Consider the following 115,343-nt stretch of genomic DNA (forward strand, 5'->3'; position numbering starts at 1 on the left):
AAAAAAAATAGCCTTATGGCTATTTTTTTATTTTAATGTAGCAACAGCTGCATCTGAACCTTTTTGAATTGAGCCAGTTGCTGTAACTTTAATATTTTCTAGCACATCTCCATTTGTAAAAATAACTGGAGTAATTGTGCTTTTTGCATTTTCTTTTATATAGTCCATATTGAATGTTAATAAATGATCCCCAGCATTAACTTTTTGGCCTTCTGTTATATGAGCATCAAAACCTTCACCATTTAGTTTAACTGTTTCTAATCCAACATGAATTAAGATTTCAACACCCTCATTTGAACGAATTCCAATCGCGTGTTTCGTATGGAATACTTGTACGATTTCTCCATCGAAAGGAGCTACTACAACACCTTCTGACGGTGTAATAGCAAATCCATCACCCATCATTTTTTCTGCAAATACAGGATCTGGTACTTCAGATAGTGGATGTATTTCTCCAGTTAATGGCGCTTTAATAACAACTTCCTTTGCTGCTACAGGAGCAGAACCTTGTTGTTGTTCTTCCTCTAAACCGAACATTTTTTTTAATTTGTTAAACATAATACTCACCTTTTCTTTAATTTTGATTCCAGTCTTATCATTATCTTTTCAGAAAAAATAATACTAATTATCCTAACAGAAAAAATACATTTATGCTAAAGAAAAGATGAACATTTATTGAATTATTAACAAAACTGTATCATTTTTACAATAAAAGACATGAAAACCCTCTCTTGAATCATAAATTAGCTAGTTCTAAAAATTGGTATTACATATGATAAAATAATGTACATAAATAATTTACCAGTACAATTATATAGATAGGAGCGATTAAATGACTGAAATGGTTCCATTAGTTTTCTCACTTCAAAACAAAAAAATTACAATCATCGGTGGAGGAAAAATCGCATTTCGAAAAGCAAAAGCATTTATAAAAAGTGGTGCTTCAATTACGATTATTAGCCCCCAACTATGTGAAGATTTTAAACAGTTACCTACAATAAAATGGATAAATAAGTATTTTGAAAAAGCTGATTTAACTGGAGCTCACATCGTTATTGCAGCTACAGATGATAAAAAAATAAATAAATTCGTCAAAGAATGTACATCAGATCTCCAATGGTTTAATGATGTAAGTGATCAAAATAATAGTGATTTCCATACACCTGCAGTGGTTCGCAGAGGAGACCTTATTGTATCGGTCTCAACTTCAGGTAAAAGTCCCGTCCTATCAAAAAAAATAAAAAAGGAACTAGACACTTATTTTGACGATCATTATAGTGAAATCGTGGATGAATACGCAATCGAACGAAAAAAACCAGTCATAGAGTAAACTCATATGACTGGTTAGATGTGAAAGTCTTTTGCCTTTATTGTTTTTTCAACTTTGCTAAGGCTTCTGCAAATGGGTTATTAAATGGTTCATCATCTTGTTTATTCTGTTGCTTTAAATATTTTTGAACATCTCGTTTCGAAACTTTACTGTTTTTTTCTTTTGAACGTCGATCTTTAAAAGTAGAAAGTTTTTCTCTATGTCCACATGCACATACAAAAATTTGGCCTTCTCCTTCGCCTCTTAGCTCTAAACGTTTGAAGCAATTAGGACATCTCGCGTTAGTTGATTGTGAAATTGTTTTACGATGACCACATTCTCTGTCCTGGCAAACTAACATTTTTCCGCGTTTACCATTTACTTCTAACATAAGCTTTCCGCAGGCGGGACATTTAGTGCTCGTCATGTTATCATGCTTAAATTTTTGTTCAGTTTGTTTTATTTCTTTCACAGCATCTGAAGAAAAACGAATCATTTCACTCATAAATTTAGATTTAGCTAATTTACCTTTGGAGATGGCTTGAAGCTTCTGCTCCCACTCAGCTGTTAGGGCTGGTGACTTCAAGGCTTCTGGAACAAGGTTTAATAATTGTTTACCTTTATTTGTGATAAAAATATCTTTTCCCTTTTTTTCAATTAAAAAGCTACTGAAAAGTTTTTCAATAATATCCGCTCTTGTTGCAACTGTTCCCAATCCACCTGTTTCGCCTATTGTCTTTTTTAAATCACTACTATTACCAGACATAAAATGGACTGGATTTTCCATTGCACTTAAAAGTGTGGCTTCATTAAAGTAAGCTGGCGGTTTCGTATGCCCTTTAGTTTCAATCACTTTAGCTACTTCAATACGCTCATTTTCATTAATAACCGGTAATCGTTGATCCTCTGTACTTTCAAGATCGTCTTCGTCTTTAAAAACTTCTTTCCAGCCCAGTGATATAACCCTTTTACCTTTCGCAACAAATATCTCATTATCAATTTCTGCAATAACTTTTTCTTGTTCATATACGTACGGAGGTAGTAAGACTGCTAAAAATCTTCTTACGATTAGTTCATATATTTTAAATTCTTTTGAAGAAAGTTCACTTAATATAGGTGCCTGCTCCGTTGGTATAATCGCATGGTGATCTGAAACCTTATTATCATCTACAAATGACTTATTTACTTTAATCGGTTGATTTGTTAATTTCATAATGATTTTTCCATAAGGTTTTATGTTACATGCAGATAAACGTTCCTTTAATGTATCAACTAAATCGGACGATAAGTATCTAGAATCAGTTCGTGGATACGTAACGACTTTATGGTGCTCATATAGCTTTTGCATGATGGATAAAGTTTCTTTAGGTGAAAAATTAAATCTTTTATTGGCCTCTCTTTGGAGCTCAGTTAAATCGTAAAGTTGCGGAGCAAAAGATTTTTTTTCAGCAGTTGTAACTTCCTTAATCTTTAGCTGTTTTCCTTTTATCGCTCCAATAATTTTTTGTAAATCATCGGACGTTTTAATTTTCTGGTCATTCGACTTACGATTTTGCCACGTAAACGTTACATTATTTGCTATTACTTGTAACCCGTAATAAGTTTGTTGCTTAAATTCTTTTATTTCCTTTTCACGCTCTAAAATCATCGAAAGTGTTGGAGTTTGAACCCTACCACATGAAAGTTGAGCATTATGCTTACAGGTAAGTGCTCTTGTTGCATTAATCCCCACGATCCAATCTGCCTCAGCTCTTGCTACAGCAGACAGATATAAATTTTCATATTCCTTGCCATTACGTAAATTTTCAAAGCCCTTTTTCACTGCCTGATCTGTTGCAGAAGAAATCCATAGTCTTTTAATTGGTTTATTAACCTTTGCCAATTGAAGAATCCATCTTGCAACAAGTTCACCTTCTCGCCCTGCATCCGTCGCGATTACGATATCTGAAACATCTTTTCTTAATAATTGAGTTTTCACAGCTTGAAATTGCTTGCCCGTCTTTTTAATAACAACAAGCTTTAATTTATCTGGAATCATTGGTAAATCTTCTAAATTCCATGACTTATATTTATTATCATATCCTTCAGGGTCAGCCAAAGTCACAAGATGCCCTAATGCCCAGGTCACAATATACTTTTTACCTTCTAAAAAACCGTTACCTTTTTGATTGCACCCTAGCACTTTAGCTATATCTCTAGCAACTGAAGGCTTTTCCGCTAATACTACTGTTTTGCTCATATCGTACTCCTTAGTTTATTTACAATTTTCTTATTAACTAACTTTAACACTTCTACTCATCTAATTCCAAAAAAACACAGAGAGTTCGTTTCTTTATAATTTATTATATTTCAGTAATAATCATCATCAATTCCTTTTTGAGATGGATATAAAACTATTCCATAATCACTTTTCAACTTTCTATTCTGAGCTTTTAATCTTTCAGAGTATAAAATACACAGTTCTTCATACAATTTCCTTTCTTCCAAATTAGAGGAATCTAAAGATTTACTTCGATGTTATAAGAGAAATTTCGGCCCCAGGATTTTTTGAATTTAAGCACAACATATTTTTAGAAAAGTTTTTTTAAAACGTTCTTTTTTTGTGTTGCAATTAATTTTTTTTGCAGAAAATTGACGTTTTATTTTATAAAAAAAACAAAGGTATTTACTCCTTATATGGCAAATTTAGTAATTAATTCCATATATAAGGAGAGAGACAATGATTAATAAGATTGTATCTGTAATTTTAGGGGTATTTTTATTCTTATTACCCACAGCCAACGCGACTTCTTTTTCAAAAAGTTTTAGTGATGATGCGTTATCAAATTATATAGATAATCTAAATTTAAACACTACTGAAGCCACTTTTGGACAATCTATTGAAGTTGGATTAACGACTAAAGAACATTTCAACAATGTAACTCTCACATTTAAAAACGGGACTAATTTGACAGAAGTTTTACTAAAAAACCCATCGTCTTCAGATCTTTACTATGCTGGAAAAATTGGGGTTACAGCTTCTTTTATAAAAGGTACTTATCAACTAAGTTCAATTACATTAGATAATCAGACTCTAGCTGTTTCAGACCAGACTATTAAATTTATGATTAATGATTTACCAACTCCAAAAATTAACCCAATTACAAATAAATCCACATCTATAACAGGAGTATTTTTAGCAAACAGTAGCGTCCAATTATTCAACAATAATAAACTTATAAGCACCGTACAAACAGATTCAAAAGGCAATTTTCAATTCAATACTAAACCTCTAAAAGAATTTACTAAAATAAATGCAGTTGGTGTTTCAATTGGATTAAAAAGTAAAACTGCTACATCATATGTTTCAGATGTAATCGCACCTTCTATCACTTCCATACCTTCAATATCAGATCAATCTCAAAGCATATCAGGTAAATCAGAACCAAATGCTGATGTTTTCATTTACTTAAACAAGAAAGTATTAGTAAAAGGTAAAGTTAACTCGGCAGGTAAGTTTACTATTAAAATGGCGAAGCAAAAGGCAAACACAGTTCTTCAAGTCGTTGCAGTTGATAAGAGTAAAAATCAAAGTAAACCTGTTTCAATCCGTATATTAGATCGTACTGCACCTTCAGCACCTACAATCCAAACAGTTAAAGAAAATGCCACTGTCATTAGTGGGAAAACAGAACCAAATGCTTCTGTTAAACTGTATCTAAACGGTAAATATACAGCTAAAACAGCTGCAACAAAGAATGGTAGTTATAGTTTTAAGGTCAGTAAATTAAAAGTATTTACGCCTATAAAAGTACAGTCAATTGACGCTGCTGGAAACCAAAGTAAGCCTTCATTTACTGAGGCAAAGAGCTCCCAACCTCTTTCGAATGGGCAGCTAATTATTGTTAATACAAAAACAAATAAACTTTCATATTACAACAAAGGAAAATTAGTAAAAACATTTAGTGTAGCAACAGGAAAAGCCTCTTCTCCTACACCTACTGGAAAGTTCAAAATCTTAAACAAAATTAAGAATAGACCTTGGTATAAAGAAAATATTCCTGGTGGAGCTCCAAATAATCCACTAGGTAAAAGATGGATGGGCTTAAGTACGGGTAGTTCTCCTGGAAACTCATATGGGATTCACGGAAATGCTAATGAGAGTTCTATTGGTAAATCAGTTAGTCACGGCTGTATTCGAATGCATAACAATGAGATTGAATGGTTATTCGATCAAATAAATGTTGGGACGACAGTTATTATTGCAAAATCATCTAGTACGAATGGGCAAATTGCTCACTCATATGGAATAGCTATCGCATAAAAAGCAAACCATTCCGGTTTGCTTTTTTTATAGTTTAATAGATTACTCTTTCGTTTTTCTAATAGCATTCTTTTCACTTTTCACTGATAATATTTAGTAAAAAGGAAAGAGTTAGAAAGGGGTAATTTTATTTTGAAGAGGTATCTACCTATACTTATTTTGTTTTTTGGTATTCTCTATATCTTTTTTATTCCTTCAGAGCCTGTAAGCATAAAAATACTGTTTAAGGTAATTCCAATGGTGTTGATTATCAGTTATGCCTTTTCACAAATTCCTTATCAATCAACTAAATATCGCACTCTCATACTTTTAGGCCTTATTTTTTGTATGATTGGTGACGGAACGTTAATCTGGTTTGTTGTCGGTTTAAGTGCTTTTCTAATTGGGCATTTGTTTTATGCTGCTGGTTTTATATCAGGATGGAAATTTTCCATATATCGCCTACTTGCGATTATTCCAATTACAATATATGCGTTTTTTCTATGCTCTAATTTAGTACGCTCTTTAAATGAAGGTGGACAAGAGAACTTAGTTATTCCGGTAATAGCCTATTCAGTAGCTATTTCATTGATGGTATTTACTGCTATAATGACTGGAAACAAATGGGCTATTTTGGGGAGCCTATTATTTATCATTTCAGATTCTATATTATCATGGGACCTATTTGTAGAAAGCGTTAAATACGGTCATGAATTAATCATGATCACTTACTACTTAGCACAGTTTTTAATCGCTAAAAGCATTTTAAATAGAAAGAGCGTTTCTTAATATTTTACTTTCAAATAAAGTAAGAACTACAATATAAATGTAGCCTCTTTTCACTGAAATTAAAAATTGAAAGCGTATTACATAAGAATTATGAAATGTAAAAGGAGATTTTCATATGAAAAATGAGTTAATTAATCGTTTAATTAGTTATGCAAAAGTTGATACACAATCAAATGCGAGTAGTGAAACATGCCCTTCTACACCTGGCCAATTAACTTTGGGCCGCATGCTAGTGGAAGAGTTAAACAAAATTGGATTAGTTGACGTAACGATGGATAACAATGGTTATGTTATGGCTACACTTCCGGCAAATTCCGACAAAGAAATTCCGACAATTGGATTTTTAGCACATTTAGACACAGCGACAGACTTTACAGGAAAAAATGTTAACCCTCAGCTAGTTGAAGACTATGATGGAAAGGATATCGTTTTAAATGAGCGTTTAAATGTTGTCCTATCGCCGAGTCATTCACCAGAGTTAAGTAAGTATATAGGTCACACATTAATGACAACTGATGGGACTACATTACTTGGTGCGGATAATAAGGCTGGTATCGCTGAAATTATGACTGCGATGGCGTATTTAGTTCAACATCCTGAAATCAAACACGGCAAAATAAGAGTCGCATTTACACCAGATGAAGAAATCGGTAGAGGCCCACATAAATTTGATGTAAAAGCGTTTGATGCTAAATATGCTTACACAATGGACGGTGGTCCATTAGGAGAGCTTCAATACGAGAGCTTTAATGCTGCAGGTGCAATGATTACGGTAAAAGGTAAAAACGTTCACCCAGGTACTGCTAAGGGTAAAATGATAAATTCAATGAAAATTGCCATGGAAATAAATAATTTATTACCTTTAGAAGAAGCACCAGAATCAACTGAAGGTTACGAAGGCTTTTATCATCTAGTATCAATTGAAGGTGATGTAGAGTTAACAAAAATGCACTACATTATTAGAGATCATGATAAAACAAAATTTGCTAGCCGAAAAGAGACATTGTCGAAAATTGTAAATCAATTAAAAGAAAAACATGGTGAAAACAGCATTATTTTAGAGTTAAAAGACCAGTACTATAATATGGGTGAGAAAATCTTACCTGTTAAAGAGGTTGTTGATATTGCTCACGAGGCAATGACAAACCTAGAAATTACACCAATTGTAGAACCAATACGTGGTGGAACAGATGGTTCACAGCTATCATATATGGGACTACCTACTCCAAACATTTTTACAGGTGGAGAAAACTACCACGGCAAATTTGAATACATTTCAATCGACAATATGGTTAAAGCAACAAATGTCATGATTGAAGTGATCAAATTATATGAACAAAAGGCAACTTCAAAGTAAAAAATTAGGACTGACATATATCTGTCAGTCCTTTTTTTACTTAATTTTACGAATAAATACGACTTTTAAATAGTTACCTTCTTTAAACTGCTTAGTTGTTTTAAAGTCATTAGGTAGGCTAAATTCTTCCATTAATTTATATTGCCCGCCTAATTCCTTAAACGCTGTATCAATAAACCCTTTAAATTTATTCATTCCAAAAGTACTACAGTTCGTTGAAGCAACGATTACACCATCATTTTTTGTAATCGTAATAGCTTCTTTCAACAGGTTCTTATAGTCTTTTTCCGCGCTGAAAGTATGTTTTTTAGATCTTGCAAAACTTGGTGGATCTAAAATAACCATCTCAAATGTAAGATTCTTTTTAACTGCATATTTAAAGTAATGAAATACATCCTCAACAACTATGTTCTCGGTTGCAGGGTCAATTCCATTAATTTTAAATTGTTCTTTTGTTTTTTCTAAGCTACGATTTGCTAAGTCTACACTAGTAGTCTTACTTGCTCCTCCAACTGCTGCAAAAACTGAGAATGCTCCTGTATAAGAGAAAGTATTTAAAACTGTTTTCCCGTAAGCATATTTATCTCGAATTAGTTTTCTAACTTCACGTTGATCTAAAAATACGCCTACCATTGCGCCATCATTTAAATATATAGCGAAATTAACTCCATTTTCCTTTACGATAATAGGAAATTGACCTCTATCCCCCATCACAAAATCATCTTCTTCAATATACTGCCCTTTTGTATCAAAGCGCTTTTTCTGATAAATCCCTTTGAATTCGACAAGATTCTCTAATGCTTGAATAACCCAATCTTTAAATTGATAGATTCCTTCGCTATACCAACTAATTAAATAAAATCCGTCAAAATAATCAATTGTTAATCCACCAATCCCATCGCCTTCCCCATTAAATACTCTAAATGCTGTCGTATCAGAGCTATTATAAAATTGTTGGCGGTCTTCGATTGCTTGTTTAATTTTATCCTCAAAGAACTTAGGTCCAATCTTTTCATGCTCCTTCAGGCTAAGAACCCAACCTAAACCCTTATTTTGCTTTCCATAGTATCCCTTTCCAATAAAACCATTACGTTCATCTACAAGATTAATTATTGTTCCTTCATAAATAAAATCTTTACTATTCACGATCGATTCTTTTGAAATTAGTGGATACCCATTTTTATAATCTTTTACAAACTTTTGTTTAATTTTTAATTCTTTATCCATAAGCCCATCCATTCATTCTCTTTTTTTACATATTATTTCCATAAACAATTATTATAGTGTGACCTGTTAGACAAAACTGCTGATTTAAGTAAAATATTATCTTTTTCTATGAAATAACCGCTTAAGCCATTTTTCGCACAACGTGCTATCAAGTCCTTTATTATAACATGACAAACAAATTACTTAATCTCTCTTTTTCTAAGTAAGCATGATAATAATCTTTAAATTTGATATATAAAATACTCTCTTTATCTTAAAGAATTAGTGATTTACTCTGCTAGTTATTTTAATATTAATATCATGAATACCTTTTGATGTAGTTGTAAAAGTGGAAATACTAAAGTAAGCGCCAAATTATCTAGGTCAGAACAAATTCTTGTTCAAAGTGAAAGGGAATACATTATGGAAATGATTACTGAAACAATACAAATAGAGAACTTAAAAGAGAATAAAATAATAGGGGACCCTAAACTAACAAATTCAAAAATAATATTTAGAGGAAAAGGAAATGTTCTATATTGTGATAATGAAAATGTTCATTTAGTAAATAGTAATATTGAGTTTAATGGAAATGACACGATTATTTTTCTTTGTAAAAACAGGTTTAATTATATACTCAATGCAATTGTTTACAATAATTCTGTACTATTTTTTGGAAGAGATAATTATTTTAACAACAAATTAAATGTAATTATTTCAGAACAAAAAAATGTTATCGTTGGAGAAGGTTGTTTAATTTCATTTGACTGTTGGTTTAGAACAGCAGACCCTCATCTAATTTATGATTCTCTCTCGAAGAAAAGAGTTAACCCAAGTAAAAGCATTTATATTGGCGATCATGTTTGGATTGGTCAACATGCTTTTATTTTAAAAGGAACTCAAATTGGTTCAGGCAGTATTATCGGAGGCATGTCATTAGTTAGTGGGAAAAAAATTGAATCGAATTCTTCGTATGCTGGCAATCCAGTAAGAAAAATTGGCGAATCAATTTTTTATACTAGTGACAGCGTACATGCGTTTACAGAATCAGAAACACAAAGTCATGATGTTTTTGAGAGTGATGAATATATTTATTCATATAATCAAACTGAGATATTCCCATTCACTTCTATAGAAAAATCACTAACAGAATTAAAGTCGGTTTCAGAAAAACTTGATTTTATTAAAGATAATTTGCAGGTGAATCGAAACAAAAACCGCTTTTTCATTGGAAATCCTAATGTTAAGCAGAGTTTTATAGAAAGGATTAAAGAGAAAATATATAACTATTTATTGTCAAAAAAGTAAAACCGCATGCTAAAAAAACACCCCTTAAATTCGCTGTTTTTAAAACACATGGTTTTTTCTTCATCAACTTTAAGGGGTGTAGTCTAAATTGAATAAGGCTTTAAATTCATTCATTAACCGGTTGAATTCTTCTAGCAAAATCAACAAATTTGAACTTATCAGGGCGATGTCTAGATTGACCGTATTGTAATAGAGAACCATCGTCTAAATAGACGAAAGTATTTACAACTACTACCATATCATAACCATCTAAATCTAAATATTTTTGGTCATCTTCTGTGCAAGCTTGTACTACAATTTCTTTTTTCGCAAAGCCAATATTTAAGTGTAGAGTATTTTCTATATAGTCAAAAATTGACCCTTCGCAGATTGACTTTGAAAGTTTTTCTACATATGAACTATTGTAATACTCTTTGTCTAAAATTATTTTTTTTCCGTCGATTTTTCTGGCTCTAACTACTTTCCAAATCGCTGTTTGGTCATCTATTTCTAGTTGTTCTCTTACAAATTTACTTGGCCACTTCTTTTCAAGAATTTCTACAATTGTTTCTGCTTCTCTACCGATTTGGTTTGATAATTCTTTAAAACTAATTAAACCTGTTACCGGGAAATTTAATTTTGCAGTGTCTAAAATAAACGAACCTTTACCTTTGACTTTATTTATATAACCGTTTTGCTCAAGCATTTGTAAGGATTTCCTAATTGTATCTCTAGAAACAGCAAATTGCTCCATTAATGACTTTTCAGAAGGTATTTTACTACCAACAGCAAAAGCCCCTTTTTCAATCTGTTCAATTAACTTATGATAGATTGAAATATACTTTGCGTTCATTTTCATCACCTAGAAAAATTTTATTATATTCTTACATTTTTCTCAAGAAGGTAACAAATAGACTCATATGGACGCAACGTAAATTCGCTTATATTCTGACTAGAATCCTCGTAATTTGAAATTAAAATCTGCTTCTTATAATCCCCAATCTCGATATCTTCTGGTAATTTAAAAAGAGTATCCTTGCCATAAAAATTATTAACGACTAACAACATTTGATTACCCAGTTTCCGAGTGTATGCAAATATTTGTTCATGATTTAGTAAGAATGAATCATACGTACCTGTCGAAATAATGTCGAATTTTTTTCTTAAGTCAATTAGTTTTTTATAATGATAATACACTGAATCTTCGTCAGCTATCGAATTTTCGACATTTATTTGTTCATAATCTTTTCCAGTTGAAATCCATGGTGTTCCAGTTGTGAATCCTGCATGAATTGAATTATTCCATTGCATAGGTGTACGGGAATTATCCCTTGACTTGCTCTTTAAAATGGCTAATATTTCTCTTTCTGGAACCCCATTTTCTTTTAATATTTTATAATAATTTAAGCTTTCTACATCTCGATAGTCTTCAATTGTGTCAAATTTAGGATTTGGCATTCCAATTTCTTCACCTTGGTAAATATATGGAGTTCCTCTTAATAAATGCATTGAAGTAGCAAGCATTTTGGCTGATTCTTTATGATATTTTTGATCGTTTCCAATTCGTGAAACAATACGAGGTTGGTCATGGTTACACCAAAATAAGGCGTTCCATCCATTACCGGATTGCATACCTTTTTGCCACTGATCGAGAATTGACTTAAGTGATATAAAATCAAAATCCATTAATGACCATTTTTGCCCATCTTTATAGTCAATTTTTAAATGATGGAAGCTAAAAACCATCGATAACTCATTCTCAGACGGATTTGAGTATTGAATACAATGGTCGATTGAAGTTGAAGACATTTCACCGACAGTAATGATTTCTTCGTTTTTACCAAACGTCTCTTTATTTAATTTCTTTAAATATTCATGAATTCGAGGTCCGTCTGTATAGTATTTTCTGCCGTCACCTATTTCGTCATCAACCATAACTTCTGGCTTTGATATCAGATTAATTACATCCAAACGAAATCCTTTTACTCCTTTATCTATCCAGAAATTAACGATATCAAATAGTTCGTTTTGTACCTCATCATTTTCCCAGTTTAAATCTGGTTGGGTTTTATCAAAGAGATGCAGATAATATTCATTTGAATTCTCAACTTTCTCCCAAGTTGAACCACCAAATTTGGAGATCCAATTCGTTGGCTCTTTTCCGTCCTTTTCTTCTCTAAAAATATAATAGTTTTTATATTTTTCATCTCCATCAAGGGCTTTCTTAAACCACTCATGTTCTGAAGAAGTATGATTAAATACCATATCCAGCATTATTTCTATATCACAACGTTTCGCAGACTTCACCAATTCATCAAAATCTTCCATTGTTCCGTATGCTGGATCAATTTTTCGATAGTCCGCTACATCATAACCATTATCATTTTGAGGAGATACATAAAATGGAGTAAGCCAAATGTAGTCAACACCTAATTCTTTTAAATAATCAAGCTTTTTTGTAACTCCTCTTAAGTCTCCAAAACCATCTCCATTCGAATCATAAAAAGACTTAGGATAAATTTGGTATACGACACTGTTCTTAAAATCCTTCATTTTGATAATCTCCTTGATTTATAAATAAATTCGAAAGGAAGGAAAATAAATTTCCTTCCCCTTAAATAATTATGAGTTTTTCACTAGTAGTTTTTTCTTGTTAAAAATAATTGTTAAAATGAATGGGACAACGACTGCAACTAGCATAGCAATTGAAAACATTCCAATATGTTTAGGCTGAATAGATAAAATTGCTGGAAGGCCTCCAACACCAATTGAATTCGCCATTACACCTGTACCAACTGAAACAATAGCAGCTATACCAGAGCCAATCATGGCAGCTAAGAATGGATAAGCATACTTTAAGTTAATACCAAACATTGCTGGCTCTGTTACCCCTAAAAAACAAGAGATAGCAGCAGGAATTGATACTTGCTTTTCTTCTTCATTCTTTCTATTCAAATAAATGATTGCTAAAACAGCAGAGCCTTGTGCGATATTTGATAAAGCGATCATCGGCCACAGATTCGTTCCATGAAGCTGACTCATTAGTTGAAGATCGATTGCGTTAGTCATATGATGCAATCCAGTTATAACGAGTGGTGCATAGAAGAATCCAAATACTAAGGCAAAGAGCCAACCGAATGAAGACGTTAATCCTGAATAAACTAGATGTGAGATAGCTGAACCGATTTTCCAACCGATTGGACCTAATACTACATGTGCAATTATAACTGTTGGTACTAGTGCAAAAAACGGTACCACTATCATTGAAATTGCACTTGGAACAATTTTTCGAATATTTGTCTCTAAAATCGCTAAAGTGAAACCGGCCAATATAGCTGGAATAACTTGCGCTTGATAACCAATCATATCGATTTTAGCAAAACCAAAGTCCCAAACTGGTGGTACAGCCCCACCTGCTACTGCATATGCATTTAGTAGTTGTGGTGAAACAAGTGTAATACCTAAAACAATCCCCAGAATTTGAGTCGTACCCATTTTCTTTGTAATTGACCATGTTATACCAACTGGTAAGAAATGAAAAATGGCTTCACCGATCAACCATAAAAAAGAATGTGTACCTGCCCAAAATTGAGAGGTTTCGACAAGTGTTTTAGTACCATGATCTAGTAGTTTAATATCCCCAATTATATTACGGAATCCTAAGATTAGACCCCCTACAACAATGGCTGGAATTAATGGTGAAAAGATTTCCGCTAAGTGAGCAAGCAGTCTTTGGATCCATGTCATATTTTGCCTTGCAGCTATTTTAGCTTCATCTTTTGAAGTTTCCTCTACCCCAGCTAATTTTACGAATTCATTATAAAAAATAGATACTTCATTACCGATAATTACTTGAAATTGCCCAGCTTGCGTAAAAGTACCTTTAACTATTTTAATTTCTTGAATCATTTTTTCATCAGCTTTTTTAACGTCTTTCAGTACAAAACGCATTCGTGTTGCACAATGAGTTACTGTAGCGATGTTTTCTTTACCACCAATGTACTGAAGTAATTGTTTTGCATCGTCACTAAATCGGCTCATGATATCCCCTCCTCGAGCAATCTATTATTTATTTATAATTTTTAAATTCATCCTGTACGTACAAGATTAGTATATTCTTGTACGTACAGGATTGCAAGCGTTTTTTGTAAACGTTCTCACTTCTTATTAATTTCCATGGAAATTGCTACTCCAAACCACTAATAAATAACACTTCAATTAACTAAAAATTTACACACATTTATCGCCATCTATCTATTCACAATCTAAAATCAAAAAAGTAAGTCATTTTAATTTGGAGGAATATTATGAAACGTACTATTTTGACATTAACTGCTTGCCTACAATCCTGCCTGTTTCAACTTCTTATGCTGCAGATCAATCATCAACAAGAGAATCTTACATCTAATCACAACTAACTAATGCAAATGCATTCATCACAGATCCAAACGTACGACAAGAAAAATATACTAGCATGGAGGAATCACCATTTTCTTTTTACCGCGCGACTAATCCACTTTTCTATCAAGACTTAGGAACTGGTGTAATTCCTATTCCTAGCGCTTGGAAAACAACCGCGAATATTAGAACATGGGTTGGGGTTGAGGGTGATGCACATACACAAAACATAGGTTTTTTTGATAACAGTAAAGGTGAGGTCGTTTTTGATTTAAATGACTCAGATGAATCATATGTCGCACCATTTTATTGGGATTTAATTCGCTTCTCTACTAGTGTTTTCCTCATGGCAGATGAGGCCTCAAACGTCTCTTTATCTATGCAAAATTGACGTGAACTAGTTACAAGCTTTTTAACTACTTACCAAGACACACTGACTGCCGTTAATGGAAATAGCGGTGAGACTTCAACGCAACTGGATGAAGGAACATTAACAAGTGGCTTTGTCCAAAATCAAATGCGAGATATTAAAAGTTCAGATAGTGTAACAAAGCTATTAAATAAGTGGACTACTACCACTTCTGGAACAAGACTATTTAACTTTTCAAATAGTAATTTATCAGCAGTGACATCAACGGAGCGTTCAAACATTGTTAACAATTGGACAAATTATAAAGCTAATATCTCTAGTTTTGTTTCCCTCAAAGCCAAGTACATACTTTACAATTAAAGACATTGCTCGTCGCCTGCATTCAGGTCTAGAAAGTTTAGGTGTAGATAAATTTTATGTACTAATTGAAGGAGAAACTAGATCACAAAACGATGATGTGTTATTAGAAGTTAAAGAGCAACGCAATCCATCTATGTTTTTAGAAGGTAGTCTATCTCAAACTCAATGCAATACATTCCCTTCTCATGGTAATCGCTCTAAAACAGGTGAGTTAGCTGATGGAATCAAAGTTGATAATGATTTAGGAGAAATGAATTTTAATAACAGTTCTTACCGAGTTCAACGAATTTCACCATGGGATGAAACATTTGATGCAGTTGATTTCAAAAGTAAATCAGATGTCCAGAACTTCTTAAAGTATTCTGCTATGGCGTTTGCCTACGCTCACGCAAGAGCTGACAAGGACTATAATACAACGTATGTAAACTATAATTTTGAGCAAGGCGTTCTAGATGCAATTACTGCTTGGCCTCAGTTTAAAACAACGGTCCTTCAACTAAGTGAAAATTACTATAACCAAGTACTTGCAGACTATACATTAATTGAGGATTTAAGACATACTGGAAAGTTGTAATAAGAAATCAGGAGGGACTGGGACTTATGGGATTTATTTTCGAAAGTGCCATAAATCATTTTGAGGAATTAATCTGTAAGTTTTACTTTAATGAAAATGGTATGATTGCTAACCCATATTTATTAAATTTTCATTCATTTAAACATTAATTATAAATAAAAACCGTTAATGCCCTATCTGTCCCTAGGTAGAGTATTAACGGTTTTTTAGCTATTATTACATTGTTTCCTCTGTAAAGTAATCAAATACGATACAGCCCGCTCCCTGTGCAACGATATTATACGCTGTTGATGATTTAATGATTTGAACAGGACTGTTTGGATATTTTTTCAATCTTCCTTGTGCTATTTCGCATGCTACATCAAAGAATAATGGCTTTGGAACTAGTGTACCTCCACAAACTACAATATCAGGACGTACAATATAAATAAGGTTAGTCAGTCCTATTCCAAAGTAATTAGCTGCCTCTTTAATGACTTCTAAACAAAGTGGGTCTTCTTTCTCTAAAGCTTCAAGAATTTGGTGATAACTAATTTTTTCAACATCATTTAATTCACCATTCAAAGAAGAAACCTCTCCTCGCTTAATACGTTTGATAACCTCTTTGTGAATTGCTGGTAAACTACTATACGCTTGTAGACAACCATAAGTACCGCATGAACAAAGTTTTCCATGAATATCGATGATCATATGTCCAAAAGCATCGTCCATTTCGTTTTTATTGCTTATTAGTTTGCCTTGCTGAATAATCCCACATCGAATTCCCATATCACTCGAAACAAAAACAATATTTTCATTTTCTTTACTATAATTTAGTCTGTACTCTGCTAAGGCTGCTAAATTTGTACCGTTATTTAATAATACTGGGCACTGATTAGTTTCTTCTAAGTACTGAACAATATTTAAACTTTCCCACCCATCAGCTAAAAATGATTCTGATTTTATCAATACACCCTTTTCTTGATCAATTGGGTCTAAAACTCCTATACCAATACCTAGTAATTTTTCTCTACTAATCTTATTTTGATCTAATAATTCACTTACACTTTTTGTTACAAAATTTAATGTATATTCTCCAGTACTCTCATTGCTCATTTTTAATTTTTTTGATTCGACAATGGTTAGATTTAAGTCAAGCAGTAGTACCGTTGTAAATAAATTCGTAATTTCAACACCAATTAAATAGAATGCAGTTGGGTTAATTACATACATCGCTGGTCTCCTTCCACCGCTAGAAACCCCTAAACCACTGTCATATATAAGCCCATCCTGTACTAACTCATCCAATAACCGAACACAAGTAGTATGCTTATAACCTGTCATTTCAGTTAATGAACTAACTTTAATTGGTCCTAATTTTCTTATTAAGCTATATAAAAGTTTTAAACTTTTGATTTTAGGCGACTGATTGCCTATAAATTGCCTGATCATTAGCTCCTCCAAAACTCTAATCTTTTTTTCCTACCTACTTCTCATTCAACTTTTTATATTTTATGAATTAAGTATAGCTATTTATACACTATTTTACAGCATTTTAAGTAAAAAAGATTAAACTTTTTACCAAAATGATTTTTAGTTTATTTACAAGTAAGGAATTATCCATTAGACTTATGGTGAAAGCATTAGATTACTCATTACAATATTACAATCCCTATCGCTCATTTTTGGAGGAAAAATATATGCATAAAACTGAACATATTTTAGAAACAAGAGATTTTATATTAAGTAAAACAAACTACCGTCCAACGGTTGGATTAATATTAGGTTCTGGCTTAGGTACTCTTGCAGATGAAATCGAAAACGCTGTTGTCATTCCTTACAGTGAAATTCCTCACTTTGCAAAGTCTGAAGCAGTTGGACATGCGAATGAATTAGTAATTGGTGAATTAAAAGGCCAAGTTGTGGTAGCAATGAAAGGCCGTTTCCATTATTATGAAGGCTTTACTTTAGATGAAGTAACGTTCCCTGTACGTGTAATGAAAGCACTTGGAGTAGAAAAATTAATCGTAACAAATGCTTGTGGTGCTATTAACACTAGCTTTAATCCGGGCGATTTAATGTTAATTACTGATCATATTAATTTAGTTGGAACAAATCCTTTAATTGGACCAAATAACTCAGAACTAGGAACTCGCTTCCCTGACGTTTCTGAAGTATATAACAAAGAATTACGTAGCCTTGCATTAAATGTTGCTGCGAAACAAGATCTTAAATTACAACAGGGTGTATATGCTTGGTGGAGTGGCCCTTCATACGAAACACCTGCTGAAATCCGTATGATCCGTACACTTGGTGCTGATTCTGTAGGGATGTCAACAGTTCCTGAAGCAATCGTAGCTGTTCACGGAAGCATGAAAGTTTTAGGTATCTCTTGCCTAACAAACATGGCTTGTGGCATCCTAGATCAACCATTAAACCACGAAGAAGTAATTGAAGTAGCGAGCATGGTTAGAACAAAATTTGTTAACTTAGTTAAGGGTATACTAGAAGAAATGTAATATGAAATTCGGAGTACGTGTGAGCAGCTCTGGGGGAATATTACCGGAGAAATATCTCGCTGATCTAGTCCGCAAAATATGAAATTAGATATGAGTAAAGAGGTGTTTCCTCTTTACTTCTTTTTATTGGGAAGAGGTTTTAATTTGAAAGGCATACTCTATATTATTATCGGTTCTGTTTGTTATGGTGTTTTGTCTACCTTTGTAAAGTTGGCTTATGGTGATGGTTTTATTGTAAATGATGTAGTAGGTATTCAAATGTTTATTGGGGCTATATTATTATGGTCCATCGTACTTTTTAATAAAAGTAGATTCGCTATATCAAATAATGAACAATATATAAAGCCTACAAAGAAGGATGTTTTATTACTTGTTGTATTAGGGTCTACGACTGGCTTAACAGGGATGTTTTATTATTTGGCTTTACAATACATTACCGCATCATTAGCGATTGTGTTGTTGTTCCAGTTCACCTGGATTGGTGTTTTATTAGAATCAGTAGTCAATCGAAAACTTCCAGAAAAAAGTAAATTACTCTCATTGATACCACTCGTTATCGGCACGATCTTTGCGACAAATGTATTGTCTAATGGACTTGGTTCATTGAATTGGTTAGGAGTTTTATTTGGGGTGTTATCCGCAGTTTCGTATAGTACTTTTGTGTTACTTAGCGGTAGAGTCGCTTTAAAGACGAATCCGATAACAAAAACGGCATTTATGATTACAGGTGGTTTTATAATTTGTTCTATCTTCCTTCCACCTACATTTTTCACAAATTGGCACTTATTTGTAGAACTTTCAATAAAGTATGGGTTGATTCTTGGATTTCTAGGTCCGTTTTTCTCTACTTTAATGTTTTCAAAAGGTGTTCCTTTAACCGGTTCTGGTCTTGCTTCTATTTTAGGGGCAGCAGAATTACCGACTGCTACAGTAATGTCAGCTCTTGTATTAAAGGAAACGATTGGAGCACCACAATACTTTGGTATTATTTTAATTTTAATCGGTATTACTATACCGGAATTTCTTAAAAGAAAGTCACTTCAAAAAGTATAAAAAATTTTTTCTTACATTAAACTCATAAAAATAAATTATGCAAAATAAATCTGCTAATTCTCCGAATAATTAAACGGATATTTCAAATAATATTTCAGATTGCTCGCAAATCGAATGCAATTAGTCTGAAAAACGATTTTTTGGATTTATCTACAAACAAAGATATTCACAGTTATATTCTTTGTTATATTTATGGAGGTGTTTTTATGAAAGTAAGAGACGTCATGTCGAGTAATGTTGAATGTTGTTCAAATCAAGATTCTTTACAATCAGTAGCAAGTAAAATGGAATCATTAAATGTAGGTGCAATTCCAGTTGTTGAAAATGGTCAAGTCGTAGGAATGATTACAGATCGTGACTTAGCCTTACGTGGTATTGGTCAAAATGGCAACGCAAATGCTTCTCAAGTAATGTCTAATGATATTGTGACGATTGATTGTAATGCTAGTCTTCAAGAAGCGTCAAATTTAATGGCACAGCATCAAATAAGAAGATTACCAGTCGTTGAAAATGGGAACCTTGTTGGAATGCTTTCACTAGGAGATTTAGCTGTACAAGAACAATCAGACGAAAGTGCTGGCGAAGCATTGTCACAAATCTCTCAGAACGATATTCAATAAATAAAAATGAACAAAGGGACCGTAAATTTATTCGGTCCCTTTTATATGATTCCTTATTTATTCATTTGTGAAAGAAAATCACCGAGGAGACTATCCATATCTTCCTCTTCTATTTCTTCTTTTGCTGCAGAGATTTCATTTTTGCTTGCAACTTCCCAATTAAAGTTATCTAAATCATCATCACGATTGGCTTTTCTTCTAAAATTATCTAATTTTGGTACATTCTGTTCGCTTGTACGGAATTCTGTCTGAACGGGTTCCAATTCTGGCTCTAGCTCATTTATTTCTTCTTGAAGATATAGAGCTTCTTCAATCGCTAGACTATTACTATTTAGCGATGTAATAAGAGAAGCAGTTCGAATTGGATTGGATAATAGTTGGTATACAATACTTCCTAATAAAGCCTCAGAATGTTCATGTTTTAACCAGTCTCTTTGAGCTTTATCTAGGCTTTTCGGAAGTGGAATCGTAATTGTTTGCCTTTGCTTTGATAATGAATCATTAATTCCGCTTATTACGTACTCAGCAATCTTACTTGAAAAATTTCGCCTTTCGCTTTGCTTAAGCTGTTGCAAATGTTTTATGATTTGATCAGGCGTATCGGAAGGGATACGAAATGTAATAGGTTGTCCCCTCGTCAATTCTTTTTCCTTCATGGAATCACCTTATTTTGCTTTAGACATTTTTTGTTCTTCTTTTTGAGTTTGTTGTGCTTCTCTTTGATTTTGATTTTGATTTGTTTCTCTACGGGATTCTCTTATTCTTTTTATTTCAAAATCGGCAATTAGTTTATAATAAGCATTCGCCATCATCCAGATACTTTCCTTCTCATCTTCAAAGAAATCAATATTATATCCATCTAGGTTGTTATTTAGTGTCTTAAGATAATCCTTTAAGATTAGTGAACCCCCACCTATGAAATAGCATATTTCAGTCTGAGAGTTTTTCTGCCAAATATTCCTTAAATGGCGATACTGTTTTTTTGCTAATTCTAATAAAATTCGGTCTACAATATCATGAACGCTTGTCCGACTACCTTTAACATAAATATGATTTCGGTCGCTTTTCTTAGTAATAATTTCTACTACATCTCTACGGCTATCAAGTTCAACGCCATGTCTAGAACGAATCTCTTCACGAATTGCTTCAAGTGATTCTGCTACTCCTAGATTAAAGCCTTGAGCTTTATCGTCATCTACCTTCCTATTTCTAATGACGGCGATATCAGTTGATAACCCACCGATGTCTTGAATAAGGATCTTTTTATCAATAAGATCTTTGTTAATTATGTTTAAATGATTATCCATAACTAGATTGATAAAAGCGGCAAATCCTTCAGGGTAAACTTTAACATCTTCAAATTTAATATTAACTTTTAATCCTTGATATCTAGGCGTTACTAAAAACTCTACTTGGTGAACTGAACCTAGTAAACGTGATCGATAACCGACATCCTTCCCTTCCTTTACTTCTCTAAGTGGAAGGCCAGTTCCTAGTACGTATGTTACCTCAATTACATTGTTGGAGTTCTTTACTACTTGTTTATTTTCTTCTCTTGCTGCATCTAACGCTAGTGCTGCAAATAACATAATAAGTGTTTGATCTTCTTCAGACTTATTACTTCCAGGATCTAATTCAGTTGCATTACTACTTTTTGTTGCTAAATTACCTACTCGATAAACAGTATTATTCTCTTTTAACGTAGGAGAGTGAACGCGAATATGTATTCCATCAACTGGATCTTGGTTGTCTAGTTCCTCTATTCCAATGATTGGACGATCTTCTGTATCCCTAGCAATAATATTAGGAATATTAATCTCAGCTTCCATCTTCCCAAAAATTCCTTTGAGTGAATCGTTTCCAACATCAATAGCAGCTATACGAGCATTTACCATATAAATCATCCCTTTCATTATTAATAGATTTATAGTCTTACTTGTAGTTCTACTAAAATCGTATCTAACTTTAGATAACCGGTCAATCATCATTTTTAAGTATTATATAAATGTAAACTAATTGTCATCTTGTATACAAAATCGTAAACACTTATTCGTATACACAAATGTATACATGTTTACAAAATAGTATACATTTGTATACAAAAATGTGTACTTGTATACACAAATGTATACTATTTTTTTAATCTAAAATTATTTTTGAGATGAATGTTTTCTACCCATAGGAACTTTATGAAAATTAGATATTTTATAGCAGCAATATGTACGAATACTAAGTGATTTTTTTTAGTAATAGCGTTTATTTTGATAAAAACTCTTTTGAATAACTTACTTAAATTAACTTCTCAAACGAAATGCAAACACATGCGCCAGTACATTTTCTAGAGCCTCAAAATATTACCCTATTTAATATCTTTATTAATGTATAACTTGAGTTCACGCCTATCAATCCCCTTCGTTTATTAAAAGTAATTCTTTATAGTTATAAATATTTTAGATGTTTTTTTTGTAATTAAGAAGTTCACTCCTGTAGGGAATGCGGGAAAGGTGAGATTCCTCTCTCTAGTCAATGTGATTGGAAACATCAGTTCCCACTCCACGTAAACCCCACATTCTTTAATAAAAGCAACTAACTTAGCTTTAGATAGGAACAAATTGCCTGAGAATTTATTCATATGAAAAATAATGAAAAATCATTGGATTAGACAAACCTTTTTTCGACAGAATGTAATGTTTACATCTTTGTGTACAATTGTTTACAAAAACGTGTACGTGTATACAATTATGTCTACATTTCATTTATTCTAGAATTATTTTTAAGATGTTTGTTTCCTACCTCTGTGATTTTTAAATAAAATTAATTAATAAAAAGTTTACAGATATGTGTACAAGTACACTTAATCGTGTACATTCGTTTACGAAATGTATTCTTGTGTACAAACATGTGTACAACTCGATTTTAAATCGATTTTTCTCTAAAAATTAAAAAACAGGCAGATGGTTTCTACCTGTCAGTTTGTGGATAAATCCCTTTAATTAAATTATCCACATGTGGATTACTTATTTTTATTCTGATTAACTAACTCTTGAATAGGATTTTTCTCAAAGATGATAATTTTTGAATTCTGTAATTTATTGTAATCCTCTTCAGACATAAGGTTTAAATTTAGTATGTCCTCCTTTGTTGTAACTTTTGGATATGACCTTCTCCGTAATGATCCGAATCTTTTTAGATTATAAAATTTCCAACTTAGAAGACCAAAATAAAAAATGATCCACAAAAGGACAGTAAAAAAAATAAAAAAACGTATGTCATGATTTGTCATTTTAAAATAGGACTTTATTATATTTATATATCGATTATTGTAATTTATTAGCGAACTAATAAAAAAAACAATTACAATTATGCAATAGACCCAAACTATCAAAGTTGTAATAGTAATCATTACTTCACTTAGCCAATTTTTCTTTGAATGAACGATTACTCCATTTTCCTGTTTCCCCTGTCTGGGCTTGTCCATGTTGCATAACCACCTTTTATTCTTGATTTTATTGCTTTAGGTAATGCAAACATTACAATCATTGCATTTAAAACCCAATAAATAACTGGATACCACGCGGCCCACAAGTAATATTTTTTTATGTTATCGTATGTAGAATCTAATCTTATCGACATCCAAAGCTGAATAAGACTCATGAAAACAAGTGAAAAAGAAGAAAAAGTCATCCATATTATTAATTCTTGTACACTATTAGCAGTTATTAAATAGTAAATTGTCACGAACACCCAAGAAAATGACCAAATTAAACTAACCCATTGTTCAAGATAAATTGGCCAGATCCTTCTATGCCGAAAGTCCAATAATAAACGCCAATACCGCATAATTACCTCTTGTCCACCCTGTGCCCAACGAATTCTTTGATTCCAAACCCCTTTTAATGTTTCTGGAACTAACATCCAGCAAAGTGCACGAGGTTCGTAGCGAATATCCCAAAATCTTTCTTGCAGCTTCCAAGATACTGCGATATCTTCTGTAATCATGTCGCGGTCCCATAATCCAACATCTACAAGTGCTTTTTTCCGAAATGCAACGACTACGCCTGATACAGTCATAATTTTACCGATTATTCTTTGGGTTCTTTTTATGGCCCCAATAATAGAAGAATATTCTACTATTTGTAATCTACTCAGTAGCGTGTCACGATTTCGAATTCTTGGATTTCCCGTTACAGCACCTAATCTTTCCCCACTATGTAGAAAATGATAAATAAGATACTGTGCAGCTTTTGGCGCTAAAATGGCATCCGAATCAATACAAACTAAAAATTCCCCTTTTGATGCATGGCAAGCTATATGTAGAGCATTTGCTTTCCCCCTATTTTCTCTACAATCAATTGCTTTAACCATGCTATGTTTATTTGCCATTTGTTCTAAAATTTTAAAGGTTGAATCATTACTTCCATCGTTTACAGCAATGATTTCTTTTAATGGATAATCTAGTTCTACCAAATATCGAATTGTCTCTTCGATTGTTTCTTCCTCGTTATAGCAAGGTATTAAGATGCTAATAAATGGCCAATCAATCTCTTCAAAATTTAACTCTTTTCTTTTTTCTCGGTATCGAAAAAACAGACTGGATCCGGCAACCCAAAATAATGACATAACCAATGGATACCAAAATACAAACTCTGATAAAAGACTTATGAATATGTTCAATTTTAATCACCTAATTTACGAATAAATACAGCAATGCCATTTCCATATAAAAATTAGTATCAGCAAATATGAATAAATTAACAGTGTTTAAAAATGTAATTTTTTACTTTTTTACAAAAGTTTTTGTTCTTTTAACATGAAACGATTATAATGGGAATTATGATTGTACTTCTCTAGTACAATTTAATAGATAGTAAATTTAATAAAAAATCCATAAGTTTTATTACTTATGGTAGAGGTCGCAAACTCCCCTCTACAAAAAAATAAGGCGAAAAACAATATTTGTCGTATTGTTTTTATTTTTGTTATTCGGGATGCCCTCTTCTTTTTAATCATCTAAAGGAGAGAAGAAATATGAAAAATGAAAAAGCAATCGTTGTATTTAGCGGTGGCCAAGACAGTACTACTTGTTTATTCTGGGCTATGCAACAATTTGGTGAAGTTGAAGCTGTTACGTTTAATTACAATCAGCGCCATAAACTAGAATTAGATGTGGCTGCAGATATTTGTAAGGAATTAAATATTCCTCACCATATCCTTGATATGTCCTTGTTAAATCAGCTTGCACCTAATGCTTTAACAAGATCCGATATTGATATAACTCACGAAGAAGGCGAGCTTCCTTCTACATTCGTCGATGGACGTAACTTATTATTCCTATCTTTTGCAGCAGTACTTGCTAAACAAAAAGGAGCTAAACATATTATTACTGGTGTTTGTGAGACCGACTTTAGCGGATACCCTGACTGCCGAGATATCTTTGTTAAATCATTAAATGTAACTCTTAATCTATCAATGGATTATCCGTTTGTAATTCATACTCCACTTATGTGGATTGATAAAGCTGACACATGGAAATTAGCTGATGATTTAGGTGCATTTGAATACGTAAAAAATAAAACATTAACTTGCTACAATGGCATTATTTCTGATGGTTGTGGAGAATGTCCGGCATGTGAGCTTCGTCAGGCTGGTTTAGATCGTTACCTACAATCGAAGGGAGCCGCAAAGCATGTTTGATTTTCGCATCGTAGAAAGACTGCATAAAATTGATGAGCATATAAAAAAAGAAGACTTAAAATATCACCATAAACGAGTTCTCGTTAATAAAGAATTTACCTTTGATGCTGCACACCATTTACATTGCTATGAAGGTAAATGTAAGAATTTACATGGACACACATATAAAGTTATTTTTGGAATTAGTGGTTTTGTTGATGAGATCGGCTTAGTAATCGATTTTGGTGATATTAAACAGATTTGGAAGGAAAAAATTGAAATCTATTTAGATCATCGTTATTTAAATGAGATGTTACCTCCAATGAATACAACAGCAGAAAATATGGTTGTTTGGATATATGAGCAAATGGAAAATGCACTTAAAGATCACACAAATCCTGCACAAGATATTCGAGTAGAGTTTGTTCGTTTATTTGAAACGCCTACTTGCTATGCAGAAGCTCGTAGGGAGTGGATGATCAATGAGTAAAATTCCAGTACTTGAAATATTTGGACCTACTGTACAAGGTGAAGGAATGGCAATCGGTCAAAAAACGATGTTTATTCGTACTGCGGGTTGTGATTACTCTTGTAGTTGGTGCGATTCTTCTTTCACCTGGGATGGTAGTGAAAAAGAAAATATAAAATGGATGACCGCAGAAGAAGTTTGGGAGAATTTAATAAATTTAGGCGGCGATACATTCTCTCATATTACGATTTCTGGGGGAAACCCTGCCTTACTTCCATCTTTAGGCCCTGTAGTCGAGTTTTTAAAAGAAAAGAATATGACTTTAGCTCTTGAAACTCAAGGTAGTAAGTGGCAACCATGGTTACCTTCTATTGATGAAGTTACTTTATCTCCTAAACCGCCTAGCAGTGGCATGAATACTGATTTTGATACACTAGGTAGCATTATTCATAATTTAGAAAAGCATCCAAAGTTTTGCTTAAAAGTTGTTATTTTTGATGAAAAAGATCTTGCTTATGCCGAAACTGTTCATCAAAAATTCCCACAAGTTCCTTTCTTTTTACAAGTCGGAAATAGCTGGCTCAATGCGGATGATCGCACTTTATTACAACACATGTTAAATCGTTACGAATGGCTTATAGATGAAGCAATGAAATCAAAAGTATTTAAAAATGTAAAAGTTTTACCTCAATTACATGCATTTGTTTGGGGAAATAAGAGAGGAGTTTAACCAAAATGGTAGGAAGATCAAAAGGTTCACTAGAAGATGTATCATTACTTGGCAGCAACAACACTAAATATTTATTTGAATATGATCCAGGAATATTAGAAACATTTGATAATACTCACCCAGATCGTGATTATTTCGTAAAATTTAATTTCCCTGAATTTACTTCACTTTGTCCAAAAACTGGTCAACCTGATTTTGCGACAATTTATATAAGCTATATCCCTGAGAAAAAAATGGTTGAAAGTAAATCATTAAAATTATACTTCTTCAGCTTCCGTAATCATGGTGACTTCCATGAGGATTGCATGAATATTATTATGGATGATCTAATCAAATTAATGGATCCTCGTTATATTGAGGTTTGGGGGAAATTCACTCCACGTGGCGGAATTTCAATTGATCCATATTGTAACTATGGCCGACCAGGTACAAAATACGAAAAAATGGCTGAACATCGTATGATGAATCATGATTTATACCCTGAGAAGATTGATAATCGATAAGACTAAAAGTGCACTGTAAATACAGTGTACTTTTTTTATTCAGGCAAATACTATATTCATTTATAGCACTTAATTTGTTTTTATTTTACAATTAATGGAAAGTAAATAAAAAGTGTGGTGAAACTATTTGTTTAAATTATTACTCATTGAAGATGATTCTTCTCTATTCACTGAGATTAAAGATCGCCTTTCTGGATGGTCTTACGAGGTATTTGGAATAACAGATTTTAGTAAGGTAATTCAAGAGTTTACAGAGATAAAACCAGATTTAGTCATCATTGATATTCAACTACCAAAATACGATGGTTTCCATTGGTGTCGTATGATTCGTTCCCATTCAAATGTACCAATTATTTTTCTATCTTCAAGAGATCACCCCTTGGATATGGTCATGTCGATGCAGCTTGGAGCAGATGATTTTATACAAAAGCCATTCCATTTTGATGTACTAATTGCTAAAATCCAGGCTACTCTTAGACGCGTATATAATTACAATACCGAAAAAATTGCTCTTAAAACTTGGTGTGGTTCAACTGTGGACTATGAAAAAAATACTGTATCAAATGAAACTGGTGCAATTGAACTTACAAAGAATGAAATCTATATTTTAAAACTGCTAATTGAACAAAAAAATAAAATCGTAAGTCGTGAGGAATTAATAAATGCCCTTTGGGATGACAAGCGATTTATTAGTGATAACACCTTAACAGTAAACGTAAATCGGTTGCGTAAAAAACTAGATGAAATAGGATTAGGACAATTTATTGAAACAAAGGTTGGTCAAGGATATATTGCTTTAGAAGAGGTCATCTAATGATAAAAATATTTCTAATTGAACGATTTAGTTGGATTCTTTTTTTTCTACTAACACAAGTACTCATTGTATTTGTTTCATTTATTGATTCGTCAATTCCTTTAAAGTCATTACTTTACATTGTCTTTCTATCATTATTATTATTTATCATTTTTTTAGTCATTCGATATCCTAAAGAAATAAAATTTTATAAAAGTCTTATTGAACGTGAGGATAACCTTGATTTAACGGGAATTGAAGAATCAAATAGTCCATTTGAAGAAATTGTTGAAAATAGTTTAACAAATCAAACAAGCTTATTAAAAAAAATAGCTATTCAAAATCAAACTTATTTGGAGCAAGAAAAAGATGAGCTCCTATCATGGATCCATGAAGTAAAAACACCTTTAACAGCCATGCACTTAATGATTGATCGTATGAAAGATGAAAAGTTAAAATCAAATTTAACATATGAATGGCTACGTATTCACCTATTACTAGACCAACAGCTTCACCAAAAAAGAATTCCGTTTATTGAAAATGATCTTTATATCGAAAAAATTCAACTTGAAGATGTTATTTATCCAGAGATTAAAACATTGCAATCATGGTGTATACATAAAGGGATTGGGTTTGATATAGAATTAGAGGAGCTAGAAGTATTCAGTGATGCTAAATGGCTATCGTATATAATACGACAGCTATTAACAAATGCCGTAAAATATAGTCCATCTTCAGACATTCGGATTATAAGTAAGCAAATAAATGAACAAGTAATTCTTGAAATTGAAGATTTCGGTCGTGGTATTCATTCAAAAGATTTGCCGCGAATTTTCGAAAAAGGATTTACTTCTACGATTCAGCATCAAGACAATGCCTCTACAGGGATGGGATTATATTTAGCAAAGAAAGCTGCCCAGTCATTACATATTACTTTCCAAGTAAAGTCTGAATTAGATAAAGGTTCAATTTTCACGCTAACCTTTCCTAAACGAAATGAATTTGTAAAAATAACAGGCATGTGACAAAATTGTCACATGCTTTTGTTTATTGTTCGGTTAATCAAAGGAAACGGTCTTGGTAACCATTTATACTAACTTTATCGAATGAAAATAAAGGAGTGTACGAATTGAATATTTTAGAAGCAAATAAAATTCATAAAAGTTACGGAAATAAATTTAATAAACAAGAAGTGTTAAGTGGCATTAATATAAGCATTGAAAAAGGTGAATTTGTTAGTATCATGGGTCCGTCTGGATCTGGTAAAACAACTTTACTAAACGTTCTTTCCTCAATAGATAAAATTAATAGTGGAACGATTGCAATTGAAGGTAAAGATATAACGGATATGAAAGAAAAACAATTAGCAGAATTTCGAAAATACTATTTAGGTTTTATTTTCCAGGAATACAACTTACTAGACACATTAACTGTAAAAGAAAATATACTACTACCTTTATCAATCACAAAAACGTCACCAAATGAAGCCAATCAAAAGTTTGATGTTATTGCTAAAGAGCTTGGTATTTATGAATTAAAAGATAAGTATCCTAACGAAATCTCTGGGGGACAAAAACAGCGTACTTCAGCAGCTAGAGCATTTATTCATGAACCTAGTATAATTTTCGCAGATGAACCTACAGGAGCATTGGATTCAAAATCTGCTTCAGATTTATTAAATAAACTAAGTGAACTAAATGAGAAAAGAAACGCGACAATTGTAATGGTTACACATGATCCAGTAGCAGCAAGCTTTTGTAATCGCGTGGTGTTTATTAAAGATGGACAAATCTATTCACAACTACACAAAGGCGATGAAACGAGACAGAATTTCTTTAAAGATATCATGAAAACCCAAGGTGTATTAGGTGGTGTTCATCATGAGCATTAATCATTTGATATTCCGTAATTTAAAAAAGAATTTAAAAAACTATTATCTATATGTTTTTGCACTAGTTTTCAGTGCAGCCTTATACTTCTCATTTGTTACATTACAATACGATCCATCAATGGAAGCGACAAAGGGTTCAATCAAAGGAGCAGCAGCTATTCGCTCAGCATCGATTTTACTTGTCGCAATCGTTTCGATCTTCCTTTTATATGCAAATATGATTTTTATAAAAAGAAGAAGTAAAGAAATTGGTTTGTTTCAATTAATTGGAATGACTAAAAACAGGATTTTCGGTATTTTGACAGTTGAAAATTGTATTCTATATTTTAGTTCATTGGTTCTTGGGATTTTAGTAGGATTTTCGATTTCAAGGCTAATCATTATGATTTTATATAAAATCGTAGGAGTAAAAGCGATTGCTACTTTACATTTTTCTTCACAAGCATTCATACAAACATTACTTGTATTTGTTGTAATTTATGCATTCATTATGTTAATGAATTTTACTTTTATTAAAAGACAAACTATTTTATCTTTATTCCGAGTAGTCTCATCGACTGAAGGAAAGCTTAAAAAAATGTCTATTTTCGAGATTTCTATTGGAGTTTTAGGTATTTTATTAATAATCTCAGGTTATTTTCTATCATCAAAATTGTTTGATGGCGATTTTACTACTATGACTGAACTATTTTCAGTAATGATCTATATTTTAGGGTCAGTCATTATTGGAACTTATTTAGTATATAAAAGCTCTGTTCGTTTTATTTTAAATATCGTTCGAAGAAAGAAAAATGGCTACTTAAATATTAATGATGTTCTCTCTTTATCTTCAATTATGTTTAGAATGAAGTCTAATGCTTTATTACTAACCATTATTACAACTGTTTCAGCACTAGCCATTGGATTATTATCTTTAAGCTATATATCTTATTATTCTGCAGAAAAAACCGCAGAGAGCCGCGTGCCTGATAATTTCTTCTTAAATAATAATAAGGATTTACAAACTTTCACCTCTGCTCTAAATGAAAAGGCTATTAAATATAACAAAAAACAGATTGAGGTTATTCAAATTAATGCAAATTTAAAGAATATACTAGATACAGAGTTAAAAGGCATGATGAAGGATGCTAACAAATTCCCACTAGCGGTAGTAAGCGAAAAGTCTGTTAAAGTAAACCTTGCTTCAAATGAAGCCTTATTTACTGGATATGATGATATACTTCAAAAATTTATGACTTTAAAGGATTCGGGTCATATTGAATTATCTAGCAGCAAGAAAAAATTCAACCTAAACTATTTAGGATTAAAACGTGAAAAGATTATACCTTCCTACTTTACAAACGGAGGATTTCCTACTGTTATTGTAGACGATCAAGTTTTTAAAACATTAAAACAGAATCTTGATTCATCGATTCAAAAAGATTCCACTGTCTATAATGGAATTAATATAAGTGATGAAAAACAAATTGAGAAAGCAAATACTATTTATGTGGACCATCAATTTGATAAGAATTATCCTAATGCTTCTCGACTTGAAATCGTTAAAATTCAAAAAGCAAATATGGGCCTTATTATGTTTATCGTCGGATTTTTAGGATTAACGTTCTTAATGACATCGGGATGTATTTTATACTTTAAACAAATGGATGAAAGTGTTGACGAAAAACCAAATTATACGATTTTACGTAAACTAGGTTTCTCCCGCAGAGATTTATTAAGAGGTATACGTTCTAAGCAATTGTTTAATTTCGGTATCCCATTAGTAGTCGGACTAGTTCATAGCTATTTTGCTGTCCAATCCGGGTGGTTCCTATTCGGTACTGAAGTATGGACACCAATGATTATCGTCATGGTTTTATATGCTGTTTTATACTCGGTATTTGGTCTTTTATCTGTACTATATTATAAAAAAGTAATTAAAGAAGCTCTTTAAACTGACACTACTACCTAATAAATAATAGAAGCTCCCAGCCTGAGCTTCTATTATTTTTTTACTTATTTTGAATTATAATAGTATTATACATACTACTTTAAAGGTGGATCAGGATGACTAAAACCATTGTTGAAAAGCTAAACTTAAAAAAATATAAAAAAGCTACCGTTTTAAATCAACCAAGTGATGCGAGTTATTTCGCAGATTTACCTCATTTTGACAAGGATCTACAAAACCACCCTTACGATCTGATATTTGCTTTTGTACTTGATATGAACTCGCTAAAAGAACTAGTCCAAAAGATTATCCAGAATCATTATTTAGATAAAAATGGTTATATTTTTATTGCCTATCCTAAAAAAGGAAACAAAGTATATCAGACTTATATTCATCGTGATGATTTATTTGAAGGATTAGGTGCGGATGAGAGTGGCTATATTGGTTCAAGTACAATTAAATTTGCTCGTATGGTTGGATTGGATGACGTCTTTACAGTTGTTGGATTAAAGGACGAATCAAAAACAAAAGCTGCGAATTCATCGAAAGCAAGTCAATGTGTAGATGATTATATCGATATGATTCCAAACGTAGAAAAGGATTTAGAAGATTCGCCTGAATTACTTACGTTCTATAAGTCTTTAACTCCTGGGTATCGTAAAGATTGGGCGAGACATGTCTATAGTGCTAAGCAAGAAGCAACGAAAGCAAAAAGACGTGAAGAAATGAAATTGGTTTTAGGTGCTGGATATAAAACGCTGGATTTGTATCGTAGGGATAAGAAATAGAAGCCAAAAAAATCCACAAGATTATTTTCTTGTGGATTTTGTTCACTTTTTTAGAATTGCAGCCTGACTGTTTATAATTTTTAACAACAACGAGTTACTTTACCACCTTTAGAATTAAAACGTGACTCTTGGGCTTCGATAAAGAACTCCTTTCTAGATTGAATTGGTTCATTAGGGTGTTGTGTTTTCATATGTTCAACATATTTCTCATAGCATGGTACTCCTACTAGTAAACTAATAAACTGCTTATAATATTTTTTGAACTCCCTCACTTTATAGAGCATAATTTTTCGGTTCACTTTCTTCGCGTTTAATGTAAGGAGTTTCATGTAATTTTATCGGTTTATTAGACAATATGTTGATCCAATTTCGAATCGAAGCAATTAGAACTAATAATACAATCACCATAAACAATCCACAAATTGTTGCATCAATATAGTCATTTAAAATAATTTGATTCATTTGTGCTTTACTTGCTGCTGGTGCAAGGATTTTGCCAGCATCTAAACCATCTTTAAAAACTTTAGCATGCGCTAAAAACCCTATTTTTGGTAGTTCATGGAACAATTTTTGCCAACCGGCAGTCATTGTGACGATTAGTATCCAGATTGTTGGCACTAAAGTAATCCATGCATATGCCTTTTTCCCCATTTTGAGCAAGATAGTTGTGCCTAGCAGTAATGCAATGGCTGCAAGCATTTGATTTGCGATACCGAATAATGGCCACAATGTATTAATGCCCCCAAGTGGATCAATCACTCCTTGATAAAGGAAATATCCCCAGCCGAAAACGCAAATAGCTGTCGCAATTAAATTTGCAGGAAGGGAATCGGTCTTTCCAAATGGCTTATACACATTACCTAAAATATCCTGCGTCATATAACGCCCAATCCTCGTTCCAGCATCAATTGTTGTTAAAATAAATAGTGCTTCAAATAAAATAGCAAAATGATACCAAAAAGCCATTAGTGCCTTACCACCAATTACTTTAGAAAAAAGTGCCGCCATGCCAATTGCTAAAGTTGGTGCCCCACCAGTACGAGAAAGAATTGTTTGTTCTCCTACATCCTTGGCTAGGGTAGTCAAATCATTTGGAGCTATTGTAAAGCCCCAGCTTGAAACTACTTGAGCCACTTGATTTGCGTCAGTTCCAATTAAGGCAGGTGGGCTATTTATTGCAAAATATGCTCCTGGAGTTAATAAACAAGCGGCAATCATAGCCATTACTGCTACAAAAGACTCCGTTAACATAGCACCATAACCAATGGCACGTGCATGCGTTTCACGTTCAATCATTTTGGGTGTAGTTCCTGAAGCAACCAATGAGTGGAATCCAGAAACAGATCCACAAGCAATTGTTATAAATAAAAACGGAAATAAATTTCCAGCAAATACTGGGCCTGTTCCATCAATAAATTTTGTAACGGCCGGCATTTGTAAGTCTGGTGCTACAATAAGAATGCCAATTGCTAAAGCTAAAATCGTACCAACTTTTAAAAATGTGCTTAAATAATCACGTGGTGCTAATAATAGCCATACTGGAAGTACTGATGCGATAAACCCATAACCAATTAACATAAGAGCAATTGTTTCTCCTTTAAACGTGAACATTGCTGCTAATGTTGGACTTTCAGCTACATATTGTCCTGCAAATAATGAAAGTAGTAATAAAATCACACCAATAAATGACCCTTCTCCTACTCGGCCTGGACGTATGTATCGCATATAAATACCCATGAAAATCGCGATTGGAATAGTTGCTGCAATGGTAAACATTCCCCAAGGACTTCCTGCAAGTGCTTTAACTACGACAAGTGCTAATACAGCTAATAAAATTACCATAATTCCTAAAATACCTATTAAAGCGATGACCCCAGTTACTGGACCAATCTCTTCTTTAATCATTTCTCCAAGCGATTTACCATTTCTACGTGTCGAAGCAGCTAAAATGACAAAATCCTGTACTGCTCCAGCAAATACAACTCCTACAATAATCCAAATCGTTCCGGGTAAATAACCCATTTGCGCAGCTAAAATTGGTCCAACCAGTGGTCCAGCCCCTGCTATCGCTGCAAAATGATGACCAAATAATACCCACTTATTCGTAGGTACAAAGTCTTTACCATCATTATTAATTTCAGCAGGCGTTTTACGGTCTTCGTCAAGTTTAAATACTTTTTCTGCAATAAACTTACTATAAAAACGATAAGCCACTGCATATGTACAAACTGCCGCTGTGAGGAGCCAAATTGCATTTATTGTCTCTCCTCTTTTTAAAGCTAATACAGAAAAACAGAAAGCTCCAAGTATTGAAATTAATCCCCAAACTACTATTGATTTTAAAGATTTCACAACAAAGATACCTCCTTTTCCATTTATAAAAGAAAGTATATCATCAATTCAGAATTTTTTGTCAATTAATGGTAAAAAAAGTTTAATAACGACATTTATACTGATTTTAAGCTAGTTTCTCTTCATAAAAGTAGACGAAAGTTGGATTGAACTTATTTAAAAACTTTAACTATCGCACCATTTGAACTATTCATTTTTTAAACAAAAGAAAACCATCCTAAGCATAAAAGCTATAAGTGGTTTTCTTTCATTTTAATTAAGTTATTTTGCGTTTTGAAAAAAATTAATGTCGATCAACTCATTAAGTCTTTGTAGTTCTTTATCTCCTAGTAACTTCTTCCCTTCATTTAAGGATACTAGAGCACTCTCAATTAAATATTTTCTAGGCGTTTTTGACTGCAACAATTCGTTTTGTAAAAAATCTAGTAACTCATTGTACTTCTGTTGTTCATTACTATTTAATGCTGATTTTTTCATTGTACAAATAATACTACAAAGCTTTTGTTGAAGATTTTCTTCGGTCTTTCTTACTGGTAACCATTTATCTAATAGTTCCAAATTGAATAATTGCTCACCAGATTCCTCAACATCCTCAACAATTTTAATCATACGTTTTACACTATATCGGACAACTTGATCCATACTAATATTCATATCTTTGGCGAGGTCATAGTATCTCACATTATGATGAATAATTCCTAAAAACATAATGGCACTATCTAATAAGAAATCTTTCTTCTCACTACCAAAAATGTCTAAGAATCGTGTATACACCCAATTTAATGTCTTAAAATTACCTTCTCTTATGAACTGTTTAATATCTAAGTCATTTATATAAATTACTTCTTCAAATAGAGAAATCAATTTATTATCTCTATTTGCCTCCATTAATAAAGTTATTTGTTTTATGAAAATTTCAATATTTGATGGGCTCTGTCCGATCAACAACTCATTTCTTTCATGCTCAAGTTTTTTATAAATCATATTAAATAATGCGACTACTAAATCACTTTTAGACGAAAAATAATTATAAAATGTACCTTTAGAAATACCGCTATAGTCTAATATGTCTTGAATAGATGTTGCTTGAAATCCTTTTTCAATAAACAATTCATGAGCTATTTTTACAACATGCTGTTTACGATCATTCATATAATCACCTTGGTTCTAGTTAATTACTGCTTAAAAAACATAGTACATTATTTTAGCATTTTTAACTAGTAAATAACTGATTAGATTATTAAAGATTTCTAATGGTTATTATAATTGCATCTAATGAATGAATGGTATATCATATTATCTTATATAGAAGATGGAAACGCAGTTCAAAAAATTGAACTAGATGTACAAAGGAGGGGAAATCATGGATCATTCCATGAATAAATCAGCTAATCCACCATATGGGATTATTACAATCCTAATGATTGGTGCTTTTATTGCTTTCTTAAACAATACTTTACTTAATATTGCTTTACCTTCTATTATGAAGGATTTGAACGTTGAGCCTTCGACTGTTCAATGGCTTTCTACTGGATATATGCTAGTAAATGGAATTTTAATTCCAACTACTGCTTTTTTAATCCAAAAATATTCTGTTAGACATTTATTTTTAACTGCTCTACTTTTATTTAATATCGGTACTTTAACTGCAGGATTTGCACATGTATTTCCTTTATTATTAGCAGGCCGAATGATTCAAGCTTCCGGTTCGGCTATTTTAATGCCATTATTAATGAATGTAATGCTAACTAGCTTCCCTGTTGAAAAACGAGGAACTGCAATGGGCTTCTTTGGTTTAGTTATGATGGGCGCACCAGCAATCGGACCAACATTATCTGGTTGGATTATTGAACATTATGACTGGAGAATGCTTTTCCATGTTGTTTCACCGATTGCATTGACGATTTTAATTATCGGCTTTTTCTTACTTAAAGATAAAAAAGAGAAATCAAATAGTACGATCGACCTTTTCTCTGTTCTTTTATCAAGTCTAGGTTTTGGTGGATTATTGTATGGTTTTAGTACAGCAGGAACAAAAGGATGGGATAGTCCAGAAGCTTATGTTACTTTAATAGTAGGGGTTATTTCATTAGTACTATTTATCTTACGTCAATTAAAACTTGATACGCCAATGTTAAACTTTAGAATTTACCGCTACCCTATGTTTGCCTTATCATCAGCGATTTCAATTGTAGTTACAATGGCTATGTTCTCAGCAATGATGCTATTACCGATTTACACTCAAACGCTTCGAGGCATTAAACCTTTTGATGCGGGCTTAATGCTGTTACCAGGTGCTTTATTAATGGCAATTATGTCGCCAATTACGGGTAAATTATTTGATAAAATTGGCGGAAGAATACTTGCAGTAACTGGTTTAGCAATTATGACTGTTACTACTTATTTCTTAAGTAAATTAACAATGGATACAACATATACACATATTATTATTTTATACTCATTACGTATGTTCGGTATGTCGATGGTAATGATGCCAGTATCAACAAATGGTTTAAATCAATTACCAAAACGATTCTATCCACATGGTACTGCGATGAATAATACTTTACAGCAGGTCTCAGGGGCAATTGGTACTGCTTTACTTGTTACAGTAATGTCAAATCGTACAGAATCTAAAGCTAAAGAACTTGCTTCAGAAGCGATGAAACATGTGACTAGTAAACCTACACCTGAAATGCTTGCTCAAATTAAGCAAGAGATCACAATGAAAGCAATGTTAGAAGGAATCAACTTCTCATTTTATGTAACAGTATTCGTTGCCGCAGTAGCACTAGTTCTTGCATTCTTTATTAAACGTTCAACACCTGCAGAAGAGCCTGTAGTGAAAGAAAAAACGAATACTAGTACTAACTTTAAGAAAAAGTTAGCAGAGAATTAATAAAAATAACTCTCAAGTTAAAAAAGTTCAACCAATTTTGGTTGAACTTTTTTTATTTAATATTTATGAATCATACGATGTGAATTTTATCAGCTAATTAGCAACCTTATTGCTGTTATAAAGACATTCCGTGGGGCGTGAGCTAAGCCTAATCGTCTCGTTCGCTTCCTGTGGGGTCTTAGCTCTTTCCCGCAATTACCATAGGAGTCTCACACCTTATGCTCATTTTCTGGATACCCTAATAAAGCTTTTTTAGCAACATACTCTTGAAGAAGGAAAAGCAATTAATAACCTATTTAACCTTTGTTTATTAATGTTATAATTTAATTAACAAAATTATTAAAAAAATCATTATTAATTAATTTGTATACTATCGGATGGTAAAAATGCTTAGAAAAATTATTTCATCAATTTTAATCGCTATTCTGTTATTTATAACAAGTAGCCAAATTTCAAAGGAGAACAATGCAATGGATTTGGTTAAATTGAATTATGGGAAGTATGAATTTCCTAAAACACTAGTTGATGCTATTAACTTACAAAAGCAATTAAAAAATGAAGGAATATCAGAGTATGAAGAATTAGGTGGTTTATATTTCTCTTATGAGAAAATCGATACTCGTTATTTAAATACTCCCCTTGATGTAATCTCTTTTGCAAGAACTGGATCAGATGGAGTTCATTTTGGGTTTTTAACCGATTTTGGTCAAGTTAATGATTTAGAAGATGCTTATATTGTGCGGGTTTCTCCAATGGACTTTGATGAACCTGTACAAATTGTTGCAAGAAATCTAAATGATTTCTTAAGATTACTTTGCTTTGCACCAAATGCTACCGAAGTGGTTGATATTACAACGAGTGAATCTTTTTTTCAAAAAAATCCTGATATTGCAGTAGATCTCTCAATAGAAGGATTTGAGGCTGAAACTAGGAAAGCAATTCAAAAAAAATTCTCCCTTGAACCTATTAAATCTTTATTTGGCTACTTTCAAGAAGTAAAACATGAGAGAGAAAATGAAATCGTTTTACCTACTAATGATGGCATTGGTGTCGTAGATGGCATTGGTGTCGTAAATAAGAATATTTTGAACAAAAATGAAGTAAAAGGATATGAACAGTTTGATTTTGAAGGTGAAACTTTTGCTCCTGAGGATGTAAAACAATATTTTGAAAATGCACCATTTGAAGCAAAGTTAGTATTTTTAAGAGATATACAGTCAAAAGGATTGCTTTTTGACTATGAAGAAATGCAGCTTTTTCTTCGTAAACAGCTTCTAAAAATGAATTTAGATGACGAGGCTGAAAGAATCACTTATTAAGAAAACAAAAAGCGATACTTGAGGATCTCGAGTATCGCTTAAATAATATTCCCTGACGAGTAAATTATTTTTTAGATAGCTAACCTAATTTTTATAAATAAAATAATCAAAATCCGCATGTAGCCCTTGACCAGTCGTATCCTGACATTGCATTCCAACGAATGCACCTGTAAAGAATCCCCCGCCCTGAATATAATCATCAGACAGTTTATATGAATAAAGTGTTACAGGTATTGTTGTCCATTGTTCTCCATCAAATGAGTAAGAGTACTGGTAAACATTCGTTTTCACATCTACTCGAAGATACACATATTCAACGTGTTCCGGAATGATAATTTCATTGCCTTGAAGAGGTTGATTGAACTTAAAATTATCGCATGTTACTAATTCAAGAATTCTGCCCTTTTCTTCATTCCAGGTGATTTGACATGAAGTCCAGTTTTGAGTGTTATAATAATTTACTAAACCAGCTGATTGATGGAATGTACTTGGATTAAATGCTACTTTTGTTTCTGCAGTAAAGTTAAAATGTTGCCAACGTCTTGCTATAAATGACTGAGTAAATTTAGATGTTAGAGATTCTCTTCCGTAAAGACGTAGATGCCCTGGATTGTCTTTTAGTGAAACGATATTCTCTCCTAATGGAATCCTCAAGTTTTGAAAGTGAGGGTTTAAGATTTCTGAGTTGAAGTCATCCATCTCAGGGTAATCACTTTCCCATTTTACTTCATCTATTTTTGGACCCTCTATATCAAGTGTAGGACTATTTCCTCCTACTACATACGGCCAATCATTTTTCCATTCAAGTCTTTGAATAGCAGTTTCTCTTCCTAATGGACAGAAACCTCTTGGATCTAACAATGGTTGACCTTCTCTTGGTAATGGTCTTCCTGTTAAATGCACTAGGAACCATTCATCTGTATGCGTTTGAACAATTGATGCATGTCCTGCTTTTTGAAGGGGAATTCTTGGCGTATGGAATGACGAAATTAACGGGTTTTCTGGGTGTACTTCATATGGGCCCATTAACTGTTTTGACCTAGCAATTGTAGCTTGGTGATCATATTTCGTACCACCCTCTGCCGTTAATAAGTAATAGTAGTCATTTATTTTATATAAATGCGGTGCTTCCGTCAGTTTAATATCCGTTCCTTTAAAGATAACTTCTGCTTTTCCAATCAGTTTCTGTTCTTCTACACTGTATTCTTGTAATGAAATGCCATAAAAATGATGATTTCCTACACGATGATCCCAAACCATATTCACTAAATATTTTTTTCCATCTTCATCGTGAAATAATGATGGGTCAAATCCCGTACTATTTAAGTAAATTGGGTCTGACCATTCTCCGTCAATCGTTTCACATGTTGCGAGATAGTTGTGACAATCTTTCCATTGACCTTCAACTACCTTTACATCAGTGTAAATTAACCAAAACTGTCCGTCACGATAAGATAGTGCGGGAGCCCAAATTCCGCCCGAATCGGGATTACCTGTCATGTTTAATTGACTTAAACGTTTTAAAGGTCTTGATGCTAAGCGCCAGTTCTTTAAATCCTTTGAATGATAGATTCCTACTCCTGGAAACCATTCAAAAGTTGAAACTGCAATATAATAATCTTCCCCAACTCGGCAAATACTTGGATCCGGATTAAATCCCGGTAAAATTGGATTACTGATTTTAGCCATTTTATACTCCTCCATATGCATCTATCTAGTTCAATACATTATTTTTTTAATAAGCACCTTTGATAAATTCAGAAACATTTTTTTGATAGAAAAGCTCTAATTGATCTAATTCAGCTTTTGAAAAAGATTGTATATTCATTGCTTCTAAGTTGGCATTTACTTGGCTTTGGTTTCTAAATCCAGGAATTACACATGTAATTTCCTTTTGGTCTAAAATCCATCTTAGTGCTGCACTTGCCATTGATGACCTTCCTTCAGCAATCCAGTTAATTCGATTTGCCAGTTCTACTCCTTTTTTAAAGCCTAAGCCTGCAAATGTTTCTCCGATATTAAAGGCGGCTCCATTTTCATTAAAGTTTCGGTGGTCATCTTCTTCAAAAATATGATCAGCCTTATACTTTCCAGCCAAGAGTCCACTGGCTAGCGGTAATCTTACAAGTACGCCAACCCCACGCTTATAAGCCTCGGGAAGTAATACTTCTAATGGCTTTTGTCTAAAAACATTAAAGATAACCTGTAAGCTTTTCACATTTGGGTTTTCTAAACAAATCATTCCTTCTTCAACCGTTTCAACGCTAACCCCGTAATGGCGGATTTTCCCTTCACTTTTTAAACGGTCAAGTACATCAAATACTTGTCCATCCTTCAAAATTTCTGTTGCTGGGCAATGTACTTGATATAAATCAATCACATCGCGATTTAAGCGTTTTAGACTGTCCTCACAGTAAGACTTAACCGCTTCATATGAGTAATTTTCCGGTGAAAAGATATCGCCTTTTCGGCAAAACTTTGTGCCGATATAAATTTTGTCTTCAAGTCCTTTTGTGGCTTTAGCCAATAGTTCTTCACTATGTCCATCACCGTAAACATCTGCAGTATCAAAAAAATTTACTCCTTGATCGATTGCATGTTGTAATGATTTTAAAGCTTCAGTATCATCTGTTTTTCCCCATGCTCCACCAATTGCCCAAGTTCCAAAACTAACCTCACTAATCATTAAACCTGTATTACCAAGCTCTCGATAATTCAAGTAAAACTCCTCCTCTATTGCTATTTATAACGACTTTTACTACTTTCTAAATTCAGATAACATTCTATTTAGTTCCTTCGTGCTGGAATAAACTTGCTTATAAATTGAATAAAGCTTCTCATATTGCTTAACATTTTCACCAACGGGTTCATATGAAGTGATTGGCTTTATAAACTCTTCTGCACAAGCCTCTAATGATTCAAACCAATTACAGCCATAAGCAGCAAGCATCGCCGCACCCATTCCAGGACCTTGCTCGCTTGATAGTTTAATAATTGTCGCATTAAAAATATCTGCCTGCATTTGAAGCCAAACAGGATTTTTAGCACCGCCACCAATTGAAATAATCGAATCAATCTTCTTACCGTTATTTCGGAAAATTTCAATTGACTCGTTCAATGAAAAAGTAATACCTTCCATGACAGCCCTCGCAAAATCACTTCTCTTATGTGCTGCATCCATACCAATAAAACATCCTCTAATAACTGAGTCCGCATGTGGCGTTCTTTCACCAACCAAATACGGAGTAAACATTAAACCATTTGATCCAATCGAAACATTATGAACATCATCTAATAGTTGTTCAAAATTCACGCCCTCAGCAAAAGTATCTTTAAACCAGCTTAATGAAAATCCTGCGGCAAGCGTTACACCCATTGAGTAGAAAGCATCTTCTTTACTGTGGTTAAAATAATGAACTTTACCTTTGAAGTCGTGTTCTCCATGCTCTTCATAAGAAAGAACAACTCCTGAGGTACCAATACTACATAGCGTATTGCCTTCTTTTAAAATACCTGATCCAATTGCGCCACAAGCATTATCGGCTCCACCTGCAAATACTTTCACTTCACGACAAAGTCCTGTCAAATTAGAAACCTCTTTTGTAATTGTTCCAACACAATCATGAGACTCGACAATTGGTGGGCAAAGATGCAAAGGAATATCAAATTTAGTACATAATTCATCACTCCACTGCTTTTCTTTTACGTTTAAAAGTAGTGTTCCAGCAGCATCCGAGTATTCAGTATGAATTTCACCAGTCAAACGATAACGAAGATAGTCTTTTGGCAATAAAAATACTGCTGCCTGATGAAAGATCTCCGGTTCAAACTCCTTTATCCATAAAAGTTTTGGCAAAGTAAAACCTTCAAGTGCTGGATTTTTCGTTATTTCAAGTAAACGTTCTTTGCCAACTTTTTCATTGATTTTTTCACATTGCTTAGTCGTTCTTGTGTCATTCCATAAAATTGCATTACGAAGGCTTTCATTGTCTTTATTCAATAACACTAGACCATGCATTTGACCTGAGAAGCTAATCCCTTGTATATCATTCGGATGACCTTTAAAGTCTCTAACTAGTTCGGCAAGTCCATCGATTGTTTTTTCAACCCATTCTTCTGGATTTTGTTCACTATATCCGGATTTTTCTTGTATTAATGGATAGGCACGAGATACTTCTTGGCATACCTCTCCAGACTGATTAACTAACAATATTTTTACGGCACTTGTACCTAAATCAATACCTACTACATAATTCATAACAATCATCCTTTTATTGGTTTTTTAGCGTGTCTTATGAGAAAAATGTGCTGGAAATAATGAGTTTCCCAGCACATTTTATAGTCAAAAGATTTTTAAACCGTTGCGAATTCAGAAATGGCATCTAATAGATATTGGTTTAGCACTGATTTAAGACGTTCTTCGCGACCAGATTTATTTTGGATATCACCTAAATTTAATGCATATGCTTCAAGTGTATGAAAACTTGCTTTATTCTCTACGATTTCTTTACCAATACCATAAGTGAAGCTGCTATAACGATCTTCTATAAAGCTTTCAAAGACTTTATCTTCAATTAGTTTATTAGCTACTAATGTGCCAATTGCAAAGCTATCCATTCCAGCTATATGTGCATGGAATAAATCTTCTACATCAAATGATCCTCTTCTTACTTTTGCATCAAAGTTCAGGCCGCCTTTTCCTAAGCCACCATTTTTTAAGATTTCATACATTGCTAATGTAGTAGAGTAAAGATCTGTAGGGAACTCATCTGTATCCCAACCAATTAACTTATCACCTTGGTTTGCATCAACTGAACCAAGCATTCCATTTATTCGAGCAACGCGTAATTCATGCTCAAATGTATGACCAGCAAGTGTTGCATGATTTGCTTCAATATTGAATTTAAACTGTTTCTCTAAACCATTTGCTTGTAAGAAAGCTAGTCCAGTTGCTACATCAAAGTCATATTGATGCTTCGTTGGTTCTTTTGGTTTTGGTTCAATTAAGAACTGACCATCGAATCCGATTTCTTTTGCATAATCTACAGCCATATGGAAGAAGCGCGCAAGGTTGTCTTGTTCAAGCTTCATATCAGTATTCATAAGCGTGTCATAACCTTCACGTCCACCCCAGAATACATAGTTAATTGCACCAAGCTCTTTTGCAATTTCTAATCCTTTTTTCACTTTTGCAGCTGAATATGCAAATACGTCCGCGTTATTAGAAGTAGCAGCTCCATTTACATAGCGAGGATGAGTAAACATATTTGCCGTATTCCAAAGCAATTTTGTTTTACTTGTTTTCATATATTCTTTTATCATTTCTACAATGACATCTAAGTTTTTATAAGTTTCACCTAATGTATTTCCTTCAGGGGCAACATCTGAATCATGAAAGCAGAAGAATGGAACATCTAACTTTTCATAGAATTCAAATGATGCTTCTACACGTGCTTTAGCAAGATCCATTCCCGTTAAATGATTCCAAGGACGTTGCATTGTACCTGCCCCAAAAGGATCTGAACCATCCGCAGTAAATGTATGCCAGTAAGCAACTGAAAAACGTAGTAAATCCTCCATTTTTTGGCCATTAATTACCCTTTGAGGATCATAATATTTAAATGAAAATGGATTTTTTGATTTAGGACCTTCAAATTTAACTTTGTTTATATTAGTAAAGTAACTCATGCTTAATTCCTCCTAAAATAGTAGTTTTGTATTTTATGACTTATGTGAAATGACAATCCAAGTACGCAATACTTTCATATCATCTGGCTCAATTCCTTGTAAGCCAGTCAATTCTCCATTTACTTCAAGATTAGGAGCGTTAGTTACCCACGTGTAAGGCTCAGGGCATAAAAATCCGCTTCTCCCATCTTTGTTATAAACAACCCAATGCTTAAAACTTTGGTCAACGGTATACTTAATCTCGATTCCTGTTGCTTTGTTAGTTATTTGTGCTGTTTGGAGGCCACTGTTATTAGGATTAGATAGAAAAACATCATCTAACGCTAACCCGTACAAGCTCATTCCTTCACTCAACTCATTTTTGTACTCAATATCTTCTAATTCCCCTGTTGGTAAAAATCGATCATTTAGTTTCCAACGTTTATCGATTGGAAGCTTGAAGATTGAAGTTTCTTCTGGGAATACGAAACTAGTATGATAACCAAAGCCAAACGGTAAAACTTCATTACTTTTATTAATAATTTCTGCTTTTTTGGCGAATAAATTATCATTCAGAATAAAGCTCATCCTTATTACAAAATGATGCGGGAATTGAGTCATTACATCTTCATGCATACTTGAATCAAACTCAGTAATAATTTTCACTGTTTGCTCATTAACTTCTACACTTGAGAAATGCCACGCCCTTGTGTGAACAAAACCATGAATATGATTCTGCTTGTCCATTTCATTAATATCAAATTGGTACCTTCTTTTGCCAAATTGAAACTTACCTTGATCGATTCGATTTGGAGGGAACAGGATTGGAGTACCGTAAAGAACTGGGTTATTTAAATACTCCTCGGTTGAGTTAGGGACCCTTAAAAGCTCAGTATTTGATTTTTTATGAACCATGGAAATCAAGTTTGATCCCCATCCGGGAATAATGATAATCTCCAATTCACTATTACCTGCTTTAATCGCTGGTTCATTTAAAAAAGAAATCTCCTCAGCATAAGTATTCATCTAGATTCCCCGTTCTGTCATAATTTCTACACTTAGACTTTACTAGTCTTACCTTGTCTTTCGTCTATTCGATTAAAGCTATACATGCCGCAGAACATGAAAACCCAAGCAACTGACACGACACTAAAAAATGGAATTAGCCCTGGCTGATACAGCAACAAAATTAAGATAGCGATTAGACTAACTAACATTAGTAATGTAATGTGAAAATGAAAAACACTTAAAAAGAATGCATTTTTTAAATAATCTTTTAGTTTAAATTCGTAATGTACATATAGTGGGAAAATATAAAGGAAAACCATTAAATAAACTGCCGCAATGATTAATAAAGGAATGATTAATACAAATTGGAGCACCCCTTCAATCGTTCGGATGTAAAACACATCAAACATTAGGAAAATTCCACTAAAAATGAATACCAAACCAAGTTTATTGGAACTTTTAAATTCCTTTTGGAAGATAGTTAGAAATGTTCTCCAAATCGGAAGATCAGTTTCTTTTACGATCCATTTACGAACAATTGTAAATAGGGCTACTGTAGCAGGGAAAAAACCAAATATGACTAATCCTGCTATTGTATAGAGGAACCACAGTAGATTGACATATGCTAATTTCATGACCCATTCACACAAAATAAACAATTTACCCATTGTTTTTCCAAGTATCATTTAATCACCCTCCTTTACAAATTCATCTTAGCTTTATCTAATTTAGTTAACCTTTTACTGACCCAGAAGCAATTCCTTCTACAATTCGATTACTTAATATAAGGAAGGCAATTAGGATAGGTAGAATACTAATAACCAACGTAGCTCCAATTGCTCCCCAATCAGTCGTATACTGCCCAATAAAATTTTGAATACCAACTGTTAGTGTTTTAAATTGATCTGAGCTAATAAATGTATTAACGAAGACAAACTCATTCCAGTTGTAAATCATATTAATAATTGCTGCTGTAGCAATTACTGGTGATGTCATTGGTAATGTAATCTTAAAAAAAATATGGTTAATTGATGCACCGTCCATTATCGCTGCTTCTTCCACCTCTCTAGGGAGAGCTTCGTAAAAACCAATTAAAATCATAATCGTAATTGGCAAGTTAAAAGCTGTGTACGTAAGAATTACTGAGAGTGGATTATCAATTAAATTTATTTTTGTAAAAGTATTAAATAAAGGAATTAATGTAGAATGGACTGGAATCATTAAACCTACCATAAATAATCCCAATACCCATTTACTTGCTTTCCAATTCATTCTCGTAATGGCAAAGGTTACCATACTAGCTAATACAACCGTTAAAATAACTGCAGCGATTGTATACGTTACACTGTTAAAGAAATACTGACTAATGTTCCCTTCAGTCCAAACTTTCGTATAATTCTCCCACTTTGGGCTTTCAGGTAAAGAAAAAGGTGACATATTGAAAACTTCTTGGTTATTTTTTAATGAAAAAAGAAATAGCCATATGATCGGAAATATTTGAAAAATCGCAACGATTATAAGGAATAGATACATAAATCCGTAAGCAATTTTACTAAAAACACTATTCTTGCTACGGTCAGTTTTCTTTTCAGTTACAATGGCATGAGATCCTGTAGCTCTTACCGTATCCACTTAAAATCCCCCTTTCTATTAGTAAATGTCATTATTTGCTTCTGTAAACTTACGAATAACCCAAGTAACTACTAAACAAATAACTAATAAGAAAAATCCAATTGCACTTGCATATCCAAAGTCAAAACCTTTGAATGCTTTTTGATACATATAAGAAGCCATTACTTCACTTGAACCATTAGGACCCCCACCTGTCATAACATAAATTAAGTCAAAATATTTAAGCGATCCAACGACAGCAAGAACAATCGTTACTTTAACAACATTCATGATTAACGGTAATTTTATTTTTAAAGCGATTTGAATTGGTGTTGCCCCGTCAATTCTTGCAGCCTCGATTAGAGAGTCTGGAATATTTTTAAGAGCTGCATAGTAAATCAGAATATAAAAACCGGCGTACTGCCAAATAATTGGGATAATAATCGCATATAATGCTAAGTTTGTTTCTGCTAACCAGGCCGGTGGATTATGAACTCCTAGAGAAACAAGTAAGCTATTTAGAATACCGTTAGTAGGATGATAAATTTTAAGCCAAAGCTGAGCAATTGCAACAGAAGCAAGCAGCATTGGAATAAGATATATTTTTCTAAGAAGGTCTGCACCTTTAATTTTTCCGGCAAGTATAAATGAGATGAACAAATAACCAATTAAACTAACGGCCGAAAATATTGCTAATAAAAAGGAGTGGAAAGCACTTTTCCAAAATAGGGGATCATGTAATAAGTGGGCGTAATTCTTTAAACCTATGAACTCCTTTTCGCCAATTCCATTCCATCTCATTAAGCCAAAATATCCAGTTTGCACAATTGGAACGTAAATCAAAGCAAGGATCAGAAAAAGAGCTGGTGTAATATATAAGGCAATTATTTTTTTATTTGACATAGCTTTATTCACTTTAGTTCAACTCCTTCCCCTATATTTAAAAATCAAGGGCATATTAAAATGCATCCATATGCCCTTTTCTTTCATACATCAAAATTTATTTATCTTCTGCCTTCAAAGCTTCTTCATGTTGTTTTGCAAAATCTTTTGGTTTTACTTCATTTCCAAATAGAGATTGAATTAAGTTTAAGTGAGTTTCAGCTACAGAAGCACTCATTTGAACATCAGCAAATAGTGTTAAGTTGCTTGCTTTATTTAACTCATTTAACACGTCAATATATAACGGTGGTAAATTTACTTTTGACGTATCAACCTTAGTCGCTGGAATGACACCCGCTTTTTCAACAGATTGCTCTCCCCACTTCTCTACAAAAAATTTAACAAAGTCTTTAGCTTCAGCTTTCACTTTTGAATGCTCTGCTACGAATAAACCTACTCCAGGACCGCCTACCCAGCTGTTAATATTTCCTTTTCCGCCTTCATAAGTAGGGAATTTAAAGAAACCTACGTTGTCACGGAAATCTTTTGGAATTTCTTCATTTGTCGTAAAGTTTGGAAGCTCCCATGTTCCCATTAAGTACATAGCTGCATTTCCATTTAAGAATTCAGATTTACCCTCATCATTGGATAATCCATTAAAACCTTTAATAAATGCATTTTCTTTAACTAGGTTTTGAACCTCTGATGCCGCTGAGACAAGTGCAGGATCTTCGAATGTTCCTGTACGGTTAATTGCTTTATTTAATACATCAGCGCCGCCAATTCTGTCTGCCAAATACATATACCATAGTGAACCTGTCCAACGATCTTTATTTCCTAAAGCGATTGGCGCAACCCCATTTTTAGCAAGTGTTTTAACAACATTTTGGAATTCGCTATAAGTTTGTGGTACTTGTAGGTTATATTTTTCAAAAATTGCTTTATTGTAATAAATTGGAGCGATGTTTAGTTCTAGAGGTAATCCATATGTTTTTCCATCGATTGCATATGCTTCTGTTGTTCCGCTTACAAAAGAATCTTTTAATCCGTTATTTAATACATCATCTAAATCGGCAAAAAGGCCACCTTTTACAAATGGTTTCATATATCCTGCTGCCCATGTAAACCCAACATCAGGAAGTTCATTGGAAGAAGAAAGAACTTTAATCTTATTCTTGTATTGCTCATTTTCAAGAACTTCTACTTCGATTTTTACATCCTTATGTTCAGCCTCATATTGCTTAATAATGTCAGATACAATTAAGTTTTGTTGCTTAGAACTTCCAGCAGGCCAAAGATGCATAAACTTGATCACTTTTTTGGAACCGCTTTCAGTTGACGCGTTATTAGATTTACCACAGCCAGTTAAAGCAACCATCAGAATAAGAACTAGTGCTAACACTAATGAAGACGCTTTCTTAAACATGTCTAACCCCCATTTTTTTAAATTTTTCGTTACAAGTAAATTCTAGCACTAAAAAAAAACCGCGGTAAGGTAACCACGATTGGATAAAATTCCACTATTTTTGGATTAGTGAATCATCAAGTTCCGACACTTTTCTAAATTTACTAGGGGTAATACCCTCGTAATCCTTAAAGATCTTAATAAAATACTTAGCTGTCTGATAGCCTACTTCTAGTGCAATTTCTTCAATTTGCAAATCTGTTGTCAGTAGACGATTTTTTGCAATTTGTAATCTCTTTCTAGTCAAATACTCACTAAATGTTAGCCCTACTTGCTCTTTAAATAACACACTAAAATAGCTCGCATTTAGATGTACAGCTTCTGCTACATCTTTTAGTGTAATTTGATTGCTTATATTTTCATTAATAAAGGTCTTTGCTCCATTAATTGAGTTAGAGCGGTTATTAACTTGATCTAGTTTTAATAATTTCTGATCAGTCACTTTTTCCATATATTCAATCCTTTTAATATTCGCTTCCTTTTCAAGCGCTTGCTCAATAGCCTCAATTAGTTTTTGTTTACTTACCGGTTTTAGTAAGTAATTTACAACTCCTAAACGAATGGCTTCCTGGGCATAATCAAAGTCAGGGTGTCCAGAAATAATAATTGAAACAAACTTATGCCCTTTATCCTTTAGGTTTTTTAAAAGCTCTAAACCATTCATTTCAGGCATACAAATATCCGTTACTAATAAATGAATTTTTGTTCTGTTCATCTGTTCAAATGTTTCTTGACCATTTGCGGCACTAAGAATTTCAAATTTACCGTTTGACCATTTCTCTAATGTTTTTTTTAATCCTTGTCTAGTCGCTTGTTCATCATCAACAATTAGAATCGTTTTTGTATCCAAATTATTCTCCACCTTTGTCTGGAACTTCGAATAATACAGTTGTACCTTTACCGATCTCACTTTCTAAACGAAGGCCACTTAAGTCATATCCTTCGTAATATAATTTGATTCTTTTATTTACATTAGTAAGCGCCATACCCATCCCTTGAAAGGATGATACATTGTCATTTTTAATTGCTAGATTAAGAGCATTAAGAGCTTCTCTATTAATTCCCGGTCCATTGTCCTTAACAGTCACTAATAAATTAGATGAGCCTTTAATCCGTTTAATCTTCACTAAAATAATCCCTTGTTCCCGACTATTTTCAATACCATGCATAATGGCGTTCTCAACTAAAGGTTGGATTAGTAGTTTAGGAATTTTAATCGCTAATAAATTTGGCTCAACAGATATCTCCCATAACAACCGTTCTCCTAATCTCATTTTCATAATCTGTAAATAACGTTCAATCTGATCGAGTGCAGCTTGTATAGTTACCCATTCACTACTGTTTGCATTACCAATTGTATAGCGAAATAATCCTGACATTGCTATCACTATTTCTGCCAAATCCTCTTCACCTCTATCATCTAAAGACCAGTAAAGTGCATTTAGCGTATTATATAGGAAGTGCGGATCGATTTGGGCTTGTAGCGCCTTCAACTCTGTTTGACTACGAAGTAACTCTTTTTCATAAACGACCTGTATTAAATGATTCGTATTTTCTACCATTTGGTTATATGTTCTATTTAGTTCAATAATTTCTAATGAAGCTGCGCTTTCCTTGTTAATTTTCAACTCGTCCATTTTTGCATTCTTCATTGTATTTGTAAGTTTCTTTATTGGTCTTGTAATCATTGTTGCTAGGATAATTGATGATATGACAAAAATGATAAACCCAATCACACCAGATAAAAGGGTCGCTTTTCTTACCGGTGTTACCCGCTCGTTTAAAAAGCTTGTAGGTTTTAAAATAACTAGAGTCCAGCCTGTTTTGGTAGATGGTTGCGTAACAATCATATATTGTTTTTTATTTACTTTTATCGATTCATATCCTTCTAATAAAAATTTTTGAATATCAATGCCGTAATTATCCGTTATCGGAGTTAAATCCCTATCGAGGAGCATCATATAATCCTTCTCCCTAGGAGATAAATTACTTTCTTCAACCTGAAAATAATTATTAAGAATTCTTACGACTAAATATCCTCCATTTGAAAACCATCTATCCATTAAACTTACCCTTCTTATTGCATAAGAATAGTTACTATTTTTAGGATCTTTCCCTACCCACACTAACCTTCCTTTCTCAGCTTCTGCTTCCTTTACCCATTTCTCATCGATTACACTAGATAAAATTTTTTCACCGAATGGAAAAATGCGATCACCTTCCGAAGAATATAGTTCAAAAGAAGAAATTCCATTTGAATAAGCTAAAAAGTTATTTATGACTCTAATTAGTGATTGTCTTTTTGCAAAATCAACACTTTCTCCGTATTTCAATCCAAGTAATATTTGTTGAACTGTTTCATTGGTGATTAATTGATTTGATAACGTATCAATTTGCTTATACAAGGTTTCCATTCTTCCATTTGCTTCAACAGCCGTTTGTTTGATTTGCTTCTCTGTTGTATCTTTCATTAAAGTTCCAACTTGGTTATATACCATAATAGATACAATCGATAAAACAATCACCATAACAATCAAGAAGACAGCCAATATTTGATTTCGTAAAGTGTTTAATTTTCTTAACCGTAATCTTATTTTGACGATTGTAATCACCTTTTCAGTAGTAAGTTAATGTAAGGGTTTTCTTTAAAAAATATCATACTATATTTAGTATTATTCTGAATATTAAAAACATCTATCTAGTAATAAATACCAGATAACTTAAGGTCAATAATTAAAAATCAAAACAAAAAAAGGGAACCTAAACATTGGATGCTTGAGGTTCCCTTTTTCATTTCTTTACTATTCAATGACCTCTTCCATGTACTTTTGACTTTTCTCATTCATTCATTAACTTGTTCAACTTTCATCCATTCCGCTTCCTGAAGAGTCCTCCATAAAATTTTCCCACTAGCTGTAGTTGGTAATTGATCAATAAACTCGACATATCTCGGGTATTTATAATTAGCCATATGCTCTTTAGACCAATCGATAATGTCATCCTCACTTACTTTGCCTGAATAAATAGGATTTAAGATTACATATGCCTTTACTGTTTCTCCCCTTTTTTCATCAGGCTTACTAACAACACAAGCTTGTTGAATGGCCGGATGTTTATAAAGTAGGTTTTCCACTTCGGTTGGCCACACTTTAAAGCCTGATGCGTTAATCATCCTTTTAACACGGTCAACGATAAAATAGTACCCTTCATCATCAAACCGACCGATATCTCCTGTACGGAAAAATAATTTTCCGTCTATTTCAATAAAGGCATCATTTGTTTCTTCTGATCGGTTAAAGTAGCCTTTAAAAACTTGTGGTCCATTAACAACAATCTCACCAACCTCACCTGCACCTAGCTGTTTCATTGTTACGGGATCGATAATTCTAGCGTCTACGTCAAATGATGGAATTCCAAGGCATTGAAGCTTTGGTCGATCTGGCGGATTAAAATGTGTCTGAGCAATTGTTTCTGATAATCCATAGCCCTCTACGAACTTTAATCCTGTTAATTGAAATAACTGCTCTCCTACTGCTTCTGGAAGAGGAGCCCCGCCACCTGCAATATTTACAAGAGACTTGATGTCTTCTGTATTTAAATTTGGATTTGCTAAAAAGTCGATTAACATAGTACTAATATTTACCCAATGGGTACATTCATAGTTTTTAATCAATTTGCATGCATGGTTTCGATTCCATCTTGTTAGTAATACCATACTTGCACCAGTAAGAATCGGGGTATGCATACCATGAACCATTCCTGTCACATGGAATAGAGGTAACGTTGAAAAATTAACGGCATTTGCAGAAATATTCATCCAAACAGCAGATCCTACTACATTTGCTTGTACTGTTTTATGTGTGTGTATGCATCCTTTTGGTAAACCTGTTGTTCCTGAAGTATATGGAAGGACTGCAATATCTTCTGAATTACCTTCATAAAGTGACGGGGTAAGCTGTGTTTGTATGACATCCTTCCAATAAAATATATTTTCGTTTTGATAGATTTTCTTTGACTCAGTTATTTCAATCGCTAAATCGGAAACGAAAGGAATGGTTGGTAAGTATTCAGAGTAAACTGCAACTACTAAATTCTCTAATCCAGTTGTAGCTTGTAAAGGTTTAATTTGAGGGGATAGTTCTTGGCCAATGACTGCGGTTTTAATTTCACAATCATTTATGTAAAATTCAAGTTCATCTTTAGTATTCATTGGGTTAATTGGTACGACAATTCCTCTTACTCTTAATATTGCATAGAAGGCGATCACATATTGGGGTGAGTTTTGCATATATAGCATTACACGTTCACCAGGGGAAATTTCTAACCTATGCTCAAGATAACCTGCTAAATAATCAACCTCTTCAAGAAGCTGCTTGTACGTTTTTGAAGCGCCATAATACTCTATAGCAGTTTTATTTGGATACCTTTTTGCCGAAACGACTAAATTATCATAGAGTGTTGTCTCAGGTAAAGTTAAAGATTTAGAAACCCTTTTTGGCCAATACGCAAAATGTGAAGTACTCATAATTTTTCCCTCCGCTTATGTACCTTTTTTATTTAGTTTTTAATACTGACATTACTTTATTGTATGTTTGGAAAATTTTAGTCAATAACAAAAAAATTCAGGGCAATTATTCATATACGATACTTGAATAACTCTCTGCTGGAAAACCCTTACAAATTATTCGTTTTAAATAGTATGTTTGAATTAAATTGCCAAATGGGGCATTTGCTAAGTTTAGTGTGGAAAGGAAATTGGAATGGATAAAAAATAGTAAATCTTTGAAAAGATCCTTTAGAAATTATTATAATGGAAAGGCTTAAATGAATAAATAGTTTTTTGAATTTTTAAAAAATATAATGTTATACAATTATTACTTAACCACTTTTCTATGTTTCAATTAATAATAAGTGAGGTGCAATCAAATGAGAATTGGAATAATTGGTTTAGGAGATATAGCTACGAAGGCCTATCTACCAGTTCTTTCTGAAAAAGAAAAGATTGAATTGGTACTATGTACAAGAAGTAATGAAAAACTAGATCATTTATCCAACAAATATCGGATCAATGAAACCGTTAATACAGTAGATGAACTGTTAGAAAAGAATATTGATGCAGCATTTGTAAGTACAGCTACAGAAGCTCATTATATGATAACAAAAAAGTTATTATTAAATGGTATAAACGTTTATATTGATAAACCTATTTCAATGAATATCAAAGAGACTGAACAAATTGTAAATCTAGCTAAAGAACAAGGAAAAATAGCGATGGTTGGATTCAATAGACGTTTTACCCCTAGAGTAAAAGAGCTTACTATGCATGGCAAGGCTAGCTTAATAATCATGCAAAAAAATAGATTTAATTTTCCTGAATATACTAGACGATTTGTTGTAGAGGATTTTATTCATGTGGTGGATACACTTAGGTATTTAATGTCAACTAATGTCGTTGATTTAAAAGTCAATTTCTTAAAAAATAATAATATGCTCGAACAACTAGTCATTCAACTTACTGGTGAGGGATGCACGGCTATTGGAATAATGAACAGAAACAACGGTGTTACCGAAGAGATTATTGAATATATGACACCACAAAATAAATATGTAGTGAGTAGTTTAGTCGAAACAACCCATTATCATCATAAAGATATCAATATTACAAAATTTGGTGATTGGGAACCAACCCTATTTAAACGTGGGTTTTACCAAATCATTGATCACTTTCTTGACTGTATAGAACAGAATAAAACCCCAGACCCTTCAATAAATGATTCCTTCATTACTCATGAAATTTGTGAAAGAATCGTTCAGTTTATTGATTCTAATGAAGATTAAATAAAAAACCCGAATAGTAGAATTGAGAGGTCTAATTATTCGGGTTTTATTTGTTATTTATTCTTGTTCAGCCATTGCATCTTTTGGTGTACCGAAGAAATATGTTAAGACGAAACCACCAGCATAACCAGCAAGTAATCCAATCACATATTTTAACCACATTCCGTTTGCAATAAGTGGAACTAAAGCCATTCCTGAAGGACCAATTGCAATTGCCCCAACATGTCCAAACATTCCAATTACTGCTCCTCCAATACCACCACCGATACACGCAGTGATAAATGGACGACCAAGAGGTAAAGTAACACCATAAATTAATGGTTCACCAATTCCTAAAATACCTACTGGAAGAGCACCTTTAATCATGTTTGATAATGATTTATTCTTTTTGCAACGTAACCATAGTGCTAAAGCTGCTCCAACTTGTCCAGCACCTGCCATTGCTAGAATTGGTAATAATTGTGTTGCACCAGTTGTATTAATTAACTCGATATGAATCGGTGTTAATACTTGATGTAAGCCTAACATAACTAATGGTAAGAATCCCATACCTAACACAAATCCTGCAAAAATACCGCCTTTTGCAATAATCCAGTTAATAGAGCCAATTAAGTTATCAGAAATAAATCCTGCTAATGGCATAATGAAGAAAATTGTCAGTAAACCAACTACTAGTAAAGCAATCATAGGTGTAATAATGATATCTAAAGAATCAGGAACAATCTTACGTAATTGTTTTTCTAAAATTGATAGTAAGTATACTGCAAGTAGAACACCAATAACGCCACCTTGGCCAGGAGATAACGGGTCACCATTAAAGATATTTTTAATTGGTTGCTCAGGAAGCATACCTGTTAAAAGTGTTACACCACCAATAACTCCCCCGAGGGATGGTGTTGCACCGAATTCCTTCGCTGCGTTGATACCAACATAAATCACTAAATATGCGAAGATTGCATTTTTAATTACATTTAAAACTGTAACATATTGTGACCAAGTAGCTGCATCTAGGTTTTGAGCCGTAATATTGTTTGATAATATCGAAGCAATACCAGCAATTAAACCTGCACCAACGAATGCTGGAATTAATGGAATAAAGATATTACCGACTTTTCGTAAGAAATTTTTAAAAGGTGTATTATTTTTCTTTTTTAATTCAGCTTTAAGGTCTGAGCCCTTTTCTTTTAAAGCTGCTGATGAAGTTCCTTGTTTTCCAGTTGAACCATTTCCTAGAAGACCAAATTGTTCAGCAACTTTTGTTACTGTACCAGGACCTAAGATGATTTGGTAAGTTTCATCATCAACAGTACCAAGAACTCCGTTAATTTTTTTAACTTGATCTTCATTGATTAAATTACGATCAGCAACATTAACACGAAGTCTTGTCATACAGTTTGTAAATGAAACTACATTATCAGTACCGCCGATTGCATCAGCGATTTCAGAAGCTAATCTTTGATATTTATCCATCTTCTACTCCCCCTAATATCTATTTTTGTACCGCTTTTCGAACAAATCCTTCTGACTTTTTCAATTGCTCAATTGCTTGCTCGTAACTAAATCCCGTAAGAATCATAACGATGGCAACTTTCGGACTTTGATTCGACTTTGTTAAATACTCTTCTGCAATTTCATACGTACAAGAAGTTGCTTCCATTACAATGCGTTTTGAACGCTCAACTAATTTTTCATTTGTTGATTGAACATCAACCATTAGGTTACCGTATACTTTTCCAATACCAACCATTGATGCCGTAGATAACATGTTGCAAACTAATTTTTGAGAAGTACCAGCCTTTAATCGTGTAGAACCAGTTAATACTTCAGGCCCATTAACTACTTCGATTGCTATTTCCGCCTCTTGACCTATCTTAGAGCCCTTGTTACAACTAACCGCTACAGTAGAAGCACCAATTTCTTTGGCGTATTTTAAACCACCAATAACATAAGGCGTACGACCACTTGCTGCAATACCAACTACAATATCATTTTTACTTAAGTTAATTCCCTTTAAATCTTCAATTGCAAGTTCTTCGCTATCCTCTGCACCCTCAACCGCTTTTATAAATGCTTTTTCTCCGCCTGCAATTAAACCAACTACCTCTTCTGGGCTTGTTCCAAATGTAGGAGGACATTCAACTGCGTCTAAAAGTCCTATGCGGCCACTTGTGCCAGCACCTATATAAATCAAGCGACCCCCGCTTTTGAAAGCAGTTACAATTCTCCCAACAGCTTTAGAAATATTAGGAATTTCATTCCGAACGGCAGCGGCAACTTTAGCATCCTCTTCGTTCATTACGGTTAAGAATTCTTCTATAGACATTTCATCTAAATTCATTGTTTTTTCGTTTCTTGTTTCGGTTGTTAAATTCTCAAGCATGTTTGCTTCACCTCAAGTAATTTTTTAAACTAAATTTAATTTCATACATATTATAACTATTTTTGAAATAAAATTTCAATAGTTATATTCATAAGGAAGAAATTTCAAATTATTAATTCTTATTTTTGTTCAAATAAATGTCATATTCATAAAACGACTACTAACAATTTCTTTTTTAAAAGATGCATTAATCTATAATATGTACATTATTTTGTCTGGCAAAAAAGTTTAAACTCAATTTACAAATTCAAAACATAATTAATAAACGATTGTGGTATTTTAAACCTATGTATTTAAAATATGTTTGTTAAATTTGATGACAACTTAACTAAAATACAATTCATTTTACAGATGAAAAGACAACATCCTCCATATGATTAAGGATATTTATGTCACTTAACTAGGGGTATACAATGAAAAAGTTTATACAGTTTTATAAAAAGTTCTCGTTAGTGGAGAAAAGCGCACTTCTCTGCTTTCTCTTACCTCCAGTAGGTATTGCATTGCTATTGATCATCGGGATTCATACCCTCTATACTCAATGGTTTATTAATAAACGGTTTATTTATTCGTTTAGTTCGTACTTTTTCTTATGCCTACTTATATCTACTATTGGTGCTGCCCTTTTAGATAGAAATATATTATTTTTATTGGTCAGTATCATGATTCTTGGTTACTGGGGAATATATTGTAGGATTTTAGTAACTGAGAAAGGTCAATTATTTCAGAGATTTCGCATGATTATAATCTTTGGGGGCGTATATAGTTGTGTAATTGGATGGATATCCAAATGGTTGCCATTTCCTAAAATTGTTGGTTATTTATTAGGGACAGTGCTTTTTGGAGAAGTTGAACCTAAGAATTTTAACCGTCTAATTGGTTGTGCATATAATCCCAATTTTACTGTTTTTATTTTATTAATCGCTATTTCTTTTCTTTTTGCCAGTCTACTTTCTAGTCTAGAAAGGAAACATTATATTAGCTTGTCGTGGCAACTTCCGATTCAAACACTACTTAGTTATGGGATTTATCTAACGGGTTCAAGAGCTGGTTTTGCGACGATGATTCTGATTTATTTACTTTTTATCTTCCGACTTAATCGAATGTTTTTCTTTGTTTGTACAATCATCGGACTATTCTTTTCGAAATGGTTGCTCTATTTAATGCCAAGAGCCGATTCAGTTATTCAAGCAGGGCATAAAAGGTTGGACATTTGGAAAAACGCATATACTATTTGGAAAAACCACCCATTCTTTGGTGTGACACCGATTGGATTTGGTCAAGAATATGTAATACAATATGATCATTTCATCCCTCATGCACATAATTTACTGCTGGGTATGTTTGCGGAATACGGAACATTAGGAGGATTAGCTTTTATAACATTAATTAGCGTAAATATTGTAAAATGCATTCACTTATTCTTATTTGAACGTAGTAAAAAATGTTTTTTTAACAGTTTTTTACTCGGTCTACCCATTATTTTGTTTACAGGGGTATTTGATGAGCCCGTATTCTCTCCACAAATCGGTTTCCTGACTGTTATACTGCTTGGGTGTTGGGATCGATATTCGAGACGTATGCAATTCAATATCGAGATTTCCGCCATTCAAGGCAAATTTATTAGCGTTTATGGAAGTACGGCTAGGTTAGTTGTAAGTTCGTACATGATTTTGCATTATTTAAAATCGAAGTTTATAAGTAACAAGTACTAAAAAAGACCCCTTTGATTATAAGGGGTCTCTTTTGAACGTTTTATGATATTTTTTTCGTAACTTTCACTTCTACTGCCACATTTTGTTTTGTTAAGAATAAATTTAAAATAATTGCAGTTAAAGAACCTGTTACAATTCCATTTTGCATTAACATTTTTAAAAAGTCAGGTAGTTGGTCGAACATTTGTGGAAGTGTTGCTGAACCTAATCCTACTGCTATACTACAAGCTGCAATTAAAAGATTTTCTCCTTTACCTAAATCAACTTCTGAAAGAATTGAAATACCGGCAGCTGCAACAGATCCGAACATAACAATCATTGCACCTCCAAGAACGGCATTTGGAATAACAGTCGTTAAAGCTGCTAGTTTAGGTAATAATCCAAGAACAACCATGATACTTCCCGCAGCATAAATAACTTCCCTAGATTTAACTTTAGTAAGTGAGATTAAACCAACATTTTGCGAAAATGCTGTGTACGGAAATGCATTAAAAATGCCACCAAGCATAATTGCAAGACCTTCTGAACGCAACCCATTTACAATCTGGTCTTGTTTAACCATTTGGTTAGTCGCTTTTCCTACAGCGAAATAGACTCCAGTTGACTCCACCATACTAACGATACATACAATAATCATTGTAATAATGGCTGTAATACTGATTTTTGGTGCTCCAAAATAGAATGGTTGAGCAATACTAAACCATGATGCTTCCGATACGCTTGAAAAGTGAACGATTCCCATTGCATAGCCTGCTATCGTTCCTACGACCAAACCTACAAGTACGGAAATTGTACGTAAAAATCCTTTAGCCCACCTGTTAACGACTAATATTACGATAAGTGTTAGAAGTGCCAGTAATAAATTGTGTACTTGACCAAAATCTGGACTCCCTTGTCCACCTGCTGCATTATTCATAGCAACAGGAATTAAAGAAAGTCCAATTATCGTTACGACCGATCCTGTTACAATTGTAGGGAAAAACTTTAAAAGCTTTCCATAGAAAGGAGCAGCTAATATAACAAAGATACCAGAAATAATGATTGCACCGTATGCTGTCGGTAAGTTTGAAGAGGATGCAATTGCAATAATCGGTCCTACCGCCGTAAATGTACATCCTAAAACGACTGGCAATCTACTCCCCATATATTTAGTCCCCATGCTTTGCAGGATAGTTGCGATACCGCAAGTAAATAAATCTGCTGCAATCAAATAAGCGATCTGTGTTGGCGTTAGATTAAGCGCGCCACCTATTATAAGAGGTACAACAACTGCACCTGCATACATAGCCATGACGTGTTGAAAACCTAATGTAAATGCTTTTTGTTTACTTAACAATCTGATTCTCTCCCTTGTCATTGCTTTAGTTTATCTATATTGATTAGCGTACAGTTATTACTCTTTATAAAACACAAAAGGACAGGTTCCACTTGAGTATGTTTCTCTCAAGTGAAACCTGTCCTTCTGGGTTTTTATCCCTAATGGTGTAGCACGTGCAGTGCCCACATCGCTCGGACCAGCCATTTTATTTTTAATGCGGAACCCTAGATGTGCTTTCACTCATAGTCGGTCGATTATATTGGTCGTCCGGTAGAAACTTATGGGCCATATCCCCATGATTATATGAGTTTTTTATCTATTTGTACCTTGATTATGTTACACATGCTATTCAATATTTTCAAGTAGAAAATGCAAAGAAAAGGCGCTCCATTAGAAAATAACTAATGGAACACGTCAGTTATGTTCTACGCATATAAGCTTTTACAGTTAGGGGTGCAAAGATTGCTACAATTAAAGCAGCTCCAATCAGCGAAATGATTAGATCTGAACCTGCAGTTCCTGTGTTCGTAAGATTTCTTACAGCAGTAATCAAATGAGAAATTGGATTTATTTTTACAAACCATTGAAGCCAATTTGGCATTGTATCGACTGGTACAAAGGCATTTGAAAGGAATGTTAATGGAAATAGTGCTAACATAGAAATTCCTTGTACACTAGATGCTGTACGTGCGATTACTCCAAAAAAAGCGAAAATCCAGCTAATCGCCCATGAACATAAAATTACAAGTAGCCCTGCTAATACAACATAGCCCAAGCCACCTTCAGGACGATATCCCATTATATACCCCATTGTGAAAGTAAGAACAGTAGCGATTGTATAACGAATCGTATCCGCCAATAACGCTCCGGCCAGTGGTGCAATACGTGCGATCGGCAATGACTTAAATCGATCGAATACACCTTTATCCATATCTTCACGCAATTGTACACCCGTAACAATCGAAGTAGTAATGACAGTCTGTACTAAGATTCCAGGTATAATTACTGGTAAATAACTCTTAACATTCCCAGAGATTGCTCCACCAAAGATATAAGTAAACATAAGTGTAAAAATAATAGGTTGGAGTGTAACATCAAATAATTGTTCTGGTGTGCGCTTTATTTTTAGTAGACCACGATAAGCCATCGTAAATGAATTTTTTACTGATTGATTAAAGCTAGTTTTATTTTTTAATTCACGATAAGCAGGTTGTTTTATTGATGTGCTCATCCCCTTACTCCCTCCATCTCTTTTGTTTTATCTAACTCCTTTGATCCATCATCATCTACGCTATTACCAGTAATCGTAAGGAATACTTCATCAAGAGTCGGCTTTTGTACACTCATTTCAGCTAAATGAATGCCTTCATCACGTAAAGCAATTAGTAGATCGGTTACTCGGTCAGCATCCGCCATAGGTGCAGTAATCTTTCCTTCTACTAATGAGATGTTAGATTTTACTTTTAGTACGTGTTCTACTGTTTGACGCGCCTTTTGAACATCTTTTATATCTTGAATTTTTAATTGTAACGATGAACTACCAACCGAAGCTTTTAATTCATCAACAGTACCTTCCGCAACTACATGACCACGATCTATTACTGCAATCCGATCAGCTAGTTCATCCGCCTCTTGAAGATATTGTGTTGTTAATAGAACTGTTGAACCTTCTTTTACTAAACGACGAATCGTATCCCACATTTGATTTCTAGTACGAGGGTCCAGACCAGTTGTCGGCTCATCTAAGAAGATAAGTGGAGGCTGCGCAATTAAACTTGCTGCCAAATCTAATCTACGACGCATTCCACCTGAGAAGTTTTTCAATGGACGTTTTGCTGCTTCCGTTAAGCCAAATTCCTCTAATAAATCAGCTGCTTTCTTTCGTGATTCCGCTCTACCTAGACCTAGTAATCTTGAGAAAATAATAAGATTCTCTGTAGCACTTAGTGACTCATCTACTGAGGCATACTGACCAGTAACGCCAATTAATTGACGCACAATTTGAGCCTCTTTTAAAACATCATGTCCGAATATACTTGCAGTCCCTGCGTCTTGTCTTAGTAGTGTAGCCAGCATTCGAATTGTAGTTGTTTTCCCTGCACCATTTGGACCAAGTACACCGTAAATACTTCCCGCACGAACGTTTAAATCCACTCCATCAACCGCACGATTTTCACCAAATATTTTAACTAAACCGCTCGCTTCCACTGCCAAATCTCCATTATTTGGGGTAATTATTTTTTTATTTAAATATTCCAATTCTTTTCCTCCTTTACGACTTATTACAAGATGAATATATCGACTAATTATGAATTAAGTATGAACTTTAAATAAAAACTTTCTTTTCGAATAGTTACAGGAGAGGGTCCAGTGCTCTATCTAAAAATTAAAAAACTTCCCTTATTTAGATTAAGGGAAGTTTTTAAAGTTAATCGTGAGTTATAGTCTGATTTAATAGTAGAAACTCTGAACTAATATCATGTATGAAAGGAGTCGTTTCTCCTAAGCTATATAAATGTAATTCGTGCATTGCTCGTGTACATGCAGTGTAGAATAGTCTACGGAGGCTCTCGTCTTCATAAACTTGAGCTGATGCATCGTAAATAATAACTGCATCGAATTCAATTCCTTTTGCTAAATAGGCGGGAATTATGACAATCCCCTGTTCATATTCAACTGAACTCCTTTTCACAAGCTTAATTCCTTCAATATCTTTTAATGCTTCATATGCATCTGAGCTTTCTTCAGCAGATTTGCATATAACAGCAATTGTATTAAATTCACTTTTCTTTAAGTCCTCTATTTTAGATGTAATATGACTGTGCAAATCTTCTCGACTAGATAACTGTGTTAATGCAGGCTTATCCCCAACTCGTTCAAAGGGAGTAATAAGATTGCCTCCAGGTATTAGTCTACGTGTGAACTCTACAATTGGTTTTGTTGATCTGTAACTGCGAGTCAGATTGATCACTTTTGTTTCTTCTGATCCATATAAGCCTTTAAGGACATTAAAATCAACCATCTCACTAGCATGCGCAAAAATAGCTTGATTAAAATCACCTAGCACGGTCATCTTTGCAGAAGGAAACAGTCGTTTCAAAAATTCAAATTGGAAAGGAGAATAATCCTGCGCTTCATCTACAAGAACAAATTTAATTGTAACATTCGATTGGAAGCCTTGAATCAATTCTTTTAAAAGTAAATATGGTGTAGCATCTTCATAAAACAACTTGCCTTCATCTAACATATTTAATGTTAACTGACATATATCAACCCAATTCTCAGGTGTATCCCCTCCAATCCATTGTTCAATTTGAGTTGGATTGGAAAATAATTGTTTATAGATACCCTTTATGTCAATGAAACGCAATCCTCTAACCCACTCACGTAGTGGCTTTAGTTTTTTACGTACGACCATTCGACCTAACACCTTAGATTCTTGTTCGTAATCATCGAATGAATCCTCTTTAGATTGTTTTTTCTGTAAGTACTTATATGCTTTTTGATAATCATCTTTACTGAGTAACTCGATTTCATCCTTTACCCATGTTTTTTTCAATTCTTGCTTTTCCATTTCATTAATTTGTTTGTTTAACCATTCCGTCAACTTCTCTAATCGGTTGTTAAATTTTAAAGAAGTGTCGGTGCTATAAAATCTTTCATATATTTGTTTAGCTGTAACGACTGGTTTGCCTCTAAATTTAAATCCCCTAAAGACCATTCCTGATAATTCCAATGATTTTCTGTATGCCTTAATCGTCTCAAAGAAATCAGTTGACGCTTTAAATTGAATGCTTGAAGTCCTAGTCTTATAGGAAGGATCCTCTATAGCAGTTAGCACATATTCTAATTGCTCATAATTATCCTCAACTTGGAACGCATCACTTAGCCTATGAACTAAATATTCTTGGAATGTAACTTGTTGCATATTTTCTTCGCCTAGTTCAGGTAAAACCCTCGATACGTAATTATTAAACATTGCATTAGGAGAAAATAAAATAATTTGATCTGCTTTTATCCAATTTCTATATTTGTAGAGCAAATATGCAATCCTTTGTAAAGCCGCAGATGTCTTTCCGCTACCAGCAGCCCCTTGAACAATCAGTAATCTACCTTTGTCATAGCGAATAATCTGATTTTGTTCTTTTTGAATACTGGCTACTATGCTTCTCATATGCTTGTTTGTACCTTTGCCTAGCACATGCTGCAAAATCTCATCACCTATAGTGAGACTTGTATCGAACATTGATTCAATTACACCATTCCGTATAATATATTGCCATTTTTGGTCTAATACGCCATTCACTTTTCCCCCAGGAGTATCATACTCTGCAGGACCTGGCGGATAATCATAGTAAACACTCGAAACTGGGGCTCTCCAATCATAAACCAAAATATTTTCTCCCGTTTCATCCATTAGCGTTGAAACGCCAATATAAATACGCTCCGTTTCAGACATACCTTCTTCTGTAAAGTTAATGCGCCCAAAATAAGGAACTTCTTTCATCCTACGAAGTGCTGATAGCCGGTTGGAAGATTGCTTATGATTAATTTGTCCGATCGCCAAAAGTTGAGATTGTTGTCTTAAACTAATAACCGTCTCTAAATAGTCATCAAAGCTATCTGTATTAACTTTAACTTCATCCCAAAAGTTTTTACGAACATTGATTACTTCGTTTCTACGTTGGGCTGTTTCGTCTGTTAATTTACTAATTTTGTCCGTAATTAAATCAAGTACAGCATTTACTCTTACTTGTTCTTTTTGAAGTTCGTTGGTCATTTCATGCACTCCTTTAAAAGATAAAAATGGGGGTTGACTCAAGAGGATTTGTATAGTAAAATTAAAGTAGGGAAAATATGACCTCTTATTATTTCTTTATTATATATACTGTATTAATCTACCACGTTTTTATCTTTTAGGCAATAGTCCTCGTTTAAAATCATCATTATTTCTTCTTAATTACTAATTTTCGTAACTAAAAAAAGCAAAATGACCTAACCTAAACTGATCATTTCATCACTTATAGTAAGGTCATCCTTATTATGAATAAATTTCTTCTGCACATACTTCAATTAATTACCTTTTATTAAATTTTACATCTTTCTTACAATCCGCCACTTTATTGATGATCTTTCCTATAGACAAATTTGCCATTCACAATAGTAGCATGAACATTAAATTTACGATCAATTAAGACGATATTTGCTTTTTTTCCACCTTCTATGCTTCCAACTTCATGATCAATAGTAAGTAATTTTGCCTGGTTAAGACTGACCATCGGTAAAATAGATTCTAAAGGCACCCCTAAGACGTCTTTTACATTTTTTAAACACTCCATTAAATTAGTCGTACTTCCTGCTAACGAGCCTGTTTCTACTGTTCGAGCAATTTTATTTTCCACTTTAACGTCTAATGTACCAAGCGTATAGGATCCATCTGGTAAATCAGCAGCCGCCATTGAATCACTTATTAAAAGAATTCGTTCTGTCCCTTTTGCTTTGTATAATAGCTTAATTGCTCCAGGGTGGACATGCTGTAAATCTGCTATACATTCACAATAACATTGATCATTTATTAGAACGGCACCAAGACACCCAGGATCACGATGATTAAATCCCCTCATGCCGTTAAAAGTGTGAACAGAAATTTTTGCTCCATGTTCAATTGCGTTATTCGTTGTGTCATAGTCTGCATTTGTATGGCCCATAGACACGTGAATCCCTTTATTTGTTATCAAGTTAATAACTTCCTCTGCATGTTCTTTTTCTGGAGCTAATGTGATCACTTTTACCGTATTATTGGACGCCTTTATGAGTTCAATTATCTCATCTGTATTTAGTTCACGAATATACTTGACCGGATGAGCGCCACGATGCTCAGTTGTGATATATGGACCTTCTACATATGATCCAATGATTTCCGCTCCTTCTGTCTGTCCTATCGCTTCACTTACGATCATTATAGCTTTTTTAATTTTTTCAAAATCATGAGTCAGAGTAGTTGGCAAAAATCCTGTAACTCCATGACGTGCAAGCGACATAGACATTTCTTGTAATGATTGAATACTACCATCCATCGTATCATTTCCAGCAATTCCATGAACATGTAAATCAATCATGCCTGGAATGGCTTCAAAACTAGAAAAATCCAAGATTTCACAGGAGGGTTTACTCGTTGTTACGCCATTAATTCTTCCGTTGTTAATTAATATATAGCCAGCTTCAATTACTTTATGAGGTGTATAAACTTTTTCTACCTTAATTGCTTTCATTACATTTCCCCCTCTATTATTTGCAGGAATACTTTTTCTCAAAGAATAACAGGCAACACCAAAATAGGATGCTGCCTGTTTAAAACTTATACATGTAAGTAGTTTAATTTTTTTAAAGTTAAATAACATGCTCCATACAACCCGGCATCATTCCCAAGAATCGAAGGCAGTACGATTGTTTCTTGATGATAAATCGACATGGTTTCCTTTTTAATCTCAGAGTTGATGTCTTGTATAAATCGTTCTCCCTGCTCAGCAATCCCTCCCCCAATAATAATTGCCTCCGGGTTCAGAAGATGGACTATATTTGATAGTCCTGTGCCTATATGATGGATAAACTTTTTATATACTCTAGTAGCAATTGGATTTCCTTCTTCTACTAGAGCCAAGATTTCTTCTCCAGAGATTTTCTCCGTAACTTCACCATTTTTGTTCTTTTCATCAATAAAGTCACTTACTAGGGCTGAAGTAGCAGCATATCTTTCAAAGCACCCTCTCCGTCCACATCCACAAGAACGTCCGTTATTAACAATGACGGTATGACCTAGTTCTCCAGCTAAATGACGAGATCCACTTACAATCTTCCCGTCTATGATAATGGTGCTTCCTATACCTGTTCCTAATGTTAGAAAAACTACATCTTTCTTACCTTGAATTACCCCCTTCCACATTTCACCGAGGCAAGCACTTTTCACATCATTTTCTACACTAACGGGTAATTTAAACAAATTGAAAAGTATTTCGCCTAGTTTCATTCCTGAATAGTTGGGTATATTGTTGGAAAATAAAATTTCACCTATTTCATGATTTACAAGACCACATGAGGAGATTCCGATTCCTGCAATTAAAAAATTATTTTGGAGGTTTTTTATTTTCTCAGCTAAAAGTTCAGGAAGCAGCTTTTGTATATTACTTTTAGGTGTTGGTACCTTATCTTTGTAAACGATTTGCCCATCACAATTTATTAGTCCAAATTTAATAAATGTACCCCCGATATCAAAACAAACTATATTTTCCACCTTAATCGCCCCCTATTAACTCCTTCACCTTTATGAGATTAAAGTATTGTTGAACTTTTGTTAATTCAACTGACCCAGTCCGCTCTGAGGCAGCATTGGATATCCCGCAAGCACATGACCACTTTAAACTATCTACGATAGAAAAGCCTTTCGAATGAGCAAAGGCAAAGCCTGCAAGCATGCTATCTCCAGATCCAACTTGGTGCACATCTGTCAATGTTGGAATAACTGCCTGCAATGTAACATTTTCGCTAATTAAAAGAGCACCTTCTTTTCCTAAAGAAAGTAAAACGTATTGTGTACCCTTATGGCATATTTCCCGGGCGTGCCAGATCATATCATCTATAGATAACTGGTTTAACCCAATTAACTTGCAAAATTCTTCTCTGTTCGGCTTAATTAAAAAAGGCTTTCCCTTTACTCCATGGGCTAGTGATTCTCCACTTGAATCTAAAAGAAAATACTTCCCTTTTTGTTTTGTTTTTTCTATTAGGTCTCTATAAAAATCAGAGTTGATTCCATGTGGCAAGCTGCCAGAACCGACAATATAGTTGTTCGATTCTAGAATGATATCAAAATTTTTCAAAAATTCTTCTCTTTCATTCTCCAATATCTCTGGGCCTTGTTCAAGAATTTCTGTATGACCTTGTTTAGATTCAATTGCTAAACAAAATCTTGTCTCTCCTTTTATTTCTATAAATCGATTAATAATATTGTCATCTTGGAGCTGACTAGCTATCCATTCACCACTTTTTCCACCTAAAAATCCGGTACAAGTAACATTAGCTCCTAACTGAGATAATACACGAGAAACATTAAGTCCTTTTCCACCAGCTGTTTTATCTATAGCTGTAACACGATTAACTCCATCTAAATGAAAGATGGGAAGATTATAACGAATATCAATAGCCGGGTTTAATGTAATTGTTGCAATCATTTTTCTAACCCCGATTCATACTACCGCACATTTTAATTTTATCAGCAACGACTAATTTCATTTCTCTTACTGCATCTTTAAAATAATATCTAGGGTCATTGGCATCTGGATGTTCATTTAAGTAACCACGTAATCCATTAGCAAAAGCTATTTTTAATTCAGTAGCAATATTTACTTTACATATTCCGTTTTTAATCGTTTTTTGAACTAATTCATCAGGTAAGCCCGAAGCTCCATGTAGAACTAGCGGAATATTAACTTCTTTTTGGATTGCACTTAAACGTTCAATATCTAATCTAGGCTCTCCTTTATATAGACCGTGGGCAGTACCAATAGCAACGGCTAATGAATCAATTCCTGTTCTAGAGACGAACTCTCTTGCTTGTGCCGGATTTGTATAAATTTGATCCTTTTCATCAACTTCTAAGTCATCCTCTACTCCACTTAATCGGCCGAGCTCTGCCTCTACTGAAACTCCAAATAAAGAAGCATAATCGACTACTTCACGAACGATTCGAATATTTTCTTCAAAGTCATGGTGAGAGGCATCAATCATGACTGAGTGAATGCCACTATCGATTAAAGCCTTAATATCCGTAACATTTTCATGGTGATCTAAATGAAAACAAATTGGAATATTATATCTTTTTTTTGCGGCCTCCATCATACCAATTAGAAATTCTTCCCCCATATAACTAACTGTACTTGGTGTAGCTGCAATCAAAACCGGTGAACGTAGTTCTTGCGCTGTTTCTAACACTACTCTCATTGTTTCTAAGTTATGAATATTAAATGCCGGAACTGCATAGCCTTTGGATTGTGCCTCTAAAAGAATCGTACTTCGTGATGTAATCAAGATAATTCTCCTCCATTCTTCGTATCATTTGTAAAAGGGTGAATCGTAACTCCTTTAACAACTCTGTTCACTACTCCTAATGGAGAAGGGTTATCTGGAGAAAAGCCTAGATTAATAGATTTATACATAGCAAAAGTTTGTGCGAATAAGATAAAAGGGAAAGTTAGAAAAATATCTTCCCTAATTTTAGGAAGATCCACAAAATAGAAAAGATCACTATATTCTTCAGCTACCTGATCCTTTAAAGATGAAATTGCCACCACTTTCCCACGATTGGTTTCTTTGTAAATCTCTTCTAAAATGTCAAGATCGTACTGTCTTGTATAAGAGTTACAAGATAAAAATACAAATACAACGGTATCCTTATCTAAAATGGACTTAGGACCGTGTCTGAAACCTAATGAGGTATCAAAAGTAGAAGGAATTGTCCCTCCTGTTAACTCCAACAATTTTAATGATGCTTCTCTTGCCAATCCTTCAAAAACCCCTGAGCCTAAATAAACAACTTTTTGAAAAGACATATTCGCCAGCTGCTTAATACTTTGTTCGCTCCCGCTAATAATTGAACGACCAGCTTGTATAAGTTCATCAACTTTCTTCTCCCACTTATGAATCTGATCAATATTGAAAAGCAGTAAAGATGAAAAAAGCATAGTCGTAAAACTACTCGTCATTGCAAATCCTTGGTCATTTGCTTCTTCTGGCATATAGATAACTAAATGATTATGATCATTTTTCTTCTTTTGAGCCAGTAGTCCATCTTGGTTACATGTAAATACGATTCCATAAAAATCATCTATAACTTCTTCTCCTAAATGAATAGCAGCTAAACTCTCTGGACTGTTTCCTGAACGAGCAAATGAAATCATGATTGTTGGAAGGTCCTTATTTAAATAAGAATATGGATTTGACACAATATTTGTCGTAGCAATACTCTCTACTACTATTTTTTTGTTGTTAACGATTTGTTTTAAATAAGGAAGAATTGTATCACCAACAAATGCAGATGTCCCCGCTCCAGTTAAAATAATTCGTAACTGATCGTATTTATTTTCAACGCTCTTCAAAAATGTAAGAATTCGGTCTCTATTAGATAAAAGAATATCTTTTGTTTCGTTCCATAATCTAGGTTGCTGGGCTATTTCTTTTGCTGTATGGCTCGCGCCAACATTCATTCTTTCATTTTCACTCGATTTTAATAGCTCCATATTTATTTCCTCCTATTTGAACTGTTAGTGTCATCATTACCAGTAAGGTTGAATAGATACTTCTGTATCTATTATTAGTGCGACATAACCTTGAACACTGGTTTTCATACTAATTGCAAGCTAGCTAATGACGCGGTCTGAAGTGTCTATTTTAACTCTACTGTATACGTAAATTTATCCCCTCTTGCAATAGAAATTGTATACTCAATTACTTTGCTTTGATCATAAGTTACCCGTTTAAGCATTAGACATGGTGCACCCTCGATTATGTTTAACATTTCAGACTCCACTTTATTTGCACTAACGGCCATAAAGCTTTCTAAAGCGCTAGAAATATTTACATTATATTGAGTTCTGAAGACCTCATACATCGGCGTATGTTGCAATTCTTCACTCGAAAGATTTTTAAAATCCTTTACGGGTACATAGGAGGTTTCGTATAACATCGGTTCCTGATCTGCAAGTCTTAACCGAACGATCTTAAATACTTCGTCTTCTACCGGTATATCCATGACCTTTGCTACTTTACTGTCACAATTGATTTTTTCAAAAGAAACGACTATTGTTGTTGGGATTTTCCCTGCTTTTTTCATTTCTTCTGTAAAACTATAAAATTTTACAAGACTTTGGTTATACGTTCTTTCTGAAACATATGTCCCCTTGCCATGTACTTTATATATATAACCTTGTTTTTCAAGTTCTTGCATCGTCTGCCTTACCGTTGTACGGCTAACTTGATACGTGTCACATAATTCTCTTTCAGATGGTAGCTGATCGTTTTCAGCAAGTTCACCTGATTCAATTTTTTCTAACAGTATATCCATTAATTGATAATAAAGAGGAAGTCGGGAATCCTTTTCTACCATGATTAGCTCCTTTAGTGGTATCTTTGTCATAACCAGTTAAATATACATCTATTATACATAATATTGAAACAGATACCACATTATGTCGCAGCAGAATTTTCTACAATACTTTCTCTTCTGTCATTCTTAATTTTTTCTCATAGTCAGCTAAAGAAACCATTGTTCCTGAAACCCTTGATTCTTCCGCAGCATAAGCAATCATATGACTTTTAGCTGATACAATAGCTGATGTTAAACTGCCTTTGTCCTTCATCGTAACGCGTTGAATGAAGTCAGCCATAATACTTGTATCGGCTCCCATATGACCACCATCTACAGTTGATGGCTTAATTAACTCCTTCTTACCTGAAAAATAATTAATTTCAATTTCATTTTTAGCATCATTTCCAGTTATTTCACCTTTTGTTCCCATTATTTTAAAGTTACGGAATGTTTCATTTGTAAATGCCGTCATAGTAAATGCAACTGTTACGTCATTTTCAAATAATAAATTAACTACTTGATGGTCAACAACATCATTGTCACAGTGGTATACGCAACGACCATATGGTCCCTCTTGTATTGCTTTAAGTCTACTATCAAGACTGGAGCTTGCTGAAATAACATTTGCCGGCCAAACATCACGGTCATGTAAATACCATTTAGCTGCTGAATAAGGACATTCCTTTTCTACCTTACAACCATCCAAACAGCGATGCGTTGAACCTTCGGGTGCGTTTTCTTTTTTAAAGTAAGTTAAACTTCCATATGAAGATACACTCTTGCACTCTGTACCGATCAGCCAAGCAAGCATATCCATATCGTGGCAGCTTTTTTGTAAGAGCATTGAGCTCGATTCAGATGAATTACGCCAGTTACCACGTACAAAACTATGGGCTTGGTGAAAGTAACCTACATTTTCATTCCACTGAATTGATACGATATCACCGATTACTTTTCGGTCAACAACTTCTTTTAATGCTTGATAAAAAGGCGCATATCTCATAACATGACAAACTGTTAATAATGTATTATGCCTTTCTGCTGCTTCCGCTATTTGTAATGTCTCAATTGGTTCTGGAGACATCGGTTTTTCTAATAAAATACTATATCCTTTTTCAATTGCCTTCATAACGGGCTTATAGTGATTACGGTCTGGACTACAAATTAATAAGGACTCACACAGCTGTTCTTTTTCTAATAGCTCAGTCCAATCTTCAAATCTCATATTCTCAGGAATATTGTGAGCTTTTGCAAACTTTTCTCTTTTTTCTTTATTTGGTTCTGCTACAGCAATAAATTGAATTTCATGTGGGTACTGTAAGGCATATGAACCGTATGCGTAAAATCCTCTACTTCCCGCTCCTATTAAAGCTGCTTTCATAATTAGTTTCCTCCAAGCTTTGTAAGATTTTTATTTACTTCCTGTTACTGCAATTCCTTCAATAAATTGTTTTTGTAAAATCATAAATAAAATAAGCATTGGTAAAATGGCTAAAAATGATCCTGCCATTAAAACTGGATAGTTTGTTAAATATTGTCCTTGTAACGATGACAAGCCAACCGACAACGTCATTGATTCTGGTGAGCTATTAACAATCATTGGCCACATTAATTCATTCCAACTCCAAAGCGTTGTAAATATACCTAAAGCAACTAAACCTGGCTTAGCTAAAGGGAGCATGATTTTCCAATAAATTTGGAAATGATTACAGCCATCTAATCTAGCTGCTTCTTCTAATTCCTTTGGTAACCCCATAAAAAATTGTCTTAAAAGAAATGTACCAAATGCGCTAAATAATCCTGGAACGACAACCGCCTGTAAAGTGTTTAACCAGCCTAATTTCACCATGATCATATATTGTGGTAATAAAAAGACTTGCCCAGGTACCATTAAAACCGATAATGCGATTAAAAAAAGAATGTTTCTTCCTGGAAATTCTATTCTCGCAAAAGCGTATGCGGCTAATGAACATAGTAATAGTTGTCCAATCGTACGAATCACTGTAATGATTAGCGTATTAAACATAAATTTAAAGAATGGTAGTAAATCAAAAACATCTTTATAATTCACCCACTGGAAATGTTTTGGAACAATAACAGGTGGAACATGAATTGACTCAGCATAAGTTTTTAATGAAGTTAGTAACATCCATATAAAAGGGAAGACCATCGCCAAGGCGCCGACAATTAGGATTAAATGAATAAAGATTGTTTTACTTGTAATTGCTTTCTCCAATGGTTACTCCTCCTTCAATCATAATGAACCCATTTCTTTTGTAAAACCATTTGAATCGCAGTAATGATTAATATAATGATTAATAGTAAAACTGCAATTGCAGCAGCATAACCTTTGTCATTTAACACGAATGCATGTTGATAAAATAAGTACACAATTGATTGAGTATTTTCGAGTGCCGTACTGCTTTTTCCAATCATCATAAAGATTAAATCAAACACTTGGAACGCCCCAATAAAGGACATGATTGTTACGAAGAATATAACCGGAGAAAGTAACGGTAGTGTTATTTTAAAGAAGACCTTGACTGGCCCTGCACCATCTATTTCCGCTGCTTCGTAATATGATCTTGGAATCCCTTGTAGCCCTGAAAGAAAAATAACCATGTTGTAACCAAGTCCACTCCATATAGCTACTACAATAATCGAATACAGTGCAATTTTCGGATCACTTACCCATTGTGGACCTTTTATTCCAAAGATAGATAAAAGATAATTTAGGAGTCCATAATCAGAATTATATAACCATCTCCAAACCATGGCGATTGCTGCTGGCATAGTAATAACAGGTAAAAAATACAAGGTTCGATAAACAGATTTGCCCTTAATTTTTTGGTTTAAGAGAACTGCTATTAGAATCGATAAAAAAATACCAATCGGAACCGTAAAAACAATATAAATGCCTGTATTTTTAAATGACTGTAATAAGTTAGAGTCTTCTAGCATTCGTCTATAATTGTCTAATCCTGTCCATTCATATTGTCCAAATGCTCCCCATTCTGTAAAACTGAAGTAAATTGTTTGAATGATTGGCCACAGATAGAAAATAGTTAAACCAATCATTGTTGGTGCAATCATACAATACGCCCAGAAATAATCTGATCGTTTTCTTGTTTTTGATAAACTTGGTATTTTTAGTTTACTTTTTGATTTCACTTCAACTTGCAGAGGCATTTCTTTCACTGTATTCACTCCTTCTAAGGGAAATAAAGAGAAGAAGTAATTTTAGGCTTAGTAAGCTCCTTCTCTTTATTTTTTTAGTTCTTAGCTAGTGCCTCGTCTGCCTTTTTCGTTAATTCTTTTGCAGCATCTTCAACACTTTCTTCATTACTCCATGCCTTTTTCAAGATGTCTGTTTCATACTGCCAGATTTCACCTGTATTTTTCACACTTGGTAACGGAACTGAATAATCAACTCCATCAATAAAGGCTTGAAGATTTAAACTTGGAACAGCTTTTAGCCAAGCATCTTGTGTCCCATTATAAGCAGGGATTACAGTACCAGTTTTCGCATATACTTCTGCCGCTTCTTTAGAACCTAGGAATTGAACAAACTTCCAAGCAGCATCTTTATGTTTTGTGTTTGCCGCAATAACGTTTGCTAATCCATGAATGGAAACTGCACGCTGTTTTCCTTTAGGTACGACTGCTACATTTAAATCTGGATTTTTCTTATATTCTGGAACCATCCAAGGCCCATCAAACATCATTGCAATCTTTCCAGAAGAGAATAACTCTGATGGTGCTGTTTCCGTCATTTGAGCTTGTGTTGGAGACAGTCCTTCTTTTATAAAACTAATGTTATATTTAAGTGCTTCAATTGCCTCAGGTTGATCAAATCCGACTGATTTTCCATCTTCGGAAATGATATGACCACCATTTTGCCAAATGAAATCATAATATCCTCCTTGATTACCCATTAAAGCTGCAAATCCATAAATTCCCTTGTCTTTATTTGTTAGTTTCTTAGCAACTTCTTTTAACTTATTCCAATCCCAAGTATTATCTGGGTATGGTATATCTGCTTCATCAAAAATCTTCTTGTTATACCAAAGTCCAGTTGTGTCAAAGTCTTTTGGAATACCATAAAGCTTTCCGTCTACCGTATAAAGATCGACCAATGACTTAGGATAATTGTCTAGACTATAATTGTCCTTTGATGCTAAATCACTAAGTGGGACAATTACTTTACCTTCTGCGTATTGGACTATATGTGGACCATTCATCCATAAAACGTCCGGTAACGCTCCTCCTGTTGCAGCTGTTTCAAGCTTTTGGAAATACTGTGCATATGGAGTAAGCTCAGTTTTCACTTTAATATTCGGGTACTTTTCATTAAATAATTTTATAATTTCATCAACCGCGGGAACTTGCTTCTTATCCCAAAAACCGTAAGTAATTTCAACCTTTCCATCTTTTGCATCCCCTGATGTGTCACTGCTGCCACATCCAGCTAACCCTAGTAAGCCTAAAGCTAAGGTTAGTAGTAAAACAAACCACTTTTTCATCCCATTCCCCTTCTTTCTCTTAAAAGTTAAATAGCCATTTAATCCAGTAGTTGCTCTAAAAAGACATGATTTGGAATATTATGATCTAAGTACATGTTGTAATGATGTTATTACCAGTTGGTTTGAAAAGGCTTACAAAATAATTTGATTTCTATAAAAGCTTCACCCCCATTTATAACTTTCATGAAACCACTTTAGTAATGATGTCATTACCAGTTGTATGTAGTATATCACCTCTTTTTTAAATCATGAACACTTTTTTTCAATTTTTCAAAAAATTAAAATCGACATGATTCATCATTATCTTCGTTTTTTACCTATAATCCCCTATGCTATCCTAGCAAAAAGAACCTCCAATCCAATTTCAATTGAAGGTTCTTTACTTTAAAGTGCATTGAAAAAAATTAACTATACGCTAGCTCTTTTTCATTTAATCCAAGCGTTTTTGAAGTTGAAGCTTGAATTTCTTGTAAAAGTTCAGGATGTTCTTCAAGGGATAAACCAAATGAAGGAATCATCTCTCTAATCTTGGGAGCCCATTCCATCATACGTTGTGGGAAGCATTTCTCTAATACTTCAAGCATTACGTGAACAGCTGTGGAAGCACCTGGAGATGCTCCAAGTAATGCTGCAATCGAGCCATCAGCCGCACTAACTACTTCCGTACCGAATTGAAGCGTTCCTTTTCCAGCTGGAGTGTCTTTAATAACTTGTACACGTTGACCAGCAACTACGATATCCCAATCTTCACTCTTAGCATTTGGAATAAATTCTCGTAATTCTTCCATACGCTTTTCATTCGATAATAAGACTTGTTGAATTAAATATTTCGTTAAAGACATCTCTTTTACGCCTGCTGCTAACATCGTCATGACGTTATTTGGTTTTACAGAACTAATCAGATCCATATTTGAACCTGTTTTTAAGAACTTTGGTGAAAAGCCTGCAAACGGTCCAAATAATAATGACTTTTGGTTATCGATATATCTTGTATCAAGATGCGGAACAGACATTGGTGGTGCACCAACTTTAGCTTTTCCGTATACTTTTGCATGGTGCTGCTTGGTAACCTCTGGATTTTTGCAAACTAAGAATAGTCCACTTACAGGGAACCCTCCAATATGTTTTGACTCAGGGATACCAGTTTTTTGTAGTAAAGGTAGACTAGCTCCTCCGCTACCGATAAATACGAATTTTGCAATGTGGGAATCAATGTTACCAGTTCTCATATTATATACTTTTACTTCCCATGAGCCGTCACTAGTGCGCTTAATATCTTCCACAGCATGTCTATAATTTATCTCTACGCTCTTACTCTCTAAGTGCTCAAACATCATACGCGTTAATGCGCCAAAGTTTACGTCAGTTCCTGAATCTATTTTTGTTGCCGCTATTGGTTCATTAGATGTGCGTCCTTCCATGATTAGCGGGATCCATTGCTTCAGCACTTCAGCGTCTTCTGAGTATTCCATCCCTTTGAACAGAGGGTTTTTAGAAAGCGCTTCAAATCGTTTATTCAAAAATTCCACATTTTCTTCACCTTGCACTAAACTCATATGAGGAATTGGCATGATAAATTCTTGTGGATTACCAATTAAGTTGTTGTTTACAAGATATGACCAAAATTGTCTTGAAAGCTGAAACTGTTCGTTAATTTTTATCGCCTTACTAATATCAATCGATCCATCAGCTTTTTCTGATGTATAGTTAAGCTCACATAACGCAGCATGTCCCGTACCTGCATTATTCCACTCATTAGAGCTTTCTTCACCTGCTTTTTCTAATTTCTCAAATACTTTAATTTCCAATTCCGGTGCTAACTCTTTTAGTAATGATCCCAAAGTCGCACTCATGACTCCGGCACCAATTAAGATAATGTCTGTTCTAGTTTGTCTGTTGCTCATAATAACCTTCCTTTTCCCCTTTATTTGCAAAAAAGTAGGTTTTCCTGCTTAGGTGTCACAAAAAGCAAGGCACCACCTAGGAACACACCTTTTCTGTCTCAATTATATCTAATTAATAGTATAACACATTTAAACTACATTTTAATAATAGTATATCACTATTTAATTATATCGAATTAATAGTATATTTCTATTATTAATTGTCCTAAAAAAATTTTTTTCTTTATCTGATAATTATAAACTATTTAAACAATGTAAAAAAGTTAAAAATCTATCATTAATGTCCTTATTTTAGAAAAATAAAATTCTGACTCACTATTAAGTAATAAACCCTACTCTTATATAGTAAGCGCTTATTTTAACTTTGTCTCGTAAACAATATAAAATAACTCAAGAAAAGTTTTCCTTATTATTTTAAAATTATTTAATTGAACCAATATTAGTCCAAATTTGCTCAAGATTTAATTGACTTATACATAAAAAAGAGACTGCCGGGAGTGTCCCGACAGCCTCGTGCAACTCAAAATGCACCCTTTAATTTCTCATTTGAAAAAAATTTTCTAATGATTTAAGACATTTATTTTTTCTTGACAATTGTTCTTCCGATTGAGCTAGCTGAGCATTACTTTCCACTGTTTCCTTTATGTTTGAACGTTACACTGATTGTATGATTCTTTGTTATATTGGTGAACGTGTACGTATTATTTGTTAACTTTACATCTACTCCGTCTACTTTAAACGTTGCAACTTCATAACTTCCCTTATCAGGTGTAATTTTGTACGTTTGATCTGCTCCTTCATCTACAGAAAGTATACCACTCGGGCTAATTGTTCCATTACCTTCTGCTGATGCTATGATTGTATAAATGATTTTCTTGAATGTAACGTTAATCATGTGATCCTTCGTTACATTTGTAAACGTATATGAATTACCAGTAAGATTTGCATTTACACCATCAACAGTAAATGTAGCAACTTCATAGCCTTTATTCGGTGTAATCGTAAATATTTGGTCTTTTCCATGATTTACAGAAACACTACCGCTCGGACTAATTGTACCGTTGCTACCAGCTGCTGCTTTAATTGTGTGTACGATTTGTTTAAACGTCACATTAATCGTATGATCTTTCGTCACATTCGTAAACGTGTACGCATTATTTGTTAACTGTGCTTCTACACCATCTACTTTAAACGTTGCAACTTCATAACCATCGTAAGGCGTAATCGTAAACGTTTGGTTTGTTCCATAATTCGTAGCAATTCTACCGTTCGGACTAATTATTCCGTTACTTCCAGCAGTTGCCGTGATGATGTGAACGATCTGTTTGAACGTTACATCGATTGAATGATTTTTCGTAACGTTTGTAAATGTGTACTCTCCGTTTGTTACTGTTACCTCTTGTCCATCAACCTTAACGCTTCCAATCTCAAAACCGGTATTAGGCGTGATTTTATATGTTTGATTAGAACCATGTTTTACCGAAACGAAGCCTTCCGGATCAATTCTCCCATTACTGTCCGCTGTTGCCGAAATCGAGTGTGACAAATCATCACTTATGATAATCGTGAATGAAGTGTCCATATAGCCTGGTGCAGAAATTGTAAACTCATAATCACCTAAGTTATTAAATAAAGATCGATCAACAAATTTCAGTTCGTTAGCTGTAAGAGTGTACTTGCTAGAATCAATTACTTTGCCGTTTAGTGAAACAATAGGTGAAGCTGCAAGCCAATCTGAATCTTGATTGTAGCTAGTAGTGATTGGTGTATCTTCTTGAATATAAGCGATTTTCGATGCAAACACTGGTGCATTACTCTTAATTACTTGAGTAACCTTCGTGTCTGGGTAGCAATACGCCGTAAATTTAATTTCTTTATTACCTGTCGTAGTAAATGCTGTTCCAGGAAGTGTTATTGTGATATTGCTTTTATCTGATGAGATTGTCGCATCAGATTTAACTGATACTCCTTCTACTGTAATATCACCAGAAACTGACTTAGCTGCATTTGCCCATCTTATATTTTCAGTATTATTAGGTACTGTAATAATCACTGGTTTATTAACACCATTTGGCGTCAAGCTCGGTGTTGGTGCTGTTCTTTGAGCAAATGGTTGAGCGATTGTAATTGGCGTAAAGTAAGGTGATATGAACTTAACGTTCTTATTACCTGCAGTAGTATTAGACTGAGTCGCATTTCCATCAATCGTTACTGATCCTGTACCATCTTTTACAGACGTTGTGACATAAGGTTTTACTGATGTAACCGATGAGAACTGAATTGTGACATCACCGTTATCTACTGTTTGATCTGACGTTGGTGCAAGTAAAATTGAACTTCTCCATAATGGATTATCATTCCCATTAATAGAGTAAGTAACGGTATCACCGAACTGAGGTGTTCCTGTAGTTGACGAAATTGTAAGTACAGGTGCAGTTTGTGGTGTAACAGTTGCATTTACATTCACGTCAGCATAGCCCGGAGCTGAAACAACCAAGCTCCTTGAAACTGCAGCGCCACCATTTGTTCTTACTAAATCATAAGGAATCGTTAATGTTCCTGCTGTTTCATCAAGCACAGCTCTAGTTTTGATCGAATTCCCACCAAATTTAATATCACCGCTAGCCTTCATAACAGATATCCAATCAGATGCTGCTTCACCTGAGTTAAATGTCATTACAAGGTCTTTTCCTGCATAAATCGTACCTGCTGGACTTGTAAGTGTTACCCCTTGTTTGTAGAAAGGCTGATCAATAGACGCAGTTTGGTAATTTGATGCGAATATACTGATTTTTATGCTTCCTGGAGCAGTGATTAGCGCTTCATCAATCTTAATTGGTGTTCCAGGAGCACCTACTGTGATTTTATTCGCTTCAAAATCCGCTCTATTAATTGTAGTACCGCTAATTTGAATGGCTGTAATCGCATCTCTCCACGCTTGTGTATCGTTTGTAGCTCCAACTCCAATTGAAATTGGGTTTGAATTGCTATCATTAAAATAGCGATTTGCTTCAGCAGACAATGTTGGAGACGAGAACGCATTAATTTTTTGTGTGAATGAATACGAATCGTAATTGTCAGCTGAGATTGTAATCTTCCAATCTGTATTATTCGACGATGGCTTCGAGAAAACACCTGCAGGAATCGTAAAGTTAAATGTTGTTGCGTTTGCCGGCGTCAATTGGTTAAAGAGTCCTGCTAATTCAGCTCCTGTATAGTTTTTAACAACATTATTATTTGGGTCTGTTACTGTTATTGAATTAATATTTGGCTGCCAAATATCACGATAGTGCGCAGCTGTTGAGCCAGTCGTATCTGTTCGAGTGTATGTTAACGCTTTCCCAATTGTTGCAACGTTATTTGGTGATAAAAGCGAAAAGCTATTTCCTCCACCGTTTTGCATTTTAAATTTTAAAGAACGATCCATATAACCTGGAGCCTTGAATACGATTGTGTGGACTCCTGCTTTTTTGAACAATGATGGATCAAATTCATATTGCCCTTTCCCATTTAGAACTTTTCCGATAATTGAATTTGTTGAAACGCCATTATAGACATTCGTAGATGCTTTTCTGTCAACTCCATCAATCAGAATTTGTCCACCAGCTCCATCTATTGCAGCTCTCCAAGCTGTATCTTCAATTTGTGTAAGTGTGGAAGCTCCATTTACAAGGTCTGGTGTTTTGTAGCTTACAGAAAATAATTGAAACGGATTTACTTTTCCATAATATATAAAGGCGTTGCTATCACTTGTTTTAATATATGGCACTGGTTTTACAACAATGTTAAAAGCAGTAAGATCTGAACCGCTTTGTAAAGTGCCAAATCCAGTAATTGTTAATGCTTTACTTGTAGTTAAAACGATTTTTCCTTCTAAAGTTGAGGCATTTGGTGCAGTCGTATTATATTTTCCAAAATTTTTGATGATGTATTCAAAGTCGCTATAATCAATTGTACCGTCGAAGTTAAAATCGGCATTTCTTGTGTAAGTTGATGATGTGTCAACAAAGCTATTGTAAGCAGTACTTTCAGCCTCAATGTCTTTCATATCGATTACATCATCACCATTCACGTCACCTGCAAGCATGATTGCATTCGGAACAGAATAATTTCCTCCTGCTGCATAATTATATTGTCCTGCAGTATTAACAGCTAATGTACCATAGTACGTTAAATGACCTGGCATTTTCATTGTAAAGTTATATGGTTTATCTCCTGCCTGCATAGGAAGGTCCGTCGTAAACAAACCAGTCTGAATAATCCCTGGATTTGCACTTGAAGCGCTGGCTGTAGTATCTTGTGCTATTGGCAATTTAGACGTAATGCCACCTGTATTAGGATCTTCAAACTTAACTTCAACACCCGAACCATCTGCTGTTATTGGCATTGATCTACCGAATGTATTAGATGTCGGATAGTTTTGGAATCCTTCAGGTCTAATACTTCCACTAATATATGCTGATCCTTTAATGTAAAGTTTCTTATCAAGGAATGTAGGGACTCGATCCATCCCATTTTCCCCACCGTCATACGTTGTGATTTCCGGGATGTTCGCAGAACCAACAAGCCATAATGTATCGTATCCTGCATCGTTTGTCACTTTGTATTTAATGTCAAGAAGAGGCATTTCACTAGCAACACCACCACTTAAAGTGTCCGTTGTATTTAATACACCTTGGGCTTGTACATCTTTCGGAAGATTGAAATTGAAAATAAAATCTCCATTGACATCCGTATCTTGATGAATCCAAGTCTTTTCAGCTTTAATACCCTTTGTTGCTAAAAAGGATTTGTATTCTGGACTAAAATCAATATCCGCAATGTCAGCAAAAGGAAGGCTATCAATATAGAACTTCGCTCCAACAAGGTTTTTCGGATATTTAATAGATAGTGTTGATTGAAAGTTATCTCCTTTAGAGACTAATGTTTTATCAACAAGGAAGTCAGGGTCGACTCCATTTAATGTAGTTGAACCAGGTGAATCTAGGCGGGCAAATCGATTTACTACATACTCATTACCTTTTTTAACAAAATAATAAAATTGTCCTTGTGTTTCAAGATTACCCGCAAATGAATAATCTTCAGGATAAATTCTGAACTGTACCCCATAATTTTCTTTTTGTTGGTCAGCAGCAGTATTCACAAGGTCTTCTTTACTAATACCAAATTTAAATTGTCCATCACCACTAGGGGTAAGGAAGTAATTGACGTACGGTGCTGAGTTTGAATCACCTAGCATTCCGTCAATTCTACCTAAAGATTGACTTACATCCGTATCAGTATCATAGTTCGGTGGTGCAGGAACTTGCGTTTCATGCCCAACGTTTTTCATATAATCAACATTTGAATCGTAAGCTTTTCCTGAGAACCACTTTAAAGCCCCATCAGTTGTAGGACCATTTGGATCAATCTCATAAATCCCAGGTTCACTACCTTTATTCATTTGTACTGTTGGTGCAGTGTTATCAACGTAAACTGTGCTGTTTTTTTCATATAACTGACCACTAGTAGCGTCTAAAGCACGGGCCTGTATTGTGTAGCCACCTTCCCCAACTTGCTTTTGAGTTGATTGTTGTTGTGTAAGTTTAACTGATAAATTAGGATCATCCTTTGAAATAGGGTCTTTATAAGGGTAATAACTACCATTAAGTAATAACGGTGCATAAACTAAATTACCAAGAGTAAAAGCAGAAAGATTAAATGTAGCGATATATCCTAAATATTTACTTCCTGTTACATCCATAATATAAAGCTTAAATCCAAATGAGGGATCAAGTGGACTTTTAACTCGAACTTCTGCCCAAGATTGAGGTACAACAGCAAACGTATTAGGATTAAAGTTTTTATCGCCACTTAGCGTAAAAGCTTTTCTTTGGATTCTAAAATCTAGTCCTCTACTTTGAACGTTAATAGCAAGTGGCATACGGTAAGTTTCATCAGGATTAGCTGAATTAACAAAGTTAATATATGCCTCGTAATATCCACTTGCGGCTGAAGCAGGAGCAGTAAATTTTACTGTTAGATGAATTGTTCCTCCTGCTGGAACTGTAATTGACTTCAATTCAGTCTCAGGGGATGTTGCATTACTTATGCTAATTTTAGCGCCTTGTTCTACCCCATCTTTTCCATTTGTCACGAACGCATCCTTAAAGAAAGCACTCGATGTGTCAAAGGTCTTAGCAGCATTCCCGTTATTAGTAATATACAAATCTCCTGATTTCGTAACAGAACCATCTACTGATCGAGCTGTATAACCAAACGAAAATGAACCTGTTGTATTTGCTATGTTAATAATATTTGAACTTGATGAATCATCAGTTGACGAGCGTGACTGTATAAAATCCTTTACTTTAAATTGCATATCAGAATGTACTGCTTGATATGGATCGGCTTTACCAGAGCCAATTTGGAACAAACTTTTTTGTGAGTCTATAGCATCAGCCGTTTGCATCAATGCTACTTTGACATCTTCAGGTTTATAGTTCGGATGAGCTGATAGAATCAATGCTGCCATACCAGCAACATGTGGAGTAGCCATTGATGTACCTGACATTGATTGGTAAGTATAAGAATAATCTTTGTTATCTGGTTCCCATATATCATAAGGAGCTGTTGAGAAAATATCTACACCTGGGGCAACAACATCAGGTTTAATTGCTAATGAACCTGTAACAGGACCAGTAGAACTAAAACTAGCAAGTGAATTCCCTGGCATTGTGTAATTTCCAGCATTCGATACAGATATTTTCTTAATCGTACCGGCCTTAAAAGCATTATAAAATTTTGTTCCATCATTCTTACCTATTTGCAAAGTGTAAACCGTACTACCCTTAGAACCAAAATAGAATGGATAATAACCCTGATCATCAAATAGAAGATCAGGATTGTCTGATGGATTCCACACAATCATGGCCTTAGCATGTTCATTAGTCGCGTACATCATTAGTTGATCCATAGATGCAGCACCACGCTTAACAAGAACTACTTTATCTTTCACATCAATATTTTTATTACGTAGAGAATCGTACCAAGCAGGTGTGCCGTATCCAGCATCTACAATATCATACTGAGTCGATCCACTAAGCTTTGAATTCGATTCCGTGAAATCCTTTCCGATTAAACGTGTATTTGTAATCGCAAATGATTCTTCCCCTGATGTTCCATATGAATGGATGTCAAACGTTGGAACTTGGCTAGGTGCAGCAATTGCGCCGACAGTTATTGCTTTTGCTGCAGCCCCCGGAGTTCCCACTGTTCCAGCACCAGGACCAGAATTACCAGCAGCAATAACCGCAGTTACGCCAAGGTCAGAAATATTGTTAATTGCAACAGCATTTGAAGACAATGAATCATTATAATTCGCACCAAGTGATAAGTTAATTACTTTACACCCATCTTTATAAGATTGCTCAATCCCTGCCATAACTGCCTCATCTGTACCACCATGAGGACCTAATACACGGTAAGCATATAACTGAACTTCAGGAGCCACTCCTCTAACCGCATAAGGAGAACTACTTCTTGATTGGCCTGCAATTGTTCCAGCTACGTGTGTTCCATGTGATGTAATATAATTATGGTAATCCGTTGGAAAGTTTGGATCTTGTTGATCAGATGGAAGTGAATCATTTGCATTCTTTGCAGCCAACCAGTCAGAATATACTGTTTCCATCGGATCGTTGTCATTGTCTACAAAATCTTTACCGCCTTGATATTCTCCAGCAAGATCTGGATGATTATAGTCAAGACCAGTGTCAATAACGCCGACTTTTACGCCTTTTCCTGTGATGTTTTCGTTTTGTAGATCATGTATTTTTAACCAATCAAGAACTGCTGTTTCACCAGATTGTGGGCCTTCTGGACCTGGAGGTGGAATTGTCCCAGACTGTGTATTAACTGTTTTTCCTGGTACAGGAGAGCTCTCTGAAGTACTACTTGATGATTGTGTGTTAGAACGGTTTGAACGAATAGAAGGTAATACATTTGGATTTGTTTTTTGATTAGAAACCTTTCCGTCACCTGTTACGCTCGTTGGAATATCGATTGACTGAGAAGCTGGAATTGGAGCATATTTAACGTTTTGATAGACACTCTTTACATAAGGTAATGCTAATATTTCATTAAGTGAGCTTTTAGGAATTTTGACAGCTAACCCGTTAAATACTTGGGTATACTCTCTTCCTATATGGATAGTGTTAGATTGGCCTGTAGCTTTCAATTTTTTAGACTCATTGCTAATGAAGCTCTTAAAGTCACTGTGAGTTTGATTCACTTCTGTTTGAGCACTTTGAAGCGTAACAGCTGGTGCGCTTTTTTGATTAACAGAGAGCTTTCCAGATAATGCATTCTTCTGTTGATTTTGCATTTGAATTGGGGCTGGATCAACATTAAATTGTATAATTAAATCTAGTTGATCCGAAGAATTTAATAGCTTCGGGTCAAATTGAAGCTTCTCTAAATATAAATTTTGCAATTGTTGTGCATGAGTCAAGTCAAGTTTGCTATTACTGTCTAACTGAACAGTTTGACTATTACTTGCGGATGTTCCTCCTGTCATGGCAAAAGCCTGAGCTGTGTAGCCTAGCAGTGTTGAACATGCTAGAAACGTTGACATGACCATCTTTTTCATTTTGCGATCGCTCATACCTTTCTCATTTCCCTTCTTTAATGTTATATAGAGCAACAGCCCTATTACCCCCTAACCATTTCCTCCTTCGATGACAGAATTTTAATATTTTTAAAAATTTTACAACAATTAAGTCGCCATTCTTCATTATAAGTTGAGTTAAAGGAGCAGTAAATTGGGGAATTTTAGCGTAAGATGCAGAAAAAAATTTGTCATATTTTGTTAAAATATTGGCGTAATCTTTCCTTTTTCATTGTTTTACATGAGTATTTTATTGGAATGGATTTGGGGGAATTTACAACTTGTCATTCTACAAATTTTGATGGTTTCAATTTTTTTGTATAAATTAGTAATTCTTAATCTACATTCTCAAGTAGAGAATATAAAAAAGACCTCTCATTTTTTGAGAAGCCTTAAACTATTATTTTTTGGAATTCAATTTTAAGTGATACTCTATTTTTTAACCTCTTTCACAAAAACTTAATGCGATTAAAGAAGGGTATGGGAAAATAAAAGCAGGCGATTTCCAACACCATATAGAGCGCAAAAACATAGAGTTTATCTTGAGGATGATTTATTTTAATGGCTAAATCTAATATAAATAGCATCACAGAAGGTTTGAAAACAGCTGTTGATCGGCAAGGTCGATAATATTTACAAATAAATTAAATTTTTCAGAAAACATTTGTGGTATTGTGGAAATAGGCAAGGGAAATATAATACATATTCAAATCATTCATGGTGTGTTTTGTGAGAATACGCATTAGTTGATTGCCAAAATTGAGTTCACGAAAAATATATAAGGAGGTGTTTAAACGTTATCTAGAGGTACATGCATGTAAACATTCTTACTCTAGAATAGGTATTAAGTTTTTTCCCTATTAAAAGAATACTTTCTTACACTTCTCGTACAAATTATCATATTGGCCCATTTTCTCTATAAACAGAATCCAGGGTAACCACAAGAATCCTCAACAAGAACTCCATCTTTAGGACACCCTACTATCTTATTTTTTAACCTCAACCCTTCAAGATCAATGTATCTACTTCTTATTCTCGGGTTGTTTCAACTACACTATCAAAACTCAGTAGGAGGTTTTTATTCTATGTTGGAAAGTCGATCGGTACAAAGTACAAACTTATCTAAAAAAATCAAGAAAAATTTAAAGAGAAAGACATACTTCCTCGTTTGTTCGAGCTTAGTTCTTTTTAGTAGTGCTTTAGGTAATTTATTTGCGAAACCTGTACAGGCCGCTACGGGATCTCATGTTGTTATTAGCGAGGTTTATGGTGGCGGAGGTAATAGCGGTTCTTCCTACAAAAATGATTATATTGAACTTTACAACCCTACTGATTCTAGTGTTAGCTTGTCTGGATGGTCCGTCCAATATGCTTCTTCAACAGGTACATTCAGCAACATTACAAATTTAACGGGCAGCATTGGGCCACATCAGTACTATTTAATTAAACAAGCAAGTGGTGGTGGAGGAACTGTTGATCTACCAAATGCTGATGTTACAGGTACAATAAACTTAAGTGCGAGTAGCGGAAAAGTTGCACTAGCAAAAGTTACTACAGCGGTACCAGGTTCGACGAATTCAAATGTGGTAGATTTTGTTGGTTTCGGCTCTGCAAATGATTCGGAAACTACTCCTATAGGTACTCTTTCCGCTACAACAAGTTTAGAACGTAAAGACAACAACGGTGGAACTGTCCAAGGTCAAGGGAACGGTTGGGACACAAATAATAATGCGATTGACTTTGTCATTACAAGCAACCTATTTCCACAAAACTCGTCTTCTACAGCTGAGCCTTCATCACAAACTGATACTGGTACTGATACTGGCACTGGTACTGATAATGACAATATAGGGTTAGGAAACCCAAGTGGTGCAACAAGTAATACATCTAATTCCAATAATTATCTAATGGTTAAACCACAATATGATTTATCCTACAATAATAGCAAACACGAGCCTAACTGGGTTAGCTGGCATGTCGGTTCATCCGATCTTGGAAGTACAGCTCGTCAGGATGATTTCCGCGCTGATACGACTTTACCGTCGGGTTGGTATCAAGTGACTGCTAGTGAATTTTCAGGAAGTGGCTTTGATCGAGGTCACATGTGTCCGTCTGCTGACCGTACATCTACTGTTGCCAACAATTCGGCAACTTTTCTAATGAGCAATATGATTCCTCAAGCTCCAAATAACAATGAGGTTACTTGGGCAAATTTAGAGGAATATAGCCGTTCACTTGTATCAGCTGGAAATGAATTATATGTAATATCCGGAGGCTATGGATCTGGTGGCACTGGTTCTAATGGGTATAAGACAACTGTTGGAAATGGTGTTGTCGTACCAGCAAAAACATGGAAAGTAATCGTTGTATTACCTAATGGGAATAATGATTTAAGTCGAGTTACCGCTTCTACGAGAGTAATAGCTGTAGTGTTACCAAATGATCAAACAACTTCTAGCCATCCTTGGAGTTACTATAGGGTAAGTGTAGATTCAATTGAATCTTTGACTGGTTATGATTTCCTATCTTCAGTGCCTGCTAACGTTCAAAGTACCATTGAAGCTAGTGTTGACAATGGTCCTACAAATTAATATAAGTAAGATATTTAAATAAATTGAATAAGGGAACGTGTACAAAAATCTTTTTGTAACACATTCCCTTCCCTATCTTATATCTCCCCTATTTATAAAAGAGCTCATCGTACCTATTCTAAATGCGGTTTTTTTCACAACCATATTTATTTTGGTAATTGTAATAACTCTATACTTTCACCGCTAGGTCCTTTAAAAAAGTAAATTTTGATACCATCTACACTTTCTCTCGGTATCTCTGTTGATAAACTGACACCCTTTTCTTTTAACTTTTCGATCTCTCTTTCCATGTTTTCTACTCTAAAAGCAATATGGCTGATTACCCCTTCTGCCCTTTTCTTTTTATCATCTAGAAACTGTAACAGTTCTATTTTTTGATTACCTGCTTTTAACAATGTGTACTGAGTTATTTCATCTTTTCCTTGCTTTTGGACTATGCACCCTAAAACTTTGGTATAGAAGTCAACCGATTCTTTCATGTTTTCGACAACAATTCCTACATGAGAATACCTCATTTCACACCTCCAGGTTAAGTTATGTAACAGACTACTGCTAGATTGAGAAACATCCAAACATTAATAATTCAATAACCTCATTTTATTTATGATACGGCTCATTCCTATTAATTCTAAAAGAACGATAGATTTGCTCAACTAAAACCAACTTCATTAATTGATGTGGAAAAGTCATTTTTGAAAATGATAATGTATCATCCGCTCTTTTCATCACAGCATCACTTAGACCTAATGATCCACCAATTACAAATGCTACTTTGCTGTTTCCATATGTGGCGAGTTGATCTATTTTTTTTGCTAATGATTCAGACGTATGTTCCTTCCCCTTAATTGCTAATGCAATTACATAAGCATCTTCTGCTATTTTACTTAAAATTCTTTCGCCTTCTTTTTCCTTTACGATTAGCATGTCTGCATCGCTTAAATTCTCTGGTGCTTTCTCATCTGGGACTTCGACAATATCCATTTTTGCGTAACTAGATAATCGTTTTATGTATTCATCGATCCCCATCTTTAAATACTTTTCTTTTAACTTTCCAACACTGATAATTGAGATATTCACAATATATCCTCACTTTACAAACAAGTTATACACAAAAGTTATCCACATACCCACAATTTCTATCCACATTTAGTGGGGGAATCTATGTTCGATACAATATATATGGCATCATTTTGACAATATTCACAGGTTGTGGATATATTATGCGTTTTTTCGACTTTATTCAACAGAGGTGTTTCACTATACTTATCCACAAAATCGTCAAGAGCCCATTCTATATGCTCATCACAGCTTAAAATTACTTTTTCCACTTATACACAGCTCCTTTTTTAATGCAAAAAAAAGAGGAGAAAGTAAACTCTCCCCTTAAGTATGCGCTTTGTTTTATACATACACTATATCTGTTGGTTTTTGAGGGTCCGTGTCATGAATTTCAAATTGCATTCCAACTTCAAATCCTTTTCCCTCTAATGTTTGTGTAACAGACATTCTGGCAAGCTCTTTCATATTATTATCTTGGCTTAAATGAGCCAGATAAATACGTTTTGTTTTATCTCCAATTACATCCGACATTGCAAGTGCAGCATCCTCATTTGATACGTGACCAACATCGCTTAATATACGGCGTTTAATGCTCCATGGATATCTACCCATGCGTAGCATTTCAACATCATGGTTACTTTCAAAAATGTACATATCTGCATTAGAAATGATACCCTTCATTCGGTCACTTACATAGCCCGTATCCGTAATTGTAACAAATTTTTTCTCGTTATGATGAAATACGTAAAACATTGGTTCAGCAGCATCATGTGATACTCCAAAAGATTCAACTTCAATATCCCCAAACTGAATCGTTGTTTCCATGTTAAAAATGAACTTTTGCTCTGTTGGAATTTCTCCTATTAAATGGTTCATTGCTTTCCATGTTTTTTCATTCGCGTAAATTGGGATTTGATGTCTTCTGGCAAGAACTCCAAGTCCTTTAATATGATCACTATGCTCATGCGTGACTAGTATGCCGGAAACTTCTTTTATATCCCTGTTGATTTCTTTAAATAAAGACTCCATCGCTTTACCGCTTAGTCCTGTATCAACTAAAAGCTTAGTTTTCTCCGTCCCAACGTATAACGCATTTCCGGTACTTCCACTTGCAAGTACACTAAAATGCAGACTCATCGCTATTCACTCCATTGTTCTTTATCTATCTTAATTATTTGTCCCTCAATAGCATTAACAAAGTAATCCTGCTGTTCATTTACAACTATATGCCACGCTGGTGCTATGAATTTAACACCATTCGATAACGGGATTACTGTATAATAGCCAAAATCAACTTTTGTAATTCGATCGCTTGGTTTTAATTCATCTTTTACAAATAAATTTTCAATGGCCTTAATTGCTGGTAAAGCTTCTTGCACATTCTTTTTATCGATCATTTCTTTTAAGTTTTCTAAATATCTTTGGCGATACCCGTAAATCTCGTTATTATCGTTATACTTTATTTCAACTACTGAGCTTTCGATATTATAAATTAAGCGATCTTTATAGGTTTGACAGAAGTATATCGTTTTTGAAGTTGGATCTATTTGACAATAACGATAGTTACCACCATTCCAAACATACTCCTTCACGAAGTTTTCTAAGAAGAGTATTTTATTTGTCTCTGCAATTGGTATTGGTTTTTTCAATTGACTTTGTAATACGTCTTTGTAAATTTGTATATTCTGTCCTTTTCTATCAGCAATAGTTGTTTTCTTCGAGAAATCCTTACTATTACCCGATATATAAGATTCCTTTAAAGAATTTTTAGGTAATGTCACATATGTGATATCATTTTCCTTTAATTGCTCCTCAATACTCGATTCTGCCATCGTATCAAACTGATCGCTACTTCGCTTTTGATAATATTGAATCGCTAAAAATAAATCTAATACTAAGAAAGTTAAAATAAATATTGTTTTGATCCTACTCCAATCCAACAATATTCACCCCAGTTCTACTTAGCAAATCTTGATCAATCTTCTTATATGTGTCATCGTAATTTATAATCCAAACAGGTTTTAACTGGATTGCTCTATTATAGTACGGCTGATTGATAGTTGATTTGTCTTCATCAAATATCGTCTCGTATCCTAAGCTAATATCCTTAATAAGGGATTTATTAATAGACTTATTATTAGATATGATCTCCATAATTTGAGGACCAGCCATTAATTCCATTTCACTTTCCTTCTTGTCGACCTGGATTCTAAATTTATACAATGGACGTTTAAAGGTTTCTATATCGTCTACTCCCCAACTCGTCGTAATTGTTGAATTATTATACACAGGTAAATTATTTACAAAAAGTCTAAATGAAACTTCGTTATTCTCAGGTTTAACACCAGACAAAATATATCCATCAGTCCAACCACCATGAGCATTAATAAAATCAACACTTCTTTGAACTAATAAATTAGGACTTTGATTATTATTATTTTCAGGTGTTGTCGGGTTAACAAATGAAATTGAACGATTTAATGGTGAAACTGACATTAATCTAGTACCGTCTGTGAATGTATCTCCTGAATCAGTACTTTCTTTTCGGACATTTGAAGGATCACTAAATATTGCATCTTTTAATTTATCAACATCTATATCCGTTGTAAGGAACTCCATCGTTGTTAATTTGATTGGTTTTTTAGGTAAATAAATTATTTTACCTGAATCTAACTTATATCTTAAGCTCTCAGTAAAGCTTTCGTAATTATCTCTAATCTTTTCAACTGAAGCAATAATTGAAGAGTTATCAAAGGTTGCTCCATAAAGAATATTTTGTGCTTCATTTGAAAAATAGATCCTTGCTGAAGAATCCTGTTTAGTAGATAAATTGATGATTATTCGGTCAAATAAAACATTTTGTAATCGTTTTGCATCTAGATTAAGAACTTTACCTAATGTTTCTACTGGCACTACAGTTGGAAAAATAATTTCTAATTTATTCTTTCCTTTTGTAATTGATTGGTAGGCAACTTCAGACGTTTTATTTGTAAGGTTTTCAAAATTTGTGATTTCCGATTTCTGCAATGATCTATAAATTGGTGTTATATTCCCCTGTTTAGTTGTTTCATAATTTTTATTTGATTCATGAACAACTAATAAATTCGGAATGACTATGTCCTTAAAGTCTCTTTTTGCACCAATCGAAACTTTTTGGACATAATCTTGATTTTGAAGTACATCATATGTTGGTTGATATGACCATAAGCTATATGAAAGAACTAAGCTTACGATAACAAGAATAGTTAATATAACTGATTTTATATGTTCTTTTCTCATTCCCACTCATCCTCTTGGTCATCAGCCACTGGAAGTGTGAAATAGACTGTTGTACCCTTTCCTTCTTCACTTTTAGCCCATATATGACCATCGTGCGCGTAAATCATTTCTTTTGCCAAAGCAAGCCCTAGGCCAGTGCCCCCAACTTGTCTCGATCTAGCTTTATCTACTCGATAAAAACGATCAAATATCTTTGAAAGATTTTCTTTTGGAATTCCCATACCTTCGTCAGTAATACTAACTAATATTTGATCTCTAGACTCTTTAATACGATAAGTCACAGTCCCACCCTCTGGTGAATACTTTAGTGCATTTGAAATAATATTATCTAACACTTGTGTAATTTTATCTTCATCTATAAATACAAATCTTGTCTTACTTATAAACTCACGTTTGAACGATACTTCTTGAGACTTACTCATTTCATGTCGATCAATTATACGATTAAATAATTCTGTAAAGTTAACCCAATCTTTCATTAAACGATATTCTGTACTATCTAACTTAGATAATTGTAATAAGTCATTAACTAATCGAATCATTCGCTCTGTTTCATCTTGGGTTACTTGTAAAAACTTAGGTGCAATGTCTTTATTCTCCCAAGCTCCATCTGACAATGCTTCTAAATAACTTCTCATCGTTGTTAACGGTGTTCTTAATTCATGCGAAACATTTGCGACAAACTCTCTACGCTCTTGCTCTATTTTTTCCTGTTCAGTTACATCATAGAGTACCGCGATTAGACCATTAACTTTACCAGACTCTTTTTGTATAGTTGAAAAGCTAGCTCGTAGAATCATTGGTCTCTTATTATCGCTATAATCTAACATAATTGAATCAGGCTCATCGTATAAATCATCTAAAGTATTAACCTTTTCGATTCCCAATACTTCTAAGATTGATTTATTTAAAACTGTTTCACGTGAAACATTAAGCATCGTTTCAGCTGGATCGTTTAAGAGAATAATCTTCCCTCTACGGTCAGTTGCAATAACCCCATCTGACATATGCTCAAGTACTGATTGAAGCTTTCTTCTTTCTCCATCCGTTGAAGCTCTGGCTTGCTGTAAATTACGCGATAGATTATTAAATGATATCGTTAATTCACCAATCTCATCTTCACTATAGGCCTTTAATTTGCGAGAGAAATTTCCTTTCGCCATTTCTTGGGCCTGTCTTCTTATTTCAGAGATTGGCTTCGTAATTGCTTTAGCCAATAATATCCCTAAAATTGAAGTAATCGCGACGGCAATAAGTGTACCAGTTGAAAAAATTCGATTAATTAACTCCATTCTTTCATAAGTGCTTTCCATGGAAGCACTTGTGTAAATGGCTGAAACAATCTCGTCACCTTCCATTACTGGGGTAACAATCGTTTTCATTCGATGACCATTTTTAGGATCAATTAACACTTTCTCAGTTCTAGTACCTACTAAAAGAGCTCTTTTAACTAAAATATCAGTCGTCCTTTTACCAACAATAGACCGATTACTAGAATCCGAAGTAGCAATGACTTCACTATTTTGGTTAATAACTCTTACGTCTGATATTCCAATATTCTTTCCGAAGTCAGAAACTATTTTTTGGATATTAGCTTTTACTTCTGGATCATCTAGTGTTTTCTTTTTTTCATACTCAATTTTTATATTGTAAGCCAATAACTTAGCACGTTCGTTTATCGCAACTGTAAAACTGTTTACAAGTTGCTTTTCGAGCTCTCTTGAAAAATAAACGCTAATAATTTGCATAGCCACCAAGATCAGTAATATATAAACAAGTACAAATTTAAATACAATTGATTTAAATAAACCAACTTTATTATAAGCTGCCATTAATCTTGCTCCGGATCACGCAGGTAATATCCTACTCCTCTTCTTGTTACAATGAAAAGTGGATAACTTGGATTGTCCTCAATTTTTTCACGAAGTCTTCGAATTGTTACATCGACAGTTCGTACATCTCCAAAGTAATCATAACCCCAAACAGTTTGAAGTAAATGTTCTCTCGTCATAACCTGTCCGATATGCTTCGCTAAGTAATATAGTAATTCAAATTCGCGGTGAGTTAATTCAATCTTCTCGCCACGCTTTGTTACGATATAAGCGTTTGGATTGATAACAAGCGAGCCAATAATAACTTCAACGGACTCTTCTTTTTCAGCTGTAGTTCCTGTTTGGTGTCTACGTAAATTTGCTTTTACTCTAGCAAGTAACTCACGTGTACTAAATGGTTTTGTAACGTAGTCATCTGCTCCCATTTCTAAACCAAGTACTTTATCTAATTCTGAGTCTTTTGCTGTAATCATAATGATCGGCATTTCATGGTTCTTTCTTATTTCTCTACAAACTTCTAAACCATCTCTAATAGGTAACATAATATCTAATAAAACTAGATCTGGAAGAAACTCATCTACTTTTTGTAATGCTTCCTCTCCATCATACGCGCAAACAATTTCAAAACCTTCTTTTTCTAAATTAAACTTCAATATATCAGCAATTGGTTTTTCATCATCGACTATTAATATTTTTTTATTCATTCCCCGCACTCCTTTTCTAGTCAGTTTTTGCTACCGTCAATTCTATACATATCTTTTGCTATTTAATATTAAATTAGGCAACAAATAAACTTATCATAGTAATTTCGTTTTGTGGACTATCTCTCTAAATATAATACGACTACGATCTTACGTGTTATTCTTTTTGTATATAAACACTAGATTTTTGAAAAAAACCTCTAGCTAGTTGTTGCTAGAGGTCTACTCCACTTACTTCTATTTTAAATTAAGTAGGTTTTTTTGTAAAATCGAACTGTTTTTATTCTATTTTATAAGGTTCATATAAAATAAAAAACTACTGTATATACAGTAGTTTTTATGATGGCTCGGGACGGAATCGAACCGCCGACACGAGGATTTTCAGTCCTCTGCTCTACCGACTGAGCTACCGAGCCAATATATGGCGGTCCCGACCGGGATCGAACCGGCGATCTCCTGCGTGACAGGCAGGCATGTTAACCGCTACACCACGGGACCAAGATAATTTTATTAAAAAAGGATGACCCGTACGGGACTCGAACCCGTGTTACCGCCGTGAAAGGGCGGTGTCTTAACCGCTTGACCAACGGGCCACATTAATTTAAGAAAAGATGAGCCATGAAGGATTCGAACCTTCGACCCTCTGATTAAAAGTCAGATGCTCTACCTACTGAGCTAATGGCTCATAAAATAATTAACTTCATAAACTATGTACTAGTTATGACGACAAGAATTATCTTATCATACATTCTAACAGTTTTGCAATAGTTTTTTTAAAAAAATAATAAAAGCCCCTAAATTTTTATTTAAGGGCTTTTTATTAAATTAAGCTCCGTAAACGTTACGTACGATATTCGTTTGATTACGATCTGGACCTACTGAGAATACAGATAATGGAATACCTACTAATTGAGACACACGTTCTACATAATGTCTTGCATTAACTGGTAGTTCATCAAGAGTTTTAACTCCTGTAATATCTTCTGTCCAACCTGGAAGTTCTTCATAAACTGGCTCACATTCTGCAAGTTGTTTTAAGCTAGCAGGGAACTCAGTAATTGTTTCTCCACGGAATTTATATGCAACGCAAATTTTTACAGTCTCTAGACCTGTTAATACGTCAATTGAGTTAAGTGATAAATCAGTAATACCACTAACGCGACGAGCGTGGCGAACTACTACACTATCAAACCAACCTACACGTCTTGGTCTTCCAGTAGTTGTTCCGTACTCGCGACCTACTTCACGAATTGTATTTCCAACTTCGTCGAAAAGCTCAGTTGGGAATGCACCTTCACCAACGCGAGTAGTGTAAGCTTTACAAACACCAACAACATGATTAATTTTTGTTGGACCAACACCAGATCCAATTGTTACTCCACCTGCAACTGGGTTAGAAGAAGTAACGAATGGGTATGTACCTTGGTCGATATCCAGCATTACACCTTGTGCGCCTTCAAATAATACGCGTTTTCCACCATCAATTGCATCATTTAATACAACAGAAGTATCACACACATATTTTTTAATTTGTTGTCCGAACTCATAATATTCTTCAAAAATCTCTTCGATATTTAATGCATTTGAATCATACATTTTTTCGAATAAATTATTTTTCTCTTCAAGGTTACGTTTTAATTTTTCGTAAAACTCTTCTTTATCTAAAAGGTCTGCCATACGGATTCCCACACGAGCAGCTTTGTCCATATACGCTGGTCCAATACCTTTTTTAGTAGTACCAATTTTATTATCACCTTTACGCTCTTCTTCTAACTCATCTTGTTTTAAATGATAAGGCAAGATAACATGAGCACGGTTACTAATACGTAAGTTGTCAGTTGTAACACCTTTATCATGTAGGTATGCTAGCTCTTGAACTAAAGCTTTAGGATCTACAACCATACCATTCCCAATAACACAAATTTTATCTGAGAAGAAAATACCTGATGGAATTAAATGAAGTTTGTACTTTTCACCATTAAATACGATTGTATGACCTGCGTTGTTACCACCTTGATATCTAGCAACTACTTCTGCCTGTTGTGATAAAAAGTCAGTTATTTTTCCTTTTCCTTCGTCTCCCCATTGAGAACCAACTACTACTACTGATGACAATGTACTGCACCTCCGATTAAAATACGCTATTTCCGAACTAAAACCAAAACTAGTATATCAAACTTACGGAATTTGTCAATGAATCTCTTTGAATAATTCTGTTCTAAGTTTTATTTGTTCGTAAATACAAACTAAAGAATTTGATGAAAATAGTTTGCCCTAACAAAAAAAAATAATCACATAGATTCACTATGTGATTATTTTTCAGATGGCATCCCAAGTCAATTAGTAGAAATCAGACTGATTAAACAGATTTGCGACTATCTGATTCCAAATAATTTTTAGGCACCTGGTGCTTGCTCATCAAACCTTCGTTCTAAGTTTACGAACTTGTTATATTCTTTTACGAATGCTAATGAAACAGTACCTACTGGACCATTCCTTTGTTTAGCAATTATGATTTCAATAATATTTTTATTCTCTGATTCTTTATCGTAGTAATCGTCTCGGTATAAGAACGCAACAATATCCGCATCTTGTTCAATACTTCCTGATTCACGGATATCAGACATCATTGGACGTTTATCCTGTCTTGACTCAACGCTTCGTGATAACTGAGATAAGGCTATTAGAGGTACTTTTAATTCTCTGGCCAGCCCTTTAAGAGATCGTGAAATTTCAGATACTTCTTGTTGACGATTTTCTCCACTTTTGCCGTTACCTTGAATAAGCTGTAGATAATCAATTAGGATCATTCCTAAGCCATGCTCTTGCTTCAACCTTCTACACTTAGCACGGATGTCATTTACTCTAATACCAGGTGTGTCATCAATATATATGCCTGTACCAGCTAGGCTACTAGCAGCCATCGTAAGCTTATTCCAGTCCTCTTGTTCGAGATTACCTGTACGCAATGCCTGTGCATTAATATTTCCTTCCGCACAAAGCATACGCATTACAAGCTGATCCGCTCCCATCTCGAGACTGAAAATTGCTACGTTTTCATCTGTTTTAGTCGCTACGTTTTGTGCGATATTCAACGCAAAAGCTGTTTTACCTACAGAAGGACGGGCAGCTACTATAATTAAGTCATTCGGCTGGAATCCAGCTGTCATACGATCTAAATCAGTAAAACCTGTCGGTACGCCAGTGATTTCGCCACGTTGATTAAATAAGGTCTCAATTTTACTAAATGTAGTAAATACTACATCTTTAATACTTTGAAAGCCAGAAACGTTTGTGCGCTGAGCTACTTTTAAAATACTTTTTTCAGCCTCGTTTAGTACAACATCTACTGGAATATCTGGCGCATAGCTTTCCGTTACAATATTTGTAGCAGTTCTTATTAATCTTCTTAAAGTAGATTTTTCTTCAACGCTCTTTGCATAGTATTCAACGTTAGATGCCGTTGGTACTGAAGCCAGCAAATCATTTAAGTATGATACTCCTCCTACTTCTTCTAAAACTCCCTGATTAGCTAGTTCAGAAGTTAACGTGATAACATCAAGAGGCTCATTCCTTGAAGCAATCTTAAGCATCGCTTCAAATATTTTTTGATGGGCAGCTCGATAAAAGTCATCTGGTAAAAGCCGTTCTGAAGTTGATATTAGCGCCTCTGAGTCTAACAATATGGCTCCTAATACAGCCTGTTCAGCTTCTATATTCTGTGGTGGAGTACGATCATTTAGCATATCACTCATTTCTAGTCCTCCAGATGCTTGTTTTTCTTATTGTTCTTTAACGTGTACTTTCAAAGTTGCACTTACTTCAGGATGTAATTTTACTTTAATATTAGTTACACCTAGCGCTCTAATCGCGTCATTCATTTCGAATTTACGCTTATCTAATTTAATACCATGTACTTTATTAAGCTCATCTGCAATTTGTTTGCTTGTGATTGATCCGAAAAGACGACCACCCTCACCTGATTTAGCTTTTAGTTCTACTGTTAAAGTTTCAATTGTTTCTTTTAGCTTTTTACAATTTTCTAATTCGATTTGTGCATCTTTTAATTCTTTATTTTTTTTCGCTTCAAGAGTTTTCATATTACCTGCAGTAGCTTCAATAGCATCTCCGTTTTTGATTAAGAAGCTTGCATAACCATCTGCAATATTTTTAGTTTCTCCTTTTTTACCTTTTCCTTTTACATCCTTTAAGAAAATTACTTTCATTTGTTCGTTCTCCCTTCAATATATTCATCGATTATTCTCAATAATTGTTGTTCAACTTCTCTGATTGAAGAAGATTCAATTTGTGCAGCAGCATTTGTTAAGTGACCGCCACCGCCAAGCTCTTCCATTATTAACTGAACATTTATATTCCCTAATGAACGACTGCTAATGCTAACAACATTATCTGATCTTTTCGCAATAACAAAAGATGCAATGACATCCGTCATCGTTAATAATGTATCTGCTGCCTTTGCGATTAAAACTTGATCGTAGTTTACATTGTCTTTTCCAAAGCTAATCGCAAAGCCCTCTTTATACATATAGGCTTCCTCTATCAATTCTGCTTTGCGAATATATTCATTCATATCTTGTTTTAGTAAATTTTGAACGAGGATCGTATCTGCGCCATTCGAACGCAAGTATGACGCTGCATCAAAAGTTCTTGCTCCTGTTCGGAAAGTAAAACTCTTTGTATCAACAATAATACCTGCAAGTAAAGCTGTTGCCTCAAGCATGCTTAATTTTATTTTTTTAGGTTGGTATTCCAATAACTCAGTTACTAATTCTGCAGTAGAGGAAGCGTAAGGCTCCATATAAACAAGAATGGCATCTTTTATGAAGTCCTCTCCTCTTCGATGATGGTCTATAACAACAATTTTATCTGTCTCATTTAGAAGTGATTCTTCTTCTACCATTGTTGGTCTATGAGTATCTACTACGATTATTAATGTATCTTCAGAAATAAGTTCTTTTGCTTTTTCGGATGAAATAAAACAAGACATAAATTGTTCATTTTTAGACATTTCCCTCATCAAGCGATTAACACTTTTATCTACTTCATTTTTATTAATTACTACATAACCATCCACTTCATTGTGCATTACCATTTTTAAGATACCAACTGCTGAACCAAGAGCATCCATGTCAGGTAACTTATGACCCATTATCATAACGTTAGTGCTACTCTTCATTAAATCTCTTAATGCATGCGAAATTACCCTTGCTCTAACCCTCGTCCTCTTTTCTACAGGGTTTGTTTTTCCACCAAAAAACTTTACTTTACCGTTAATGTTTTTAACAGTAACTTGATCTCCCCCGCGCCCTAGTGCTAAATCTAAACCAGATTGAGCTAGTTGGCCAAGTTCGGTTAAATTTAAACTGCCTACTCCGACACCGACGCTTAGAGTAAGAGGTAAATTACGCTTTGTAGTTTCTTCCCTTACTTGGTCTAATATCGAAAATTTATTATTCTCTAATGCCGCCAAAATTCCTTCATTTAAAACTACACTATATCGATCAGATGAAACACGTTTCAAGAACATTCCATGGCTATTAGCCCAACTATTTAATATTGTTGTAACTGCCCCATTTACACTAGATCTCTCCTGATCATCTAAGCCCTGTGTCATTTCATCGTAATTATCTAGTAAAATAATTCCGATTACTGTTCTTTGATCTTCGTATAACTTCTCTAGTTGCGCCTGTTCTGTCACATCAAATAAGTAAATGTAACGCTCTTCTCTTTTAATAACTACCCGATAAGTTCTTTTACTTATATTTAATACATCTTCTTTTTTCTCTTTTTTAGAAATTAAAGCCATTAATCCTTCAGATAGATCATATATGTGTTTACCAATTAATGAACGATCGTCTAAAATATTTAAAATATATTGATTGCCCCATTCAATATGGTACTCTCTATCATAAAGTAAAACTCCAATTGGCATTTCTGTAATTGCTTCGTTACTTAAATTTTTCACTCTCGACATAACTGATTCTATATACATATCTAAAACGTAGCGATACTTAATTTCTAGCTTTACAACTAGAAAAATAACGCATAGAAAGATAATGATAAAAATTATCCCTATTTTAGGTTGAATATAGACTACAGTTCCGATCAGAAACACTGAAAGAGCAGTTAAAAGATAGACGGGTATAAGAAACATCTGTTTCTTATGAAAATCTTGCATATGTTCAACCCCTAAGCCAAATAAAATCTAACTTACATATTAAAGTTTATTCACTTTTTCACAACAAATTAGTAACAAATATGTTTTTAAATTTAAATTTTTCTTCTATTAAATATTCCAATTGAGACAATTCCAATCAGTAAAACAATATAAATTAATGGTTGAATGATAAAACTTGCGATCAGTATAATAATTGGTACCGCTTTAGAAAAATGTTTTATATAACTAAAATAAAATATCGATGCGTAACCTTGAACGAGCAGTAAAATTTGAAGCACATATGTTAAGTTAATCACTGCCGTACTGAGGAAACTACTTTGTTTCAAATTGAAAAATGAAAAAATCATGACAATTAAAAAGAACCACATGAATCCTACTGGTAGTCTAAACTCTCTAAATGGCTTAAATTTCGGAGTTTTATAACCTAATCTTCTAATTAATGGAAAAGTTACTAGTTGTGTTAAAAAAGCAAGTATAAAACTGACCATTAACAATAATGAAGGAATTAATGTAGGGATTAATTTAATAGCATTTGTAAGACTATCTAATGCCTTTTCATTGGCGTTTGTACCAAGACTTGCACTAAGTTCCTTACTTTTTTCTATAGCTTCCGTTGCCAAGTCTATATTCTCTTTAATGAAATCAATATGAAAAACAGCTTTGAATAGTATGTAAGATAGTACTGTATGTATTAAATATAAAAAGGTACTAGTAAGTAAGATCTCGCCTTTACTTCGCTCATTCTTTAATAAATATCCAATTGCTATACCAACTGTTGAGTACATTAAAGTAATTGGAAGTAAATTAAATGAGGTAATCACAATAGTTAATCCCAGAGCCACACAGCAAAGTAAAAGTGATTCCTTAATTGAGTATTTAATACTTAGAATAATAAACGGCAGTGGCATAAGGAATGCCATAAAAATTGAGAGAAACGGTACAAATCTAAATATTAACAGTAGTACTGAGTAAATAGCTAATAGTACTGCACCCTCGGTAATAAATCGAGTCGATTTCAAAATAAAGCTCCTTTCAACTACCTCTACTTATTTCTCGATAAGCATACTATTTCTTATTTTACCATAAAACTTATTTTTTCATAAATACAAAAAAAGTACAGCACGAGAATGCTGTACTTTTTATTACTTAGCTTATTCAGCTACGTATGGTAATAAAGCCATTTGACGAGCGCGTTTGATTGCGATCGTTAATTTACGTTGGTATTTCGCAGAAGTACCAGTTACACGACGAGGTAAAATTTTACCACGCTCAGAAACGAAACGTTTTAATAACTCAGTATCTTTGAAGTCGATTGTAGTGATGCCATTTGAAGTAAAGTAACAAACTTTACGACGTTTAGCGCGTCCACCTTTGCGTCCACCCATTGCCATTGTTATTTCCCTCCTCTACTTAAAAATTAGTTTTTTAGTAATGCTAACCGTTCAACATTACAGTGTTTTTATTATTAGAAAGGAAGATCGTCATCAGTAATATCAATCGTTTTGCTTGTCCCACCAAATGGATCATCATTAAAGCTAGGCTTCTGAGATGGTGCTTCGAAAGGATTTCCAGCGTTAAAACCTTGATTTTGTTGATTCATACCGAATGAACCACCTTGGTTACCTGATGCATTTCTTGGTTCTAAGAATTGAACAGAGTCAGCTACAACTTCAGTTACATATACTCTCTTACCATCTTGACCATCAAAACTTCTAGTTTGAATACGTCCCTCAACCCCAGCTAAGCTTCCTTTTTTCAAGAAGTTTGCTACGTTTTCAGCAGGCTTTCTCCAGATTACGCAGTTAATAAAATCTGCTTCTCTTTCACCTTGCTGATTTGAGTAGGTACGATTCACCGCTAGAGTAAATGTTGCTACGGCAACCCCACTTGGCGTATAACGTAAGTCCGGATCCTTTGTTAAGCGACCTACAAGTACAACACGATTGATCATCTGATTCCTACCTCCCTAAAGCATTTAAAAAATATTATTTTTCTTCTTCACGGATAACGATGTGGCGGATGATATCTTCGCTGATTTTCGCTAAACGATCGAATTCTTGTACTGCTTCTGGCTTAGCAGAAACGTTTACAAGCATGTAGTGTCCATCACGGAAATCGTTAATTTCATAAGCTAAACGACGTTTACCCCACTCTTTAACGTTTGTGATTTCAGCACCTTGTTCAGTTAAAACGCTGTTGAAACGCTCAACTAATGCTTTTTGTGCCTCGTCTTCCATGTTTGGACGAACGATGTACATGATTTCGTATTTATTCATCACAATGTCACCTCCTTTTGGTCTAACGGCCCAATTAAGGGCAAGGAGCAATTTAATTAATCACTCACGAGTTAAAATTATAGCATAGTTTTTTTTAGATAGCAAATCAATAATTCAGTTGCTATTTCATTAAACATTAAATCGGAAATGCATTACGTCTCCATCTTGTACAATGTACTCTTTACCTTCAAGACGAACTTTACCTGCTTCTTTTGCAGCCGTCATGTTACCATAATTCGCTAGATCCTCAAAAGAAACTGTTTCTGCGCGGATAAATCCACGTTCGAAGTCACTATGAATTACGCCAGCACATTGTGGAGCTTTCATACCTCTTTTAAATGTCCATGCTCTTACTTCTTGTACCCCCGCAGTGAAATAAGTTGCCAATCCTAATAAAGAATAAGCTGCACGAATTAATTGATCCAAACCTGATTCTTCAATTCCAAGTTCTTGAAGGAATGTACGTTTTTCTTCATCATCTAACTCAGCAATTTCTTCTTCAATTTTTGCGCTGATTACGATTACTTGAGAACCTTCTTCAGCTGCAAACTCTCTTACTTTTTCTACGTATTCGTTAGATGAAGCATCTGCAATGTCATCCTCACCAACATTAGTGATATAAAGCATTGGCTTAGTCGTTAATAAGTGTAACCCTTTTACTACTTTCATTTGCTCTTCCGTAAACTCTACTGAACGAGCTGGCTTGTCATTTTCAAAAGCTTCTCTTAATTTTACTAAAATTTCATGTTCAAAAGATGCATCTTTATCTTTTTGTTTCGCTAATTTAGCTACACGATCAATACGTTTTTCAACTGATTCTAAGTCTGCAAGAATTAGTTCTAAGTTAATTGTTTCAATATCTGCAATTGGATCTACTTTTCCAGATACGTGAGTAATATTATCATCTGCAAAGCAACGTACTACTTGGCAAATTGCGTCTACTTCACGAATATGAGATAAAAACTTATTTCCTAATCCTTCACCTTTACTTGCACCTTTAACGATTCCTGCGATATCAGTGAATTCAAATGTTGTTGGAACAGTTTTTTTAGGTTGAACTAATTCAGTTAATTTTACTAAACGGTAATCTGGTACTTCTACCACACCTACGTTTGGATCAATTGTACAAAACGGATAGTTTGCTGATTCAGCACCGGCTTGTGTAATTGCATTAAATAATGTCGACTTTCCTACGTTTGGTAATCCTACGATCCCTGCTGTTAATGGCATATTTTCCACTCCTATACGAACTTAGTTAATCTTTCACAATTATATTGATTTCAAAAAAAAATAACAAGAAAATCTGAATATTAATTCTAAACATACGAAAGGTATCTAATACGAGCGATCCTTCAAATTGCTCTACTAGATACCCTTTGATTTAAAAATCGTCCTACTCTTCCGATCGAACTAAAACCTTTTTTAATTTTCGTGTGAACTCTCTGCGAGGTATTAAAACGCTATGCTCACATCCCTCACATTTTAATCGAATGTCCATACCCATTCGAATAATTTTCCATCTGTTCACTCCACAAGGATGAGGTTTTTTCATTTCTACTATATCATTTAGATTAAATTCTTTTTCTTCCATGTGAAAACTTCACTTCCTTAAAATAGTAGCATACAAACTAGACATTCGCATTTTCATTTTTAGTTTCTGGTTGTTTATATAATACCATCTTTGGATATGAAATTTCTATGTTATTTCTTTCAAGTACTTCCTTAATTTCTTTTCGAATTGCTCTAGCAATTTTAAACTGTGTCATTGCTCTAACTTCTGAAGAGATTCGTAATGTTACTTCAGTTGGTCCTAAGTTTTGTATCCCAAGAAACTCTGGAGGTTTTACCATTTCTTCATATCTAGCTGGCATCGTTTCTAAATGCTCTTCAATTACATTTTGCGCATGTTCAATATCCCCTTCATACGAAATACTAACATCGACCATTGCTACAGCATTATGTAATGAAAAATTGGTTACTTCAGTAATCATTCCATTTTGGATGATATGAAGCTCACCTGTCCCGCTTCTAATTTTAGTTGTTTTTAAACCGATTGATAATACTGTTCCTTCGAAAGTTTGAACTCTAATGTAATCACCAACAGAGAATTGATCTTCAAACAAAATAAAAAATCCAGAAATGATATCTTTTACTAAGCTTTGTGCACCAAAACCAATTGCTACGCCACCTATTCCAGCTCCAACTAAAAGCCCTTTTATTTCCACACCAAATATCGGGAGAATCGTCAAAGCAGCAATAAAGAATATGACATATGCAAGTACATTTTCCATCAATTTAATAAGTGTTACTGATCTTCGCTCTGATACTTGTAATGGTCCTCTAGCATTAACCTTTAAGAGATTACGAATTAATTTTCTCCCGAGTTTTACAGCTACTACTGAAACGATAATAATAAGAGCTATTTTTATTGATGAATTTAAAATTGTGTCCCATTGTTCTGGAGTTAGCATGCTTTTTTTTATTACTTTTTCAGCATTTTCTATTTTATCTGCTGTATTATTCATACTGTCTTTTCCCCCTATCTATTTTCAAGTAACTTCAAACGTAATACTAAACGAATTATCATTTTAAAACTACAAAAATGTACAAATGTAATAATAGTTTAATTTAATAATGAAGATCGCTTGACGAAAGTATAAATTGTTTAAATTTTGCATAAACTATTACTACTCTCTTAAATGAAAAGTAGGCGATATTATGCAATTTTCAGCAAATCCTTTGCGTAACCTATTCAAAGATGATTATTCTGTATTTCTAGATGACGAAAACGCTATTAACAGATTTGCAGATCGTTTATGTAAGTCGCTTCCTAGTGTACACACTAAAGAAATTGTTTTTGTATGTATTGGAACTGACCGTTCTACGGGAGACTCTTTAGGTCCTTTAGTTGGAACCATGTTAGGAGAACTAAACTTAAGTAGGTTTCATTATTATGGTACTCTTGATGAGCCAATTCATGCGTTAAATCTTTCAGAACAACTTGAAAGAATTAAAGGCAAGTATAATAATCCATTTATCATTGCTGTTGATGCATGTCTAGGCAGAGTAAAAAGTATTGGTAGCGTACGCCTATCTAATGGTCCGTTAAAACCAGGTGCAGCAATGAAAAAAGAATTACCTTTAGTTGGTGAAATTAATTTAACCGGAGTTGTGAATGTTAGTGGATTTATGGAATTCTACGTTCTCCAAAATACTAGATTAAGCCTTGTAATGAAAATGGCTAAGTTTATTGCGAATTCAATAAAAGAAACCGAAAGAAAATTTACGTGCCAATTAGATTTTTAACATAATAGTTTCCTAACTTTCAAGGATGAAAATGTCAAAAAAAAACAAAAAGGGAGTATTAACTGCATTGGACGCCAACACATTTAATATTCCCTATGAGTAACTCATTTAATAATCGAAAGAATTCTCTCTAAATCTTCTTTGTTAAAGAATTGGATTTCTATTTTCCCTTTATCTTTTGCCGATTTAATTTTAACTGACGTTCCGAATTTTTCTTGTAAAAGATCCTCATACTCACTAAAAAATATATTCTTAGTTGGATTTTTCTTTGATGTTTCACGTGAAACATTTTCATTTAAATCATTAACTAACGTTTCAACCTCACGAACACTTAAGTTTTTTTCAATTACTTTTAGTGCGGTACTTTCAATTAACCCTTTTCGTTTTAGTCCTAAAAGTGCTCTTCCGTGTCCCATCGAGAGAGTACCTTCTTCAACCATTTTTTGAACAGAATTAGGTAATGTTAAAATCCTTAAATAGTTAGCAATATGCGGACGACTTTTTCCAAGTTTCTTTGCCAGTTGTTCTTGTGTTAAGTGTAATTGTTCAATTAAAGTTTGATATGCTTCAGCTTCTTCAAGAGGATTTAAATCATCTCGCTGTAGATTTTCTAATACAGCTAACTCCATCATTTGCTCTTCAGTAAGGTCTCTTACAATAACTGGAACTGTATTCAAACCTGCATTTTTTGCAGCGCGATATCTTCTTTCTCCAGCAACAATTTGGAAACCTTTTATGCTTTTTCTAGCAATGATTGGTTGAAGAATCCCATGTTCAATTACTGACTGAGTTAATTCCAACATTGCAGTCTCATCAAATACTTTGCGAGGTTGGTATGGATTAGGTCTAAGTTCTTTAAGATCAATTTCCTGAACTAACTCTTCTTGTTGATTTATATCTTGAAAAAAAGCTCCAATACCTTTTCCTAAACCTTTAGCCATTATCAATCACTTCCTTTGCTAAATCGAGATATACTTCTGCACCTCTTGACTTTGGATCATATGTAATGATCGGTTTACCATGACTTGGTGCTTCACTTAAGCGTACATTTCTTGGAATAATTGATTTATAGACGCGATCTTGAAAATATTTTTTTACTTCTTCTATAACTTGGAGCCCTAAATTTGTACGAGCATCTAGCATTGTTAACAATACGCCTTCAATTGCTAAATTTTTATTTAAATGTTTTTGTACTAAACGTACAGTACTTAATAGCTGACTTAAACCTTCAAGTGCGTAATACTCACACTGAACTGGAATAATAATCGAATCAGATGCAGTTAGTGAGTTTAAAGTTAATAAACCTAGTGATGGAGGACAATCTATTAAAATATAATCATAGTTACCTTTTACTGTATCTAAAGCACGTTTTAATCGTACTTCTCTAGAAATAGTAGGAACTAATTCAATTTCTGCTCCAGCAAGTTGAATTGTTGCTGGAATAATATCAAAATTTGGAATAGCAGTGTTTAAAATGACATTTTTCGCCTCAACATCATCAACTAATACATTGTAAACACACTGATTTACATCAGCTTTTTCAATTCCAATACCACTAGTTGCATTACCTTGAGGATCTATATCGACTAGTAATACTTTTTTTCCTAAGTGAGCTAAACAAGCACTTAAATTTACTGATGTTGTAGTCTTACCAACACCACCTTTTTGATTAGCTATAGAGATTACTTTAACCACTATGTAATCTACTCCTTCCACAACAAACAATTCTTATTCTCTATTTTACCATGAATAGATTCATCGTTGTGTCTTGATTTAAAAATGAATAAAAAAATTCACCACTGAAAAGAGGTGAATTTAATGTTTATTTTTTTGGTATTTTAATTGTTATTTGGTAATAGTCATCATGTTCTTCTTCTTGACTATCAATATTCATGCCTGTTTTAGTAACCATCTGTAAAGATTCACGGATCGTGTTCATCGCAATTCTAATGTCTTTACTAATGGCCTTAAATTTACGTTTAGCCTTCGGTTTTTTCTCGGTAAGTAATGTAATTACCCGTTCTTCAGTTTGTTTTACATTTAACTGTTTTTCAATTATTTCATGAAGAAGAGTAATTTGTAGTTGAGGTAACTTTAATGGAATAAGTGCTCGTGCATGACGTTCCGTAATCGACTTATCCAATAATGCTTGTTGTATTTCCCCAGGAAGTTTTAACAATCTCAGTTTATTTGCAACAGTTGACTGGCCTTTACCTAGTCGCTGAGCTAGAGCCTCTTGAGTTAAGTTATGTAAATCAATTAGTTTTTGGTAAGCTACGGCTTCTTCAAAAGGAGATAGTTCTTCACGTTGTAAGTTTTCAATCAGAGCAACGGAGGCAGTCTCTGTATCGTTAAATGTTTTCACAATTGCAGGAATTGTATCCCAACCTAACGATGAAACAGCTCTGAATCTTCTTTCCCCGGCAATTATTTCATAAAAGTTTGGTCTAATTTCCCTAACAACAATTGGCTGAATAATACCATGAGTTCGAATCGTTAGCGCTAGTTCTTTAATTTTTTCATCATCAAAGAATGTTCTAGGCTGATACTGATTCGGTACAATGTCTGATACTGGAATTTGGCGAATAACTTCATTACTCGAAACCGAATCTTCATTAATTTCTTTTTCTGATAAGCCAAATAACCTAGATAATGTGCTTTTCAATGTGATTCCCACCCTTTTAGAATTTCGTTCACAATAGGTAAACATAACAAATGTTTCACGTGAAACATTTGTTAGTTTATCATATTAAACCTCTAATGGTTCTTTACCAGGGGTACCCGGTTTGCGAGGGTACTTCGTTGGCGTTTTACGTTTCTTTTCTACTATAACAATATTTCGATCACTGTCTTCGCTTGGGAGAGTGAAGTGATTAATTGATTTAACTTCTCCACCAAGTGTTTTTATAGCATAATTTGCTTTATCCAACTCTTCTTGACCTGCCGCACCCTTAAGTGCAACAAAATGGCCATTTTGTCTAACAAGTGGTAAGCATAATTCAGTTAAAACAGACATTCTAGCAACCGCTCTAGCAGTTACAACATCGAAAGATTCTCTCATACCAGTTCTTTTAGCAAAAGTTTCTGCTCGATCATGAATAAATGATACATTCTCTAATTGTAATTCCTTCGCTAAATGGTTTAGAAATGTAATTCTTTTTTGAAGGGAGTCTACGATCGTTAATTTGATAGATGGGAAACATATTTTGATTGGGATAGAGGGGAAGCCCGCTCCTGCACCGATATCACACAAGGTAATTTCATCAGCGAAGTCGAAATAAAAGGCAGCGCTAATGGAATCATAAAAATGCTTTAAATATACTTCGTCTTCTTCTGTAATAGCAGTTAAGTTCATTTTATTGTTCCACTCAACTAATGTGTGAAAATATATATCAAATTGTTTTAATTGAAAATCAGACAAATGGATTCCTTTATCTTTAAGAGCAGCGATAAATTGTTCTTTATTCACTTGTAATACCCCTATCTATTATTAGTTCGATATTCTTGCAATTTTTCCTTGTTCTAAATAAACAAGTAGAATTGAAATATCTGCTGGATTAACACCAGATATACGAGAAGCTTGACCTACTGATAGAGGGCGCACTTGCTCAAGCTTTTGTCTTGCTTCAGTAGCAAGGCCGTGAATAGCTTGATAATCGATATTTTCAGGGATTTTCTTTAAATCCATTCTTTTCATACGTTCTACTTGATTTAATGATTTTTCAATATAACCTTCATACTTAATTTGTATTTCAACTTGTTCTTTAACATCTGGATGTAATTCTTTTTCAGATGGAGCAAGAAGATGGATATGCTCATAAAGCATTTCAGGACGTCGCAAAAGATCTGCTGCACGAATGCCATCTTTCAGTTCGCTACCACCTACTTTTGCAATTAATTCCTGTACTTCTTTTGTAGGTCTTAATTGTGTTGCTTTTAAACGCTCTATTTCTTCTTCAATTAACATTTTCTTTTGTTCAAACTCTGCATATCTTTCATCATTTATTAAACCAAGTTTTTTGCCGATTTTAGTTAAACGTAAATCAGCATTATCGTGACGTAATAATAAACGATATTCTGCTCTAGAAGTAAGAAGACGGTATGGTTCATTTGTTCCTTTAGTTACCAGGTCATCTATTAAAACGCCAATGTAAGCTTCAGAACGATCTAAAATTAACTCTTCTTTATCTAGTGAACGACATGCAGCGTTAATTCCTGCGATTAAACCTTGACCCGCTGCTTCTTCATAACCTGAAGTTCCGTTAATTTGACCTGCAGTATACAGATTCTTAATTTGTTTAAGTTCCAATGTTGGCCATAATTGAGTTGGTACAATCGCATCATATTCAATTGCATATCCAGTTCTCATCATTTGAACATTCTCAAGACCTGCAATTGAACGAAGCATCTTTTCTTGTACATCTTCTGGTAAACTAGTTGATAATCCTTGTACATAAACTTCTTGAGTATTTCTTCCTTCTGGCTCTAAGAAAATTTGATGTCTTGGTTTATCATTAAATCGGACAACTTTATCCTCAATAGAAGGACAATAACGTGGCCCAGTACCTTTAATCATACCAGAGTACATCGGCGAACGGTGTAAGTTATCGTCGATGATTTGATGTGTAGTTTCACTTGTATAAGTTAACCAACAAGGAATTTGTTCTGTTTCAACTGGTTCTGTTTCGAATGAAAATGCACGAGGTACATCATCGCCAGGTTGTATTTCTGTTTTTGAATAATCGATGCTATGACTATTTACTCGAGGAGGGGTACCTGTTTTAAAACGAACAAGTTCTATTCCTAATTCCTCTAAGTGCTCAGAAAGCTTAATTGCTGGTTGTTGGTTATTAGGACCACTTGAGTATTTTAATTCTCCTACAATAATTTCTCCGCGTAAAAAAGTACCAGTTGTAATGACAACTGTTTTTGAACGATAAATTGCACCAGTTTGTGTAATTACACCTGTGCATTGTCCATCTTCTACAATTAATCTTTCTACTAATCCTTGCTTTAGTGTTAGATTCTCAGTGTTTTCAATCGTTTTCTTTAATTCATGTTGATAAGCAAATTTATCCGCTTGAGCACGCAATGCGCGTACTGCCGGACCTTTACCTGTATTTAACATTCTCATTTGAATATGTGTTTTATCGATATTTCGACCCATTTCACCGCCAAGTGCATCAATTTCACGTACAACAATCCCCTTGGCAGGACCACCTACTGATGGGTTACAAGGCATAAATGCAACCATATCAAGATTTATTGTTAGCATTAGTGTTTTTGCACCCATTCGAGCTGCTGACAAACCGGCTTCACACCCGGCGTGACCAGCTCCAATAACGATTACATCATAATTGCCTGCTTCAAAACTCATCTTTTCTCCTCCTAACCATTTTATTTTCCTAAACAGAATTGAGAAAATAGCTGGTTGATTAAACTTTCCTGAACTGTATCTCCAACGATTTCACCTAATAATTCCCATGCTCTTGTTAAGTCAATCTGTACTAAGTCAATCGGCATACCATTTTTCATGGCCTCAATTGCGTCATTAATTGTCTGTTCTGATTGTTTTAATAGCGCTATATGTCTAGCATTAGATAAATAAGTTAAATCTTGTGCCTCAATTTGCCCTTCAAAATATAAGTTGGCTATTGCTTTTTCTAAATCATCAATTCCTTTTTCTTCTTTTAAGGAAGTTGTCACAATTGTAGCATTACCAACTAACGCCTTTACTGCATTCATATCAAGTTTTTGTGACAAATCAGTTTTGTTAATGATCACAATTACGTCTTTACCGCTCATTTCTTCAAATAATTTACGGTCTTCTTCACTTAATTGCTCATTATTATTTAAAACAAATAAAACTAAGTCAGCTAAATTCAATACTTTTTTAGATCTTTCAACACCGATTGCTTCTACAACATCCTTAGTTTCACGAATACCAGCTGTATCAATTAGGCGTAATGGCACACCTTTTACATTTACGTATTCTTCAATAACATCACGCGTTGTCCCTGGAATATCAGTAACAATTGCTTTGCTTTCTTGGACAAGTGTGTTTAAAAGAGACGATTTCCCGACATTAGGTCTCCCTATAATGACAGTAGATAGTCCTTCACGTAAAATTTTACCTTGTTTTGATGTTTCTAGCAGTTTTTGTATCTCAACCCGAACTGTTTTTGCTTTTTCAATTAAAACAGTATTGGTCATTTCTTCAACATCATCATATTCAGGGTAATCAATATTTACTTCAATATGGGCTAAAATTTCAAGTAATGTTTGTCTTAAGCTATTAACTAACTTAGACAATCGACCTTCTACTTGGTTCATCGCAATCGCCATTGCTCTGTCAGTCTTCGAACGGATTAAATCCATTACTGCTTCGGCCTGAGATAGGTCGATGCGTCCATTAAGAAATGCTCTTTTTGTAAATTCACCAGGCTCCGCTAATCTAGCCCCTTGTGATAGTACTAATTCAAGTACTTTATTAACTGAAAAAATTCCACCATGACAATTTATTTCGACAACATCTTCACGTGTAAACGTTTT

94 protein-coding genes, 4 tRNA genes and 1 riboswitch (1 of these 99 running past the window's edge) are annotated in these 115,343 nt (G+C 34.1%); of the genes, 26 read left to right on the top strand and 72 right to left on the bottom strand.

Translation table 11 applies throughout. From position 1 onward, the window contains the following. Positions 1–27: 27 nt before the first annotated feature. Complete coding sequence (locus RAH41_RS17355) at positions 28–558, bottom strand: PTS sugar transporter subunit IIA (RefSeq protein ID WP_419471626.1); 531 nt, start codon at positions 556–558, stop codon at positions 28–30. A 274-nt stretch (positions 559–832) separates the two neighbouring features. Between RAH41_RS17355 and RAH41_RS17360 the strand changes: the two genes are divergently transcribed. Continuing rightward, positions 833–1,330, top strand: a complete 498-nt coding sequence (locus RAH41_RS17360; RefSeq protein WP_331224256.1) for a precorrin-2 dehydrogenase/sirohydrochlorin ferrochelatase family protein — start codon at positions 833–835, stop codon at positions 1,328–1,330. A gap of 37 nt (positions 1,331–1,367) precedes the next feature. Here the strand turns inward: RAH41_RS17360 and RAH41_RS17365 are convergent, their stop codons facing one another. Next, positions 1,368–3,548, bottom strand: coding sequence for a DNA topoisomerase III (locus tag RAH41_RS17365; RefSeq protein WP_331224257.1), 2,181 nt, complete (start codon positions 3,546–3,548; stop codon positions 1,368–1,370). A 480-nt stretch (positions 3,549–4,028) separates the two neighbouring features. Here RAH41_RS17365 and RAH41_RS17370 point away from each other — a divergent pair, with 480 nt between their 5' ends. The 3 genes from RAH41_RS17370 (at position 4,029) to pepT (ending at position 7,737) form a co-directional block, all read left to right on the top strand. Continuing rightward, complete coding sequence (locus RAH41_RS17370; RefSeq protein WP_331224259.1) at positions 4,029–5,612, top strand: L,D-transpeptidase; 1,584 nt, start codon at positions 4,029–4,031, stop codon at positions 5,610–5,612. 132 nt (positions 5,613–5,744) lie between these two features. Further along, entirely contained in the window at positions 5,745–6,380 is a 636-nt protein-coding gene (locus tag RAH41_RS17375; protein WP_331224260.1) for a lysoplasmalogenase, read from the top strand. A gap of 115 nt (positions 6,381–6,495) precedes the next feature. Then, the gene (gene pepT, locus RAH41_RS17380) at positions 6,496–7,737 is read left to right on the top strand and encodes a peptidase T (RefSeq protein ID WP_331224262.1); all 1,242 of its coding nucleotides are present in this window, start codon (positions 6,496–6,498) and stop codon (positions 7,735–7,737) included. Between the two features lie 36 nt (positions 7,738–7,773). On the opposite strand, the gene RAH41_RS17385 is transcribed toward pepT, so the two are convergent. Further along, positions 7,774–8,964, bottom strand: coding sequence for a class I SAM-dependent rRNA methyltransferase (locus RAH41_RS17385; protein WP_331224263.1), 1,191 nt, complete (start codon positions 8,962–8,964; stop codon positions 7,774–7,776). A 402-nt stretch (positions 8,965–9,366) separates the two neighbouring features. Here RAH41_RS17385 and RAH41_RS17390 point away from each other — a divergent pair, with 402 nt between their 5' ends. Then, positions 9,367–10,251, top strand: a complete 885-nt coding sequence (locus tag RAH41_RS17390; protein WP_331224265.1) for an acyltransferase — start codon at positions 9,367–9,369, stop codon at positions 10,249–10,251. Positions 10,252–10,357: 106 nt separating this feature from the next. On the opposite strand, the gene treR is transcribed toward RAH41_RS17390, so the two are convergent. The 3 genes from treR to treP all read right to left on the bottom strand — a co-directional run bounded on the left by treR (position 10,358) and on the right by treP (position 14,271). Next, positions 10,358–11,083, bottom strand: a complete 726-nt coding sequence (treR, locus tag RAH41_RS17395; protein ID WP_331224267.1) for a trehalose operon repressor — start codon at positions 11,081–11,083, stop codon at positions 10,358–10,360. Between the two features lie 23 nt (positions 11,084–11,106). Then, positions 11,107–12,783, bottom strand: a complete 1,677-nt coding sequence (treC, locus tag RAH41_RS17400; protein WP_331224268.1) for an alpha,alpha-phosphotrehalase — start codon at positions 12,781–12,783, stop codon at positions 11,107–11,109. A gap of 69 nt (positions 12,784–12,852) precedes the next feature. Then, the gene (gene treP, locus RAH41_RS17405; RefSeq protein WP_331224269.1) at positions 12,853–14,271 is read right to left on the bottom strand and encodes a PTS system trehalose-specific EIIBC component; all 1,419 of its coding nucleotides are present in this window, start codon (positions 14,269–14,271) and stop codon (positions 12,853–12,855) included. A gap of 394 nt (positions 14,272–14,665) precedes the next feature. Between treP and RAH41_RS17410 the strand changes: the two genes are divergently transcribed. The 3 genes from RAH41_RS17410 (at position 14,666) to RAH41_RS17420 (ending at position 16,081) form a co-directional block, all read left to right on the top strand. Further along, complete coding sequence (locus RAH41_RS17410; RefSeq protein WP_331224398.1) at positions 14,666–15,019, top strand: DUF2252 family protein; 354 nt, start codon at positions 14,666–14,668, stop codon at positions 15,017–15,019. A 259-nt stretch (positions 15,020–15,278) separates the two neighbouring features. Next, the gene (locus tag RAH41_RS17415) at positions 15,279–15,932 is read left to right on the top strand and encodes a DUF2252 family protein (protein WP_331224270.1); all 654 of its coding nucleotides are present in this window, start codon (positions 15,279–15,281) and stop codon (positions 15,930–15,932) included. A gap of 26 nt (positions 15,933–15,958) precedes the next feature. After that, complete coding sequence (locus RAH41_RS17420; protein WP_331224271.1) at positions 15,959–16,081, top strand: hypothetical protein; 123 nt, start codon at positions 15,959–15,961, stop codon at positions 16,079–16,081. A 67-nt stretch (positions 16,082–16,148) separates the two neighbouring features. Here the strand turns inward: RAH41_RS17420 and RAH41_RS17425 are convergent, their stop codons facing one another. Further along, positions 16,149–17,363: an ROK family transcriptional regulator gene (locus tag RAH41_RS17425; RefSeq protein WP_331224273.1), complete on the bottom strand. Its 1,215-nt coding sequence runs from the start codon at positions 17,361–17,363 to the stop codon at positions 16,149–16,151. 248 nt (positions 17,364–17,611) lie between these two features. On the opposite strand from RAH41_RS17425, the gene RAH41_RS17430 reads away from it, so the two are divergent. From RAH41_RS17430 to RAH41_RS17440, 3 genes are all read left to right on the top strand, one after another. Then, complete coding sequence (locus RAH41_RS17430) at positions 17,612–18,430, top strand: purine-nucleoside phosphorylase (protein ID WP_331224275.1); 819 nt, start codon at positions 17,612–17,614, stop codon at positions 18,428–18,430. A 144-nt stretch (positions 18,431–18,574) separates the two neighbouring features. Further along, positions 18,575–19,483, top strand: a complete 909-nt coding sequence (locus RAH41_RS17435) for a DMT family transporter (RefSeq protein WP_331224277.1) — start codon at positions 18,575–18,577, stop codon at positions 19,481–19,483. A gap of 206 nt (positions 19,484–19,689) precedes the next feature. Then, positions 19,690–20,103 carry a CBS domain-containing protein gene (locus RAH41_RS17440; RefSeq protein WP_331224278.1) on the top strand — a complete coding sequence of 138 codons (414 nt, stop codon included), beginning with the start codon at positions 19,690–19,692 and terminating at the stop codon, positions 20,101–20,103. A gap of 53 nt (positions 20,104–20,156) precedes the next feature. On the opposite strand, the gene RAH41_RS17445 is transcribed toward RAH41_RS17440, so the two are convergent. The 3 genes from RAH41_RS17445 to pgaC all read right to left on the bottom strand — a co-directional run bounded on the left by RAH41_RS17445 (position 20,157) and on the right by pgaC (position 24,777). Further along, complete coding sequence (locus RAH41_RS17445; RefSeq protein ID WP_331224280.1) at positions 20,157–20,759, bottom strand: hypothetical protein; 603 nt, start codon at positions 20,757–20,759, stop codon at positions 20,157–20,159. Between the two features lie 9 nt (positions 20,760–20,768). Continuing rightward, positions 20,769–21,998, bottom strand: a complete 1,230-nt coding sequence (locus RAH41_RS17450; protein WP_331224282.1) for a ParM/StbA family protein — start codon at positions 21,996–21,998, stop codon at positions 20,769–20,771. A 1,543-nt stretch (positions 21,999–23,541) separates the two neighbouring features. Continuing rightward, positions 23,542–24,777: a poly-beta-1,6-N-acetyl-D-glucosamine synthase gene (pgaC, locus tag RAH41_RS17455; RefSeq protein ID WP_331224283.1), complete on the bottom strand. Its 1,236-nt coding sequence runs from the start codon at positions 24,775–24,777 to the stop codon at positions 23,542–23,544. Positions 24,778–25,131: 354 nt separating this feature from the next. Here pgaC and queC point away from each other — a divergent pair, with 354 nt between their 5' ends. The 9 genes from queC (at position 25,132) to RAH41_RS17500 (ending at position 32,880) form a co-directional block, all read left to right on the top strand. Beyond that, positions 25,132–25,797 carry a 7-cyano-7-deazaguanine synthase QueC gene (queC, locus tag RAH41_RS17460; RefSeq protein WP_331224284.1) on the top strand — a complete coding sequence of 222 codons (666 nt, stop codon included), beginning with the start codon at positions 25,132–25,134 and terminating at the stop codon, positions 25,795–25,797. Continuing rightward, entirely contained in the window at positions 25,790–26,266 is a 477-nt protein-coding gene (gene queD, locus RAH41_RS17465; protein ID WP_331224286.1) for a 6-carboxytetrahydropterin synthase QueD, read from the top strand. The genes queC and queD overlap by 8 nt, the downstream gene beginning before the upstream one ends. Beyond that, positions 26,259–26,975: a 7-carboxy-7-deazaguanine synthase QueE gene (gene queE, locus RAH41_RS17470; RefSeq protein WP_331224287.1), complete on the top strand. Its 717-nt coding sequence runs from the start codon at positions 26,259–26,261 to the stop codon at positions 26,973–26,975. Before queD ends, queE begins: the two co-directional genes overlap by 8 nt. A gap of 5 nt (positions 26,976–26,980) precedes the next feature. Then, positions 26,981–27,478: a preQ(1) synthase gene (gene queF, locus RAH41_RS17475; protein WP_088012612.1), complete on the top strand. Its 498-nt coding sequence runs from the start codon at positions 26,981–26,983 to the stop codon at positions 27,476–27,478. 127 nt (positions 27,479–27,605) lie between these two features. Continuing rightward, on the top strand, positions 27,606–28,292 hold the full coding sequence (locus RAH41_RS17480; RefSeq protein WP_331224288.1) for a response regulator transcription factor: 687 nt from the start codon (positions 27,606–27,608) through the stop codon (positions 28,290–28,292). After that, positions 28,292–29,296, top strand: coding sequence for a sensor histidine kinase (locus tag RAH41_RS17485; protein ID WP_331224290.1), 1,005 nt, complete (start codon positions 28,292–28,294; stop codon positions 29,294–29,296). Before RAH41_RS17480 ends, RAH41_RS17485 begins: the two co-directional genes overlap by 1 nt. A gap of 104 nt (positions 29,297–29,400) precedes the next feature. Continuing rightward, a complete protein-coding gene (locus RAH41_RS17490) occupies positions 29,401–30,162 on the top strand; it encodes an ABC transporter ATP-binding protein (RefSeq protein WP_331224291.1) in 762 nt (253 codons plus the stop codon). Beyond that, entirely contained in the window at positions 30,152–32,095 is a 1,944-nt protein-coding gene (locus RAH41_RS17495) for an ABC transporter permease (protein WP_331224293.1), read from the top strand. Before RAH41_RS17490 ends, RAH41_RS17495 begins: the two co-directional genes overlap by 11 nt. Before the next feature lie 113 nt (positions 32,096–32,208). Continuing rightward, positions 32,209–32,880 (top strand): YdeI/OmpD-associated family protein, encoded by a 672-nt coding sequence (locus RAH41_RS17500; protein ID WP_331224295.1) that lies wholly within the window; start codon positions 32,209–32,211, stop codon positions 32,878–32,880. A gap of 80 nt (positions 32,881–32,960) precedes the next feature. Here the strand turns inward: RAH41_RS17500 and RAH41_RS17505 are convergent, their stop codons facing one another. The 3 genes from RAH41_RS17505 to RAH41_RS17515 form a co-directional block, all read right to left on the bottom strand. Beyond that, the gene (locus tag RAH41_RS17505) at positions 32,961–33,164 is read right to left on the bottom strand and encodes a YbdD/YjiX family protein (RefSeq protein ID WP_331224296.1); all 204 of its coding nucleotides are present in this window, start codon (positions 33,162–33,164) and stop codon (positions 32,961–32,963) included. Further along, on the bottom strand, positions 33,154–35,232 hold the full coding sequence (locus tag RAH41_RS17510; protein ID WP_331224298.1) for a carbon starvation CstA family protein: 2,079 nt from the start codon (positions 35,230–35,232) through the stop codon (positions 33,154–33,156). Before RAH41_RS17510 ends, RAH41_RS17505 begins: the two co-directional genes overlap by 11 nt. Positions 35,233–35,493: 261 nt before the next feature. Next, positions 35,494–36,384, bottom strand: a complete 891-nt coding sequence (locus RAH41_RS17515; RefSeq protein ID WP_331224299.1) for a TetR/AcrR family transcriptional regulator — start codon at positions 36,382–36,384, stop codon at positions 35,494–35,496. Positions 36,385–36,595: 211 nt separating this feature from the next. On the opposite strand from RAH41_RS17515, the gene RAH41_RS17520 reads away from it, so the two are divergent. Both RAH41_RS17520 and RAH41_RS17525 read left to right on the top strand, forming a co-directional pair. Beyond that, positions 36,596–38,131, top strand: a complete 1,536-nt coding sequence (locus tag RAH41_RS17520; RefSeq protein ID WP_331224300.1) for a DHA2 family efflux MFS transporter permease subunit — start codon at positions 36,596–36,598, stop codon at positions 38,129–38,131. A 386-nt stretch (positions 38,132–38,517) separates the two neighbouring features. Beyond that, on the top strand, positions 38,518–39,450 hold the full coding sequence (locus RAH41_RS17525; protein ID WP_331224302.1) for a hypothetical protein: 933 nt from the start codon (positions 38,518–38,520) through the stop codon (positions 39,448–39,450). Between the two features lie 84 nt (positions 39,451–39,534). On the opposite strand, the gene RAH41_RS17530 is transcribed toward RAH41_RS17525, so the two are convergent. From RAH41_RS17530 to RAH41_RS17585, 12 genes are all read right to left on the bottom strand, one after another. After that, positions 39,535–41,139 carry a glycoside hydrolase family 43 protein gene (locus RAH41_RS17530; RefSeq protein WP_331224304.1) on the bottom strand — a complete coding sequence of 535 codons (1,605 nt, stop codon included), beginning with the start codon at positions 41,137–41,139 and terminating at the stop codon, positions 39,535–39,537. Between the two features lie 46 nt (positions 41,140–41,185). Beyond that, positions 41,186–42,169: an aldo/keto reductase gene (locus RAH41_RS17535; protein ID WP_331224306.1), complete on the bottom strand. Its 984-nt coding sequence runs from the start codon at positions 42,167–42,169 to the stop codon at positions 41,186–41,188. Positions 42,170–42,208: 39 nt separating this feature from the next. Next, positions 42,209–43,708, bottom strand: a complete 1,500-nt coding sequence (gene xylB, locus RAH41_RS17540) for a xylulokinase (protein ID WP_331224307.1) — start codon at positions 43,706–43,708, stop codon at positions 42,209–42,211. A gap of 95 nt (positions 43,709–43,803) precedes the next feature. Next, positions 43,804–45,138, bottom strand: a complete 1,335-nt coding sequence (xylA, locus tag RAH41_RS17545; RefSeq protein ID WP_331224309.1) for a xylose isomerase — start codon at positions 45,136–45,138, stop codon at positions 43,804–43,806. A 33-nt stretch (positions 45,139–45,171) separates the two neighbouring features. After that, positions 45,172–46,143, bottom strand: a complete 972-nt coding sequence (locus RAH41_RS17550; RefSeq protein WP_331224310.1) for an aldose 1-epimerase — start codon at positions 46,141–46,143, stop codon at positions 45,172–45,174. A 32-nt stretch (positions 46,144–46,175) separates the two neighbouring features. Beyond that, the gene (locus RAH41_RS17555; protein ID WP_331224311.1) at positions 46,176–46,811 is read right to left on the bottom strand and encodes a YesL family protein; all 636 of its coding nucleotides are present in this window, start codon (positions 46,809–46,811) and stop codon (positions 46,176–46,178) included. Positions 46,812–46,857: 46 nt separating this feature from the next. Next, complete coding sequence (locus RAH41_RS17560; protein WP_331224399.1) at positions 46,858–47,673, bottom strand: carbohydrate ABC transporter permease; 816 nt, start codon at positions 47,671–47,673, stop codon at positions 46,858–46,860. Between the two features lie 102 nt (positions 47,674–47,775). After that, positions 47,776–48,651, bottom strand: coding sequence for a sugar ABC transporter permease (locus tag RAH41_RS17565; RefSeq protein WP_331224312.1), 876 nt, complete (start codon positions 48,649–48,651; stop codon positions 47,776–47,778). A gap of 85 nt (positions 48,652–48,736) precedes the next feature. Beyond that, positions 48,737–50,044, bottom strand: a complete 1,308-nt coding sequence (locus tag RAH41_RS17570) for an extracellular solute-binding protein (protein ID WP_331224314.1) — start codon at positions 50,042–50,044, stop codon at positions 48,737–48,739. 94 nt (positions 50,045–50,138) lie between these two features. After that, positions 50,139–50,933 carry a response regulator transcription factor gene (locus tag RAH41_RS17575; RefSeq protein ID WP_331224316.1) on the bottom strand — a complete coding sequence of 265 codons (795 nt, stop codon included), beginning with the start codon at positions 50,931–50,933 and terminating at the stop codon, positions 50,139–50,141. A 1-nt stretch (position 50,934) separates the two neighbouring features. After that, positions 50,935–52,554 (bottom strand): sensor histidine kinase, encoded by a 1,620-nt coding sequence (locus tag RAH41_RS17580; protein WP_331224317.1) that lies wholly within the window; start codon positions 52,552–52,554, stop codon positions 50,935–50,937. A 371-nt stretch (positions 52,555–52,925) separates the two neighbouring features. After that, positions 52,926–54,608 carry a long-chain fatty acid--CoA ligase gene (locus RAH41_RS17585; protein WP_331224319.1) on the bottom strand — a complete coding sequence of 561 codons (1,683 nt, stop codon included), beginning with the start codon at positions 54,606–54,608 and terminating at the stop codon, positions 52,926–52,928. A gap of 401 nt (positions 54,609–55,009) precedes the next feature. Here RAH41_RS17585 and RAH41_RS17590 point away from each other — a divergent pair, with 401 nt between their 5' ends. Continuing rightward, positions 55,010–55,921, top strand: coding sequence for a Gfo/Idh/MocA family oxidoreductase (locus RAH41_RS17590; RefSeq protein WP_331224321.1), 912 nt, complete (start codon positions 55,010–55,012; stop codon positions 55,919–55,921). 57 nt (positions 55,922–55,978) lie between these two features. Here RAH41_RS17590 and RAH41_RS17595 read toward each other — a convergent pair whose 3' ends face one another. After that, a complete protein-coding gene (locus RAH41_RS17595; RefSeq protein ID WP_331224323.1) occupies positions 55,979–57,391 on the bottom strand; it encodes a PTS transporter subunit EIIC in 1,413 nt (470 codons plus the stop codon). A gap of 19 nt (positions 57,392–57,410) precedes the next feature. Beyond that, a complete protein-coding gene (murQ, locus tag RAH41_RS17600; RefSeq protein WP_331224325.1) occupies positions 57,411–58,301 on the bottom strand; it encodes an N-acetylmuramic acid 6-phosphate etherase in 891 nt (296 codons plus the stop codon). Positions 58,302–58,714: 413 nt separating this feature from the next. Here murQ and RAH41_RS17605 point away from each other — a divergent pair, with 413 nt between their 5' ends. Next, complete coding sequence (locus tag RAH41_RS17605) at positions 58,715–60,016, top strand: O-antigen ligase family protein (RefSeq protein WP_331224327.1); 1,302 nt, start codon at positions 58,715–58,717, stop codon at positions 60,014–60,016. A 40-nt stretch (positions 60,017–60,056) separates the two neighbouring features. On the opposite strand, the gene RAH41_RS17610 is transcribed toward RAH41_RS17605, so the two are convergent. The 16 genes from RAH41_RS17610 to RAH41_RS17685 all read right to left on the bottom strand — a co-directional run bounded on the left by RAH41_RS17610 (position 60,057) and on the right by RAH41_RS17685 (position 87,545). Then, the gene (locus tag RAH41_RS17610; protein WP_331224328.1) at positions 60,057–61,352 is read right to left on the bottom strand and encodes a nucleobase:cation symporter-2 family protein; all 1,296 of its coding nucleotides are present in this window, start codon (positions 61,350–61,352) and stop codon (positions 60,057–60,059) included. Positions 61,353–61,557: 205 nt separating this feature from the next. Continuing rightward, positions 61,558–61,661, bottom strand: a riboswitch (purine riboswitch). Between the two features lie 91 nt (positions 61,662–61,752). Then, on the bottom strand, positions 61,753–62,565 hold the full coding sequence (locus RAH41_RS17615) for an ABC transporter permease (protein WP_331224330.1): 813 nt from the start codon (positions 62,563–62,565) through the stop codon (positions 61,753–61,755). Continuing rightward, on the bottom strand, positions 62,562–63,593 hold the full coding sequence (locus RAH41_RS17620) for an ATP-binding cassette domain-containing protein (protein ID WP_331224332.1): 1,032 nt from the start codon (positions 63,591–63,593) through the stop codon (positions 62,562–62,564). The genes RAH41_RS17615 and RAH41_RS17620 overlap by 4 nt, the downstream gene beginning before the upstream one ends. A 169-nt stretch (positions 63,594–63,762) precedes the next feature. Then, positions 63,763–66,114, bottom strand: a complete 2,352-nt coding sequence (gene helD / locus RAH41_RS17625) for an RNA polymerase recycling motor HelD (protein WP_331224336.1) — start codon at positions 66,112–66,114, stop codon at positions 63,763–63,765. A 340-nt stretch (positions 66,115–66,454) separates the two neighbouring features. Then, the gene (nagA, locus tag RAH41_RS17630) at positions 66,455–67,606 is read right to left on the bottom strand and encodes an N-acetylglucosamine-6-phosphate deacetylase (RefSeq protein WP_331224338.1); all 1,152 of its coding nucleotides are present in this window, start codon (positions 67,604–67,606) and stop codon (positions 66,455–66,457) included. An 86-nt stretch (positions 67,607–67,692) separates the two neighbouring features. Continuing rightward, on the bottom strand, positions 67,693–68,625 hold the full coding sequence (locus RAH41_RS17635; protein ID WP_331224340.1) for an ROK family protein: 933 nt from the start codon (positions 68,623–68,625) through the stop codon (positions 67,693–67,695). 1 nt (position 68,626) lies between these two features. Beyond that, positions 68,627–69,562, bottom strand: a complete 936-nt coding sequence (locus RAH41_RS17640; protein WP_331224342.1) for a 1-phosphofructokinase family hexose kinase — start codon at positions 69,560–69,562, stop codon at positions 68,627–68,629. Between the two features lie 4 nt (positions 69,563–69,566). Then, entirely contained in the window at positions 69,567–70,418 is an 852-nt protein-coding gene (gatY, locus tag RAH41_RS17645; RefSeq protein ID WP_331224343.1) for a tagatose-bisphosphate aldolase subunit GatY, read from the bottom strand. Then, on the bottom strand, positions 70,415–71,626 hold the full coding sequence (locus RAH41_RS17650) for an SIS domain-containing protein (RefSeq protein ID WP_331224344.1): 1,212 nt from the start codon (positions 71,624–71,626) through the stop codon (positions 70,415–70,417). Before RAH41_RS17650 ends, gatY begins: the two co-directional genes overlap by 4 nt. 146 nt (positions 71,627–71,772) lie before the next feature. After that, a complete protein-coding gene (locus tag RAH41_RS17655) occupies positions 71,773–72,492 on the bottom strand; it encodes a GntR family transcriptional regulator (protein ID WP_331224346.1) in 720 nt (239 codons plus the stop codon). A 100-nt stretch (positions 72,493–72,592) separates the two neighbouring features. Then, positions 72,593–73,858 (bottom strand): Gfo/Idh/MocA family oxidoreductase, encoded by a 1,266-nt coding sequence (locus RAH41_RS17660; protein WP_331224401.1) that lies wholly within the window; start codon positions 73,856–73,858, stop codon positions 72,593–72,595. Positions 73,859–73,885: 27 nt separating this feature from the next. Further along, positions 73,886–74,644 carry a carbohydrate ABC transporter permease gene (locus RAH41_RS17665; protein WP_098231300.1) on the bottom strand — a complete coding sequence of 253 codons (759 nt, stop codon included), beginning with the start codon at positions 74,642–74,644 and terminating at the stop codon, positions 73,886–73,888. An 80-nt stretch (positions 74,645–74,724) separates the two neighbouring features. Further along, on the bottom strand, positions 74,725–75,663 hold the full coding sequence (locus RAH41_RS17670; protein WP_331224403.1) for a sugar ABC transporter permease: 939 nt from the start codon (positions 75,661–75,663) through the stop codon (positions 74,725–74,727). A gap of 83 nt (positions 75,664–75,746) precedes the next feature. Then, positions 75,747–76,997 carry a sugar ABC transporter substrate-binding protein gene (locus RAH41_RS17675; protein WP_331224348.1) on the bottom strand — a complete coding sequence of 417 codons (1,251 nt, stop codon included), beginning with the start codon at positions 76,995–76,997 and terminating at the stop codon, positions 75,747–75,749. Positions 76,998–77,401: 404 nt separating this feature from the next. Then, positions 77,402–78,901, bottom strand: coding sequence for a malate:quinone oxidoreductase (locus tag RAH41_RS17680; RefSeq protein WP_331224349.1), 1,500 nt, complete (start codon positions 78,899–78,901; stop codon positions 77,402–77,404). 622 nt (positions 78,902–79,523) lie between these two features. Beyond that, on the bottom strand, positions 79,524–87,545 hold the full coding sequence (locus RAH41_RS17685) for a S8 family serine peptidase (protein ID WP_331224350.1): 8,022 nt from the start codon (positions 87,543–87,545) through the stop codon (positions 79,524–79,526). Between the two features lie 1,088 nt (positions 87,546–88,633). On the opposite strand from RAH41_RS17685, the gene RAH41_RS17690 reads away from it, so the two are divergent. Further along, a complete protein-coding gene (locus RAH41_RS17690) occupies positions 88,634–90,139 on the top strand; it encodes a DNA/RNA non-specific endonuclease (RefSeq protein WP_331224351.1) in 1,506 nt (501 codons plus the stop codon). Between the two features lie 146 nt (positions 90,140–90,285). Here the strand turns inward: RAH41_RS17690 and RAH41_RS17695 are convergent, their stop codons facing one another. The 23 genes from RAH41_RS17695 to RAH41_RS17805 all read right to left on the bottom strand — a co-directional run bounded on the left by RAH41_RS17695 (position 90,286) and on the right by RAH41_RS17805 (position 108,010). Next, positions 90,286–90,654 (bottom strand): VOC family protein, encoded by a 369-nt coding sequence (locus RAH41_RS17695; protein WP_331224352.1) that lies wholly within the window; start codon positions 90,652–90,654, stop codon positions 90,286–90,288. 82 nt (positions 90,655–90,736) lie between these two features. Then, positions 90,737–91,216, bottom strand: a complete 480-nt coding sequence (gene rlmH, locus RAH41_RS17700) for a 23S rRNA (pseudouridine(1915)-N(3))-methyltransferase RlmH (RefSeq protein WP_331224353.1) — start codon at positions 91,214–91,216, stop codon at positions 90,737–90,739. A gap of 59 nt (positions 91,217–91,275) precedes the next feature. Next, a complete protein-coding gene (locus tag RAH41_RS17705; protein WP_056467203.1) occupies positions 91,276–91,467 on the bottom strand; it encodes a CxxH/CxxC protein in 192 nt (63 codons plus the stop codon). 73 nt (positions 91,468–91,540) lie between these two features. Further along, on the bottom strand, positions 91,541–92,335 hold the full coding sequence (locus RAH41_RS17710; RefSeq protein WP_331224355.1) for an MBL fold metallo-hydrolase: 795 nt from the start codon (positions 92,333–92,335) through the stop codon (positions 91,541–91,543). Positions 92,336–92,337: 2 nt separating this feature from the next. Continuing rightward, positions 92,338–93,138, bottom strand: coding sequence for a two-component system regulatory protein YycI (locus RAH41_RS17715; RefSeq protein WP_331224356.1), 801 nt, complete (start codon positions 93,136–93,138; stop codon positions 92,338–92,340). Beyond that, positions 93,125–94,477: a YycH family regulatory protein gene (locus tag RAH41_RS17720; RefSeq protein WP_331224357.1), complete on the bottom strand. Its 1,353-nt coding sequence runs from the start codon at positions 94,475–94,477 to the stop codon at positions 93,125–93,127. The genes RAH41_RS17715 and RAH41_RS17720 overlap by 14 nt, the downstream gene beginning before the upstream one ends. Further along, complete coding sequence (gene walK, locus RAH41_RS17725; RefSeq protein WP_331224359.1) at positions 94,474–96,309, bottom strand: cell wall metabolism sensor histidine kinase WalK; 1,836 nt, start codon at positions 96,307–96,309, stop codon at positions 94,474–94,476. Before walK ends, RAH41_RS17720 begins: the two co-directional genes overlap by 4 nt. Continuing rightward, positions 96,309–97,013, bottom strand: a complete 705-nt coding sequence (gene yycF, locus RAH41_RS17730) for a response regulator YycF (RefSeq protein WP_331224361.1) — start codon at positions 97,011–97,013, stop codon at positions 96,309–96,311. Before yycF ends, walK begins: the two co-directional genes overlap by 1 nt. 340 nt (positions 97,014–97,353) lie before the next feature. Next, positions 97,354–97,426: transfer RNA gene (locus RAH41_RS17735), tRNA-Phe, on the bottom strand. Between the two features lie 6 nt (positions 97,427–97,432). After that, a tRNA-Asp gene (locus RAH41_RS17740) sits at positions 97,433–97,508 on the bottom strand. Between the two features lie 23 nt (positions 97,509–97,531). Next, a tRNA-Glu gene (locus RAH41_RS17745) sits at positions 97,532–97,603 on the bottom strand. A gap of 19 nt (positions 97,604–97,622) precedes the next feature. Further along, positions 97,623–97,695, bottom strand: a tRNA-Lys gene (locus RAH41_RS17750). Between the two features lie 140 nt (positions 97,696–97,835). Next, positions 97,836–99,125, bottom strand: a complete 1,290-nt coding sequence (locus tag RAH41_RS17755; RefSeq protein WP_331224363.1) for an adenylosuccinate synthase — start codon at positions 99,123–99,125, stop codon at positions 97,836–97,838. Positions 99,126–99,406: 281 nt separating this feature from the next. Continuing rightward, entirely contained in the window at positions 99,407–100,765 is a 1,359-nt protein-coding gene (gene dnaB / locus RAH41_RS17760; RefSeq protein WP_331224365.1) for a replicative DNA helicase, read from the bottom strand. Positions 100,766–100,792: 27 nt separating this feature from the next. Next, positions 100,793–101,236 (bottom strand): 50S ribosomal protein L9, encoded by a 444-nt coding sequence (gene rplI, locus RAH41_RS17765; RefSeq protein ID WP_098429571.1) that lies wholly within the window; start codon positions 101,234–101,236, stop codon positions 100,793–100,795. Next, positions 101,233–103,209 carry a DHH family phosphoesterase gene (locus RAH41_RS17770; protein WP_331224370.1) on the bottom strand — a complete coding sequence of 659 codons (1,977 nt, stop codon included), beginning with the start codon at positions 103,207–103,209 and terminating at the stop codon, positions 101,233–101,235. Before RAH41_RS17770 ends, rplI begins: the two co-directional genes overlap by 4 nt. A gap of 92 nt (positions 103,210–103,301) precedes the next feature. Further along, positions 103,302–104,228, bottom strand: a complete 927-nt coding sequence (locus tag RAH41_RS17775; protein WP_331224371.1) for a YybS family protein — start codon at positions 104,226–104,228, stop codon at positions 103,302–103,304. 132 nt (positions 104,229–104,360) lie between these two features. Further along, positions 104,361–104,594 (bottom strand): 30S ribosomal protein S18, encoded by a 234-nt coding sequence (gene rpsR, locus RAH41_RS17780; RefSeq protein WP_025568960.1) that lies wholly within the window; start codon positions 104,592–104,594, stop codon positions 104,361–104,363. Between the two features lie 80 nt (positions 104,595–104,674). Beyond that, complete coding sequence (gene ssb, locus RAH41_RS17785; protein WP_025568959.1) at positions 104,675–105,160, bottom strand: single-stranded DNA-binding protein; 486 nt, start codon at positions 105,158–105,160, stop codon at positions 104,675–104,677. Between the two features lie 34 nt (positions 105,161–105,194). Then, complete coding sequence (gene rpsF, locus RAH41_RS17790) at positions 105,195–105,485, bottom strand: 30S ribosomal protein S6 (protein ID WP_088012667.1); 291 nt, start codon at positions 105,483–105,485, stop codon at positions 105,195–105,197. Between the two features lie 129 nt (positions 105,486–105,614). After that, positions 105,615–106,715, bottom strand: a complete 1,101-nt coding sequence (gene ychF, locus RAH41_RS17795; RefSeq protein WP_331224372.1) for a redox-regulated ATPase YchF — start codon at positions 106,713–106,715, stop codon at positions 105,615–105,617. 163 nt (positions 106,716–106,878) lie between these two features. Then, positions 106,879–107,076 carry a DUF951 domain-containing protein gene (locus RAH41_RS17800; protein ID WP_098232427.1) on the bottom strand — a complete coding sequence of 66 codons (198 nt, stop codon included), beginning with the start codon at positions 107,074–107,076 and terminating at the stop codon, positions 106,879–106,881. Between the two features lie 37 nt (positions 107,077–107,113). Further along, positions 107,114–108,010 (bottom strand): mechanosensitive ion channel family protein, encoded by an 897-nt coding sequence (locus RAH41_RS17805; RefSeq protein ID WP_331224375.1) that lies wholly within the window; start codon positions 108,008–108,010, stop codon positions 107,114–107,116. 193 nt (positions 108,011–108,203) lie between these two features. Here RAH41_RS17805 and yyaC point away from each other — a divergent pair, with 193 nt between their 5' ends. Further along, positions 108,204–108,791 carry a spore protease YyaC gene (yyaC, locus tag RAH41_RS17810; protein ID WP_049813552.1) on the top strand — a complete coding sequence of 196 codons (588 nt, stop codon included), beginning with the start codon at positions 108,204–108,206 and terminating at the stop codon, positions 108,789–108,791. A 104-nt stretch (positions 108,792–108,895) separates the two neighbouring features. On the opposite strand, the gene RAH41_RS17815 is transcribed toward yyaC, so the two are convergent. The 6 genes from RAH41_RS17815 to mnmE form a co-directional block, all read right to left on the bottom strand. Continuing rightward, positions 108,896–109,732 carry a ParB/RepB/Spo0J family partition protein gene (locus tag RAH41_RS17815; protein WP_331224379.1) on the bottom strand — a complete coding sequence of 279 codons (837 nt, stop codon included), beginning with the start codon at positions 109,730–109,732 and terminating at the stop codon, positions 108,896–108,898. Continuing rightward, on the bottom strand, positions 109,725–110,486 hold the full coding sequence (locus RAH41_RS17820; RefSeq protein ID WP_025568951.1) for a ParA family protein: 762 nt from the start codon (positions 110,484–110,486) through the stop codon (positions 109,725–109,727). Before RAH41_RS17820 ends, RAH41_RS17815 begins: the two co-directional genes overlap by 8 nt. Before the next feature lie 127 nt (positions 110,487–110,613). Further along, positions 110,614–111,456, bottom strand: a complete 843-nt coding sequence (noc, locus tag RAH41_RS17825; protein ID WP_331224381.1) for a nucleoid occlusion protein — start codon at positions 111,454–111,456, stop codon at positions 110,614–110,616. An 84-nt stretch (positions 111,457–111,540) separates the two neighbouring features. Continuing rightward, positions 111,541–112,260, bottom strand: a complete 720-nt coding sequence (rsmG, locus tag RAH41_RS17830; RefSeq protein ID WP_248267528.1) for a 16S rRNA (guanine(527)-N(7))-methyltransferase RsmG — start codon at positions 112,258–112,260, stop codon at positions 111,541–111,543. Between the two features lie 21 nt (positions 112,261–112,281). Continuing rightward, the gene (mnmG, locus tag RAH41_RS17835; RefSeq protein WP_331224384.1) at positions 112,282–114,168 is read right to left on the bottom strand and encodes a tRNA uridine-5-carboxymethylaminomethyl(34) synthesis enzyme MnmG; all 1,887 of its coding nucleotides are present in this window, start codon (positions 114,166–114,168) and stop codon (positions 112,282–112,284) included. A gap of 20 nt (positions 114,169–114,188) precedes the next feature. Then, positions 114,189–115,343, bottom strand: partial view of a tRNA uridine-5-carboxymethylaminomethyl(34) synthesis GTPase MnmE gene (gene mnmE / locus RAH41_RS17840; protein ID WP_331224385.1) — the 3' portion only. 222 nt of this gene lie beyond the right edge of the window; only the last 1,155 of its 1,377 coding nucleotides appear in the window; its start codon lies beyond the right edge, outside the window — the gene reads right to left on this strand; it ends in the stop codon at positions 114,189–114,191.

This window comes from Gottfriedia acidiceleris (assembly GCF_036421055.1).
Classification (GTDB): domain Bacteria; phylum Bacillota; class Bacilli; order Bacillales; family Bacillaceae_G; genus Gottfriedia; species Gottfriedia acidiceleris_C.

Excerpts from the sequence above, each read along its gene's own strand:
- xylA (WP_331224309.1), bottom strand. The coding sequence starts at position 45,138 with ATGAGTTACTTTACTAATATAAACAAAGTTAAATTTGAAGGTCCTAAA.
- RAH41_RS17530 (WP_331224304.1), bottom strand. The coding sequence starts at position 41,139 with ATGGCTAAAATCAGTAATCCAATTTTACCGGGATTTAATCCGGATCCA.
- treR (WP_331224267.1), bottom strand. The coding sequence starts at position 11,083 with ATGAACGCAAAGTATATTTCAATCTATCATAAGTTAATTGAACAGATT.
- yyaC (WP_049813552.1), top strand. The coding sequence starts at position 108,204 with ATGCAATTTTCAGCAAATCCTTTGCGTAACCTATTCAAAGATGATTAT.
- ychF (WP_331224372.1), bottom strand. The coding sequence starts at position 106,715 with ATGCCATTAACAGCAGGGATCGTAGGATTACCAAACGTAGGAAAGTCG.
- RAH41_RS17445 (WP_331224280.1), bottom strand. The coding sequence starts at position 20,759 with ATGAAGGAAAAAGAATTGACGAGGGGACAACCTATTACATTTCGTATC.
- yycF (WP_331224361.1), bottom strand. The coding sequence starts at position 97,013 with ATGAATAAAAAAATATTAATAGTCGATGATGAAAAACCAATTGCTGAT.
- RAH41_RS17690 (WP_331224351.1), top strand. The coding sequence starts at position 88,634 with ATGTTGGAAAGTCGATCGGTACAAAGTACAAACTTATCTAAAAAAATC.
- RAH41_RS17665 (WP_098231300.1), bottom strand. The coding sequence starts at position 74,644 with ATGGTCTTCCCTTTTATATGGATGTTACTAACTTCATTAAAAACTTAT.
- RAH41_RS17390 (WP_331224265.1), top strand. The coding sequence starts at position 9,367 with ATGGAAATGATTACTGAAACAATACAAATAGAGAACTTAAAAGAGAAT.
- RAH41_RS17450 (WP_331224282.1), bottom strand. The coding sequence starts at position 21,998 with ATGGTAAATGCTCGTATAGCTGCTATTGATGTTGGAAACGATTCACTC.
- rpsR (WP_025568960.1), bottom strand. The coding sequence starts at position 104,594 with ATGGGTGGACGCAAAGGTGGACGCGCTAAACGTCGTAAAGTTTGTTAC.
- RAH41_RS17355 (WP_419471626.1), bottom strand. The coding sequence starts at position 558 with ATGTTTAACAAATTAAAAAAAATGTTCGGTTTAGAGGAAGAACAACAA.
- RAH41_RS17585 (WP_331224319.1), bottom strand. The coding sequence starts at position 54,608 with ATGAGTACTTCACATTTTGCGTATTGGCCAAAAAGGGTTTCTAAATCT.
- nagA (WP_331224338.1), bottom strand. The coding sequence starts at position 67,606 with ATGAAAGCAATTAAGGTAGAAAAAGTTTATACACCTCATAAAGTAATT.
- helD (WP_331224336.1), bottom strand. The coding sequence starts at position 66,114 with ATGACCAACGAACTTCAAAAAGAACAAGTAAGAGTAAATGCTGTACTT.
- RAH41_RS17515 (WP_331224299.1), bottom strand. The coding sequence starts at position 36,384 with ATGAATGATCGTAAACAGCATGTTGTAAAAATAGCTCATGAATTGTTT.
- RAH41_RS17525 (WP_331224302.1), top strand. The coding sequence starts at position 38,518 with ATGCTTAGAAAAATTATTTCATCAATTTTAATCGCTATTCTGTTATTT.
- rplI (WP_098429571.1), bottom strand. The coding sequence starts at position 101,236 with ATGAAAGTAATTTTCTTAAAGGATGTAAAAGGAAAAGGTAAAAAAGGA.
- RAH41_RS17485 (WP_331224290.1), top strand. The coding sequence starts at position 28,292 with ATGATAAAAATATTTCTAATTGAACGATTTAGTTGGATTCTTTTTTTT.
- RAH41_RS17720 (WP_331224357.1), bottom strand. The coding sequence starts at position 94,477 with ATGAGAAAAGAACATATAAAATCAGTTATATTAACTATTCTTGTTATC.
- RAH41_RS17425 (WP_331224273.1), bottom strand. The coding sequence starts at position 17,363 with ATGATCAGGCAATTTATAGGCAATCAGTCGCCTAAAATCAAAAGTTTA.
- RAH41_RS17590 (WP_331224321.1), top strand. The coding sequence starts at position 55,010 with ATGAGAATTGGAATAATTGGTTTAGGAGATATAGCTACGAAGGCCTAT.
- RAH41_RS17680 (WP_331224349.1), bottom strand. The coding sequence starts at position 78,901 with ATGAGCAACAGACAAACTAGAACAGACATTATCTTAATTGGTGCCGGA.
- walK (WP_331224359.1), bottom strand. The coding sequence starts at position 96,309 with ATGGCAGCTTATAATAAAGTTGGTTTATTTAAATCAATTGTATTTAAA.
- RAH41_RS17440 (WP_331224278.1), top strand. The coding sequence starts at position 19,690 with ATGAAAGTAAGAGACGTCATGTCGAGTAATGTTGAATGTTGTTCAAAT.
- RAH41_RS17640 (WP_331224342.1), bottom strand. The coding sequence starts at position 69,562 with ATGATTGCAACAATTACATTAAACCCGGCTATTGATATTCGTTATAAT.
- treC (WP_331224268.1), bottom strand. The coding sequence starts at position 12,783 with ATGAAGGATTTTAAGAACAGTGTCGTATACCAAATTTATCCTAAGTCT.
- RAH41_RS17520 (WP_331224300.1), top strand. The coding sequence starts at position 36,596 with ATGGATCATTCCATGAATAAATCAGCTAATCCACCATATGGGATTATT.
- queD (WP_331224286.1), top strand. The coding sequence starts at position 25,790 with ATGTTTGATTTTCGCATCGTAGAAAGACTGCATAAAATTGATGAGCAT.
- treP (WP_331224269.1), bottom strand. The coding sequence starts at position 14,271 with ATGAGCCGATTTAGTGACGATGCAAAACAATTACTTCAGTACATTGGT.
- dnaB (WP_331224365.1), bottom strand. The coding sequence starts at position 100,765 with ATGAGTGATATGCTAAATGATCGTACTCCACCACAGAATATAGAAGCT.
- queF (WP_088012612.1), top strand. The coding sequence starts at position 26,981 with ATGGTAGGAAGATCAAAAGGTTCACTAGAAGATGTATCATTACTTGGC.
- RAH41_RS17570 (WP_331224314.1), bottom strand. The coding sequence starts at position 50,044 with ATGTTTAAGAAAGCGTCTTCATTAGTGTTAGCACTAGTTCTTATTCTG.
- RAH41_RS17420 (WP_331224271.1), top strand. The coding sequence starts at position 15,959 with ATGGGATTTATTTTCGAAAGTGCCATAAATCATTTTGAGGAATTAATC.
- RAH41_RS17770 (WP_331224370.1), bottom strand. The coding sequence starts at position 103,209 with ATGCAAGATTTTCATAAGAAACAGATGTTTCTTATACCCGTCTATCTT.
- RAH41_RS17655 (WP_331224346.1), bottom strand. The coding sequence starts at position 72,492 with ATGGTAGAAAAGGATTCCCGACTTCCTCTTTATTATCAATTAATGGAT.
- rpsF (WP_088012667.1), bottom strand. The coding sequence starts at position 105,485 with ATGAATAAATACGAAATCATGTACATCGTTCGTCCAAACATGGAAGAC.
- RAH41_RS17650 (WP_331224344.1), bottom strand. The coding sequence starts at position 71,626 with ATGGAGCTATTAAAATCGAGTGAAAATGAAAGAATGAATGTTGGCGCG.
- RAH41_RS17550 (WP_331224310.1), bottom strand. The coding sequence starts at position 46,143 with ATGAATACTTATGCTGAGGAGATTTCTTTTTTAAATGAACCAGCGATT.
- RAH41_RS17370 (WP_331224259.1), top strand. The coding sequence starts at position 4,029 with ATGATTAATAAGATTGTATCTGTAATTTTAGGGGTATTTTTATTCTTA.
- RAH41_RS17360 (WP_331224256.1), top strand. The coding sequence starts at position 833 with ATGACTGAAATGGTTCCATTAGTTTTCTCACTTCAAAACAAAAAAATT.
- queE (WP_331224287.1), top strand. The coding sequence starts at position 26,259 with ATGAGTAAAATTCCAGTACTTGAAATATTTGGACCTACTGTACAAGGT.
- RAH41_RS17385 (WP_331224263.1), bottom strand. The coding sequence starts at position 8,964 with ATGGATAAAGAATTAAAAATTAAACAAAAGTTTGTAAAAGATTATAAA.
- RAH41_RS17430 (WP_331224275.1), top strand. The coding sequence starts at position 17,612 with ATGCATAAAACTGAACATATTTTAGAAACAAGAGATTTTATATTAAGT.
- RAH41_RS17365 (WP_331224257.1), bottom strand. The coding sequence starts at position 3,548 with ATGAGCAAAACAGTAGTATTAGCGGAAAAGCCTTCAGTTGCTAGAGAT.
- pepT (WP_331224262.1), top strand. The coding sequence starts at position 6,496 with ATGAAAAATGAGTTAATTAATCGTTTAATTAGTTATGCAAAAGTTGAT.
- RAH41_RS17805 (WP_331224375.1), bottom strand. The coding sequence starts at position 108,010 with ATGAATAATACAGCAGATAAAATAGAAAATGCTGAAAAAGTAATAAAA.
- RAH41_RS17675 (WP_331224348.1), bottom strand. The coding sequence starts at position 76,997 with ATGAAAAAGTGGTTTGTTTTACTACTAACCTTAGCTTTAGGCTTACTA.
- queC (WP_331224284.1), top strand. The coding sequence starts at position 25,132 with ATGAAAAATGAAAAAGCAATCGTTGTATTTAGCGGTGGCCAAGACAGT.
- RAH41_RS17685 (WP_331224350.1), bottom strand. The coding sequence starts at position 87,545 with ATGAGCGATCGCAAAATGAAAAAGATGGTCATGTCAACGTTTCTAGCA.
- RAH41_RS17580 (WP_331224317.1), bottom strand. The coding sequence starts at position 52,554 with ATGAAAGATACAACAGAGAAGCAAATCAAACAAACGGCTGTTGAAGCA.
- ssb (WP_025568959.1), bottom strand. The coding sequence starts at position 105,160 with ATGATCAATCGTGTTGTACTTGTAGGTCGCTTAACAAAGGATCCGGAC.
- RAH41_RS17595 (WP_331224323.1), bottom strand. The coding sequence starts at position 57,391 with ATGGATAAATATCAAAGATTAGCTTCTGAAATCGCTGATGCAATCGGC.
- RAH41_RS17670 (WP_331224403.1), bottom strand. The coding sequence starts at position 75,663 with ATGCCTCTGCAAGTTGAAGTGAAATCAAAAAGTAAACTAAAAATACCA.
- RAH41_RS17615 (WP_331224330.1), bottom strand. The coding sequence starts at position 62,565 with ATGAGCACATCAATAAAACAACCTGCTTATCGTGAATTAAAAAATAAA.
- RAH41_RS17555 (WP_331224311.1), bottom strand. The coding sequence starts at position 46,811 with ATGATACTTGGAAAAACAATGGGTAAATTGTTTATTTTGTGTGAATGG.
- RAH41_RS17815 (WP_331224379.1), bottom strand. The coding sequence starts at position 109,732 with ATGGCTAAAGGTTTAGGAAAAGGTATTGGAGCTTTTTTTCAAGATATA.
- RAH41_RS17710 (WP_331224355.1), bottom strand. The coding sequence starts at position 92,335 with ATGAGTCTGCATTTTAGTGTACTTGCAAGTGGAAGTACCGGAAATGCG.
- RAH41_RS17500 (WP_331224295.1), top strand. The coding sequence starts at position 32,209 with ATGACTAAAACCATTGTTGAAAAGCTAAACTTAAAAAAATATAAAAAA.
- xylB (WP_331224307.1), bottom strand. The coding sequence starts at position 43,708 with ATGAATTATGTAGTAGGTATTGATTTAGGTACAAGTGCCGTAAAAATA.
- RAH41_RS17495 (WP_331224293.1), top strand. The coding sequence starts at position 30,152 with ATGAGCATTAATCATTTGATATTCCGTAATTTAAAAAAGAATTTAAAA.
- RAH41_RS17695 (WP_331224352.1), bottom strand. The coding sequence starts at position 90,654 with ATGAGGTATTCTCATGTAGGAATTGTTGTCGAAAACATGAAAGAATCG.
- RAH41_RS17800 (WP_098232427.1), bottom strand. The coding sequence starts at position 107,076 with ATGGAAGAAAAAGAATTTAATCTAAATGATATAGTAGAAATGAAAAAA.
- murQ (WP_331224325.1), bottom strand. The coding sequence starts at position 58,301 with ATGCTTGAGAATTTAACAACCGAAACAAGAAACGAAAAAACAATGAAT.
- RAH41_RS17605 (WP_331224327.1), top strand. The coding sequence starts at position 58,715 with ATGAAAAAGTTTATACAGTTTTATAAAAAGTTCTCGTTAGTGGAGAAA.
- RAH41_RS17505 (WP_331224296.1), bottom strand. The coding sequence starts at position 33,164 with ATGCTCTATAAAGTGAGGGAGTTCAAAAAATATTATAAGCAGTTTATT.
- mnmG (WP_331224384.1), bottom strand. The coding sequence starts at position 114,168 with ATGAGTTTTGAAGCAGGCAATTATGATGTAATCGTTATTGGAGCTGGT.